The sequence below is a fragment of the Pseudomonas sp. P106(2024) genome (assembly GCF_057480815.1).
In genome coordinates, this window is record NZ_JBLIYU010000005.1 from 56804 (window position 1) to 169809 (window position 113006).

At 64.7% G+C, this 113006-nt stretch carries 103 protein-coding genes and 3 pseudogenes (2 of these 106 running past the window's edge); 55 read left to right on the forward strand and 51 right to left on the reverse strand.

All coding sequences use genetic code 11. The features are described 5' to 3' along the window. The 5 genes in view from eboE to AC25M7_RS10665 are tightly spaced (at most 35 nt apart) and all read right to left on the reverse strand, a layout consistent with a single transcriptional unit that may run on beyond the window. Positions 1-355, reverse strand: partial view of a metabolite traffic protein EboE gene (gene eboE / locus AC25M7_RS10645; protein WP_486971017.1) — the 5' portion only. Its footprint begins 878 nt before the window's first position; the window shows 355 of its 1233 coding nt (coding positions 1-355); its start codon is at positions 353-355; its stop codon lies off the left edge, out of view. Further along, positions 352-1236, reverse strand: a complete 885-nt coding sequence (locus tag AC25M7_RS10650; protein WP_028688808.1) for a TatD family hydrolase — start codon at positions 1234-1236, stop codon at positions 352-354. Before AC25M7_RS10650 ends, eboE begins: the two co-directional genes overlap by 4 nt. 35 nt (positions 1237-1271) lie before the next feature. Beyond that, positions 1272-2045, reverse strand: coding sequence for an EboA domain-containing protein (locus AC25M7_RS10655; RefSeq protein ID WP_207852117.1), 774 nt, complete (start codon positions 2043-2045; stop codon positions 1272-1274). Continuing rightward, positions 2042-2911, reverse strand: a complete 870-nt coding sequence (locus tag AC25M7_RS10660; protein ID WP_371349976.1) for a UbiA family prenyltransferase — start codon at positions 2909-2911, stop codon at positions 2042-2044. Before AC25M7_RS10660 ends, AC25M7_RS10655 begins: the two co-directional genes overlap by 4 nt. A gap of 5 nt (positions 2912-2916) precedes the next feature. Then, a complete protein-coding gene (locus tag AC25M7_RS10665) occupies positions 2917-4791 on the reverse strand; it encodes a 3-dehydroquinate synthase (RefSeq protein WP_486971018.1) in 1875 nt (624 codons plus the stop codon). A 604-nt stretch (positions 4792-5395) separates the two neighbouring features. Here AC25M7_RS10665 and AC25M7_RS10670 point away from each other — a divergent pair. The 3 genes from AC25M7_RS10670 (at position 5396) to AC25M7_RS10680 (ending at position 9339) form a co-directional block, all read left to right on the forward strand. Next, complete coding sequence (locus AC25M7_RS10670) at positions 5396-5881, forward strand: DUF2846 domain-containing protein (protein ID WP_247284531.1); 486 nt, start codon at positions 5396-5398, stop codon at positions 5879-5881. A gap of 121 nt (positions 5882-6002) precedes the next feature. Beyond that, on the forward strand, positions 6003-7205 hold the full coding sequence (locus AC25M7_RS10675) for a DUF3142 domain-containing protein (protein WP_247284533.1): 1203 nt from the start codon (positions 6003-6005) through the stop codon (positions 7203-7205). Next, positions 7192-9339 carry a hypothetical protein gene (locus AC25M7_RS10680; protein WP_486971019.1) on the forward strand — a complete coding sequence of 716 codons (2148 nt, stop codon included), beginning with the start codon at positions 7192-7194 and terminating at the stop codon, positions 9337-9339. Before AC25M7_RS10675 ends, AC25M7_RS10680 begins: the two co-directional genes overlap by 14 nt. A gap of 43 nt (positions 9340-9382) precedes the next feature. On the opposite strand, the gene AC25M7_RS10685 is transcribed toward AC25M7_RS10680, so the two are convergent. Genes AC25M7_RS10685 through AC25M7_RS10710 form a run of 6 tightly spaced genes read right to left on the reverse strand, consistent with a single transcriptional unit; the run spans position 9383 to position 15599 of the window. Beyond that, complete coding sequence (locus AC25M7_RS10685) at positions 9383-10924, reverse strand: ABC transporter substrate-binding protein (protein WP_028688814.1); 1542 nt, start codon at positions 10922-10924, stop codon at positions 9383-9385. Between the two features lie 34 nt (positions 10925-10958). Further along, positions 10959-11933 carry an ABC transporter ATP-binding protein gene (locus AC25M7_RS10690; RefSeq protein ID WP_486971020.1) on the reverse strand — a complete coding sequence of 325 codons (975 nt, stop codon included), beginning with the start codon at positions 11931-11933 and terminating at the stop codon, positions 10959-10961. Further along, positions 11930-12916, reverse strand: a complete 987-nt coding sequence (locus AC25M7_RS10695) for an ABC transporter ATP-binding protein (RefSeq protein ID WP_182324593.1) — start codon at positions 12914-12916, stop codon at positions 11930-11932. The genes AC25M7_RS10690 and AC25M7_RS10695 overlap by 4 nt, the downstream gene beginning before the upstream one ends. Then, positions 12913-13761, reverse strand: coding sequence for an ABC transporter permease (locus tag AC25M7_RS10700; protein ID WP_088851549.1), 849 nt, complete (start codon positions 13759-13761; stop codon positions 12913-12915). The genes AC25M7_RS10695 and AC25M7_RS10700 overlap by 4 nt, the downstream gene beginning before the upstream one ends. Continuing rightward, positions 13758-14705: an ABC transporter permease gene (locus AC25M7_RS10705; RefSeq protein WP_207852102.1), complete on the reverse strand. Its 948-nt coding sequence runs from the start codon at positions 14703-14705 to the stop codon at positions 13758-13760. The genes AC25M7_RS10700 and AC25M7_RS10705 overlap by 4 nt, the downstream gene beginning before the upstream one ends. A 3-nt stretch (positions 14706-14708) precedes the next feature. After that, a complete protein-coding gene (locus AC25M7_RS10710; RefSeq protein WP_028688819.1) occupies positions 14709-15599 on the reverse strand; it encodes a proline iminopeptidase-family hydrolase in 891 nt (296 codons plus the stop codon). A gap of 172 nt (positions 15600-15771) precedes the next feature. Here AC25M7_RS10710 and AC25M7_RS10715 point away from each other — a divergent pair, with 172 nt between their 5' ends. The 4 genes from AC25M7_RS10715 to AC25M7_RS10730 all read left to right on the forward strand — a co-directional run bounded on the left by AC25M7_RS10715 (position 15772) and on the right by AC25M7_RS10730 (position 18792). Next, a complete protein-coding gene (locus AC25M7_RS10715) occupies positions 15772-16533 on the forward strand; it encodes a LuxR family transcriptional regulator (protein WP_062362299.1) in 762 nt (253 codons plus the stop codon). A gap of 98 nt (positions 16534-16631) precedes the next feature. Beyond that, a complete protein-coding gene (locus AC25M7_RS10720) occupies positions 16632-17531 on the forward strand; it encodes a proline iminopeptidase-family hydrolase (protein WP_028688821.1) in 900 nt (299 codons plus the stop codon). Positions 17532-17702: 171 nt separating this feature from the next. Then, positions 17703-18125 carry a PA0061/PA0062 family lipoprotein gene (locus AC25M7_RS10725; RefSeq protein ID WP_349738725.1) on the forward strand — a complete coding sequence of 141 codons (423 nt, stop codon included), beginning with the start codon at positions 17703-17705 and terminating at the stop codon, positions 18123-18125. A 43-nt stretch (positions 18126-18168) separates the two neighbouring features. Beyond that, on the forward strand, positions 18169-18792 hold the full coding sequence (locus AC25M7_RS10730; RefSeq protein ID WP_247284540.1) for a dTMP kinase: 624 nt from the start codon (positions 18169-18171) through the stop codon (positions 18790-18792). On the opposite strand, the gene AC25M7_RS10735 is transcribed toward AC25M7_RS10730, so the two are convergent. After that, positions 18786-19676, reverse strand: coding sequence for a LysR family transcriptional regulator (locus AC25M7_RS10735; protein ID WP_486971021.1), 891 nt, complete (start codon positions 19674-19676; stop codon positions 18786-18788). The genes AC25M7_RS10730 and AC25M7_RS10735 overlap by 7 nt on opposite strands. A gap of 106 nt (positions 19677-19782) precedes the next feature. Between AC25M7_RS10735 and AC25M7_RS10740 the strand changes: the two genes are divergently transcribed. Then, entirely contained in the window at positions 19783-20790 is a 1008-nt protein-coding gene (locus AC25M7_RS10740) for a zinc-binding alcohol dehydrogenase family protein (RefSeq protein WP_241412407.1), read from the forward strand. Positions 20791-20854: 64 nt separating this feature from the next. Next, complete coding sequence (locus AC25M7_RS10745) at positions 20855-21181, forward strand: putative quinol monooxygenase (protein ID WP_062574016.1); 327 nt, start codon at positions 20855-20857, stop codon at positions 21179-21181. Positions 21182-21195: 14 nt separating this feature from the next. Here the strand turns inward: AC25M7_RS10745 and AC25M7_RS10750 are convergent, their stop codons facing one another. After that, a complete protein-coding gene (locus AC25M7_RS10750) occupies positions 21196-21966 on the reverse strand; it encodes an SDR family NAD(P)-dependent oxidoreductase (RefSeq protein WP_241412409.1) in 771 nt (256 codons plus the stop codon). Between the two features lie 107 nt (positions 21967-22073). Between AC25M7_RS10750 and AC25M7_RS10755 the strand changes: the two genes are divergently transcribed. Beyond that, complete coding sequence (locus AC25M7_RS10755) at positions 22074-22616, forward strand: chalcone isomerase family protein (protein ID WP_028688828.1); 543 nt, start codon at positions 22074-22076, stop codon at positions 22614-22616. Positions 22617-22731: 115 nt separating this feature from the next. On the opposite strand, the gene AC25M7_RS10760 is transcribed toward AC25M7_RS10755, so the two are convergent. The 3 genes from AC25M7_RS10760 to AC25M7_RS10770 are packed head-to-tail and all read right to left on the reverse strand — an operon-like array spanning position 22732 to position 25102. Beyond that, positions 22732-23970, reverse strand: a complete 1239-nt coding sequence (locus AC25M7_RS10760) for an MgtC/SapB family protein (protein WP_028688829.1) — start codon at positions 23968-23970, stop codon at positions 22732-22734. Beyond that, complete coding sequence (locus tag AC25M7_RS10765; RefSeq protein WP_241412411.1) at positions 23955-24776, reverse strand: helix-turn-helix domain-containing protein; 822 nt, start codon at positions 24774-24776, stop codon at positions 23955-23957. The genes AC25M7_RS10760 and AC25M7_RS10765 overlap by 16 nt, the downstream gene beginning before the upstream one ends. Positions 24777-24778: 2 nt before the next feature. Beyond that, complete coding sequence (locus AC25M7_RS10770) at positions 24779-25102, reverse strand: hypothetical protein (RefSeq protein ID WP_486971022.1); 324 nt, start codon at positions 25100-25102, stop codon at positions 24779-24781. Between the two features lie 253 nt (positions 25103-25355). Here AC25M7_RS10770 and AC25M7_RS10775 point away from each other — a divergent pair, with 253 nt between their 5' ends. Beyond that, entirely contained in the window at positions 25356-26282 is a 927-nt protein-coding gene (locus tag AC25M7_RS10775; protein ID WP_028688832.1) for a universal stress protein, read from the forward strand. Between the two features lie 29 nt (positions 26283-26311). On the opposite strand, the gene AC25M7_RS10780 is transcribed toward AC25M7_RS10775, so the two are convergent. Continuing rightward, entirely contained in the window at positions 26312-26860 is a 549-nt protein-coding gene (locus AC25M7_RS10780; RefSeq protein WP_247284546.1) for a GNAT family N-acetyltransferase, read from the reverse strand. A gap of 177 nt (positions 26861-27037) precedes the next feature. On the opposite strand from AC25M7_RS10780, the gene AC25M7_RS10785 reads away from it, so the two are divergent. The 3 genes from AC25M7_RS10785 to AC25M7_RS10795 are packed head-to-tail and all read left to right on the forward strand — an operon-like array spanning position 27038 to position 29986. Continuing rightward, positions 27038-27964 carry a universal stress protein gene (locus AC25M7_RS10785; protein WP_486971023.1) on the forward strand — a complete coding sequence of 309 codons (927 nt, stop codon included), beginning with the start codon at positions 27038-27040 and terminating at the stop codon, positions 27962-27964. Then, positions 27955-29322, forward strand: coding sequence for an MBL fold metallo-hydrolase RNA specificity domain-containing protein (locus AC25M7_RS10790; protein ID WP_486971024.1), 1368 nt, complete (start codon positions 27955-27957; stop codon positions 29320-29322). The genes AC25M7_RS10785 and AC25M7_RS10790 overlap by 10 nt, the downstream gene beginning before the upstream one ends. Positions 29323-29377: 55 nt before the next feature. Next, the gene (locus tag AC25M7_RS10795) at positions 29378-29986 is read left to right on the forward strand and encodes a hypothetical protein (RefSeq protein ID WP_486971091.1); all 609 of its coding nucleotides are present in this window, start codon (positions 29378-29380) and stop codon (positions 29984-29986) included. Positions 29987-30028: 42 nt separating this feature from the next. Here the strand turns inward: AC25M7_RS10795 and AC25M7_RS10800 are convergent, their stop codons facing one another. The 3 genes from AC25M7_RS10800 to AC25M7_RS10810 all read right to left on the reverse strand — a co-directional run bounded on the left by AC25M7_RS10800 (position 30029) and on the right by AC25M7_RS10810 (position 31642). Next, positions 30029-30598 (reverse strand): GNAT family N-acetyltransferase, encoded by a 570-nt coding sequence (locus tag AC25M7_RS10800; protein WP_236248105.1) that lies wholly within the window; start codon positions 30596-30598, stop codon positions 30029-30031. Positions 30599-30759: 161 nt separating this feature from the next. Then, positions 30760-31185 carry a potassium channel family protein gene (locus tag AC25M7_RS10805; protein WP_028688838.1) on the reverse strand — a complete coding sequence of 142 codons (426 nt, stop codon included), beginning with the start codon at positions 31183-31185 and terminating at the stop codon, positions 30760-30762. Positions 31186-31423: 238 nt separating this feature from the next. Next, positions 31424-31642, reverse strand: a complete 219-nt coding sequence (locus AC25M7_RS10810; protein WP_023630431.1) for a hypothetical protein — start codon at positions 31640-31642, stop codon at positions 31424-31426. A gap of 298 nt (positions 31643-31940) precedes the next feature. On the opposite strand from AC25M7_RS10810, the gene AC25M7_RS10815 reads away from it, so the two are divergent. From AC25M7_RS10815 to AC25M7_RS10825, 3 genes are all read left to right on the forward strand, one after another. Continuing rightward, positions 31941-32801, forward strand: a complete 861-nt coding sequence (locus AC25M7_RS10815) for an RNA ligase family protein (protein WP_062362323.1) — start codon at positions 31941-31943, stop codon at positions 32799-32801. Between the two features lie 14 nt (positions 32802-32815). Further along, positions 32816-33961, forward strand: coding sequence for an AAA family ATPase (locus AC25M7_RS10820; protein WP_486971025.1), 1146 nt, complete (start codon positions 32816-32818; stop codon positions 33959-33961). 113 nt (positions 33962-34074) lie between these two features. After that, positions 34075-34824 (forward strand): hypothetical protein, encoded by a 750-nt coding sequence (locus AC25M7_RS10825; protein ID WP_486971026.1) that lies wholly within the window; start codon positions 34075-34077, stop codon positions 34822-34824. A gap of 163 nt (positions 34825-34987) precedes the next feature. On the opposite strand, the pseudogene AC25M7_RS10830 reads toward AC25M7_RS10825, so the two are convergent. After that, positions 34988-35104 (reverse strand): annotated as a pseudogene (locus AC25M7_RS10830) (cyclase family protein); the annotation flags it as partial. A gap of 109 nt (positions 35105-35213) precedes the next feature. On the opposite strand from AC25M7_RS10830, the gene AC25M7_RS10835 reads away from it, so the two are divergent. After that, positions 35214-36215 (forward strand): hypothetical protein, encoded by a 1002-nt coding sequence (locus AC25M7_RS10835; RefSeq protein WP_280070628.1) that lies wholly within the window; start codon positions 35214-35216, stop codon positions 36213-36215. Between the two features lie 116 nt (positions 36216-36331). Here the strand turns inward: AC25M7_RS10835 and AC25M7_RS10840 are convergent, their stop codons facing one another. Continuing rightward, complete coding sequence (locus AC25M7_RS10840) at positions 36332-37267, reverse strand: cyclase family protein (RefSeq protein ID WP_486971027.1); 936 nt, start codon at positions 37265-37267, stop codon at positions 36332-36334. Between the two features lie 289 nt (positions 37268-37556). Between AC25M7_RS10840 and AC25M7_RS10845 the strand changes: the two genes are divergently transcribed. After that, a complete protein-coding gene (locus AC25M7_RS10845) occupies positions 37557-38690 on the forward strand; it encodes a pyridoxal-phosphate-dependent aminotransferase family protein (protein ID WP_486971092.1) in 1134 nt (377 codons plus the stop codon). A gap of 22 nt (positions 38691-38712) precedes the next feature. Then, complete coding sequence (locus AC25M7_RS10850) at positions 38713-39264, forward strand: YdeI/OmpD-associated family protein (RefSeq protein ID WP_486971028.1); 552 nt, start codon at positions 38713-38715, stop codon at positions 39262-39264. Positions 39265-39643: 379 nt separating this feature from the next. Here AC25M7_RS10850 and proY read toward each other — a convergent pair. From proY to AC25M7_RS10900, 10 genes and pseudogenes are all read right to left on the reverse strand, one after another. Further along, positions 39644-39793, reverse strand: a pseudogene (proY, locus tag AC25M7_RS10855) (proline-specific permease ProY); the annotation flags it as partial. Positions 39794-39839: 46 nt separating this feature from the next. Next, positions 39840-40211: a RidA family protein gene (locus AC25M7_RS10860; protein ID WP_486971029.1), complete on the reverse strand. Its 372-nt coding sequence runs from the start codon at positions 40209-40211 to the stop codon at positions 39840-39842. 98 nt (positions 40212-40309) lie between these two features. Next, positions 40310-41728 carry an aldehyde dehydrogenase family protein gene (locus AC25M7_RS10865; protein ID WP_486971030.1) on the reverse strand — a complete coding sequence of 473 codons (1419 nt, stop codon included), beginning with the start codon at positions 41726-41728 and terminating at the stop codon, positions 40310-40312. Between the two features lie 12 nt (positions 41729-41740). Continuing rightward, entirely contained in the window at positions 41741-42784 is a 1044-nt protein-coding gene (locus AC25M7_RS10870; protein WP_486971031.1) for a homoserine dehydrogenase, read from the reverse strand. A 207-nt stretch (positions 42785-42991) separates the two neighbouring features. Beyond that, entirely contained in the window at positions 42992-43429 is a 438-nt protein-coding gene (locus AC25M7_RS10875) for an Lrp/AsnC family transcriptional regulator (protein WP_125463612.1), read from the reverse strand. Then, the gene (locus tag AC25M7_RS10880; RefSeq protein ID WP_486971032.1) at positions 43426-44811 is read right to left on the reverse strand and encodes a threonine synthase; all 1386 of its coding nucleotides are present in this window, start codon (positions 44809-44811) and stop codon (positions 43426-43428) included. The genes AC25M7_RS10875 and AC25M7_RS10880 overlap by 4 nt, the downstream gene beginning before the upstream one ends. Positions 44812-44833: 22 nt before the next feature. Further along, positions 44834-45718 (reverse strand): LysR substrate-binding domain-containing protein, encoded by an 885-nt coding sequence (locus AC25M7_RS10885; protein ID WP_125463614.1) that lies wholly within the window; start codon positions 45716-45718, stop codon positions 44834-44836. 47 nt (positions 45719-45765) lie between these two features. Next, positions 45766-47205: an amino acid permease gene (locus AC25M7_RS10890; protein WP_486971033.1), complete on the reverse strand. Its 1440-nt coding sequence runs from the start codon at positions 47203-47205 to the stop codon at positions 45766-45768. Positions 47206-47348: 143 nt separating this feature from the next. Further along, positions 47349-48626, reverse strand: coding sequence for a cystathionine gamma-synthase family protein (locus tag AC25M7_RS10895; protein WP_486971034.1), 1278 nt, complete (start codon positions 48624-48626; stop codon positions 47349-47351). Between the two features lie 274 nt (positions 48627-48900). Further along, on the reverse strand, positions 48901-49131 hold the full coding sequence (locus AC25M7_RS10900) for a hypothetical protein (protein WP_486971035.1): 231 nt from the start codon (positions 49129-49131) through the stop codon (positions 48901-48903). 33 nt (positions 49132-49164) lie between these two features. Here AC25M7_RS10900 and AC25M7_RS10905 point away from each other — a divergent pair, with 33 nt between their 5' ends. The 3 genes from AC25M7_RS10905 (at position 49165) to AC25M7_RS10915 (ending at position 50530) form a co-directional block, all read left to right on the forward strand. Then, positions 49165-49350: a DUF3077 domain-containing protein gene (locus AC25M7_RS10905; RefSeq protein ID WP_486971036.1), complete on the forward strand. Its 186-nt coding sequence runs from the start codon at positions 49165-49167 to the stop codon at positions 49348-49350. A 208-nt stretch (positions 49351-49558) separates the two neighbouring features. Then, positions 49559-50122 (forward strand): hypothetical protein, encoded by a 564-nt coding sequence (locus AC25M7_RS10910; protein WP_486971037.1) that lies wholly within the window; start codon positions 49559-49561, stop codon positions 50120-50122. A gap of 24 nt (positions 50123-50146) precedes the next feature. Further along, complete coding sequence (locus tag AC25M7_RS10915; RefSeq protein WP_486971038.1) at positions 50147-50530, forward strand: hypothetical protein; 384 nt, start codon at positions 50147-50149, stop codon at positions 50528-50530. Positions 50531-50687: 157 nt separating this feature from the next. On the opposite strand, the gene AC25M7_RS10920 is transcribed toward AC25M7_RS10915, so the two are convergent. Continuing rightward, positions 50688-51425, reverse strand: a complete 738-nt coding sequence (locus AC25M7_RS10920) for a PA3715 family protein (protein ID WP_247284570.1) — start codon at positions 51423-51425, stop codon at positions 50688-50690. A gap of 290 nt (positions 51426-51715) precedes the next feature. Here AC25M7_RS10920 and AC25M7_RS10925 point away from each other — a divergent pair, with 290 nt between their 5' ends. Next, on the forward strand, positions 51716-53323 hold the full coding sequence (locus AC25M7_RS10925; RefSeq protein ID WP_247284572.1) for a methyl-accepting chemotaxis protein: 1608 nt from the start codon (positions 51716-51718) through the stop codon (positions 53321-53323). 39 nt (positions 53324-53362) lie between these two features. Here AC25M7_RS10925 and AC25M7_RS10930 read toward each other — a convergent pair whose 3' ends face one another. Then, positions 53363-54694: a serine hydrolase domain-containing protein gene (locus AC25M7_RS10930; RefSeq protein WP_062362350.1), complete on the reverse strand. Its 1332-nt coding sequence runs from the start codon at positions 54692-54694 to the stop codon at positions 53363-53365. Positions 54695-54815: 121 nt separating this feature from the next. Between AC25M7_RS10930 and AC25M7_RS10935 the strand changes: the two genes are divergently transcribed. Further along, positions 54816-55712 (forward strand): LysR substrate-binding domain-containing protein, encoded by an 897-nt coding sequence (locus AC25M7_RS10935; RefSeq protein WP_028688859.1) that lies wholly within the window; start codon positions 54816-54818, stop codon positions 55710-55712. An 80-nt stretch (positions 55713-55792) separates the two neighbouring features. Here AC25M7_RS10935 and AC25M7_RS10940 read toward each other — a convergent pair whose 3' ends face one another. From AC25M7_RS10940 to AC25M7_RS10975, 8 genes are all read right to left on the reverse strand, one after another. Beyond that, on the reverse strand, positions 55793-58030 hold the full coding sequence (locus tag AC25M7_RS10940; protein WP_486971039.1) for a TonB-dependent receptor: 2238 nt from the start codon (positions 58028-58030) through the stop codon (positions 55793-55795). 318 nt (positions 58031-58348) lie between these two features. Then, a complete protein-coding gene (locus tag AC25M7_RS10945; RefSeq protein ID WP_486971040.1) occupies positions 58349-59311 on the reverse strand; it encodes a siderophore ABC transporter substrate-binding protein in 963 nt (320 codons plus the stop codon). After that, positions 59308-60090, reverse strand: coding sequence for an iron ABC transporter ATP-binding protein (locus AC25M7_RS10950; RefSeq protein ID WP_028688862.1), 783 nt, complete (start codon positions 60088-60090; stop codon positions 59308-59310). The genes AC25M7_RS10945 and AC25M7_RS10950 overlap by 4 nt, the downstream gene beginning before the upstream one ends. Continuing rightward, a complete protein-coding gene (locus AC25M7_RS10955; protein ID WP_084942325.1) occupies positions 60087-61022 on the reverse strand; it encodes an iron chelate uptake ABC transporter family permease subunit in 936 nt (311 codons plus the stop codon). Before AC25M7_RS10955 ends, AC25M7_RS10950 begins: the two co-directional genes overlap by 4 nt. Then, complete coding sequence (locus AC25M7_RS10960; RefSeq protein ID WP_425048893.1) at positions 61022-61966, reverse strand: ABC transporter permease; 945 nt, start codon at positions 61964-61966, stop codon at positions 61022-61024. Before AC25M7_RS10960 ends, AC25M7_RS10955 begins: the two co-directional genes overlap by 1 nt. Then, entirely contained in the window at positions 61963-63732 is a 1770-nt protein-coding gene (locus AC25M7_RS10965) for an ABC transporter ATP-binding protein (protein WP_486971041.1), read from the reverse strand. Before AC25M7_RS10965 ends, AC25M7_RS10960 begins: the two co-directional genes overlap by 4 nt. A gap of 2 nt (positions 63733-63734) precedes the next feature. Continuing rightward, entirely contained in the window at positions 63735-65519 is a 1785-nt protein-coding gene (locus tag AC25M7_RS10970; RefSeq protein WP_486971042.1) for an ABC transporter ATP-binding protein, read from the reverse strand. A 120-nt stretch (positions 65520-65639) separates the two neighbouring features. After that, positions 65640-66155 carry a sigma-70 family RNA polymerase sigma factor gene (locus AC25M7_RS10975; RefSeq protein ID WP_486971043.1) on the reverse strand — a complete coding sequence of 172 codons (516 nt, stop codon included), beginning with the start codon at positions 66153-66155 and terminating at the stop codon, positions 65640-65642. A gap of 218 nt (positions 66156-66373) precedes the next feature. On the opposite strand from AC25M7_RS10975, the gene AC25M7_RS10980 reads away from it, so the two are divergent. After that, positions 66374-68473: a condensation domain-containing protein gene (locus AC25M7_RS10980; protein WP_486971044.1), complete on the forward strand. Its 2100-nt coding sequence runs from the start codon at positions 66374-66376 to the stop codon at positions 68471-68473. Positions 68474-68599: 126 nt separating this feature from the next. Here the strand turns inward: AC25M7_RS10980 and basC are convergent, their stop codons facing one another. Then, a complete protein-coding gene (gene basC / locus AC25M7_RS10985) occupies positions 68600-69919 on the reverse strand; it encodes a putative histamine N-monooxygenase (protein ID WP_486971045.1) in 1320 nt (439 codons plus the stop codon). A 61-nt stretch (positions 69920-69980) separates the two neighbouring features. Next, complete coding sequence (locus tag AC25M7_RS10990) at positions 69981-74267, reverse strand: amino acid adenylation domain-containing protein (RefSeq protein WP_486971046.1); 4287 nt, start codon at positions 74265-74267, stop codon at positions 69981-69983. Positions 74268-74396: 129 nt separating this feature from the next. Between AC25M7_RS10990 and AC25M7_RS10995 the strand changes: the two genes are divergently transcribed. The 7 genes from AC25M7_RS10995 (at position 74397) to AC25M7_RS11025 (ending at position 82685) form a co-directional block, all read left to right on the forward strand. Beyond that, positions 74397-75569: an isochorismate synthase gene (locus tag AC25M7_RS10995; protein WP_186599994.1), complete on the forward strand. Its 1173-nt coding sequence runs from the start codon at positions 74397-74399 to the stop codon at positions 75567-75569. A 26-nt stretch (positions 75570-75595) separates the two neighbouring features. Beyond that, positions 75596-77197 carry a (2,3-dihydroxybenzoyl)adenylate synthase gene (locus AC25M7_RS11000; RefSeq protein ID WP_486971047.1) on the forward strand — a complete coding sequence of 534 codons (1602 nt, stop codon included), beginning with the start codon at positions 75596-75598 and terminating at the stop codon, positions 77195-77197. Between the two features lie 17 nt (positions 77198-77214). Beyond that, positions 77215-78081, forward strand: a complete 867-nt coding sequence (locus AC25M7_RS11005; RefSeq protein WP_486971048.1) for an isochorismatase — start codon at positions 77215-77217, stop codon at positions 78079-78081. Next, entirely contained in the window at positions 78048-78830 is a 783-nt protein-coding gene (gene dhbA, locus AC25M7_RS11010; protein ID WP_425048715.1) for a 2,3-dihydro-2,3-dihydroxybenzoate dehydrogenase, read from the forward strand. The genes AC25M7_RS11005 and dhbA overlap by 34 nt, the downstream gene beginning before the upstream one ends. An 80-nt stretch (positions 78831-78910) precedes the next feature. Further along, the gene (locus AC25M7_RS11015; RefSeq protein ID WP_083242108.1) at positions 78911-80194 is read left to right on the forward strand and encodes a histidine decarboxylase; all 1284 of its coding nucleotides are present in this window, start codon (positions 78911-78913) and stop codon (positions 80192-80194) included. Positions 80195-80614: 420 nt separating this feature from the next. Further along, complete coding sequence (locus tag AC25M7_RS11020; protein WP_088852803.1) at positions 80615-81682, forward strand: GNAT family N-acetyltransferase; 1068 nt, start codon at positions 80615-80617, stop codon at positions 81680-81682. A gap of 19 nt (positions 81683-81701) precedes the next feature. Continuing rightward, complete coding sequence (locus AC25M7_RS11025) at positions 81702-82685, forward strand: fatty acid desaturase family protein (protein ID WP_028688876.1); 984 nt, start codon at positions 81702-81704, stop codon at positions 82683-82685. Positions 82686-82847: 162 nt separating this feature from the next. Here AC25M7_RS11025 and AC25M7_RS11030 read toward each other — a convergent pair whose 3' ends face one another. The 3 genes from AC25M7_RS11030 to paaY all read right to left on the reverse strand — a co-directional run bounded on the left by AC25M7_RS11030 (position 82848) and on the right by paaY (position 85430). Further along, positions 82848-83771, reverse strand: a complete 924-nt coding sequence (locus AC25M7_RS11030) for an RHS repeat-associated core domain-containing protein (protein ID WP_307941581.1) — start codon at positions 83769-83771, stop codon at positions 82848-82850. 76 nt (positions 83772-83847) lie between these two features. Then, positions 83848-84771, reverse strand: a complete 924-nt coding sequence (gene paaX / locus AC25M7_RS11035; protein ID WP_325927049.1) for a phenylacetic acid degradation operon negative regulatory protein PaaX — start codon at positions 84769-84771, stop codon at positions 83848-83850. Positions 84772-84830: 59 nt separating this feature from the next. Beyond that, entirely contained in the window at positions 84831-85430 is a 600-nt protein-coding gene (paaY, locus tag AC25M7_RS11040; protein ID WP_197866465.1) for a phenylacetic acid degradation protein PaaY, read from the reverse strand. 340 nt (positions 85431-85770) lie between these two features. On the opposite strand from paaY, the gene paaF reads away from it, so the two are divergent. The 16 genes and pseudogenes from paaF (at position 85771) to AC25M7_RS11120 (ending at position 101872) form a co-directional block, all read left to right on the forward strand. After that, positions 85771-86544 (forward strand): 2,3-dehydroadipyl-CoA hydratase PaaF, encoded by a 774-nt coding sequence (gene paaF / locus AC25M7_RS11045; protein ID WP_182324324.1) that lies wholly within the window; start codon positions 85771-85773, stop codon positions 86542-86544. A gap of 31 nt (positions 86545-86575) precedes the next feature. Next, the gene (gene paaG, locus AC25M7_RS11050; RefSeq protein ID WP_486971049.1) at positions 86576-87370 is read left to right on the forward strand and encodes a 2-(1,2-epoxy-1,2-dihydrophenyl)acetyl-CoA isomerase PaaG; all 795 of its coding nucleotides are present in this window, start codon (positions 86576-86578) and stop codon (positions 87368-87370) included. Between the two features lie 2 nt (positions 87371-87372). Further along, on the forward strand, positions 87373-88890 hold the full coding sequence (gene paaH / locus AC25M7_RS11055) for a 3-hydroxyacyl-CoA dehydrogenase PaaH (protein ID WP_486971050.1): 1518 nt from the start codon (positions 87373-87375) through the stop codon (positions 88888-88890). Continuing rightward, on the forward strand, positions 88883-89332 hold the full coding sequence (gene paaI, locus AC25M7_RS11060) for a hydroxyphenylacetyl-CoA thioesterase PaaI (RefSeq protein WP_028688882.1): 450 nt from the start codon (positions 88883-88885) through the stop codon (positions 89330-89332). Before paaH ends, paaI begins: the two co-directional genes overlap by 8 nt. Beyond that, complete coding sequence (gene pcaF / locus AC25M7_RS11065; protein ID WP_282599057.1) at positions 89325-90545, forward strand: 3-oxoadipyl-CoA thiolase; 1221 nt, start codon at positions 89325-89327, stop codon at positions 90543-90545. The genes paaI and pcaF overlap by 8 nt, the downstream gene beginning before the upstream one ends. Positions 90546-90639: 94 nt before the next feature. Further along, entirely contained in the window at positions 90640-91959 is a 1320-nt protein-coding gene (paaK, locus tag AC25M7_RS11070) for a phenylacetate--CoA ligase PaaK (RefSeq protein ID WP_050705733.1), read from the forward strand. A gap of 251 nt (positions 91960-92210) precedes the next feature. After that, complete coding sequence (paaA, locus tag AC25M7_RS11075; RefSeq protein WP_486971051.1) at positions 92211-93200, forward strand: 1,2-phenylacetyl-CoA epoxidase subunit PaaA; 990 nt, start codon at positions 92211-92213, stop codon at positions 93198-93200. 28 nt (positions 93201-93228) lie between these two features. Then, positions 93229-93510 carry a 1,2-phenylacetyl-CoA epoxidase subunit PaaB gene (gene paaB / locus AC25M7_RS11080; RefSeq protein WP_011533969.1) on the forward strand — a complete coding sequence of 94 codons (282 nt, stop codon included), beginning with the start codon at positions 93229-93231 and terminating at the stop codon, positions 93508-93510. Positions 93511-93518: 8 nt separating this feature from the next. Next, on the forward strand, positions 93519-94277 hold the full coding sequence (gene paaC / locus AC25M7_RS11085; protein ID WP_241413321.1) for a 1,2-phenylacetyl-CoA epoxidase subunit PaaC: 759 nt from the start codon (positions 93519-93521) through the stop codon (positions 94275-94277). Next, positions 94264-94788: a 1,2-phenylacetyl-CoA epoxidase subunit PaaD gene (paaD, locus tag AC25M7_RS11090; protein WP_062362417.1), complete on the forward strand. Its 525-nt coding sequence runs from the start codon at positions 94264-94266 to the stop codon at positions 94786-94788. Before paaC ends, paaD begins: the two co-directional genes overlap by 14 nt. 15 nt (positions 94789-94803) lie before the next feature. After that, complete coding sequence (gene paaE / locus AC25M7_RS11095; RefSeq protein WP_062362420.1) at positions 94804-95880, forward strand: 1,2-phenylacetyl-CoA epoxidase subunit PaaE; 1077 nt, start codon at positions 94804-94806, stop codon at positions 95878-95880. 205 nt (positions 95881-96085) lie between these two features. Further along, positions 96086-96394, forward strand: coding sequence for a DUF485 domain-containing protein (locus tag AC25M7_RS11100; RefSeq protein WP_028688889.1), 309 nt, complete (start codon positions 96086-96088; stop codon positions 96392-96394). Then, positions 96385-97953 (forward strand): annotated as a pseudogene (locus AC25M7_RS11105) (cation acetate symporter); the annotation flags it as partial. The gene AC25M7_RS11100 and the pseudogene AC25M7_RS11105, both read left to right, overlap by 10 nt. A 35-nt stretch (positions 97954-97988) precedes the next feature. Next, on the forward strand, positions 97989-99221 hold the full coding sequence (locus AC25M7_RS11110) for an OprD family porin (protein WP_028688891.1): 1233 nt from the start codon (positions 97989-97991) through the stop codon (positions 99219-99221). 25 nt (positions 99222-99246) lie between these two features. Continuing rightward, positions 99247-101295 carry a phenylacetic acid degradation bifunctional protein PaaZ gene (gene paaZ / locus AC25M7_RS11115; RefSeq protein ID WP_486971052.1) on the forward strand — a complete coding sequence of 683 codons (2049 nt, stop codon included), beginning with the start codon at positions 99247-99249 and terminating at the stop codon, positions 101293-101295. Between the two features lie 274 nt (positions 101296-101569). Next, complete coding sequence (locus AC25M7_RS11120) at positions 101570-101872, forward strand: hypothetical protein (protein ID WP_036985759.1); 303 nt, start codon at positions 101570-101572, stop codon at positions 101870-101872. A 5-nt stretch (positions 101873-101877) separates the two neighbouring features. Here the strand turns inward: AC25M7_RS11120 and AC25M7_RS11125 are convergent, their stop codons facing one another. Then, positions 101878-103509 (reverse strand): ATP-binding response regulator, encoded by a 1632-nt coding sequence (locus AC25M7_RS11125; RefSeq protein ID WP_182324314.1) that lies wholly within the window; start codon positions 103507-103509, stop codon positions 101878-101880. Positions 103510-103616: 107 nt separating this feature from the next. On the opposite strand from AC25M7_RS11125, the gene AC25M7_RS11130 reads away from it, so the two are divergent. Beyond that, complete coding sequence (locus AC25M7_RS11130; protein ID WP_486971053.1) at positions 103617-104231, forward strand: LuxR C-terminal-related transcriptional regulator; 615 nt, start codon at positions 103617-103619, stop codon at positions 104229-104231. A 112-nt stretch (positions 104232-104343) separates the two neighbouring features. Beyond that, positions 104344-104517 (forward strand): hypothetical protein, encoded by a 174-nt coding sequence (locus tag AC25M7_RS11135; protein ID WP_158216149.1) that lies wholly within the window; start codon positions 104344-104346, stop codon positions 104515-104517. Between the two features lie 56 nt (positions 104518-104573). Here the strand turns inward: AC25M7_RS11135 and AC25M7_RS11140 are convergent, their stop codons facing one another. Then, complete coding sequence (locus AC25M7_RS11140; RefSeq protein ID WP_028688896.1) at positions 104574-104795, reverse strand: DUF6555 family protein; 222 nt, start codon at positions 104793-104795, stop codon at positions 104574-104576. A 588-nt stretch (positions 104796-105383) separates the two neighbouring features. On the opposite strand from AC25M7_RS11140, the gene AC25M7_RS11145 reads away from it, so the two are divergent. Beyond that, positions 105384-109508, forward strand: coding sequence for a CheR family methyltransferase (locus AC25M7_RS11145; RefSeq protein ID WP_069017602.1), 4125 nt, complete (start codon positions 105384-105386; stop codon positions 109506-109508). A 52-nt stretch (positions 109509-109560) separates the two neighbouring features. Here the strand turns inward: AC25M7_RS11145 and AC25M7_RS11150 are convergent, their stop codons facing one another. Together AC25M7_RS11150 and AC25M7_RS11155 are read right to left on the reverse strand one after the other, a co-directional pair. After that, complete coding sequence (locus AC25M7_RS11150) at positions 109561-110112, reverse strand: ATP-dependent Clp protease proteolytic subunit (RefSeq protein WP_028688898.1); 552 nt, start codon at positions 110110-110112, stop codon at positions 109561-109563. Positions 110113-110126: 14 nt separating this feature from the next. Continuing rightward, positions 110127-110522: a low affinity iron permease family protein gene (locus tag AC25M7_RS11155; RefSeq protein ID WP_486971054.1), complete on the reverse strand. Its 396-nt coding sequence runs from the start codon at positions 110520-110522 to the stop codon at positions 110127-110129. Positions 110523-110835: 313 nt separating this feature from the next. On the opposite strand from AC25M7_RS11155, the gene AC25M7_RS11160 reads away from it, so the two are divergent. From AC25M7_RS11160 to AC25M7_RS11170, 3 genes are all read left to right on the forward strand, one after another. Further along, positions 110836-111120 (forward strand): hypothetical protein, encoded by a 285-nt coding sequence (locus tag AC25M7_RS11160; protein WP_028688900.1) that lies wholly within the window; start codon positions 110836-110838, stop codon positions 111118-111120. Between the two features lie 255 nt (positions 111121-111375). Then, positions 111376-111918: a type 1 glutamine amidotransferase domain-containing protein gene (locus AC25M7_RS11165; protein ID WP_028688902.1), complete on the forward strand. Its 543-nt coding sequence runs from the start codon at positions 111376-111378 to the stop codon at positions 111916-111918. A gap of 567 nt (positions 111919-112485) precedes the next feature. Next, positions 112486-113006 carry the 5' portion of a DUF72 domain-containing protein gene (locus AC25M7_RS11170; protein WP_028688903.1) on the forward strand. Its footprint extends 397 nt past the window's final position, so 521 of the gene's 918 nt are visible here — the first part of the coding sequence; it begins with the start codon at positions 112486-112488; the stop codon falls past the right edge of the window.

Consider the following 113006-nt stretch of genomic DNA (forward strand, 5'->3'; position numbering starts at 1 on the left):
CCAGGTCCAGGCTGTAGGCCAGCCGTTGCGGCTCGGCCCAGCTGGGCAGGTAGACGGCCGCCTTCACCGCGCCCTCATGGAACTGTCCATAGGGGAAGCCGTTGAGTGAAGTCAGGCGTAGCCCGCTGCGCCGCAGCAGATCGAAAAACGCCCGCCGTTTCGGCGGCTCCCGCAGTTCGCTTGCGGCTGCCGCGCTGATCCACAGCCCGCTGTCCTGCTGGTCGAGCCCGCGCAGCCTGCGCACGCCCTGGAAGTGCCGGTCGATGGCGACGCGCAGCGCGGGCAGGTCGCGGGCCGGGTGCACATTGGCGCAGTAGCCGAGCTGCGCGGCGGTCCAACCAAGGCCCAAGGTCATTTGATCACCGGATCCTGGCCGCGCAGGGCCGAGTTTTCCTGCCAGCGGCGGCGCTGGTCGATGGGCAGCGGCGTGGCGACCTGGGCCTTGTCCAACTGGCCGCTCTGGGCGAAGAAGTCCACCGGGTTGTCGAACAGCACCTGTTCCACCTGGGCCTCGCTGAAACCGGCGGCCAACATGGCCTGACCGGTCTTGGGCACCTTCAGCGGATCGCTGATGCCCCAGTCGGCGGCGCTGTTGACCACCATCTTCTCGGTGCCGTATTCCTTGAGCAGGGCCACCATGCGCTGCTCCGACATCTTGGTGTTGGGGTAGATGGAGTGGCCGCGCCAGCAGTCGCTGTCGAGCACCAGCGGCAGGGTCAGTTCGTTGAGGTGGTCGATGATCACCAGGTGCTCGGCAATCCCCACTTCGCGAATCACCGCCAGGGTGCGCTTGGTGCCGCCGATCTTGTCGCGGTGCGGGGTGTGTACCAGCACCGGCAGGTTGAACTGCCGGGCCAGCTCCAGCTGGAGCGCGAGAAAGCGGTCTTCTTCCGGTGTGATGTCGTCATAACCGATCTCGCCGACGGCAACCACGCCGTCCTTGACCAGGTAGCGCGGCAGAATCTCCAGCACTTCGTTGGCCACCGACAGGTCGTTGGCTTCCTTGGGATTCAGGCCGATGGTGCAGAAATGATGGATGCCGAACATGCTGGCGCGAAAGCGTTCCCAGCCCAGCAGGGTATCGAAGTAGTCGACGAAACTGCCGACGCTGGTACGCGCCTGGCCTTGCCAGAACGCCGGCTCGATCACCCCGGTGATACCGGCGGCGGCCATGTTCTGGTAGTCGTCGGTAGTGCGGCTGACCATGTGGATATGCGGGTCGAAATACTTGGGCATGGTGAATCCTCTTCAGGGGAAGGCGTCGTCGGGCATCAGCTCGCGTGGCGGTCGGCCAGGTGGTCGTGCCACGCCGGCGGCAGGCGTTGTTGCTGGTGAAGGCCGAGCAGGCGCTGGCGTTGCGCCGGGCTGAGCAGGTCGAAGGCGATGGCCAGGTGCAGCCCAGGCGAGACCGTGCGGGCGGCCGCGAGCTGCTCGTCCAGCAGGTCGAGGGCCAGTTGGTTGAGCGAGACGCCGTGGCGCTGTGCCAGGCCGACCAGACGCCGCACGTCGAGCCCCATGCCGAGTGCCTTGAGCACCAGCTGGTGGAAGGCCCGCTCCGGGTAGTGGCGGGACGGGTAGGGGGTGTCGAGGGCTAGGGCTGCGAACACCTCGCTGTTGCTGGTGCGCCCGGCCTGCAGGGCCAGCGGTACGCACAGCCCCGAGCTGTCGATCCAGTCGAGGGCCTTGAGCAGCGCGACTTTTTCCTGGTCGTCGCCCCACAGGAACAGTTGGCGCAGCAAGGGCAACTGACCGTCCTGCGGCTGTTGCCCGAGGACCTGGGCCAGCAGCAAGGCGCGCGCCAGTTGCAACTGGCTGCAGTGCTCATCGTCACGCATGGCCCGTTCGCGGATCCTGCGTTTGCACTGGCCGCTGAGCAGTGCCGCGGTATTGGCATCCGGTGACTGCCCGAGGCGCTCTTGGGCCTCGTGCCACCACTGCAACTCGATCGGTTCGAGTTGCGCGGCCAGGGCCTGGTGCCGTGCGGCCAGGCAGTCGTGGCGCATCTTGAGCGCCGCCGTTGTCGACGTAGCGATATCACTGTTCATGTCGGTTTGATCCAGCGCTGTAGGTGTGGAAGCAGGAAGAACACCAGGACGCACAGCAGGCTGCCCAGGGGCTGGTCGGCCACTGCCAGCACCAAGGCATCGAACAGCGGCAGGGCCGCCAGCCCCGCGCCGATGAAGGCGCGCACCTGGCGGCGGCGCGGATCGGCCAGGTGCAGCCAGTAGTGCCAGCCCAGCCAGCCCAGCCACAGCAGCAGCACCGGCCAGAACCACAGGGTGTCGGCGTAGCCCGCCAGGGCCAGCGGGCTCAGCATCAACACCAGCGGCAGGCGGCTGAGCAGTTGGTTGAGGTGCTCCTGGCGCGCCAGGTAGGTCAGGCCGCTGATGTACACGCCAAGCAGCAAGGCGCACAGCCAGATGGGCTGGGTCGGCATCGCCAGGCTGGCCGCCGCGGTGAGGTAGAGGGCCGAGCGGCAGGCGCCCATCAACCAGACGCTGTGGGCGTATTTTTTGTGCAGCAGGTTGTAGCCGAGGATGCAGCCCACCAGCAGGGTGACGCTGGCCAGCAGCCAATGCGGTTGCTCGATCAACCGGCTCAAGCCCAGGGCTGCGGCGGCCGCCAGCAGCAACGCCAGCCAGGTGGCCAGGCGCACCTGCCGACGGCTTACCAGGCCCAGGGTGATGGGTCGTGGGTTGTGGTGCTGCTGGTCCCAGTCGGCATCCAGCAAGTCGTTGAGCAGCATGCCCGCCAGGTACAGCAGCGACAGCATGGCCAGCAGCAGGATCCACACCAGCGAGGAAGGTGGCGCCAGGGCTCCGGCGCTGCTGGCCAACAATGCGGCGGCCAGGGTGTTGGTCCATACCGTGGGCAGGTTGGAAACGCGGCCGACGGTCATCCAGGTCTTCATCTGGCTCATTGCGCACAGCCCTCGCCGAGGGCGAGCAGATTGCCGCGATAGCTACCGAGGCGCAGCAGCGCCTGTTCCATCAGGCCGTCGTCGATCTCGTGGAGGTCGACCGATGCGCCGATGCCGCTGAGCATGGGGATGGACAGCTGGCCGCCCAGATGCTGGCGGAACTCCTCCAGCCCCAGCAGCACTCGAGAACGTCCCTGGTCATCCTTCAGGTTCAGCTCCGCAGGGCACAGGTTGAAGCCAAGCCTGAGCAACAGGCTCAAGATCCGCTCGCTGTCGATATCGTTCAACAGCCCCAGGGCATTGGCATACAACCCGTCCAGGGCCATGCCCACCGCCACGGCCTCGCCATGACGCAGTCGATGCTGGCTGAGGTTCTCCAACCGATGCGCCGCCCAGTGGCCGTAGTCCAGTGGACGACCGTTGCCGCGCTCGAAAGGGTCGCCGGCGCCGGTGATATGCCCCAGGTGCAGCTCGGCGCAGCGGCGGATGGCATGGCGGCTGGCCGGGTGGTCGAAGCGGGCGAGGGCGTCGGCCTGGCGCTCCATCCACTCGAAGAAGGTGCGGTCCTTGATCAGCGCCACCTTGACCGCCTCGGCGAGCCCGGCGATCTGGTCGCGGTGACCCAGGGTGGTCAGCAACTGGAAGTCGTTGATCACCGCGGTGGCGGGATAGAAGGCGCCCAGCAGGTTTTTCTGGCCGAAGGCATTGATACCGTTTTTCACCCCGATGCCGGCGTCATTCTGCGCCAGCACCGTGCTAGGCAGGCGGATCAGGCGCATGCCCCGGTGGAAAGTGGCACAGGCGTAGCCCACCGCGTCGAGCACGGCGCCACCGCCCAGGGCCAGGACGCAGCAGTGGCGGTCCAGCCCATGGGCCAGCATGTCTGCATACAGCTGCTGCAGTACCTGGGCGTCCTTGCTCAGCTCGCCGGCGGGCACGGCGATCGGTGCCGCCTTCAGGAGCAGGTCCGCGCCATGGGCGACGAAGTACGCGTCGATCTGGCCCGGCAGGTGCGGTGCGCAGCGCAGCAGCTGCTCATCGGCGAAGATCAGCACCGTCACCCGGCCGTGCTGCTGGGCGGTGAGCTGACGATGCAAGCAGGGGTTGAGCGGATCGAACAGGTGGTCGGTGAACAGCACCGGATAGTCGTAGCTGACCGTGAAGCGCCCGCGCAGTGGCGGTGCCGGTTGGCGACGGCGCAAGGCCTTGAACAGGCTGTACCCGGCAATGAACAGGCCGGGCAGGATCATGCTGGCGAGAATCGTCACCAGCAGTGCGTTCTGCTCGACGAGGAAGCTGCCGATGGCGCTGTAAGCCAAGGCCAGGCCCGCGTTGGCCAAGGTGGTGACCAGCACGAAAGCGCGCATCGGATAGCGCTGCATGCCGGCGGCCACCACCGAGGTTTCCGCCAGCACCGGCACGCCGCGCAGACAGATCAGCGACAGCGTGCCCAGGCGGTACGCCAGTTGCCCCGGCTGGCGTTGGTGCAGGCCGAGGCGGCTGGACAACATCCGCAGATACCCGGCACCCAACGCGTACCCCAGACCTGCGCCCAGGCACAGGCCAATGAAGATCGTCAGGTAACCGCCGACGCTGCCCAGGGTGGCCACGGCCAGCAGCGCGACCATGCTTGAAGGTACGGGCAGCACCACGTCCAGGGCCAGCAAGGCGATCAGCAGCAGTGCCAGGTTGAACATCTGGACGGGGGTTGAAGGGCGATACAGGTCAAGATGGGTGAGGAAACCCTGGATCTGCTGTTCAAACAACAGGAAGCTGGCAATTACCAGGCCAGAGAAACACAGCAGTGACAACCAGAAATGTGCGGCCGGCCCTTTTTCAAAGAGCGCGCGATAGCCATGGCTGCGCTTCATCAAGCGTCCCTCTTGTTGTTATGACTGAGTTCCGTTTCAGCAGTGACACGCAGCGGCGGGCGTCGCCCTGAAGAATAAAGCCTCCGGCTCTGAGGGAGGTCGTGTTGTAGTTATAGTGTCGGCAAAGACAATCACAAAACTAGTCGGTCGCTTCACTTTTGCAAGGGTGAAACCCCTTAAATCATTAGATGAAACGCATGTCTCTCGTGTTGTCATTAGAAGGAATATGAATTATTAAAGCTGGCTAGAACTTTATGTATAGTCAAAATGTCTGCAGCTGATCTGAGTGGCGCAGGTTAAATGAGAATTAATAAGATCTTGGGCTCTAATTTAATTTCTGAGTGGTCTGTACTGAAATGACAAGATATTTACTTCGCTGTTGATGGCGTATTTCACATTAATTGGCTGCTCCAATGATCGAGTCGAATTGATTTATATATAATCAAGGCCTGCAGGTCGAATTCGAGTCAATGCTGGACATCCCCGGTTGGCATATTGGAAGGTGCTGATCCATGTTCTGCCAAGGCAGCCTGATTTGTGGCGATGGATGACTGATGTTAGATTGCCGCCCCGTCGAAGGAACGTCAGATCGCCCAGGAGCCCCATGTCCCGCCTGCCAACCATCACCCTTGCCGCTGCCACCCTGTTGCTGGGGGCCTGCACGACCTTGCACAGCGGTGCCGAGTTCGCCCAGGTCGCGCCCATCAGGCAGGACGCCGCGCTTGTCTACCTGTACCGCTCCGGCATCCCCCCGTACTGGCGCAGCCCGACACTTGTCATCGACGGTAATGACGTCAGCGAAGTAAAGAACAGTTCCTTCACTTACTTCTACCTGCCCCAGGGGCAGCACAAGATCGCCACCCGCTGGGCTCTGGATCTGTACCCGTTGAATGCCGAAGGGACGCTGGACCTACGCAACGGCCAGGCTTACTACCTCAAGCTGGGAGGCGGCATGCAGTTCACCCCGGGTATTGGTTCAGGCGGCCTGAGTGTCGGCGTGTCCTCGAACCTGGGCCAGGTACCGGCGGCAACTGCACTCCGGGAAATGCAAGGCAGCATGTACATCGGCAACACCTTGAAGGCGCAGTGACAGGCAGTCTGAACGCCGTCACGCGATGGAAACCCCATCCCGGTCCAGTGTTCTCCAAGGGATGCCTTGAGGTAAAATCCCCACCTCACCCAGCGCCCAGCCCCGCCAGACAAAGGACTGTATGCCCGCCATCCCGCTGTTGCGCCGCCTGTTCGCCGGTTTCGCTCTCGCAACGCTAACTGGCTGCCAGCCCGAACCTGCACCGCCTCTCGACCAGCAGCTCTACATCTGGCAACGCCAGTGGCGACCGCCCCATGAGCAGGCCCTGGCAGACAGCCGCGCCGACTTCTCCACGCTGCGTGTGCTGGCCTTGCAGGCCCAGCCCAAGGCCGGCTGGAGCAGGGCGCTGGTCGAGCTGCCCAAGCTCAGGAGCGATGGTCGCCCGGTGATCGCCGTGGTGCGTCTTGATGGTCAGTTGCCCGCGCTCGACCTGCAGCAGGCCGGCACCCAGATCGCCCAATTGCTGGCCGACTGGCAGGCTGCCGGCTTGGCCCCAAGCGGGCTCGAAATCGACCACGACAGCGGCAGCGCCCGCCTGCCGGGCTACACCGAATTCCTCCTGAAACTGCGTGAGCAACTTCCACCGGGCGTAAAACTGAGCATCACCGCGCTGCCCGCCTGGCTCGACAGCCCACACCTGCCGGCGCTGTTGCAGGTGGTGGACAGCAGCGTGCTGCAGGTGCATGCGGTGAGCGATCCGCGGCGCGGTCTGTTCGATCCGCTCCAGGCGAAGACCTGGGCCGAGCGCTGGAGTCGCGTCAGCGACAGACCGTTCTACCTGGCCTTGCCCGCCTATGGCGTCGCGCTGCTGCCGGACACCGGCGGCGCGCCGGTGGTGGAAAGCGAAACCCCGCTTAACCGTGCCGGCGAGCGCCGCGAGCTGCTGGCCGATCCGCAGCAACTGGCGGACCTGGGCAGGCAACTGCGGGACAAACCGCCCGCCCACCTGGCCGGGCTTATCTGGTTCCGCCTGCCGTTGCCCAGCGACCGTCGGGCCTGGAGCCTGACCACCTTGAAGGCGGTGGCGCGCGGCGACGCGCTCGCCAGTCAATGGCGGCTCGAACTGTCCGGGCAGGCCGGGCTCTACGACATCAGCCTGGTCAACGTCGGCAACCTCGACCTGCCGGTACCCGCGCGGGTGGAACTGAACGTTGAGTCCTGCGACGCCGCGGACGGGCTCAACGGCTACCACCTGCAGCAATCCCCGCAACACCTCGTCTTCAACCGCCAGTCCAGCGTGCGTGTGGCCGCTGGCGGCCGGCGCGTCCTTGGTTGGGCGCGCTGCCATGGAATCGAACAAGGAGCCTGGAATGTCTACCCCTGACTGGTCCCGCCGTTTGCTGTGCCTGTCCCTGAGCGTACCGGTCGGCACGGCGCTGGCCTGTGGCCCGGACTTCCCGATGCGCCTGCTGGACGACCGGGCGCAAACCCTGTCCGAGCTGCCAGAAGGCAATTTCGGCTTCGAGGTCAATCGCCTCGGCGAACAGTTGGCAGGCCTCAAGCCCACCACCGAGATGACCCTGACCCCTTACTGGGACGGTGACGACAACGACCGACCGTACCGTGAGCAGCGCAGCCGTATCGAGGCCAGCGAGTTGCCGGAGTCGCTGCGCGAGAAGGTCGCGCAACTGCGTGCACTGGCCGATCCGCAGCAAGTGCTGAAGCAGGGTGCCGAACTGCCGGATGAACTGCGCCTGTACATTGCCGGCGCAGTGGCCTTCGATGCCGACGATCACGCCCTGGCGGCGGACTATTTCGCCAAGGTGCTGGCCCTGCCTGGCGAACAACGCAAGCTGCGCAGCACCTGGGCGGCCTACTCGCTGGGGCGGGCCTTGATGGCCCGCAGCTTCGAGGCCAGCGACGATCCGCAACAGACGCCTCAGGCCCTGCAAGCCCAGGCCCGCGAGGCCTTCCACCGGGCCCGCGCGCTCAGCGCCGAAGGCTTCAGCGACCCATTGGAGCTTGGGGTGGCCAGCCTTGGCGAGGAGGCCCGCCTGGCCAAGCTCGCCGGCGACTGGAACAGCGCCATCCAGTTGTATGCCAGCCAGAGCCGCCTGGGCTCGGGCAGCGGCTACAGCTCGCTCAGACAGCTTGCCGACGAACTGGTGAGCCTGCCGGATGAGCAATTGAAGGCGCTGCTGGCGCAGCCAATGCCGCGCAAGCTGCTCACCGCCTACCTGCTCAGCCATGTCGGCTGGGACTACGACGGCCAGCCGCCGACCCAGGTCCGACGCCTGCCCGCGCTGCTGCAGGCCAGTGTTGGCGGCAAGCTCGAAGACGCCGACCGCCTGGCCGCGTTGACCTACCAGCAAGGCAACTATGCCGCGACCAGAAGCTATCTGCAGCAGGCCGGCGACACCGGCCTTGCCTGGTGGCTGCGCGCCAAGCTGGCCTTGCGCGACGGTGACAAGAGCCAGGCGGCGGCTGCCTATGCCAAGGCTGCGGCCGCGTTCCCACGTGAAGAATCATGGGGCTCGCGACAGACACCCGATTGGGACTATGAGAGCGTTAAACCCGGCTGCCGGGTCGAAGGCGAGGGCGCGATCCTGGCGCTGGAGCGCGGCGATTACCTGCAGGCCTTCGACCTGCTGTACCGCAGCCAGGAAATCTACTGGCAGGACACGGCCAACGTGGCTGACCGCGTGCTGACCCTGGATGAGCTCAAAGGCTATGTCGATGCTCATGTGCCAGCGCCGCCAGCGCCCAAGGTGGAAGAGGGCGGCTATGTGCCTCGCCCGGTGGCGACCCAGTTGCGCGAGCTGCTGGGGCGACGCTTGCTGCGCGAAGGACGCTACGACGAAGCGCCCGGCTACTTCGCCACGCCGCAATTGCAGGCCGACGCCAAGGCCTACGGCCAGCACCGCCAGGATGCCGTCTCGCGCTGGACGCCCACTGGCCGCGCCGAGGCGCTGTACGCTGCGGCAACCCTGGCGCGCAGCGCGGGCATGGAGATCCTCGGTTATGAAATGGCGCCCGACTACGCCTGGTTGGGCGGCAGCTACAGCCTGGGCAGCGCCGAATTGCAGCCAGGGCCGTTCCTGGCTGCTGGCGAGGTGCAGCGCCAACGGGCGACCGAGGCCAAGCCCGATCAGCGATACCACTACCGCTATGTCGCCGCCGACCTGGCCAACCAGGCCGCTGACCAGCTTCCACGCAGCAGCCAGGCCTTCGCCGCAGTGCTGTGCATCGCGGCCGGCTGGGTGCCCGGCAGCGAACAGGAGAGCGCGCTGTACAGGCGCTACGTCCAGCAGGGGCCGTTCGTGCAGTGGGCGGAGGATTTCGGCAAGCAATGCGAGGAGCCCCGGTTCGACCAGGCCAACAAGCGCTACCTGACCGAGAAGCTCGATAGCGTGCGCACGGCGTTGCGGCCGTACAAGGCGCAGGTACTGCCGGTGGGGTTGGTGGTGCTGGCGGGGGTTGCCTGGGCGTGGATGCGGCGGCGCAAGGCAAAGGCTTGAAATGAGATCGAGCGCCGCGAGGGCGGCGCTCGATAAACCGCCGTCAGTTCTGCGCGGTCTTCTGCCCGGCTTCCAGCTTCACCGTCTCCTCCAGGGTGAAACGCCCCAGCGGGTTCTGCAGGAAGTTCTGGATATTGCTGCGCGAGATGTTGATGTACGGGCTGTAGTACAGGTCGATCCAGTGCACGTCCTGCTTGGCCAGTTTCTGCAGCTCCTCATACATCTGCTTGCGCTTGACCGGGTCGGTCTCGACACGGGCCGCGGCCACCAGGTCCTTGACCTTGTCGTTGTGGTAGCGGGTCATGTAGTTCATGTTGGTGTCGTGGCCCAGCACGAAGGTGGTCTTCTGGTCCGGGTCGAGCACGTCGTTGGTCCAGTACATCACCGACAGGTCGTAGTCGCCGTCGACCAGCATCTGCCAGCTCTGGGTCGGGTCGACCTTCTGCAGGTTGGCAGTGATGCCGACATCGGCCAGTTGCTTCTGCACCAGCACGGCGATCTGCTCGTCGGCCTCGTTGCCGGCGTTGACCACGTAGTTGACCTTCAGCCCCTCGGCGCCGGCTTTTTTCAGCAGCTCGCGGGCCTTGGCCGGGTCGAACGGGCGCTGTGGGTTGTTGGCGTTGTGGTAGAGCGCACCCTTGGGAATGTAGGAGTAGGCCATTTCGCCGTGACCGAAGGTGACCGTGTCCACCAGCGCCTTCTTGTCGATCGCCAGGTCGATCGCCTCACGCACTTCCCGTTTGCCCAGCAGCCCCTTGGAGTGGTTGATCAGCAGGTGGTCTTCACGGGTCGAGGGGTCGATATGGATAGTGATCTTCTTGTCCTTCTGCAACTCGTCCACCTGGGTGAACGGCACAAAGATCGCCGAGTCCAGTTCGCCGGCCTGGACCTTCATCATGCGCGTGCGATCATCCGGGATGGAGATCCACTCCACGCCATCCAGGCTGACCTTGTCGGCCTGCCAGAACTCGGGGTTCTTCTCCAGGATCACCCGGTCGCCCCGCAGCCATTCCTTGAGTTTGAAAGCCCCGGACACCACCGGGTTCTGTGCGTATTCCTCCTCGCCAAGCTTGTCCATGGCCTTTTTCGACAGGATCGAGATGTTGGCGGTGGCGAGCTGGGCCAGGAACGGCACCGACTTGCTGTGCAGGGTCACCACCAGGGTATGCGGGTCGGCGGCCTTGGCGGTGTCGATGATCTTGTACGAGTCGGCCCAGAGCGAACCTGGGTTGTCGCGGATGCGCAGCAGGGAGAAGGCGGCGTCCTCGGCGGTGATCGGCGAGCCGTCGGAGAACTTGGCGTTGCGCATCTTGAAGGTGTAGGTCAGGCCGTCGTCCGAGACCTTCCAGCTTTCGGCCAGGCCCGGCACGAGTTGGGTGCCGCTGTTGTCGACGCGGATCAGCACGTCATAGACGTTGGCGAACACCCAGCTGTCGCGGTTCTGCGCGCTCTTGATCGGGTCGAAGGTGGTGCTTTCCTCTCGGCAGCCGATGGTCAGCACGCCGGCTGCCTGGGCCATGCCGCTGGCCAGGGTGCTGGCGGCCAGTATGGCGGCGGTGAGAAGTTTCAATGCGGCGGGTTTCATGCTCAAGCTCCGTTTGATGGTCATGGTGGTGATGTCAGCAGGGCAGTTGCGAATGCACGCAGGCGTGGCGCCGGGCGCCCTGGATATGCTCGGGTGGCGTGGTTTCAGCGCAGCCGGGCAGCGCGTGCCGGCAACGGGGATGGAAGGCGCAGCCGGAGGGCAGGTGCAGCGGGCTTGGCGGCTCGCCGGCCAGCGGGTCCTGCGGCAGGCGCCGGGCCGGGTCGATGTCGGCGATGGACTGGATCAGCACGGCGGTGTAGGGGTGGCGCGGGGCGGTAAAGACTTCATGCACCGGGCCTTCCTCGACGATCTGCCCCAGGTACATCACCGCCACCCGGTCGCACAGGCGGCGCACCACGCCCAAGTCGTGGGTGATGAACAGCAGCGCCAGGCCCATGCGCTCGCGCAACTCCAGCAGCAGGTTGATGATCTGCCCCTGGATCGACACGTCCAGCGCGGCGACGCATTCGTCGGCGACGATCAGCCGAGGTTCGACGGCCAGGGCCCGGGCGATGCCGACCCGCTGGCACTGGCCACCGCTCAGCGAACCGGGCCGGCGCTCGGCCAGCTCGGCGCGCAGACCGACCAGCTCGAGCAGTTCGCCGACCCGGGCCGGAATCTGCGCGGCGGGCACCTTGCGCTGCACCTGCAGCACCTCGGCGAGGATCTGGCCGATGCGTTGGCGTGGGTTGAGCGCGCTGTACGGGTCCTGGAAGATCATCGCGGTCTCGTGGCGCAGGCGGGCGATATCCGCCGGGCTGCCCTGGTTCATGTCGGTGCCGTCGTACAGCACCTGGCCGCCGCAGCTCGGGGTGAGCTGGAGGATGGCCCGGGCCAGGGTACTCTTGCCGCAGCCTGACTCGCCCACCAGGCCGAGGGTTTCGCCGGCAGCCAGATTCAGCGAGGCGCCGTTGACCGCGCTGACCTTGCGCGGGCGCAGGTTGAGCAGGCCGCTGCCTGCGGCGGGAAACTGCACCTGCAGGTCCTTGACCTGCAACAACGTGGTCATGACGGGCCTCCGGCCAGCAGCGGGGTATGACAGGCCAGGCGGTGGCCGGGGCTTGATTCCAGCAGTTCGGGCAGTTGCTGCCGGCAGAGCGGCATGGCCTGGGGGCAACGCGATTCGAAACGGCAGCCTGGCGGCAGGTCATCAAGCAGCGGTGGCTGCCCGGCGATGGTGGTCATGCGTAATGCCTCAGGCTGCGCCGCAGGATGGCAAGCCAGCAGCCCGGCGCTGTAGGGATGCTTGGGCCGGGCCAGCATCTCGTGCTTGGCGCCGTGCTCGCAGAGGCGCCCGGCGTACATCACGGCAATGCTGTCGCAGGTCTGCGCCACCACGCCCAGGTCGTGGCTGATCAGGATCATCGCCAGGCCGCGGCGGTCGCGCAGCTCCAGCAGCAGGCGCAGGATCTGCGCCTGCACGGTGACATCCAGGGCCGTGGTCGGCTCGTCGGCGATCAGCACCTTGGGATTGCAGCCCAGGGCCACGGCGATCATCGCCCGTTGGCGCATGCCGCCGGAAAACTCATGGGGATAGTTGTCGACCCGGGACTTCGGGTCGGGGATACCGACCTGGCGCAGCACCTCGATGGCTTCGGCCCGGGCCTCGCGGCGAGACGCGCCCTGGTGCAGGCGGATACCTTCGGCGATCTGCTCGCCGATGCGCATCAGCGGGTCCAGGTGGCTGCTGGGGTTCTGGAAGATCATCCCCAGCTCACGGCCGCGCAGGCGGCGCATGCCAGCTTCGTCCAGCCGCAGCAGGTCATGGCCCGCCAGGCGCACGGCCTGGCCTTCGACCCGCAGGTTCGTTGCTGGCAGCAGGCGCATCAGGCCCCGGCAGGCCAGGGTCTTGCCCGAGCCGCTTTCGCCCACCAGGCCGAGGATCTCGCCTTCGCCGAGGTCGAAGGACAGCCGATCGACCAGGGTGATATCCCGTTGGCCGGCGCGGGCGATGACGCTCAGCCCGCGAACCTGGAGCAGGGGCGTGGTCATGAGCGGTCTCCCAGGCGTTCGGCGACGCCGTCGGCCAGCAGGCTGAAGCCCATGGCCAGGGTCACCACCGCCAGGCCCGGGAAGGTGCAGATCCACCAGGCGCTGGTGATGAAGCTCTGCCCCTCGGCGACCATGGTGCCCCATTCCGGGGTCGGCGGTTGCACACCGAGGCCCAGGTAGCTGACGGCGGCGCCGTTGAGCAGCACCAGCACGGCATCCGACATGCAGAACACTACCGAGCCGAACAGCGCGTTGGGCAGCAGGTGGCCGAACAGCGTGCGCCGGTGGCTGAAACCCAGGCTCCTGGCGGCCAGGGCGAAGTCGCTCTGCTTGAGCACGAGGATCTGCGAGCGGATCAGCCGCGCATAGGACACCCAGCCGACCAGGGCCATGGCGATATAGAAGCTGCCCAGGCCCGGACCGAGGATGGCCATGATCGCCAGCATCAGCACCAGGAACGGGAAGGCCAGGACGATGTCGATCAGGCGCATGCAGGCGTTGTCCAGCCAACCGCCGACGTAGCCGGACACCGCGCCGATGCAGGTGCCGAGCAGGAACGGGAAGATCACCCCGATCAAGGCCATCTGCAGGTCGACGCGGGCGCCCCAGATTACCCGCGAGAGCACATCGCGGCCGAAGTTGTCGGTGCCGAAAGGGTGCGCCAGGCTGGGCGCGGCCAGGCGCAGGTCGCCGTTCTGCAGCAGCGGATCGAACGGCGCGACCCACGGCGCGCACAGCGCCAGCAGGCACCAGCCGAAGACGATGGCCAGGCCGCAGTACAGGGTCAGGCGGCCATCGCCCAGGTTCCAGGCCAGGCGTGCGCGCAGGGCGACGATGGCGCTCATTGGATCTTCACCCGCGGATCGAGGACGGTAGTCGCCACGTCGGCGAGGAAGTTCACCGCCACCGTGGCGCAGGCCAGCACCATGGCCACGCCCTGGACCACCATGTAGTCGCGGGTAAAGATGCCGCGCACCAGCAACTGGCCGACGCCCGGCAGGGAGAACAGGCTCTCGATCACTACCGTGCCGCTGATCAGCCAGCCGATGTTGACCGCCAGCAGGTTGATGGTCGGCACCATGGAGTTGGGCAGGACATGCCGGCGCAGGATCGCCCCTTCGCCCAGGCCCCGGGCACGGGCGGCGGTGACATGGTCGGCCTGCATCTCCAGCAGGATGCTGGCGCGCAGGTTGCGCACCAGTACCGCCGAGAGCGCCAGGGCGATGGTCAGGCAGGGCAGCACCAGGTGGTGCAGCTTCTCGGCCCAGGTGCGGCCATAGCCGGACACCGGGAACAGCCCCCAGTGCACGCTGAACAACAGGATCAGCATCAACCCCAGCCAGAAAGCCGGCAAGCCGAGGCCGGCGGTGGTGAACAGGCGGATCAGGTTGTCGGCCCAGCCGCCCTTGTGGCGGGCGGCGAGGATGGCCAGCGGCACGGCGATCAGCAGCGCCAGGGCCACGCTGCCCAGCACCAGCATCAGGGTCGGCTCGATGCGGCTGGCGATCAGCGGCAGGGCGTCGACCTTGTACAGCAGCGACTTGCCCAGGTCGCCATTGAGCAGGTTCTTGAGGAAGTACAGGTACTGCGCCCAGATCGGCTCATCGAGGCCGAATTGCGCGCGGATCTTCTGGATCGCGTCCGGGGTGCTGCGCGCGCCCAGCAGCACCCGCGCCGGATCCCCGGGGATCGAGCGCACCAGCACGAAGGTGATGATGCTGATGCCCAGCAGCACCGGCAGCAGTTGTAACGGACGGATGAGGACGAACCGGTAGCGTGCCAGGCTCATCGATCAACCCCGGTTGCGTTGCAGGAAATCCAGCAACACCGGGAAATAGGCCTGGGGCTCTTCGTAGAACGGCATATGGCTGCTGTTGGGGAACACATGCAGTTCGGCACGATCATGCAGCGCCAGCTTCATGCGCATGGCGCAGGCCGGGGTCAGTTCGTCGTGCTGGCCGGTGGTGATCAGCACCGGCATGCGGAACGCGCCCATCTGCTCGAGGCGGTTCCAGTCCTTGAGGTTGCCGATATAGAGGAACTCGTTGGGGCCCTGCATGGTGCTGTAGGGGCCCATGTTCCAGTCGCCCAGCGAACGCTGGATCGGCGCCGGCCATTCATCGAGCCGGCAGACGTGGCGGTAGTTGAGCAGGGTGATGGCGGCCTGGTACTGCGGGTGGTCGAGGGTACCCATGGCCTCATGGCGCTGCATCATCGCCACTGTTTCGCTGCCTAGGGCGCCGCGCAGGCGTTCCAGCTCGGTGATCAGGTGCGGGATGTCGCCGACGGTATTCTCGAGAATCAGACTTTTCAGCGACTGCGGGTGATGAATGGCGTACTCGATCGCCAGCCAGCCGCCCCAGGAATGCCCGAGCATGTGCACACGGCCCAGGTCCAGGGCCTGGCGCACCTGCTCGACCTCGGCCACGTAGCGGGTGATATTCCACAGGCTGTCGTCATCGGGGCGGTCGGAGGCGCCGGTGCCCAGCTGGTCGAAGGCGACCACGCGGATACCCTTGTCCTTGAGCCAGGCATGGGCGTCGCGCAGGTAGTCGCAGGGCAGCCCCGGCCCACCATTGAGGCACAACAGCACCTCGTCCCCTTCACCAAAGCTGTACACCACGAGATTGTGGCCATCGACCGATACGTTGAACTGCTGGTCAGGTTGCATCTCACGCCACATCGCTACTCTCCTGTTGGCCATGGCTTGCAGCTATAACTAGCGCAGGAGTTTTCGTCGCCTACAAGCTAGTGTTTCCTATAGGTTTCGTATGGCAGTCCCGCGCCAAGCCGTGGCATTCTACGTGCCGGACTTCGAGATGGAAATCCAAAAGGAATCACAGGGAGTGTCAGGTATGCAGGCCAAGGTGGCTGAACTCAATGCGCGTCTGGCGTCGGACGATAGCCTCGATGAGCAGATGGACAGCGTCGCCGAACTGGCGGCGGAACTGGGCTTCGATGCCCTGGTGTACGACTACAGCCCGGTGCCACTGGACCATGTCGGCGAGCTGATCACCCCGAGCGTGGTCCGGCTGCGCCAGACCCCGAAGGACTGGCAGGACCTGTGGTGTTCCGAGGGCTTTTACCAGATCGACCCGGTGCAGCAGGTGGCGGTGTCCTCCATCGCACCCTTCGTCTGGTCGTACCTGCCCAAGGGCGAGACCGTTCTGCAGCGCCACATCGACCAGCGCCACGCTCCGGTGGTCGGTTACCTGCACGACGCGCAACTGACTTGCGGCGTGACCGTGCCCATCCACCTGCCACGGGGCGGGCTGGCGACCCTGACCGGCCTGCGCCCCCAGGCCAGCCAACGCGACCTGGACGACGCCCGGGAGCACCTGGGCGATTTCAGCCTGATCGCCCATGCCTTGCAGGAGGCGGCCTATCCCTTGCTGGCCAAGGAGTCCGCCACCCGCGTCATCCGCCTGACCCGCCGCGAGGTCGAATGCCTGCGCTGGGCCGCCGAAGGCCTGACGGCGGGGGAGATCGCCGAGAAGCTCAACCGCTCGCTGGCGACGATTTCCCTGCACCTGACCTCGGCCATGCACAAACTGGGGGCGAAAAACCGTGTCCAGGCGGTCGCCCGGGCGGTGCATTACCGCCTGCTTGATCAGTGAAGACACAAAAAAGGTCGAAAACCTAGAGAACTCTCTAGTTATGCCGCGCCACGCGTAGGGTTATTGTGTGCACCATGATTCGCACGGAGCCGGATGACATGGAACTCACCCAATCGCGTGAAGGTTTTGCCCCTTTCGGCGACTACCAGACCTGGTACCGCGTCACCGGTGACCTGGATTGCGGCCGCACCCCGCTGGTCATCCTGCACGGTGGCCCAGGTTGCACCTTTGATTATGTCGACGCCTACAAGGACGTCGCGGCCGGTGGCTACCCGGTCATTCACTACGACCAACTGGGCAATGGCCGCTCGACCCACCTGCCACACATGCCGGCGTCGTTCTGGACGGTCAAGCTGTTCCTCGAGGAGCTCGACAACCTGCTGGAGCACCTGGGCATCACCGAGCGCTACGCGCTGCTGGGGCAGTCCTGGGGCGGCATGCTGGCCAGCGAGCACGCGGTGCGCCAGCCGCGGGGCCTGCGTTGCCTGGTGATCGCCAACTCGCCAGCGGACATGCGCACCTGGGTGCGCGAGGCCAACCGCCTGCGCGAAGAGCTGCCCAAGGACGTCCAGGACACCCTGCTGCGCCACGAGGCCGTCGGCGACTACACCGCCGCCGACTACATCGCCGCCACCCGGGTGTTCTACGACCGTCATGTGTGCCGGCTCAAACCCTGGCCTGAAGAGGTGGCGCGCACCTTCGCCCAGGTGGATGCCGACCCGACCGTGTACCACGCCATGACCGGTCCAAACGAGTTCCATATCATCGGCAGCACCAAGGACTGGACCATCGTCGACCGCCTGCCGCAGATCAACGTGCCAAGCCTGCTGATTTCCGGGCGCTATGACGAGGCGACGCCGCTGGTGGTCAAACCGTACCTGGACCTGATCCCCGGAATCCGTTGGGCGCTGTTCGAAAACTCGAGCCACATGCCTCATGTGGAAGAGCGGGTGGCGTGCATGGGGACGGTGGTGAAGTTTCTTGACGAGAGTCTGTAGCGCGTAGCATTCGACCGTTTTCCCTTCCTCAGGCCTGTCCGGGTTCATCCCGGCGGGCCTGAGTTTTATTCCTTCCTTCACATCAGCCGTCATCCCAGGCCTCGAACCAGACGATTAACAGCCTGCCCCCCCAGCGCTATTCTTTGACCATTCCCCAAAGGATTACCCATCATGCGCCGGCTGCTACTGCTGTTGCTGATTACCGCCATCCCGGGCTGCCAGGCTCCGATGCCAGTCGCCAACCCCGAGATGGCCTGGGTCGACCTTTCGCTGCCATTCCCCAACGACCGCGTGCTGCTGGCCGAACGCCTGGACAAGCAGCGCCTGGAGGAGGGCCGCTTCTTCCAGGTCACTCCCGGCAGTCATCAACTGGTGGTCAGGTTCGATTACGAAACGAGTGGCGCAGGCGGGTTGAGCATGATGGGCGGCACCACCATCCGCCAATGCTATCTGACCCTCGACTACGCCCACTTCCAGGCCGGCCAGCGCTATCTGCTTGAAGCCCGCTCCATGGCCCTCACACCTGAGGCGAGGCTGTACAATGCCGCCCGGGAGATCGTCGCAGAGGTCAGCGAGTTCTACTGCCTGATGTAAGCCAATGCCTGTCGATGAAGGAAATCCAACCGTTGTGTGACGCATGAATCATTCGCTGTTCATTTCCCTCGACGGGCCCAAGGGCACCGGCAAGACCACGCTGCTGGAATCCGTCACCCAGGCGCTGAGGGCGGACAACAGGAAGGTGATCCGCATCAGCGAGAAGAAAAGCGATCCTTATCGGGGCGAAACCATGGCCCTGGTCAACCAGTTCGTCAGGGACCCTTGCCGGGATCTGGAGATGAAGGTCTGTGAGCGCCTTGCGCTGAGCCGGGCCTGGATTACCCAACATGTGCTGGCCAGGCAGCCCAAGGACAGCATCATCCTGATCGATCGCTGGTACCCGTCCGAAGCCGCATTTCGCCGGCTGGTGCCGTTTGCCGAGATCTTGCGGCTGAACATCGAACACGGCGTGCGTGTGCCGGACCTGCACGTGGGTGTTGTCACCGACCCCGAAATCTCGTGGAGCAGGGCAGCGGCGCGCTCGCGTGGGTTAAGCAGTACCGTGATGCATGAACTGCATGAGCATGTGGTGTGCACGCAAGCTTTCGAGCGAGCGGTTGCCGATCACGGCTGGGTCTTGTGCCGTAATGAAGGCACCCTCGAAGCGGCGACGCGGCAGGTGGTATCGGCGATCCAGGGCGTGCTGCCGCCGTCTGATCAGTAGCGTTCCAGCGCGGCGAGGCGGCTCGACAGCCAGGCGTGCAACTGTTTCACCGCAGGCGACAACTGCTTGCGGTGCGGGCACACCAGGCTCAGCGGCATGGTCGGCCCGGGGTGATCCTGCAACAGCACGACGAGCCGTCCCGCCAATACGTCGTCACTCACATCCAGCCAGGACTTGTAGGTGATCCCTTCGCCCGCCACGGCCCAGCGCCGGGCGATATCGGCATCGTCGCAGAACAGGGCGCCACGCACCTGCACGGTCTGCGTCCCCAGTTGCCACTTGTCGTAGACCCGACCCTGCTGCATGTACAGCAGGCACTGGTGCTCGCACAACTCCTCGGGAGTGTGCAGCGTGCCTTGCCGCGCCAGGTACTCGGGCGAAGCCACCAGCACCTTACGGTTCCACGGCGCCAGTGGCAGGGCAATGTAGTTGGCGTCGGCGTTAAGGCCGTAGCGGATGGCGATATCCACCGGGTCGCGGAACAGATCGGCGATCTGGTCGGAGAGAAACAGGCGCAGGTTCAACTGCGGGTGTTCGCGGCGAAACGCCGTGAGCCAGGGCAACAGCACGTTGCGCCCCAGGTCGGACGGCGCGGCCACCTGCAGAATACCGCTCAACTGGGCGCTTTCCCGCTGCAGGTTGTCCCGCCCTTGCCGGAGGGCTTCCAAGGCGGCCAGGGCCGAGGGCAGGTACTGCTCGCCTTCGGCCGTCAGGCGCAGGCTGCGCGTGGTGCGGGCAAACAGCCGTACGTCCAGCTCACGCTCCAGGCGCTTGACCGCCTCGGCCGCCTGGCCGGGCAGCAGCTCGGCTTCATGGGCGGCCGCGGTAAAGCTGCCCAACGCGGCGCTGCGCACAAAGATGCCGAGGTCGTCGAGACGGATCATTTTCACTCCTGCAATGAAAGTGTTCACGGGCTCAGCCCGTTTTTCCAAAGTACCGAACACGCCAGACTGGATTCACGAATCAAACCATATCCAGCAGCGAGTACCTATGAAAGCGATCGGTTACACCCAGAACGGCCTGCCCATCGAAGACCCTGCGTCCCTTCAGGACATCGACATGCCCAGGCCGAATCCAGGGCCCAGGGACATCCTGGTGGAGGTCAAGGCCGTGTCGGTCAACCCCGTCGACACCAAGGTGCGCGCCGGCACTTTCACGTCCGAGCCAAAAATACTTGGCTGGGACGCGGCCGGCATCGTCCGTGAAGTTGGCCCTCAGGTGACCCTGTTCAAGCCAGGCGACCAGGTGTACTACGCCGGCTCCATCGCCAGGCCCGGCAGCTACAGCGAATACCACCTGGTCGACGAACGTATCGTCGGGCACCAACCGCGCAGCCTGGGCGCGGCGCAGGCGGCAGCGCTGCCGCTGACGGCCATCACCGCCTGGGAACTGCTGTTCGACCGCTTAGGCTTGGTCGAAGGCGGCGGGGAGGGCGATGCCCTGCTGATCGTCGGCGCCGCCGGCGGTGTCGGCTCGATGCTGGTGCAACTGGCCCGGCAACTGACCCGCCTGACGGTCATTGGCACGGCCTCCCGCGCCGAGACCGCCGACTGGGTGCGCGAACTGGGCGCCCATCATGTCATCGACCACAGCGCGCCGCTTCACGGGCAACTGCAGGCCCTGGGGATCGAGTCGGTCAGCCATGTCGCCAGCCTCACCCATACCGAGCAACATTTCGCGCAACTGGTCGAGGTGCTGAGGCCGCAAGGTCGCCTGGGGGTGATCGACGACCCGCAGACCCTGGATGTCATGCCGCTCAAGCGCAAGTCTCTGTCGCTGCACTGGGAGCTGATGTTCACCCGCTCGCTGTACCAGACCGACGACATGGTGCGCCAGCACGAGCTGCTCGAGCGGGTGGCCGGGCTGATCGACCAGGGCATCCTGCGCACCACCCTGGGCGAGCATTTCGGTGCCATCAATGCCGCCAACATGCGCCGTGCCCATGCGCTGGTCGAGAGTGGCAAGTCGCGCGGCAAGATCGTTCTGGAAGGTTTCTGAGCCCATCCGACAGACAACGGCGGGCCGGTCGATCCGGCCCCTTGCGATTGACCAGGAGCTTGATGTGAACCCACAAGACCATCCCCTCGTTTCCCTTGCCATCCTCAAGGCCAAGCCAGGCCTGGCAGCGTCGTTGAAAGCGGCCTTGCTGGCCTTGATCGAGCCGACCCGGGCGGAACCCGGCAACCGCGACTACATGCTGTTCGAACGCAGCGATGAGCCCGGGACGTTCTACATGCGCGAGGCGTTCGACCACCAGCAGGCCCTGGACACGCACCTGGCCACCGCCCACTTCCAGCGCTTTGCCGAGCAGGCCGACCAGCTGTTGGCAGAGCCGCTGCAACTGGTCTTCCTTGACCCGGTGTCCACCGCCGTCGCGCCTCATCCCTGAGGAGGACCTGCGGATCACCAGGGAACGGGGCTGCCATCCCAGGCCCAGAACGTGCCGGTCTCTGACGGCCCGTGCTGGCCGACGAGTTCGAGGATGCAACTGGCGGCAAACGCTGGCGCGAACAGCTTTTCGAGGGGCACATTGCCCTGGAACGGGCGTGAAAGCAGGGTATCGGTGGTCCCAGGGTGCAGGGCCAGGACTGTCGAGGCGGGATTGAGCCGCTTGAGTTCGATGCTGGCCGTGCGCAACAGCTGGTTCAGTGCGGCCTTGCTGGCGCGATAGCTGTACCAGCCGCCCAGGTGGTTGTCGCCGATCGACCCGACCCGCGCCGACAGGGCCGCGAAGGTGACGGGCTGCCGGCGTAGCAACGGCAACAGGTGCTTGAGCAGCAGGACAGGGGCGAAGCAGTTGGTGGCGAAACTGGCCTGCAACCCCGCCAGATCCAGTTGCGCCAGCGACTTCTCGGCCCGCGCCGGCGGCGCTTGCAGCACACCGAGGGTGCTGATGACCAGGTTCAGTTGATCGCAGCAGCCACGAATCTGATCTGCCAGTACTTGCAGCGCCTGTTCATCCCGGGCATCGCAGTCGAGGCGAAGCAAACGGCGGCCATGCGTCTGGGCCAGCACATCCAGCTCAGGGCTGCTGCTTGCCTGTCGCGAAACAGCGAGCAGTAGACCGACGTCATCACGTGCCAACAGTTGCGAGCACAGGGCAAGACCGATGCCTTGGCTGGCGCCGCAGACCAGCACGTTGGCGGGTGTATTGTGATGGGGGATCAAGCTCATTGGGCAATCTATCTGTAAGCTGCAGGTGAGCTTAAATCTATACGAGATTTGATTTATCTGTACAAAAAACTATTCTTGTACAAGTTCAGTCTTCTTGCAGAATCGTCATGGCATTCCTTGCGCGCTTGGCCTGTCTCTGCCTGCTGCTGACGTCGATGCCAGCGGCTATTGCGGACTGGCGTGCGGCGTTACCGGCGGCCCAGCAATTGGGCAGTGGCGACTTCACTTGGTTCGGCCTGCGGCTGTACAGCGCACGCTTGTGGACCGAGGGACCGCGCCATGATTGGAACCAGCCGTTCGCCCTGGAACTGACCTACCACCGCTCATTGTCCCGGGACACGCTGGTGCAAGCCAGCCTTGAAGAGATGCGGCGCCTCGGCGCCGGTCGCGTGACGCCGCAACAGCTCGAAGCCTGGGCCAAGGTACTGCAGGAGGCATTCGTGGATGTGCGCCCCGGCATGCGCATCACCGGCTTGTACCAGCCGGGGCAGGGCGGCCGCTTCTATGTCGATGACCTGCCCACCCGCACCCTTGCCGACCCGGCCTTTGCCCGGGCGTTCTTCGCCATCTGGCTGGACCCGCGGGCTCGGGATGCCCAGTTGCGCCTGCAGCTGCTCGGCCTGGCCGGCAAGCCCCGAGGCGGATCATGAACATGTAGAGGGCGCTGTTGCTGGTCGCCTGCCTGGTGCTGGGGAGCTGTGGCTGTTCTTCCGCCGGCTGCCGGAGCCCGCGCCCTGAACCTGAACACGCTAAGCCCCTGAACATCTACAAGAGTAATCCCAGCCATACCGCCCCAAGAATGACCAACTGGCCGGGAATGAGGTATCGAGCAAAACTGAAACCGCCGTTACTCAGAGCCAGAGCACATTTGGTCAGCGCGTTTGCGGTCAATGCAAGTAATCCTGATATCACCAGGTCATCAATACCGAGCCTGCCGGCGATGACCAGCGAGGCGATCGAGGCAGTGGCCGCATGGACGTCGGCCAACCCGCTGACGAACGCCGCGACGTTCGCGCCGTAGTGTCCCAGGTGCTGAAGAAGAAACGCCGAGAACAATGAGATACCGGTTATGGCAGCGGTGACGGCCATAGCGGTCCAGAGACTGAACGCACCAGCCCCCGGCTGCGCCGCCGACCCGCCATGAGTCGAACGCCAGGGCGCCAGCAGAAGTACCCCATACACAAGCGTGGCCAGCGCACCGAGCCAGATCGAAGGCCATAAAGGCTCGAGCAAGCGACGATCAATGATGCCCAGCACCAGGGAAAACTGGGTGATGCTGGCGAGATTGGACAATATGGCAGATCCGGCGAATGACCTGGCAGCAGAGCCTTGCTGACGAGCGCGGTGTGCGAGCAAGGCAATGGTGGCAGTGCTCGAGGCAAAACCCGATGCGATTGAGCTCAAGGGCAATCCGTACCGAGGCCCCATCAGGCGCATGGCTATGTGTCCCAAAGCGCCGACAGCCATCAGCAAGACCACCAGATTACAGATCGTACGCGGGTTGAGTACGTTGTAGGGGCCTAGAAACTGGTCCGGAGTCAACGGCAGTACCACCAATGCCACCGTTGACAGCATCAAGCCATTGCGCAGCTCTTCTTCGCTCAGTTGCTGTAGCACGAAATGATGCAATTCGTGTCGCAGCGCCAACAGCACGGTCAGTACCACACCCGCAGCGGCGGCAAGCTCAGGTTCATTCAGGCTCAGTGCGCCCAGTGTCAGTACCAGAAGCAGCGCAATTTCACTGGTAATGTCAGGATCGTTGTCGACATGCTTTCGGTAATGCGCACAGAGCATCAACACCAGTGCGAGACTCGCGACCGCTACCAGCACCGCCCCTGCCAGTACCATGCTGAGGTAGCCTAGCAACGCGGTGATAGCGAAGGTCCGCAAGCCAGCGGCAGCTTGGCGTTCGTTACGTCCTTTCCTGCGTTCGCGTTCAAGGCCCACCAGCATGCCAATACCCAATGCCACGGCACCGTGGCCCACATTCACGGTATCGAGCATGGTGCCTTCATAATGGCCTTGGCCTCCCATTCACCGTCGCCTTGTTGCAGCGTGATCAGTGCGGCCATATCGAGAATCTGCACCAGCCTGCCATGGATTTCGACGATACCCAGTGCGCGCAGGCGGGCGACGGATCGGCACACGGTTTCCAAGCGTAAACCCAGGTACGAGGCCATGTCTTCCCGGGACATCCGCAGCATGAAGCCATGGGCAGAGTAACCGCGACAGGCGAAGCGCCCGGACAACTCCACCAGGAAGCCCGCCAGCCGTTGTTCCGCAGTGAGATTGCACAGCATCAGCACGCGTTTGTGTTCGCGCACGATCTCCCGGCTCATCAAGCGATTCAGGCTTTGTTGCAGGAAAGGAAAGTCGCGCGCCAGGCCTTGCAAGCGGTGATAGGGGATCGGGCAGACTTCGCTGTCTTCCAAGGCAATCGCGTCACAGACATGGCGCTCAGTGGCAATGGCATCGAGCCCAAGCACGTCACCCGGCATCCAGAAGTTGATCACCACACCCTGGCCCTCGGCGGTGTTCATGCGGGTCTTGAAACTGCCACAGCGTACGGCATAGAGCAGGGTCAGCGGGTCATTGGCATTGAACAGCGCGGCGCCCCTTTGCATGCGCATTCGCGGGCCTATCAATGCGCCCAGGCAGCTGTTGTCGTGAACAGGCAAACCGGTGGGAAGGCACAGACCGCTGACCCGGCAATCCCTGCACAGGGACGCCGGGGGTTTCAGGTGGATGGGATGGGTCGTACACGAAACGTTGGGCGAGTCGAGCGACCTGACCTTCAATTGGCCGTACATTTTCAGGCCTCCTTCGCTCGTCGCTGATCGCCTTGGGCCCCTGCGTCAGTATGCATGCCGCGGGTGCCGCGAGGTGAACAATCAACCAGCAGGTCAAGCGAATGGGGAGCCTCGAGGCGGCCTGTGAGCCGCTCGACAAATTGCTCGGCTTCGGCAGCCGTACTGAACCCCACCCGCCAGTCATCCATATGCACCCACCAGCGTTCCGGCTCGGAGCTTTTTTCGACATGGATGTTCATCAGCGCCTCCAAAGCATGGATAGGTAATGAAAGCGTCCATGCTGGCAGCGGGGCGTGGATCACACCGTCGCGCTGTTGAGCGAACACTTAGCAGGCAACCTCAGTGTCAGCGAGCCGGAAGCGGTGCGTGACCCGCAGCGCAGTATCTGCGGATACCTGAATGTGTCTGGAATATGGGAATAAAGTGCGCCAGCGAACGCTCGCCGCATTGATCCGTGTCAATGTCCCGCGTCTTGGGTAATGCCGTTGGTCTGCAGGCGCCTCCAGTTGACAAACATCAAACGTGCAAGACGTGGGAAGTAGATGCTCTGGCTACCTGGCGCAATCCCGGAGGTGAGCCATGCAAACGCCGCAAAGACTCCTGCTGATCGCATCGCCCCTGATGCGCCGAACCCCGGTCTACGACCGTGCAGCGGCCCTGGCCAAGGCCAAGGGGATGGCACTGCACATCGTGGCATTCGACTATCTGGAAGGACTTGCCACGGCAGGCCTGGTGAACGACCAGGCGCTGGCGGTGATGCGTGAGGGCTACGTGCGCCAACACCGTGAATGGCTGGAAAGCCAGGCACTGTCGATGCGGCGCAACGGCGTCATCGTCACCACCGAAGTGGTGTGGGTGCAGCATCCTTTGGACGAGATCCTGGTGCATTTGCGTGAACAGCCATTCGCCATGCTGATCAAGGCGCTCGAACATGAGCCCTGGTGGATGCGCGCCATGTTCACCTCGCTGGATATTCAGCTGCTACGCGAAACGCGAATCCCTTTGCACCTGGTACACAACGCCAGCCAGGCATTGCCACGCAGGATTCTGGCCGCGGTGGACCTGTCCAGGCCGGAAGAACAATATGAAGGCTTCAACGATCAGATCATCAGTGAAGCGTTGAAACTGGCCTTGCAATGCAGTGCCCAGGTCGAATTGCTGTACGCCTACGACCTGGGCACCCTGTACCTGGGCGTCGACGGTAGTCGTGAGCACTCGTTTCTGTTCGACTCGAACCTCGCCCAGACCCTCCACGAAGCCCAGAGCGTTGCGTTCCAGGCGCTTGCCGAACGTAACGGGATCGCCGTCGAACACCGCCACATGCGCATAGGTGACCCGGCAAAGGCCCTGGCGCTGTTCATGGATAACAATGAAATCGATGTGCTGGTGATGGGTAGTTATCACCATCATGGCGTCGGCGGGTTCATCGGTAGCACTGCCGAGCGGGTTCTGCATCGGTTGTCCAGCAGTGTGCTGGTAATTTCGCCCGAGCGCTCCCAAGGCTGAAGCACGAGGCCCGCAAGGGCCTCGCCTGCTCAAGGCCGCAAATCCAGTTGGTGCAGGATCTCGCGCACATCTCCACCCGGATAGCATGATGTAAAGCCCAGAGCCTTGGCCAGCCGGTGCATGGCATAGTTGCTCGCCATATCCCTGGATACCATGCGCTCAAATCCCTCGCGGCGTGCTGCCGCGATCAGGTGTCGCATCAGGCGCCTGCCCAACCCCTTGCGCTGCCAGTCTTCGCTGACCGCCACCGCACATTCGCAATACTGGCTACCAGCAATGCCGGCGTAACGGCTGATGCCAATCTGTTGCAATTTACCGTTTGCATGCACCAAGGCGACATAGGCCATGCACGGGGGATGATCGACTGGCACGCAGTGCGTGTTTACACCAGGCAAGCAGCCGCTCAGTCCGGCAATGAAACGAAAGCGCCGGGAGTCATAAGCAATTGTGCTGAGAAAGCGCCTGTCCCTTTCGTGGTCCTCCTCGCGTAGTGGGCGGATCAGCACCGCCGAGCCATCCTCGAGTTTTTCGACCCAGTGTTCAGCTGTTTGCGCCTGTGCGGCCTGCTGCCCGTTCATGGTGCCTCCTGATGACGTGATCAGTAGCTGTTGCAGCCGTTTTAACGTGGCGGGCCAGCGTGGTTCTGACAATCATCAAGTTCAGGCTGGGTAGCGGCTTTCTGATCTGTATCAAGCAACACCGACCCTTCGCGCGGAACATTGAAGGCATCATGCCCACGAGCGCGGAGGTTCACCATGGGTCAGTATCGACATCTGCTGGTGCTGCTCACCGAAGTCGATCCACATTCCGCTGCTTTGCGCAGGGGGCTTGCGTTGGCCCAGCTCAGCGGTGCCGGCGTGCATGTGTTGGGCTTGTTCACGCCGAACCAGCAGCACCTGCTGCGCGAAGAGCGGCTGAATGTGGCCGATATCACGCGCCAATACGAGCACTACCGCGTGCAGTTGAAAGGCTTGATCGAGCGGTATCACGGCAGCGCAATAGCGCTGACGGTCGACAGCCTGAATGCAGAGGATGTCCGTAGCCAGGCGATCGATTACATCAGTGAGCTGCGGCCGGACATGGTCATCAAGGACAGCGAAGCTGTATCGGCCTGGGGGCGGCTGTTCGGTATCCCGTTGGATTGTGCGCTGATGCGTGGTTTCAAGGGTGTCAGTCAATTCGTGCCGGCGGCTGCCATCGCAGTGCCGCGGCGTATCCTGATCGCCGTGGATACGGCGTTCAGCGAGACGCCAGACATCCAGGCCCGCTTCAACCGTGGACTGATCCGTGCTGCCCAGGCTTTGGCATTGCAATGTGACGCGCAGTTGCATCTGCTTTCGGCTTACAGCCTGGCTGGGGTATTCGCCTCGGACATGAACGTCACCCAGGTTTGGATCGAAGAGATGCGCGATGCACTGCAGGCACCCTTCGAAGCGCTGGCCGACGCCGAAGGCGTTGCGCCGCAGCGCAGGCACTTCATTGAGGGCCGTCCTGTACAAGTGATCCGTGAGCAGGTCGCGGTACTGGACATCGATGCCCTGGTGATGGGCGTGGTACAGCCCAAAGGGCTGGATAAATTACTGGGCGACACCACCGAACGTCTGGTCAGCCGACCACCGTGCAGCGTGCTCGCGGTTCATCCTCAAGTCGCCGAAACATGGGAGCCCTGGCCATGCAACTGACCTTTCTTGGCGGCACCGGGACGGTGACTGGCAGCAAGTTCCTGCTGACCCGTGGTAGCACGCGGATCTTGGTCGACTGCGGACTCTTCCAAGGTTTCAAGCAATTGCGCCTGCGCAACTGGGCGCCACCGGCGCCGGCACTGAGGGCGCTGGAGGCGGTGGTGCTGACCCACGCCCACCTCGACCATAGCGGCTATCTACCGGTACTGGTCCGGGAAGGCTATAGCGGGCCGATCTACGCCACGCCGGCGACGTGCGCCCTGGCGCAAATCCTCTTGCTCGACAGCGCCCGGTTGCAGGAAGAACAGGCTGAGCATGCCAACCGCCACGGTTACTCCAGGCACTCACCGGCACGACCGCTCTATACCGAGCAGGATGCCAAACGGGCCCTGGCACTGTTTCGCCCCGTGGAACTGCACCACCCGACGCCAATCGCCGAGGGCATGGAACTGCTGTTGCGTACCGCCGGACACATTCTGGGAGCGGCCACGGTCCAGATCAGCGCCGAAGGCCAGACCTTGCTGTTTTCGGGGGACCTGGGACGCCCCCAGGACCCGATCATGCGCGCGCCCGAGCTGGTCAGAGCGGCGGACGTGCTGTTGATCGAGTCTACCTATGGGGATCGCAAGCACCCTGCGGAATCGACCGAGCAGTACCTGGCCAAGGTCATCAATGAAACGCTCCTGCGCCATGGCATCATCCTTGTGCCCTCGTTCGCCGTCGGCCGTGCCCAGTTGCTCATGCATTACCTTTACACGCTCAAGCGCGACCGGTTGATTCCTGATATCCCGGTGTACCTGAACAGCCCGATGGCCACCGATGCCACTGTCCTGTACCAACGGTACTGCAGCGAACATCGGCTGACAGCGGCTGAGTGCGCCGCCCTGTGCAAGAGCACGCACATCGTCCGCACGGTCGATGAGTCCAGGCACCTTGACCAGCTGCGCGAGCCTGCGGTGATCATCGCCGCCAGTGGCATGGCGACCGGTGGGCGGGTACTGCACCACCTCAAGGCGCTGGCCCCCAACCCACGCAACAGTATCCTGTTCTCGGGTTTTCAGGCCGGGGGCACGCGGGGCGCCGATATCGTCGCCGGTGCCCACAGCGTGCGTCTGCACGGCGAGGATGTGCCGATTCGTGCACGGGTGCATGCGATGGAGAACCTGTCTGCGCACGCCGATGCCGATGAGATCATGGAATGGCTGCGCGGGTTCACCCGGCCGCCACGTCAGACCTATGTCATCCATGGCGAGCCCCACGCTGCCGACACGTTGCGGCGGCGGATAAGCCTCGAACTCGGCTGGCAGGTGTGCGTGCCTGAGTATCAGGAAACCGTTGCCATCGACCCTGTGCGCTAGCCTGGCGCGGGAGGTGCTCATGACTATTCAAGCAAGGGCAAAGCTCAGGGCATGGATGCAACGTCCCAAGGGGAGCCTGGGCTGGATCCTGGCAATCGTTGTATTGCTGCTGGCCACGTCGGTCTACCGCGGACTGAGCCCGACCTGGCGCCTTATCATGCATGATCCGGCAGTACTGCTGGCCATACTGGCCCTTAGCGTGGCGCTAGGCTGGGCAGTGCAGCGGGGTGTGAGGCGCACGGTCGGCAAGGCTATCTTCAACGGCCAGGAGACAGGCTGGCAGGACCGCTTGGCGTTCCTGCGCTCAGTGGCCCGGGAATCGAACCTCCTGCTGGTGATGCTGGCGTGCCTGGCCTTGCTGGGCACGGGCACCTTAGGATTGGCGGGGCGTTCGGTGGCGCAGATCGCAGCGAACTGCGAGGCCAATCTGCAGGCCCAAGTCGACACACCCGAACATGAAAAGCTCAACGCGCTGGTCGGCAGACCCGTTTGCACGTGCCTGGCGCAAAGGTTCATGACACGCAATGGGATATTGCGCATGGCCTTGTTCGAAACGCCCTTGCAGGGCGTGACCGGTTTGAAAGCGCTCACGCCCGATGATGAGCAGCGCTGTCTCGAGCAGTTCGACCTGCTGCCCGAGGAGGCTCATGCACGCACGCCTTGAACCAGGCCGGCGCCACGACGGGTCATGGCGCGCGACTTCGGGTCAGCTCAGTGCAAGCCGGTGGATGACCTGGCTAGGATCATCGGGGTCGGTAGTCGTGGTGAATCCTGCGGCCTTGGCCAGCTCACGCATCGCCTGGTTGGCGGCTGAGTCGATCGAATACATTTGCCGGAAACCTTTGCTCCGTGCCTGATCAGTCAGGTGCTTGAGCAGCAAGCGGCCAAGACCGTGGTGTTGCCAGCTGTCGAGTACGGTGACCGCGCACTCGCAGTCATCTTGATCAGCACAGGCGGCGTAACGGGAAATGCCCACTTCCTGCAGTTCGCCGTCCACATGCGCCAGCGCGACGAAGGCGGCCTGGCGGTCCTGATCGACCGCCATCAACTGGTCGAGCATTGCCTCACCAGGCTCCTTGATCTGGCACAGAAAACGGTAGTGCCGTGATTCTGGTGACAGGCGTTCGATGAAGACCCTTTCACGCTGCCGGTCCTTGGCTTGCAAGGGCCTGACAAGCACATGGGTACCATTGTCGAGTGCTTCGATCCAGTGCTCGCCAACGGGCGTAGGAAACGCCGAGGCAGCAGGTTGATGGGGAGGTTTGACGGGAGTCATGGCGATGCCCTCATGCGTCTGGAATGAACAGTGGGAAGACAGTTTCGGTGCGCAGCCTCGCTCTGACTTGATCGTTGTCAACTGCGCGGCTGGCGGCCACTTTCAGCAGGAAGACGTAGCGAGTGCAGGGGCGTGGCTGGTTAGCCGAATGGCCCCAGCGGCTATTTGGCTTTCCAGTACTTCTGCATTTCCAGAAACAGGAATGAAGCGGTCCAGGTAATCAGCACCAGGCCGGTCAATCCCTGCAGGCCCGTGAGGTACTTGAGGTGCCCGCTGGGGGCAACATCACCGAAGCCGATGGTGGTGTAGGTGGTAAAGGAGAAGTACACGCAGTCCAGAAGACTTCCGTCGAAATTGCCGTTGAGCGTGCCCCAGCCTTTGGCATGGACCATCAGGTAGTAGGCCAGGGCAAAGCACCAGACCTCCAGGGCATGGGCCAACAGAGCGCCGAATACGCCCGCCACGATACGAAACCGGCTCCAGAGCTTGAGGCGCGGTAGCCAGTCATTCAGACGCAGCAGGCATTCGTAGTGGATGATCACCACCAGGATCACGACCAGCATGTTGATCAGCGTGACGGTGAGCATCGCAGGAACTCTAGGACGGGCGGTTCATCTCGTGCATGTCGACATGCTTGGCCAGCAGGACCGTTGGTCTCGCACTCACGACTCAGGGTGACGCTATCGCGCCGGGTGGCCTTGATATTTATCAATAATGGACCAGCGCCGGACTGAATGGGTCAAGGCTGCCATGGCTTCGCGGCGCCACGGCGCAGGAGCAAGGGTAGGGCGGTCGCGAGACCCGATGCCGCGCCGCCCGGACGCGTCAGTCTTTGCTGGCGTTGAGCTTGCGCAGCTCTTCGTAGGTGGCGGACTGGACGAACCAGAAGCCGGAAACGATGCACCAGCCGAGGCTGCCGACCACGAACACACCCAGAGCAGGCAGGAACCCGCCGGTGAACAGCGTGATGAGCGCGAAGAGCCAGATAACGGCCAGGGAAACGTAGAGGACGATGTTGTTGACGCTGATGACGAAGTCTTTCACGAAGCCTATTCCTTGCGGGATTTCAAAAGATTGCCCCTCCAGGGGCGCGCGGATGCTATCACATTGCTTTCATTGAGGGCTTGACTTGCTGACGCCACCTGCTGTTGAATGCGCGCCCTCGAATCCCCGCAACCTTTTCCCAAAGTGGTGAAGCCAGTGCCCTGCGCCATCAAACACGCCTGATACCGACGACGGTCCATCGTGCCTGATGGCTGCCCGCGCCTGCGCGCGGCGGCGCTTCATCCTCGTACCTACCTGATCCTGTCGTCGGTTTTTCCCTATTTCCAAGGAGAAACCCATGAACATGGATTTTCGTGCCGACGCACATTCCCTCGAACTGCTCAAATACCCCCGCACACCCCATCTGCAAGGCTCGCGCCTGCAGGACGGCGACAGCGATGCCGGCCAGGTGGCCTATGGCACGTTGACCGGCCAATGGCTGGTGGTGGAAGAGAAACTCGACGGCGCCAACGCCGGCATCAGCTTTAGCAACGGTGGCGAACTCCGCCTGCAGTCGCGTGGCCACTACCTCACCGGCGGTGGCCGCGAGCGCCAGTTCAACCTGTTCAAGCAATGGGCCGTCGCCCACGAGCACTGGTTGCTGGAGCGTCTTGAAGACCGCTTCGTGCTGTATGGCGAGTGGCTGCACAAGAAGCACTCGGTGTTCTACGACCACCTGCCGCATTTTTTCTGCGAGTTCGACGTGTGGGACCGCGCCACGGGGCTGTTCCTGTCCACCGCGGCGCGCCGCCGCCTGCTCGCCGACGGCCCGGTGCTGTCGGTGCCGGTGCTGTACGAAGGCCCGGCACCGCGCCGCTACGCCGAGCTGATGGCGTTGCTCGGCGACTCGCTGGCCAAGACCGCGCAATGGCGCGAAGTGTTCGAGCAGGTGGTGCGCCGCGAAGGCCTCGATCTGGCCCGCGCCTGGCGCCAGTGCGACCGCTCGAGCCGCATGGAGGGGCTGTACCTGAAGCTTGAAGACGAGCGCCAGACCCTGGGCCGGCTCAAGTGGGTGCGCCAGGACTTCGTCCAGGCCATCCTCGACGCCGACCAGCACCATGCCAACCAACCGTACATACCCAATCAACTGGCCGCCGGCGTCGATCTCTACGCGCCGCGCCTGTCCCTGGACTGGCACGGCGTACGCCGCGGCGACTGAAGGAGCTTCCTGAAATGGACATTCGACAACTGCAACAACTGGTGCCTGACCCCGGGCAGGATATGGACAGCGCCGCTTGCCTGGCGGCCATTCCGGCCCTGGCACGCCTGGCCGACACCCCGCAGGATCCGACTTATCACGCCGAGGGCGATGTGTGGGTCCATACCTGCCTGGTGGTCGAGGCGCTGCTGGCGCAGCGCGCCTACCGCGACGCCAGCGCCGAGCAGCGCTTCGTGCTGTTCCTCGCTGCCTTGCTGCATGACATCGCCAAGCCCGACACCACGGTGATCGACCCGCAGACCGGGCGCATCGGCCAACCCGGCCACTCGCGCCGAGGCGCGGTGGATGCGCGTCTGCTGTTGTGGCGCGCCGGCGTGCCGTTCGCGCTGCGCGAACAGATCTGCCGGATCATCACTGTGCATCAACTGCCGTTCTTTGCCCTGCAGGGTGACCGTAGCGGACGCAGCGCGGAGTTCCTGCTGCACAAGCTGTCCTGGGAGCTGCCGGTGTGGATGCTCTGCGCGGTGGCCGAGGCCGACATGCAGGGCCGCCACTATGCCGGCAAGGCCGATGTGCTGACCGCCATCGAACTGTGGCGCGAGCTGGCGGCGGAGGAGGGATGCTTGTACGGTCCACGGGCGTTTGCCGACGACTACACACGCATTCAGTACCTGCGTGGCGCCCGCGTGCATCCGGACTATGCGCTGCACGAGCCCCAGGGGTCCCAGGTGGTGATGCTCTCGGGCCTGCCGGCCAGCGGCAAGGACACCTGGACCGCCCGACACCACCCGGACCTGCCGGTGGTGTCGTTCGACGACGCGCGCCAGGCCCTGGGCCTGCGCCACGGCCAAAACGAAGGCGCCGCCGCGCACTACGCCATCGACCGGGCCAAGGCGCTGTTGCGCGAGCGCAGGCCCTTCGTGTGGAACTCGACGCACCTGTCGGGGCAGATGCGTAGCCGTACCCTGGACTTGCTGTATGGCTACGGGGCGCAGGTGGAGATCGTCTATCTGGAGCGGCCGGAGGACGAGATCATGCGGCGTAACCAGCGACGGGACACGTCGCTGCGCAATGACGATATACGGCGGATGCTGTTCAAGTGGGAGGTGCCGCTGCCGACTGAGGCGCATCGGGTGGGGTATGAGGTAGTGACGGGGTGAAGCACAGAGGGCACTGTGCCAGTACCGCTGCTAGGCTCTTTGAATGCCTCTCCTGCCTATCGGGGGGCAAGGCCCAAGTAGCAGCGATTCACACATGTTCCACGGAGGGTTACATGCTTATCCGACTCCTGTTCTCAATGCTGTTCCTCGCAGCGACGGTTCCGGCCAGCCAGGCAGAGGTCAAAAAACTCACGATCTACGACGATGGGGTTTCTTGTCCCGCCAACTGCGACGCACATGTCGTCTTCTCCAAAGCCATGAATGGAACAGAGTTCGCTCACAAGGAAGGTACCAAGTACAGCAAGTGCGTGAAGGGAGAAGCGTGTCGAATCTGCTTCGAGTCCGGTGAAAAGCAGTGCTTGAAGGTCATGTATCGGGGGAGTGGCCCGCACCCTGATACCTTCGACTTCACCCCGGCGTTCTATCAGCAAGCGTGCGCCAGCACACCGGCGCAGCCTCTGTTGGCAAAGGAGTGCGTAAGCCTGAGTGAAAGAGCCAAGGCATTGAGTGGGCGAATCAACTGCCTCGCTACGCCGGATAATCCCGAATGCACCGCAATCATTGCAAAGGCGAAGGCTGCACGCGAACTGGATCTCCCCAAGTACAAGAAGTGTCTCCAGCTGGGGGAAGCAGCCTATAACCAACAGGTGCCGAATGCTGAGAAACGTAAGCATGACTGCACCTACGAGCTCAATGGCACGGGTAGAAACGACGCTGGGACTAAAACCTGGAGGAAACTGCTGCCTGCCGCGTGCAGGGCGGGGACCTACGTGGGGCGCGACGGATTAGACTGCTGCAGCGGCAACACTTTTGCAGACGGCCCTTTAGGGCGTGAATGCAGAGGCTTCTACCCGGCTCCGTAAAGCGCGACCAGCGATTTACTTCGGCTAAGCTGTCTTGCGCTTCGCCTCCCACAGGATCGCCCAATTTCTGGAGTTGGCGCTGTACCTGTGGGAGCGGGTTCACCCGCGAAGGGCTGCAAAGCAGCCCTGGGGAGGCGAGGTACACCACTTCAAGGCCTGATGATCAGTGAATGGCCACCGGGTTGATATAGACCTGGGTCGAGCCCTTGTACAGCGGTTGGCCTAGCACAAAAAGGAACTCGAAGGCCTTGTCGCGCACCAGGGCGCGGGTGACCATCAATGGAACTTGTCATGAAGGGAGCCCTAGTGATAAATGTATTAGACCTGCCTGGTAAATACCAGTCTCAAATTAAAGCCGTCAGATAGCTGAACAGATCCAAGGAGGGAGTATGGAAAAGAGTCATGCGCGCAATCATCATTTTATCTCACAAGTAGAGCAACGCCTAAATGCTATAGACAAGTCTGTAAAGCCTGAAAATCAGCGTATCTATGAATTTAGCATCTTAAGTCGAGATCCAGCCAAGATAAAAAATGATGATGCAAGCGGAGTGAAGATTGAGAAAAATCTGTCACGTCGTGACCTTTATTCTCTGAAGCAGCTTGAAGGGGGAGGCCAGCATAATTTGGAAAGCGCATTTCAGAGATATGAGGACGACATCTCTATTATAACAAACTCCCTTCTTGAGAAGCTTAAAAATCCTAAGGCTGTGAATTTTGAGAATGAGTTGCTGCGACTCTATCTCCTTAAACTTCTAAATCGACTGAGGAACCCCTACTCAATCAAAATGACGCTCGACTCCTTCAGTATCCTTCGAGGAGTAGTGCCTGGCAGTCAAGAGCTACAGTCGCATTTTCGGTCTCTTGATGAGGCTGATCGACCCCAAGTCAAAAGAATATGTGACGAGTTCGACATCTCTGAAGAAGACTATCTGGCCTGGCTAAAGACTATTTACTTGCTGATACTCCAGCCTTTAGATCATAATTTAAATATGCTAGAGACCATGCTTAAAAGTGTTATTGATAATAGCAATGTCAGCATGGATTTCTACATCTTTCAGTATGCAGGAAATCACGAAGACGCTGGGGTTTTAGTCTGTGACCGAGGGTTGATTGAACAAACGCACTTTCCTGGCTCTCAGTGCCACATGTTTAACATCGATACGAATACCTTTGCGATGATTATGAGCATTGACCTCAAACAGCAGAATATTATTCCACTAGTCGGCCGTTATGCCGACCTGGACTTCAAGCAATCGAACATTGTCCCTGTGCATTACAAGTTGAACGACATGGTCATGCTGAAAAAATATAACGAGCTTTGTGTCTGGCTTGCGCACTCGAAAGTTTATTGCGCGAACAAAAATCCTTATGGCTTAATCGTCGAGCAATAACAGCTGGTTCGGCACAGCAGCTGTGCCGAATCAGGAGGCACTCCAGGCCTTCAGATGTCCGCAGCAAATCCCATAGGCAATACACCTCTAACTTCGATCTTCGAACGGCCTGATGATCAGCGGATGGCCACCGGGTTGATATTGACCTGCGTCGAGCCCTTGTACAGCGGCTGGCCCAGCACGAACAGGAACTCGAAGGCCTTGTCGCGCACCAGAGCGCGGGTATCGATCAGCTCCAGGTTGTAAATGCCACGCTTGGCCAGCATGAACTGGTTGACCGGGAACTCCTCACCGGTAGGGTTCGGGTAGACCTCCGAGGCCCAGGTGTCGCCACCGAAGGCAACGATGCCCTGGTCGGCCAGCCACTCGGCCGCCGACAGGTCGATGCCTGGCTCGGTGGCGAGGAACTGCGCGTTGTCCTTGCCGATCAGCTCCAGCCAGCCGGTATTGAACAACACCACGTCGCCCTTGCGCAGGGTGATGCCTTGTCGCTTCAGCACCGCCTTGATGTCGTTGACGGTGAACGACGTACCGCCCGGCACGATGGCCTTGCCGTAGTGCGCGGTCATGTCCAGCACCACGCCGCGGGTGACCATCGGCGGCACTTTCTCCACGCCGAGCTTGGTCACGCCTTCGACGGTAACGAAATCGGCGGCCTTGTTGCCGTTGTAGTAGACGTTGTCGATACCGATATGGCCGATGCTGTTGAGCTGGGTGCCGACGCCGGTCCAGCCGTTGACCAGCTCGTCGTTGAAGCTGAACTTGTTCTTGCCCAGGGTTTGGCCGGCCTGTTCGCCGGGCTGGATGTTGTAGAGGTGGAAGCTGCGGTGGCGGAAGGCGGGCAGGTCCTTGCTGACGGGGACGGCGAGGGGGTAGGTCTTGCCGGTCTTGACCAGGGTGATGGCTTGCTTGACCACTTCGGGAGTGAGGAGGTTGGCGGCACCGATTTCGTCATTTGGGCCGTAGGGGGAGGATTGCCAGTCGGCAGCCAGGGTAGCTTGGGCAGTGGTGGCCAGGGCTAGGCTGAGTAGTAGCGGTTTGAAATAGCGCAATTCTTGGGCTCCTGAACGGGGAAGTGATGTCAGGGGCGGATTCTGGGTGGAGGTCGGTGCGGGAAAAAGTGGTGGGTGGGACAAGGAGTTTTGCGTGTGGGGCAAGGAAGTGGACATCTCTGATGTTCAGGCCGGGGAGGCTGTTGGGACTTCAACCAGTGGGCGCTTCCCTGATTCAAGTCAGGCAGGGGGCCAGGCTGACGATGCGGTGTGCCTGATGCATCTTGTCATTTGCAATGGCTTAGGGCAGGGTCGATACCATGGACCTCTCTGCCAAAGGAACCGCACCATGTCGAAGATCTATCCCGGTATCGATCCCGAAGGGCTGGTCGAGTATTCGGTGGTCTACACGGACCGCTCGCTCAACCACATGTCCCAGTCGTTCCAAGGGGTGATGAAGAACATTTCAACCACCCTGAAACAGGTCTACAACGCCCAGGCGGTTGCGGTGGTTCCGGGCAGCGGCACATTCGGCATGGAAGCGGTGGCACGGCAGTTTGCCACCGGCCAGCAATGCCTGGTGATACGCAACGGCTGGTTCAGTTATCGCTGGAGCCAGATCCTTGAAATGGGCAACATTCCGGCGGCCACAACGGTGCTGAAAGCCCGGCCGGTTGAGTCGGGGCGCCAGGCAGCCTACGCCCCGGCCCCTCTGGACGAAGTGTTGGCGGCCATTGCGTCGCAGAAACCGCAGATTGTCTTCGCCCCCCACGTTGAAACGTCATCAGGGATCATCCTGCCCGATGAATACCTGCGGGCCGTGGGCGACGCCGTGCATGCGGTGGGTGGCCTGTTCGTGCTGGACTGCATCGCCTCAGGCGCGATCTGGGTTGATATGCACAAATGCGCGGTCGACCTGTTGATCAGCGCACCGCAGAAAGGCTGGAGCGCCTCACCTTGCTGCGCCCTGGTGATGTTCAGCGCCTTGGTCCTGGAGCGCATCGAATCGACGCAAAGCACCAGCTTCGCCTGCGACTTGAAGAAGTGGCTTCAGATCATGCAGGCCTATGAGCAGGGCGGTCACGCCTACCATGCGACCATGCCAAGCGATGCTCTCGCGCGGTTCAACGAAGTGATGAAAGAGACGCAAGCTTACGGTTTCGACAAGGTCTGCGATGAACAACAGGCGCTGGGTGACCGGGTGCGCGCAATGATGACCCGCAAAGGTATCAAGAGCGTCGCCGCAGCAGGCTTTCAGGCCCCTGGCGTGGTGGTGAGCTACACCGATGATGCCGATATCAAGAGTGGTAAGAAGTTTGTCAGCCATGGCCTGCAGATTGCCGCCGGCGTGCCGTTGCAATGCGACGAGCCGGTCGATTTCCAGACCTTCCGCATCGGCCTGTTCGGGCTGGAAAAGCTGCACAATATCGAGCGGACGGTCAGCACACTTGAGCAGGCGTTGGACGAGGCGATGGCCAAGTAAGCTCTTGGTTGGAGAACTTGCAATGACAGCAGACGATGCGAGGTGCCGATTCGAAGCCAAGCTTCTTCGTCCGTTAAAGCCCGGTGATGACAGGTCGTGGGCGTTTGCAGTTCTTCCAAGGGACGCGAGTGAACGGCTTCCGAGGCGGGGAAGGACATCCGTTGACGGCACGATCAATGGGCATCCTTTTCGGGCAACCCTTGAGCCCAATGGTCAGCTGAGCCATTGGCTGAAGGTCGGTAGCGATTTACTCGATGCGGCAGGTGTGGCCGTTGGTGATACCGTTACCCTTGAACTGGTCCCGGTGAAGAAGGAGCCCGAGCCTGATATCCCAGTGGATTTCGAGGAAGCCCTGGCGGGCACACCTGAGGCTCAAAAGGTTTGGGACAGTACGACGACCCTTGCGCGGGTGGACTGGATCCACTGGATTACTTCAGCGAAGCAGCTCAAGACGCGTGAAAAGCGAATTGGGGATGCCTGCGATATGCTTGCGAGCGGCAAGAAGGCGGTTTGCTGTTTTGACTCGTCTGGCTACTACAGCAAGGCATTTCGGGCGCCCGAGGCGGAAAATTGACCCGTAATGCGGCTCGGGAACATCCAGGGGCGCAATCAGCCCTATGTTGATGACAGGAGAACACTTTTTATGTGTTCTGAATCGGATTATCCCTCTCTGTAGTCCATTTCCGAAACATACTCCCACCGCCTTTCAGCCGTTGCAGCAGTCCCATCAGCCATCTAGTCTCGCCAAGTCGCCGCAAAAATCGACGACACGGTTTTGACAGAGCGTCCCCTGATATAGACGGATCATGCACAACGCTCTATTCGCCCCAAAGCGGTCTCTCGCGAAGATCAGTAATCGGCTAAGAGCTGACATTCGGAGATGCTGTTACGAGACAAGGAGCGATCCAGTCGATTGATCCTGCGAGGCCCCTTGATCAACTCAATCAACGATGATGATCGGCCATTTCACGCAAGGCTCGCATCTTCATGTAGATGGCCATGCAACCGATGATGTAGGCCAGCAGTACCGAGGGGCCAGCCAGTTTGATTGCTGAGGCGGACCCATAGAACAATCCGGTGCCAATAGCAGAACCGAGCGCCATGAAGCGAATATGGCGAGCACTCAGGCCTCACCGCATTGAAGGTGCGTTATCGCTCATCCGGATAAATTGATGTCGAGTGGTGTACTGCAAAAACCTGAACTTCAACCAGGTATCCCTCTCCCAGATCGGCTCCGACGCAAGCACGCACTGGCTTCGGATAGCCCAGCAGCCAGGCGTCGTAAACCTCGTTGACCTTTTCGAAATGGCGGTAATCGGCCAGCCAGATCTGCACGCGGGTCAACTGCTCCTTGCCGACGTTGGCCTCAGCCATAAGCGCATCGATGGTGGCCAGCACTTGCCGCAGTTGCCCCTGAACATCCTCAAGCCTGTTGTCTGCTGCCACTCCGGCGGTCTCGAACATGCCCCGGTAACTGACTGCCAGGGACATTCTGTTCCCGGATGCTAAACGTGTGATCACAGGTGTTTCGCTCCTTCGCCAGTGGCAAAGCACCGGGTAGTGCTGTGAGCGCGCCTACCCAGTCAAGGCCACCGAGGTGAATGATGGTGTGCTGAACATCAACCGAGCTGGTTGATGCACACCACTTTGGGCTGGGTCATGTCTTCATAGGCAAAGCGCACCCCCTCGCGGCCCAGGCTGCCGTATTTGGAGCCGCCGAAGGGCATGGCATCGAACCGATAGTCAGAGGAGTCGTTGATCATCACGCCACCAGCTTCTATCCGTCGCGCCAGGTGCAGTGCCTTGGCCAGGTCCCGGGTGAAGACGCCGGCGTGCAAGCTGTACTCCGGCGAATTCGCCCACGCAACCGCCTGGTCGATGTCGTCGAAGGGCGCCAGCATTACCACCGGCGCGAACGCCTCTTCACGCCACAGCCGGCTGCCGTGGTCAACCTGTTCCAGGACCGTTGGTGCGTAGGTGGCGCCTTGGCGCTGATGGCCACAGAGCAGCTGCGCACCCTCTTGCAGCGCCTGGTTCACGCATTCTTCAACCCGCCGCGCAGACGCTTCGTTGATCATCGGCCCCATGTCGGTTTCGCGCCGGCCCGGATTGCCCAGCACCATCGCACGGGTGAGCTCGACGAAGCGATCACGGAAGGTCGCATAGATCGAGGCGTGGACCAGGATGCGCTGGGTGCCGATGCAGTTCTGCCCGGCTGCCCAGAACGCACCGGATACGCAGGATTCCACCGTCGCATCCAGGTCGCAGTCTTCGAGCACCAGCACCGGGGCATTGCCGCCCAGGTCCATGGCGAGCTTCTTCAGGCCGGCACCGCGGGCAATCTGCTCGCCGGTGGCAAAGCCGCCGGTGAAGGAGATCATGCGCACATCACGCAGGGCAACCAACGCCTTGCCCAGTTCGGCCCCGCCCGTGGCCACGGTCACCACAGACTCCGGCAAGCCGGCATCGACCAGGTACTGCACCAGCTTGAGCGCAGAAAGCGGTGTCAGCTCCGATGGTTTGAGGATCACCCCGTTGCCCCCGGCAATCGCGGGCCCCAGCTTGTGCGCCACGAGGTTGAGTGGGTCGTTGTACGGCGTTATGGCCAGGATCAGCCCCAAGGGCTCACGGGTGAACCAGCCCTGGCGTGATTCCGAGCCTTCGTAGGCATCGAAAGGCACCACCTCGCCCGCGTTGCGCCGGGCTTCTTCGGCCGACAGCCTGAGGGTGTTGATGCAGCGCTTCACCTCTTTTTCAGCCTGGCGCAGGGTCTTGCCTGCCTCGTCGACAATTAGGCCCGCGAAGTCTGGCGCATCGCGCTCGATCAGCCGGGCGGCCTGTTCAAGGATGCCGGCTCGGCGGTGTCTGGGCAGGGCGGCGCTGTCTTTGACGCCTTGGCGGGCGCGGGCGAGCAGGCCGGGCACTGCGTGCTCGCCCAGGTTGGCAACGCTGCCAACCAGGCTGCCGTCGTAGGGGCTGAACACGTCGATCAGGCCAAGCGTCTGGAGGGGCGCGCGCTGCACGGAAGTCAGGTTCATGAGCGTCGCTCCTCAGGCCGAGTGGCTGGAAGTGTGGATGGCGAGGATGTCCGACAGCAGGGCAAAAGCCGTCTCAATGCGCCCCGCACCAGGGCCGGATACCGTCACCGCGCCCAGCAACTCGGTTTCGAAGGCGATGGCGTTGGTAGCGCCGGCAATCCCCGCCAGGGGATGGCTGCCCGGCAGCAAACGGGCCTGCACACTGGCCCGCACCGAACCGTCCGCCTCGCGGCGAGCGGCGCCGATCAGCTTCCAGTGCTCGCCCGACGCCTTGGCCCGCTCGATATCCTCGCCGGTGATCGCGCTGATACCGCTGCAGGCGACGTCGCTGACCTGAAGGCACGCACCCAGCAACTCATTGGCGAGAATGACCACTTTAAGGCGTACGTCATGGCCTTCCACGTCGGCGGTCGGGTCCGCTTCGGCGTAACCCAGTTCTTGCGCCTTGGCCACGGCTTCGGCAAAGCCCAGGCCTTCTCCCATGCGGGTCAGGACGTAGTTGGAAGTGCCATTGAGGATGCCTTCGAAACCCACTAGGCCCGAGCCTGCCAAGGTCTGGCGGGCCATGCGCAGCACCGGCGTGCCACTCATTACTGAGCCTTCGTACTCGAACGACACGCCATTGGCCTTGGCCAGCGCCTTGAGTGCCTGGGCATGCAGGGCGATCGGCCCTTTGTTGGTGGTGACCACGTGCTTCCCCGCTTCCAGTGCCCAGCGGCAGAAGGTGGCCGCGGGCTCACCGTCTTTCGGGTTGGTGAAGGTGGCTTCGGCGATGATGCCGGCCCCCGACTGCTTGATCACCGACTCGTTGAACGCCTCTGCCGAGCCTTGAGGAAGCTGCGCCAGGGCGCCTTTGCTGGTTGGTAGCGAGGCCAGGGTGGCTGCATCCAGGCCGTTGCGGTCGATCACCGAACCGAGGAACAGGTCGGTCACACCAACAATCTTTAGGCCAAAGCCCAGCTCCTGCTGCCAGCGCAGGTTGCGCTCGGCGATCAATTGGGCCAGGGCACGGTTCACACCGCCAAAGCCAACGAGTGCAATTTTGTATTCGGTCATGGGTTGCTGTCCTTCTCAGGCGGTTGGTTGATGGGGACAGCCTAAGAGCCGGGCCGTGCCAGTTGAATATGGCAATGCGCTGTATTTATTGGCCAATCTGGCCAGTGCCGGAGGCGCGCATTCGCGCCTGCAAAAATCACCACGCCACCGGGGCTCGGGCCCAGGCGGCGTGGTGGAGGCAAGAGGGAGGGCGCGCTGAGGGTCAGCTCAGATCACGCTCGACAACACGAACGAGGTCACGGTGTTCTCCACCCCCGGCATCGCGGCAATTTCCCGCCAGACGTGGTGCACCCTTTCCGGGCTTGCGGCCTCGATGCGCAGCAGCAGATCGAACTCGCCGCTCAGCACCTGGCACTGCACCACTTCCGGAATCTGCCGCAGCGCGTCGAGCACAGCGTCACCGCGCATGCGGTCGTAGCGGTAGACGAACACCAGCGCATTGATCAGCGACGCGGGCCGGCGCCCCTCGCCGATGCGCAAGGTGTAGCCCTGGATGGCACCGTCGCGCTCCAGGCGCTCGATGCGTTGGCGCACCGCATTGCGCGATAGGTTGACCTTCTGTCCCAGCTCGGCGTGGGCGATACGTGCATTGGCCGTGAGCTCGGCGAGGATGCGCTCGTCCAAAGGGTCGAGGATGCGCTTCATCGAGCGGCCTGCAACGCGGTCAATACCCCGTGCAAGCCCGTCAGGTCATCCTGGGCCAGCAGCGGAACGTCCGGGGTTGCCACCGCGTACGCTGGCATCGCCCCTTGCCAGGCACCCAATTCGGTCAGCAGCGCCGCCGATTTTTCAGGGGCGAACTGCCCCAGGGTCACGATCGGGGCGCCGATATTGCGCCGGTGCAGGCGCCCGGCGAAGGCACCCGTGGCGGTATGCGGGTCTACCGCACTGCCGGTTTGCTGGAACAGCGTGGTGATTTCTTCGCGGATCGAGGCGTCGTCCACCGCATAGGAGTCGAACAGCATGCGGGCCTGCAACCACTGGCGGTTGCCGATGCTCAATTCGCCACAGGCCTCGAAGTGCTCCATCAGCGCCCGCGTCGCCTCGCCATCGCGCTCGTACAACTCCCAGACGAAGCGTTCGAGGTTGGAGAACAGCGAAAAGTCCATGGCGGGCGACAAGGTCCGGCTGGTCGAGACCCGGCTGTAGCGGTTGCAATGGATGAACCTGTGCAGGGCGTCATTGCGGTTGGTGGAGACGATGATCTGATTGATCGGCAGCCCCATCTTCTGCGCGATGAAACCTGCGTAAATCTCGGCAAAACTGGCCGTGGGGATACTGAAGCCCACTGGGCGTGTGCCCCCGCCCAGCTGCAGCGCAGCATGGAAATAGAAAACTATCTGCGCCAGCACCCCGACCCAGTTGGTCGAATTGAAACTGATCGGTATCAGCGCCGGGCAGGGCCATTCGCGCAGCAACCGGGTGACCAGCGACTGGCAATCGTCGAAGCTGCCGTTCACCGCCACGCAACTGACGCTGCCCGAGTCGGCGCCGCGCATCACCGCCGCGCGGTCCGCCGGGGTGCCGGCCTGCGGATACAGCGCCAGCAGGCGGGCCGTAGGGCAGTGGCGCAAGGCATCGATCGCGGCCACGGCCGTGTCGCCATTGCTGGCGCCCACCCACATCACACGCTCACAGTTCTGGCCCAGGAAGTGCCTGATGAGCCGTGCCTGCAACTGCGCGGCAAAGTCCTTGGAGGATCGGGTTGGCCCGTGGAACAGTTGTATGATCCACTCGTTGTGGCCGATCTGCTGCAGCGGGGCGATCGCACGGTGCGCGAAGCCACGGTAGCTGTCGCTGACCAGCGCCCGTAACGTCGGCTCATCGAGGGTATCCCCTACAAAAGGTGCAATGACCCGCCAGGCCAGTTCGTCGAACGGCAGCCAGGACCAGCTGGCAATTTCCTGAGGGCTGAATTGCGGCAGCGACGCGGGCACGAACAACCCGCCATCCTCGGCCAGCCCTGAAAGCAGCGCCGTGCGAAAGTCAACTCGTGTCTCGCTGCCACGCGTGGTTGTGTACTGCATCGTTGCTCCAAATGACTCGTGATTAGCGTTGCGCCATAGCCACCAGCCAGTGGCTGAAGGCCTGGGCGTCTGCTGGCAGCGCCTCACCCAGGCCGCGCACCAGGTAGAACGACTCGCTGGCCTCGATGCGCTGGGCGAACGGCGCTACCAGGCGCCCTTCCTGTAGCAGGTCCTCGGCCAGGGACGAGCGCGCCAGGGCCACCCCCAGCCCCAGCTCCGCCATGCGCAAGGTGGACACCAAGGTGTCGAACTGCAGGCCGCTCGAAGAATCGACGCCCTCGGCGCCGACCCGCTCCAACCAGTACCCCCAGCCTTCCTCGTAACCCAGTACATGCAGCAGTGGCAGGCCTGCCAGGTCGCGGGGCTCGCGCAGCGGGCAGCTGGCGATCAGGGCGGGCGAGCAGACCGGCACCAGCAGGTCCCGGGTCAGGCGCTGCGCCTCGACGCCAGGCCATTCGCCATTGCCCCAGCGAATCTCCAGGTCATCCTCGGCATCGAGCTCCTTGACCCACAGGTTGCTGATGTAGCGGATATCCACCTGCGGATGCGCCCGGCGAAAGTCAGCCAGCCGCGGTGCCAACCAGAAGTGCAGGAACGACAGGCTGCCACGCACCTTCAAGGGCCGTCGCTGGCGTTGCCCGAAGATCTCGTTGGTGCCTACCGCCAGGCGGCTGATGGCGTCCTGCACCACCGGCAGGTAGGACTGCCCCTCTTCGGTCAACCCCAGCCCCCGGGGCAGGCGCTTGAACAGCGCCACCCCCAGCTGGCTCTCCAGGTGACGGATCTGTTGGCTCACCGCCCCCTGGGTGAGGTGCAACTCCTCGGCGGCATGGGTGAAGTTCAGGTAGCGCGCCGACACTTCGAAGGCCCGTAGCCAGTTCAAGGGGGGCAAGGTTTTCTGGCTCAATGGAAGCTCCTCATGGCGACTGGTTCAGTGGCCCAGTATCACCTTGCTCAGGCGGCCTCGGTAGCCGTCTCGGCCATGTGCTGCGCCACCTGACGACGCTGGCGATATTTGCAGGTCAGCCAGTACATGAAGTAGCACCAGGCAACGAACGGCAAGCCGAAGTACAACGCCACACGCTGAGCGGGGTCGAAGGCGATGCCCACGCAGGCCAGCAGGCAGCAGAACAGCGCGGCCAGGGGCACGAAGGGGTAGCCGCGCACGCGGAACTTGAGGTCTTCGAGCTTGCCGCCCGTGGCGATGTAGTGCCGGCGGAAGGCGATCTGGCTGGCCGCGATGCTCATCCACACCACCACCACCGCCAGCCCGGAGATCGACACCAGGGCAAGGTAAATGGTGTCGGGGGCGAACACGCCGCTGAGCAGCGAAGCCATGCCGCCCGCCATGCTCAAAACGATGGCGTTGAACGGCGTGCCGCGGCGTGACAGTGCAGCGAACTTGCGCGGCATGTTGCCTTGGTCGCTGAGGGTCCAGAGCATCCGCGCGGCGGCATACAGCCCGGAGTTAGCGGCAGACAGCAGCGCGGTGATGATGACGAAGTTCATGATGTCGGCGGCGTAGGGAATACCGATCATCTCGAACACCATCACGAACGGGCTTTCCACAAGGCCGGCCTGCTCGCGGGGCAACAGGGTGGCCAACACGAAAATGGTACCGATGAAGAACAGCGCCAGGCGCAGCACCGTGGTGCGGATGGCCTTGGGCACGTTCTTTTCAGGGTCCCGGGTTTCGCCGGCGGCAATGCCGATCAGCTCGGTGCCGGAGAAGGCGAAGGACACGGCCAGCAAGGTCATGGCGATGGACCAGAAGCCAGTGGGGAACAGTCCTTCACGGGTGAAGTTGCCCAATCCGACACTATGCGCCTGCTTGATGTCGAACACGCCCAGGATGGCGCCGCCACCGATGACCAGGAAGGCGACGACCGCAAGCACCTTGACCAACGACAACCAGAATTCCGTCTCGGCGAATGTCCGCACGGAAATGATGTTGGTGAAGAACACGGCCGCGCCAAACAGCGCGCTCCACATCCATACCGGGGTGTCCGGGAACCAGCGCACCATGAGTATGCCAGCGGCGGTGAATTCCGAACCGATGGCGACCGTCCAGGTCAGCCAGTACATCCAGGCCACCATGTAGCCGGTGCCAGGCCCAAGGTAGCGGGTTGCGTAACTGCTGAAAGAGCCGACTTCCGGCATCTGCACGGCCAGTTCACCCAGGCACATCATCACCAGGTAAACCATCACTGCACCGATGATGTAGGCGATCACCGCGCCTAGCGGTCCCGCCTGGTTGACGGTATAGCCAGAGGTCAGGAACAGGCCGGTGCCGATGACGCCACCCAGTGCCAGCATCACGATGTGGCGGGTTTGCATATCCTGTTTGAAGGCATGCGCCGGGGCATTTTTGTTTGTGGTTATCTGCACGGACATTGTTGGAGTCTCATGAAAGTTGGCGGGCAAGGGCGTGCTACGACCTCGTCTTGGCAGCGCGAATCGAAATGCCTTGCATGTTGTTATTGTTCGACTTCATGAAGAGGCACCCGCTGCGGCGGGCGAGTGCCTTGGGGCAGGCTTCAGGCCTGCTGCTGGATGGGGCGGCCGGCCTCCTCGGCGCCACATTGCGGGTCAGCCTGCCGCGCGAGTTCCGCGCGTACCGCGACGCAGGCTTGGGCCAAGTCGGCCAGCAAGTCGTCGGTGTCCTCGATACCCACGGAAATACGCACCAGGCCCTCTGAAATCCCCAGCGCCTGGCGCTCTTCCAGGGTGTTTTCGACGTGGCTGGTGGTGCGCGCCGGGCCGTAGATGGTTTCCACCGCCCCGAGGTTGCCGGCCCGATGGGCGTACTCGAGGCGTGGCAACAGGCGGGCCACGGTGTCCATGCCGCCTTTGAGCACAAAGCTCACGATGGCGCCGAAACCGCGCATCTGTGCCTTGGCGATGGCGTGGCCGGCGTGCTGTGGCAAGCCGGGGTAGTTCACCGTTTCCACGAGCGGCTCGTTGCACAGGTACTCGGCCAAGGCCTGGGCACTGGCCTGTTGCTGACGCAGTCGAAGGGCCAAGGTCTTGATGCCACGTATGATGAGGTAGGCCGAGAACGGGTCCAATGATGCGCCGTTGATTTCCCGGTAGTGCCGCACCTGCGCCATCAGGTGCTCGGCACCACAGACCACACCACCCAGCACGTCGCCATGGCCGGACAGGAACTTGGTGGCACTGTGCACCACCACATCCACGCCCAGAGCCAGCGGGTTCTGGTTCAGCGGTGTAGCAAAGGTGTTGTCGGCCACCACCAGGGCACCTACTTTGTGCGCAGCAGCGCTCAGGCGGCGAATATCCAGCACCTTGAGCGTCGGGTTGGTGGGCGTTTCCAGGTACAGTAGATCGCAGCCGGCAGCGATTTCGCGCTCCAGGGCTGCGGTATCCAGGGTGTCGCACAGGCACACCTGCACGCCCATGCGCGGCAGGAATTCCTCGAAGATCTTGTTCGTACCGCCGTAGCTGTCGCGGGTCGACACCACCCGTTTTCCGTTCGCCAGAAAGGTGTGCAGCACCGCGCTGATGGCGGCCATACCACTGCTGAAGGCCACGGCCGACTCGGACTGCTCCAGCCCGCAAAGCTTGGCCTCCAGCGTGGCGACGGTCGGGTTGCTCATGCGGCTGTAGATGTAGCCCGGCAGCTTGCCCTGCGCCACGTCGTACCAGGCGTCGATGTCCTGATAGCCATACGCGGCACTGACCACGATCGGGGTCTGCGTCGCGTTGTAGGGGTGCTGGCCTTGCTCGCCACTCCACACCACCCGCGTGCCGACGCCCGCACCAGCAATGCCTGCAACCGCTTCGTTCTTGTTCATATCCAGTTCTCGCACGACTGTGATGACCACCCCGATGCCGGGGTGTTTCGTGGGGACTATAGGGGGAGGGCCTGGAACTGAAAAACGATGTATCTGGGGGCTCAGTAGCGTTTTTTTTAATGGCTGTGCCCCGAGGGATCTTGAGTCAGAGGGCAGCGCTGTCGGCGATGGGCAGCCACCAGCACTACGGCCTGCGGCGGCTACTGATCTTCAGCGTTTACTGCTCAAGGCTCGAAACGAAGGTGCAGACGGCTTGCAAAGGCTACGATCACGGCTACCAGACTTGCACATGCGGCTTCGGCCCCGGCAACGCTGCAAACAGCGGCAGCACCTCTTCAGCCAGTTCCTGAGTCACCTCGCGCGCCGGGCGCCGGGCCATCTGCACGCCTAGTGCCGCATGGTTGAGCCCGGCCTCGCGCCATTTCTGCAACAGGTCGACCAACCCATGGCGCCCGATACGTGGCACATAACGCCTATCGGCGAGGCTGGAGAGGAGGGCGGTCAAGACCCGCTGTTCCGTGTTGTAGCGGGCCACTCGATGGAACATGCGGTCGAACAGGCAACCGTGCTGATGTGTGCGGTGAACAAGATCAGTGATCTGGCGATGGCGGAGATGGATCATTTGCCTACGCTGCTGACGGCGGTGCATTACCTAAGTGGCATGGCCAAGGCGCTGGCCCAGGATGTGAATCATGGGTTGATGGTGGGTCGGAGGGTTGAGTAGGAAAGCGGTGGCCGCTGTGATTGGTGTCAGTCTGTTAGACCCCGGGACCGCTTTGTGGCCCATCGCCGGCAAGCCGGCTCCCACACCGACCGTACCGCCCTCAGAATGCGCTATCAGCAGTGCATAGGACGGATGTACTAGATAGCCCTTTGCCTTAGGTTCAGGGCGAGAAAGTATCGCCTCGAAGAATAGGCAAAGGACTGGCCCCATGACCGCTTTCAAGAAGCAGCTCCTGCCTGTCGCCTTACTGTGCAATGTCCTCGCTGCCCAGGCGAGCGATGTACAGATGGGCGACTTTTGGCTAGTCCACTACCAAGGTGGCTTGGGCAAGAATCAGGTGTTTGTCGCGGACGGTGACCCCAATAACATCTTCAATCGCCCAGGTGGCGCGAAATCATTGGGCGTCTACCAGTTCTACGAAGAGCCCGGCAAGCCCACATTCACTGCTTACGATGTCGAAATCGATTGCGCGAAGAACCGCGTGCGCATCGCGGGCGCACAGAATTTTCGCAGCGTTTTCAATGAGTTGCGAAACGCAAAGTATTCCAACCAATGGCAGAGCAAACCTGACACCTGGTTGGCGCAAAGCCGCGACTTCCCGTGCAAGCCGGCTGACCGCCAGGCCCGAAAAATGGAGCGCCTGGGGGTAATGCCTGCATCGCAAATAGCCAAGGCAGGGCCGCAGCTGTTCGAGATATTGAATCGCGAGGCCGCCAAAGCGGCGATCATGCAGAAGATCGACGAAGGATTTGCACAGATGTCTGCCAAGTAAAGCGGCCGTCAAGGAGAAGAGCTTATGAACCGATTGTTCGCATTGGGCCTGTTGGCCACATTGCTCAGTGGCTGCGCATCGCTGGAAGCCAGCAGTGCCTGGAAAGCTCGTCCGGTGGGCGAGCTGATCGATTTCTTCGGCGTGCCACGGCAGGTCATGGTGGTGCCGGAGGAGGATTTGGTCGTGCTCAGGTATGTGCGCGACAGCAGTTATATCACGCGTGAAGCCGCAGGCACTTACACAGGGCCGCAGAACGGGCAGATCGTGCACACGGAATACTGGGAAGACGTGGAGCACTCAGGCAGCTGTCAGATCGATGTGTTCATCAACAGAGCGCGATTGGTGCAGAAGGTACGGACGAAGGGACGCTGTGCAGTTGTCGAGATGGCGCCGGCGGCTCGAGCGTGATCTGGCAGACGCAAACCACAGGTGATCGACTCAGAAGGTCACCTCCCATAATACTCAATTTAACATAATATACATTATGCGTAGATTCGTATTGAGCGTCATGCCCAGAGGGAGGCCAGATTTCAGCCTCCATCAAAGCCCGGTCCTCCAATCCAGCTCACTGGAACGTCAATTCCTTCGGCACCCCATACCGACCGCCGTGATACTCCAGGTTGAACGTGTTCGTCGTTGAACTGCCCTCGATTTCCTCACAGTCATCATCACCTTTAACAACGCTCTGACTTCCGGTCGAGATCTCGGTAACCCGCAACCTGCTGAAACCCTCCTTGCCAGGTTTGCCAATCGCCAGTGTCCGCTTTGTCTCGTCGAATTCACCAGCGCAGACACCGTCCCATTCGCCATTGCTCTTGCTTACAACCAACTGCTCCATGATCTGACGCAACTGCGAACCGTCGTTCACAAAGAGACTAAGGGTTTCGCTGCCGAACGGATTGACCCGCGACGAGCCTGTGTGACGAATGCGCACGCCAAATGCCCGCAGCCCAGGCGCAACCTGATAACGCGCCGTGTCCAGCATCAGGCCTGAAAACTGCACCGCGTCGGAGACGATCGCAGCCTCCTGGTAGCTGTGGGCTATGACCTTGCCGCTGGCGGCATCGGCCACCAGCACATCCAGGCCGTAATCGCCTTGCCCGTGTTCATCGACATTCACCATCAGCGGCAAGGCTGCCAGCACCTGACTGGCGTCTGCCGGATTGACCTTGCAGACCGCAAATTCGCTGGCGAGCTCCAAGGTCGGATGCAGGTCCTGGGCCCAGGTTTGCAGGTGCTGCGTGCAGTCGCCCCAGGCGATCATTGGGGCAAGCAACAGCGGTAACACGGTGAATCGATGCATGGAGGTGTCTCATTCCTTTGATGTTTTTGCCAGGCTAAGTGAGTTGGGCGAGAACTTCACACGCTTGATAGATTCCTGCAACTCGCCCTGCGCCCTGCCCAGCCTTTTGATAACTATAAAACATAACTCAACTAAATATTCATTTAGTTGAGTTATATGCATAAGTCCAGGAGATTCTGAAACCATGACATGAGCCTACTGCCTACCCGCCTCCACAGACCTGTTCCGGCCGCCGAAATACCTCCAACCATCTATGCTCTCCTGACCTACCCCACGGAGCCTGTTCGAAAATGGACATTCGCCAGAAAACCATCGGGTTCGGTCTGGTCAGCATCCTCGCCGCGCTGTTGCTCGGCGGTAGCGGCCTGCTCGCCGAGCATGACCAGAACCAGGCACTCAAGCGCAGCGAGGCCAGCATGGCCGCCCTACGCAATCACATGGAAGGCGACATGATGCACGACGCGCTGCGCGCCGACGTGCTGGCCGCCCTGCTGGTCAAGCCGGGCGACACGGACACCGCCAACCAGGTGCTGGCCGACCTCGACGAGCACGCCAAATGGTTCCGCAGTGTCGTGCAGAGCAACCTCGAACTGCCTCTGGATAGCGACCTGCACCAGGCTATCAGCGAGCTGGGCCCCCTCCTCGACCACTATATCGCCAGTGCCACCTCAATCATCCAGCTGGCCTTGCAGTCACCCGAGCAGGCCCAGGCGCAGTTGCCGGCCTTCGTCGCGGCGTTCAAGGAGCTGGAGCAGCGCAACAGCACCCTCAGCGACCTGATCGCCGGCAACGCCGACAAGAGCCGCGAGCAGAGCACCGCCACTCTGCACCAGGGCGTCGCCGTGCTGGTCGGCGGGATGGTCCTGGCCGCCGTGGTGCTGGCGCTGTGCACTTTCCTGCTGTTGCGCTCGATCCTGCGCCCCTTGAGCCAGACCATGGCGGTAGCCGAACGCATCGCCCAAGGCGACCTCACCACCCAGATCCAGGTCCATGACCGCGACGAGACCGGGCACCTGCTGCGCTCGTTGGCCGACATGCGCGACAGCCTGGGCAACATGATCAAGGCCATCCATGAAGAGAACTTGCTGCTGCGTGACGTGGCCGATGAACTGGGCCAGGCTTCCAGCAGCCTCGTACAACGCACCAGCCAGCAGTCCGACAGCGCCGTGAGCATGGCCTCGGCCACCGAGCAGATGATCGCCAACCTGGCGCGGATCGCCGACCACGCCCGCGATGCGCAGGCTATCTCCGGGCAGTCCGAGCGCCTGGCTAGCGACGGCGGCGAGGTCATCCTCAACGTGGTCGGCGGCATGCAGGGGATCGACGAAGCGGTCAACCGCTCCTCTGAAACCATCACCGTGCTGGGGCAAAGCTCGGAAGAAATCCACTCGATCATCCAGGTGATCAACACCATCGCCGAGCAGACCAACCTGCTGGCTTTGAACGCGGCCATCGAAGCCGCCCGTGCCGGCGAGGCCGGGCGCGGCTTTGCCGTGGTCGCCGACGAAGTACGCGGCTTGGCCGGGCGCACGGCGCAGTCGACCCGAGAGATCACCGGCATGATCGAACGCATCCGACAAAGCACGGGCAACGCCGTCGACAGCATGCAGACTGGCGTCACCCGGGTCCGCGCCGGCGTGGAGCTGGCCACCCAGGCGGGGGCGTCGATCCAACAGATTCGTGAAGGCGCCCGCCGCGCCGCGTCGGTTGTCGAGGAAATCTCGCAGACCATCGGCGAGCAGACCCGGGCCAGCCAGGATGTCGCGCAACAGGTCGAGCTGATCGCCCGCATGTCCAGGGACAGCACCGACACCACGCGGCAGCTGGCGTCGGCGGCGCAGCGCCTGGGCGAAATCGCCCAGGGCATGCAGGCGAGCGTGTCGCGGTTTCGCGTGTGACTGGGCAGGCGCTTGCCGGCGCCCTGCCCTCGCCCGCTGCTACTGGCTCAGCGCCTTGGCCACTGCGTTGACGAACACCGCCTGCTCGTCATACAGCGAGCCGGGGCTCTCGGCGTTCTTCCAGGTCGACCACTGCACCACCACCAGATGCTCCGCCGGGTTGATGGCGATGCTCTGGCCGAAGATGCCCAGAGCCCAAAAGGTCTTGTCGCTGTTGGCGGTGCGCTTGGGCTCGGCATCGCTGTCCGGGGCCGGGGCGTTGTACCACCACTGGTAGCCGTACTGGCCGTTGGGCGCTGCGGCCGTCACCGATCCCTTGGCTTGGGTCCAGTGGGTCGAACGTGCTACCCAGTCGTCCGGGAGCAGCTTTTCGCCATCCGGCAGCTGGCCGCCGCTCTGCACAAACTGGCCGAAGCGCCCCCAGTCGCGCAGCGTGGCATTGAAACCGTGGCCGCCCATGTCCACCTTGCCCGGCACCAGGGCGTGCCAGACGCCCGCCTGTTGCATGCCGTAGCGGCTCCACACCCGAGTTTGCAGATACTCGGCGATGGTCATGCCGGTGGCATTCTCCAACACCCGACCGACCAGCCAGGCGCCACCGGTGTTGTACGACCAGACCTCACCCGGCTTGACCCCGGGCTTGCGCTTGACCGACCTCACCAGTTCGAGCACGCAGTGATAGGGATCAGCAGTGGCCTCGCACTGGGTCATGTGCGAAAAGTCCGAATCCTTGGAGGCGTAGTTCTCGTCCCAGATTACTCCCGAGGTGTGTTGCAACAGCTGGTGCAAGGTCACGTCCTGCCATTCGGAACCCTCCAGTTCCGGAACGTAGCGGCTGATCCTGTCGTCCAGCGACTGGATCTTGCCTTCCTTGACGGCGATGCCAACCAGCACGCTGACCACCGACTTGGCCACCGATCGGGACGTCCACAAGGTCTGTGGCGTGTTGCCCTTGCCGTAGTATTCGTAGGCGATCTTGCCGTCCTTGAGCACCAGCAGGCCGGTCACACTCTGGTTGGCCAGGTATTGCGCCAGGTTATGCGTCTTGCCGCCCAACTGATACTGCACGTCGGTCAGCGCGTGGCTGGCCTGCGGCAAGGGAAATGGCGTGGCGCCGTTCGGGGCGAAGACATCGCCACCGTAGAGGCGGTAAGTGTTGCGAAAGCCCACGACCCGGGTGGCCTGGTCCCAGGTGAGCATATCCCTGGCAGCCGGCAGCACCTTGTCGAAGGGCTGCGGGCAGGGTTCAAGCCCTGGCACGCCGCAGGCCCCCTTGTTGTCGGCCGCCTGCGCCGCACCCGCCAGGGCGGCGAGCGTCAGGGCCAGGATGGAAAGACCGTTGAACGACTTCTTTATTGTTGTTGGCCGCATCGGAGGGCTCCTCGTAAAGCGCGGAAATACGCCGCCCCGAGTGTCGGCAACTTGAACGGGCGGGAAAAGCACAATAAATTTGCCTTCACTATTAAAAAAACTAACAGCCAGGAGCGTGCCCATGGCCGAAGACCGCCTGCCCCCGCTCAACGCCGTGCGTGCTTTCGAGGCCGCCGCCCGCCTGGGTAGCTATGTCGCCGCCTCCCAGGCGTTGCACGTGACCCAGCCGGCGATCGGTCGGCATGTAAAGAACCTCGAGGCCTGGCTGGGCGTGCGCCTGCTCGAGCGCTCCCCCCGCGGCGTGAGCCTCACCCTGCCCGGCGCCCATTACTACAAGGCCGCAGCCGAAGCACTGCAGATCCTCGCTGATGCCGGTGCGCGCCTGGCACAACGGGGAGACGAGCGCTGGCTACGGATCCTCTGCGTGCCGGCGTTCGCCTCGCGCTGGCTGACACCGCGCATCGACGCCCTGCGTAGCCTGCGCCCGGACCTGAGGATCGCCATCGAGCCTAATGCCACCTTTACCAGCGTGGATGCGCGCCAGGCGGACCTGGGCATCGCCTTCGGTCTGCCGGGTGAGCTGAGCGGGGTACGCGAGGTGTTGATCCGCCCGAAGGTGTTCGCCGTCTGCGCGCCGAGCTACCTCGCGCAGTTGCCTGCGAGACTAAGCGCTGCGAACTTGCCCGGATGCAGGCTGATCCATGTCGATGACGGCACCTGGTGGAACAGCTGGTTCGCCGCCAATGGCCTGAGGGTGCGGGTCAAGGCCGACACTTCGCATATCAGCAACGATATCGTGCTGAACCTGGCCCAACGCGGTCACGGCGTTGCCCTGGCCACCGAGGTACTGGTGGGGCGTGAGCTGCGCGAAGGCAGCCTGGTGCGCTGCGTGGAACAAGCCGTGGCGCTGGAAAGCTACCAGTTGCTGACGCCAGCGCAGCCGCCGAGTGCCGATGCGTTGTGGTTCATGGGTTGGTTGGGTGACAGCCTGCGTGAGGCATATCCGGACGCGGTGTGAATCTGGCACCGGCTGGCCGGTGATCAGGGGGCAAGTCGCATTGGTGCACCATCCCTCCCACGCAGCCAGCGCTGGTTTGGCTAGAAGTCCACCGAGGTAGAGAACATCACCGACCGCGGCGTGCCCAGCCCACCGGACAGGCCACTGCCATCGCCGCCATTCCACGAACCGATCCAGTAGGCCTTGTTGGCCACGTTCTGCACGGTGGCGCGGAAGGTCACCGGCTTGTCCGAGATCTTCAGGCTGTAGCGGGCGCCCAGGTCGAAGATCGTGTAGGACGGCAGCGACAGGTTGTTGGCATCGGTGGCGTAGCGCCGGCCGGCATAGTTGGCGTTGCCGATCAGGGTCAAGCCCGGAAGCTCACGCAGGTCGTACTCGACGCCGAGCTTGGCCAGCACCTTGGGCACGCCCGTGGCCTGGTTGCCTTCGTTCTCCTTGCGTATCGATTTCGTCAGCTCGGCCTTGGTGTAGGACGCTCCGCCCAGCAGGCGCAGCCCCGGCTCGATCTCGCCGAAGAACGACCATTCCAGGCCACGGTTGCGCTGCTCGCCGTACACGCCGTAGACCTGCGTGACCGGGTCGGTATAGGCGCTTGGTTTCTTCACCTGATAGACACTGACCGTGTGCGCGAAGGTGCCCAGGTCGAGCTTGGCGCCCAGTTCGTACTGCTTGGTCTGGTACGGCGCCATGATCGCACCCGCGTTTCGCGCGTTGTCCGGCGCGATACCGCCCTGGCTCAGGCCTTCGATGTAGTTGCCGTACAGCGACAGCTCGTCGGTGACCTTGACCAGCAGGGCCGTGGCCGGCGATACCCGGCTTTCATCGTAGGGCTTGGAGGTGCGCTGGTGGTTGCCGTTGTAGTTCGACGCGCGCACGTTCTGGTGGCGTGCACCGACGGTCCACTGCACCTTGTCATCGAGGAACGACAGGGTGTCGAGCAAGGCTTCGCTGCTCAGCCGGGCACGCATGCGCGAGGTGACGTTGCCGTACTCGCCGATCTCCGGGCGCGGGCCGTAGTCCAGGTTGTAGTAGTTGGTGCGGATGGTCGACGACAGGCGCTTGTCCTTGAAGCTGTTCTCGGAGTCGTAGCGGGTGGCCGCCAGCGACCAGGCGTGATCCACGGGCCCGGTGGCGAAACGCCCGCGCAGGCCGACTTCGCCGGATTTCTGCTCGCCATCGCGGGCCGAGCGGATCGGCGTGGCGGAGATGTCGCCGGCATCATTGAGCAGCATGCCGCTGGTCATCAGCGCGTTGTAGCCCCCTTCCCTGTGGCCCCAGCCGGCGAATGCGGTGAGCGAGTCGTTGAGGTCGTACTCGCCGCGCAGCACCACGGTGTCGGTGTCGTTGACGGTATAGCCCCACTCCGGGGCCAGCGAATGATCGCCCTTCTTGGCCTTGGGCAGGTGGGTCACCCCGGGGCTGATCGAGGAGATGCCGAAATAGTTGACCCCGTCCATGCGCTCGCGCTGGTGGTAGTAGTCCAGCGACGCCCTCGCCCGCTCGCCGCGCCAGTCCAGGGCCAGCGACGACAGCTGCATGCGGTGCTGCTGGTCGTCCACGGGGGTGTCGCCGTCGCGGTAGACGCCGTTGAAGCGCACGCCGAACTGCTTCTGGTCGCCGAAGCGGCGGCCGATATCGGCATGCATGCCGGCCAGGCCATCGGACTCGTACGAGGCGGTCAGCCGGGCCAGGGGCTCGTCGCCGGCACGCTTGGGCACGATGTTGATGCTGCCACCGACGCTGCCGTCAGGCGGCATGCCGTTGAGCAGCGCCGATGGGCCCTTGAGCACTTCGATGCGCTCGGCGAGCTCGGTGGAGCCGCGCATGTTCGGCGCCATGCTCGGCAGGCCGTTGAAGGTGATGTCGTTGCCGGTGCTGTAGAGGCCTCGGATGAAGAAGGTCTCGAAGATGCCGCGCTTGCTCGGCACGTACACCGACGGATCGGTGGCGCCGATCACCGAGCCGATGTCCTGGGCCTGGCGGTTCTCGATGTATTCCTTGGTGTAGCTGATGGCGTTGAACGGCGTTTCGCTGAAGTCCTTGTTGCCCATCAGCCCGAGCCGGCTGCCCGAACCGACCTGGCCACCGGCATATTCCGGTGGTGGAGCGCCCAGCGAATCACGGGTGTCCTGTACCAACGTTTCCGGCAGGGTCAGGCCCTCCTCCTTCACATCGGGGGTCTGTTGCTGCGCCGAGGTGCTGGAACGTGGCGGTTGCGCGAAGGCGTTGCCGGCGATGGCGGCCATGCCCAGCAGTACGGCCATGAACAAGGCCCTGCGGGGCAGGTTCGGGGCCTGGGGATGTTGCAGTGGAGGCATGAGGGATTCCTTTCGGGACGAAATGGTAATGTTTCTCATTAGTCATTCCGTACGAGTCGGCGAATCCCTCAACAGAAATTACAGTCATTTGGCCACTATCGGCTGAGCAACCCATTTCGTGTAGGAGATCGGCCAGCCCTTTGGGGCTTCGCTGTCTTGCAGGGAACTGCTGTCTCTGTGGGAGCGGCCTTGCGTCGCGAAAGGGCTGCGCAGCAGCCCCAGCAATTTTGATGGTGTTTCGGAATCTGGGGCCGCTGCGCGCCCCTTTCGCGACGCAAGGCCGCTCCCACAGGAATTACGTATGACCTGAATGCAGGATTAGCCCTGATACCCCTTCACCACCTCGTCCGCCACCCGCTCCAGGCAGGTCACGCTGGCGGTGCACAGGTACCAGGTCTGTGGATCGACGAACACCACATGGCCGTTCTTCCACGCCTTGGTCTGGCGCAGCAGCGGGTTGTCCAGGGTCTCGCGGTCCAGCGCGGCCCGGCGCTCCATCACTGCGGTGCGGTCGATCACGTAGAGGATGTCAGGGTCGGCCTGGTGAATGAACTCGTTGGAAATCGGCTGCCCGTGCAGGCCTGCCTGCATGTCGTCACTGGCCGGCTTGACCCCGAGGGTGTCGAAGATGAAGCCGTAGCGCGAGCGCACGCCATAGGCGGTGAACGCGCCGTTGTTGTGCAGCACCACCAGCGCCTTCTCCGGGCGCCCGTCGGTCACCTGGCGCACCTGGGCCACCTTGGCGTCGATGCGCTCGGCGGTTTCCCGGGCCCGGTCTTCCTTGCCGAGGATCCGTCCGACGGTCAGCAGGTGCTGCTTGGCGGTGTCGATGACGTTGCCCTGGCGGTTGTCCATGTCGATGTCGTAGTGCACCGTCGGGGCGATCTGGCTCAGTTCCGGGTAGCTCTGCGCCTGCAGCGGCGAGATCAGGATCAGGTCGGGCTTGAGCGCATGCAGGCGCTCGAGGTTGGGCTGGATGGTGGTGCCGACATCGGCCACCTTGGGGTCGTCGCGGTACTTGGCCAGGAAGCCCGCCACATAGTCCTTGGCGATGCCGATCACCGGCGCGCCGAGCTGATCGAGGGTGTCCAGCTCGCTCATGTCGAAGGCCACCACGCGCTGCGGCTGGTGTTCGACCAGCGTGGTGCCCAGGGCGTGCTCGACCTTCACCGGGGCGTAGTCGGCGCTGGCGGCGCGCGCCTGGGCCGGCGGGGCCTGGTCGCAGCCGGGCAGCGCGGCCGCCACGGCGGCGGCCAGCAGTATCTTGCAGATTCCGTTCATACCAGCTCTCTCGATAGTGATGGGTTGAAGTAGTTGCAGACGAAACCGTGCGCGCTGGGCAGGATCTCGAAGGCCAGGCCGAACAGCGCGCGCAGGTTGGCCTGGGTGACCACCTCGGCGACCGGCCCGTGGCTGTGCACGGCGCCGCCTTTCATGGCGACGATGTGGTCGGAATAGTTGGCGGCGAAGTTGATGTCGTGCACCACCAGGATCACCGTGCGCCCCTGCTCGTCGCAGAGCCTGCGGATCGCCTGCATGATCTGCACCGCGTGCTTCATGTCGAGGTTGTTCAGCGGCTCGTCGAGCAGCAGCAGCTCGGTGCGCTGGGCGATGGTCATGGCCAGGAAGGCCATTTGCCGCTGGCCGCCGCTGAGTTCGTCGAGGTAAGCCCCGCGCAGAGGCTGCAGCCCCAGGAAATCCAGTGACTCGTCGATCACCTGCTGGTCGTCGGCCGTCAGCAGGCCACGGCTGTAGGGGAAGCGGCCGAAGGCGACCAGTTCCTCGACGGTCAGGCGCAGGTTGAAGTCCAGCACCTGGCGCAGGGTGGCCACGCGGCGGGCGTAGTCGGCGATGGCTATGCGGTCGATGTCCTGGCCGTCGAGCAGGATCCGCCCGCGATTGGCCGGCAACAGCCGGGCGATGCACATCAGCAGGGTGCTCTTGCCGGCGCCGTTGGGGCCGATCAACGAGGTGACCTGGCCGGCGGGAAACGCCAGGCTCACGTCATCGAGCACGGTCTTCTCGCCGTAGGCCTTGTGCAGGTGTTCGAGGGTGATCATGGGGTGCCTCGGGTTCGGACCATCAACGCGAGGAAGTACGCGCCGCACACCAGGTTGACGAGGATGCTGACGCTGGTCCGGTAGTTGAACAGGTGCTCGACCAGCAGTTGGGCGAGCAGGAACATGCCGATGGCCACGGCGCAGGCCAGTGGCAGGGTGACCTGGTGCCGGGCGCTGCGCGCCAGGGCGTAGGCGATGTTGGCGACGAACACACCCATGAACGCGGTCGGCCCCACCAGGCTGGTGGACACCGCCACCAGCACGGCGATCAGCGCCATCTGCAGGCGCAGGCAGCGGCCATGGTCCAGGCCCAGGGCGATGGCCTGGTCGCGCCCCAGCGCCAGCACGTCGAGGACCCGCGTGCCGCGCGCCACCAGCAGCGCCACCGCCGCCACCAGCAGGCCCGAGTACAGCACCTGGGTCGGCTGGGCGCGGTTGAAGCTGGTGTAGCCCAGGCTCTGCAGGATGGAGAACTCCCCCGGGCTGGTCTTGAGCTGGATGAACTGGGTGAAGGTGCCCAGCACCATGGTCAGCACCAGCCCCAGCAGCAACAGGCGGTAGACATCACCCCGCCCCTCGCGCAGCAGCCAGCGCTGCAGCAGCCACGAGTAGCCAAGCATCAGCGCGATCGACAGCAGCGCGTTGCCCTGGGCGCCCAGCAGCGCCACGCTGGCGGTGCCCAGCCACAGCACCAGCAGGGCCTGGAACAGCAGGTAGATGCCTTCGTAGCCCATGATCGCCGGGGTCAGCACGCGGTTGCCGGCCAGGGTCTGGAAGATCACCGAGGACAAGGCGATGCACACCCCTGCCACGATTATCGCGCCCAGGCGCACCAGGCGCTTGGGGATCACGTAGCTGAAGTCCAGGCCCGAACCCAGCAACAGGAACGCCAGCGCCAGGGCCGGCAGCAACAACCAGGCGGCGCGGCGCATCATTTGCACTTCCACAGGATCAGCAACAGGAACAGCACGCCGCCGACACCGCCGGCGGTCAGGCCAATGGGTACCTCGTAGGGATGGATCAGCAGCCGGCCGAGGATGTCGCAGGCCAGCAGCAGCGCCGCGCCGCACATGGCAACGATGGGCAGGGTGCGCTTGAGGTGCTCGCCGTAGCGCAGCGCCACCAGGTTCGGCACCACCAGGCCGACGAAGGGGATCGCGCCCACGGTGATCACCGTGGCCGATACGGTCACCGCCACCAGCACCAGGCCGAGGATGGCGGTGGCCGCGTAGTTGAGCCCGAGGCTGGTGGCCATGCCCTGGCCCATGCCGAGCACGGTGAAACGCTGGGCGTACAGGTAGGTGATCACGACGATCGGCAGGATCAGGTAGATGATCTCGTAGTTGCCCTCGATCACCCGCGAGAAGTCGCCCAGCAGCCAGCCCTGCATGCTCTGCAGGATGTTGTGGCGGTAGGCGTAGAATTCGGCGATGGCGCTGAGCAGGCTACCGTACATCAGGCCGATCACCGGCACCAGCACCAGGTTGGTGAAGCGGATGCGGCGGATGATCGCCACATACACCAGGCTTGCCAGCAGGCAGAACACCAGGGCGAACAGCATGCGTCCGCTGGCCCCGGCTCCGGGCAGCACGGTCAGGGCCACCAGGATGCCCAGCTTGGCCGCGTCGAGTCCGCCGCAGGTGGCCGGCTCGACGAAGCGGTTGCGCACGATCTGCTGCAGGATCACCCCGCAGATCGACAGGCCGACCCCGGTCAGCACCAGCGCCGCCAGGCGTGGCAGGCGGCTGGCGGTGAGGGTCAGCCAGGCATCGTCACTGGCCGACCACAAGGCCGACCAGGACATCTGGCTGGCCCCGACCATCAGTGAAACGCCACACAGCAGCAACAACAGCGTTGGCAGTAGCACCCGACTCAAGCGGTCACTCCATCGCCTGCCACCTCGCCGATGCGCCAGCCCTTGGCGGCCCGACGCTGCTCGAGGAAGTGCGCGTACAGCCCACCCTTGGCAGCCAACTGGGCATGGGCGCCCTGCTCGCGGATGCGCCCTTGGTCGAGCACCACGATCTGGTCGGCCATGGCCACCGTCGACAGCTGGTGGGCAATGACGATCAGCGTGCGCTTGCCGCGCAGCCGTGCCAGTGCCTCGGCGATGGCCGCCTGGTTCTCGGCGTCCAGCGCCGCGGTGGCCTCGTCGATCAGCAGGATCGGCGCGTCCTTGATCAACGCACGGGCGATCGAGATACGCTGGCGTTCACCGCCGGACAGCCGTGCACCGCCCTCGCCCACCGGCGTGTGCAAACCTTCGGGCAGGCGTTCGAGGATCTCCTGCACCCCGGCCAGCCGCGCCGCCTCGAGCACCTCGGCCTCGCTGGCGTCAGGTTTGCCGAGGCGGATGTTGTCGGCGATGCTGCCCTGGAACAGGTAGGCGTCCTGGAAGATCTGGCTGATCTGCCCGGCCAACTGCTCGGCGGACATCTGCCGCACATCCACCCCGCCAACCTTGACCCGGCCCTGGGTGACATCGAAGAAGCGCGCGATAAGGCGTACCAGGGTGGTCTTGCCCGACCCCGACGCGCCGACCAGCGCGGTCATGCTGCCGGGCGCGATATCCAGGCTGACCTCGCGCAGCACTTCGGGTTGATCATCGCCGTAGCGGAAACCGACCTGCTCCAACTGCACCGAACCGTCGACCGGCGCCTGCGGTGCTGCGGGCTCGGGCAGCGGCTCGACGGCCAGCAGCTCGGCCACCGCCTGCAACTGGCCACGGGTGCCGCGCAGCACCTCGCTGTAGCCGGCCACATCCAGCAACGGGTCGATGAAGCGGGTCGCCAGTACCAGCGCGACCAGGGTGGCGATCACCGCCGCGCTGTCGAAGGCGGCACCGGCCTGCTCGCCGAGCCACAGCGTGGCGGTCACCAGCAAGGCGGCGAAGCTGGCCTGCACCGCCCAGACATTGAGCACCGACGACAGCGCCGAAAGCTGGATCAGCTTGCGCGCGGCCTGCTGTTGCTGGGCCACGGCCTGCTCCAGGAAACGCGTGCCGCCCTGCTCGCCATTGAAGGCGCGCAGCACCGACTGCGCCTGGGCGAACTCGACCATGCGCTGGCTGGTCTGTGCGGTGTCACGCTGGTAGCGCTGGTCGGCGCGCTGGCCCAGGCGCATGGTCGCCAGCATCACCAGCGCCAGCAGCGGCAGGCTGACCAGGGCCACCAGGCCCAGGCGCAGGTCGACCAGCAACAGCGCGACGAGGATCACCAGCGGCGTCACCACCCCGGTGAACAGCGGCGTGAACACATGGGCCGGCAGTTGCGCGATCTCCATCATGCCTTGGGTGGTGACGTGGCTCAGGCGCGCGGTGTTGGCGGCGCTGAACCAGCCCACCGGCAGCGTGCCGACATGCTCGCCCAGGCGCTGGCGGCCACCGCGCAGCACCGCGATGCCGACGGCGATGCCGGCCTTTTCCACCCGCCGGCGCAGGTACCAGCACACCACCACGCCCAGGGCCAGCAGGGCCAGCCACTGGCCGGCGGCTCCCAGCTGGTTGCCCAGCAGGTGGCGCAGGATCGGCACCAGGGTGACGATGGTCAGCCCGCAGAGCACGCCATACACCAGCGCCAGGCGCAGGTAGCGGCGCAGGAACACGGCGTCGGCGCCGAGCAGTCGAACGAAAATCCCCAGCATGATCAGTGCTCCTCCACCTGCGCGGTCGCCCGCGCCTTCGCATAACCCCCGGCAGCCCACAAGCGGGCGTACAGGCCGCGCCGAGCCAGCAGTTCGTCGTGATTGCCGCGCTCGGCGACCGTGCCCTGGTCCAGCACCAGGATCTGGTCGGCATGCATGACCGTGTCCAGGCGGTGGGCGATCACCAGCAGCGTGCGGCCCTGGGCGAAGCGCGACAGTGCCTGTTGCAGCTTGACTTCGTTCTCGGCGTCGGCCGCCGCGGTGGCTTCGTCGAGCACCAGCACCGGCGGGTCGAGCAGCACCGCGCGGGCGATGCTCAGCCGCTGCAGCTCGCCGCCGGAGAACTGCACGTCCTCGCCGATTACCGCGTCGTAGCCTCGCGGTTGGGCAAGGATGCGCTCGTGGATATTGGCGATCCGTGCCGCCGCCTCGATCTGCTCCTGGCTCGCCGAAGGCCGGCCCAGGGCAATGTTCTCTCGCACGCTGGCATGGATCAGGCGCACATCCTGCAGAACGAAGCCGATACGCCGGTACAGCTGGGCGCTGTCGATCTGGCGCAGGTCGACGCCGCCCAGGGTGATGCGCCCGGCGCTGGGGTCGAAGAAGCGCAGCAGCAGGCGCGCCAGGGTCGACTTGCCGGCGCCCGAGGCGCCGACCACCGCGGTCACCGTGCCAGGCTCGAGGGTGAACGACACCTCGCTCAGCACCGGATTGCGCGGGTCGTAGTGATAGCCCAGACCCTGCACTTCGATCCGTGCATCGGCCGGCAGCTTGCCGGCGCCCTGGCCGTCGGTCTCCAGCAGCGGCGTGCGCAGCAGCGTCTGCACGCGCTGGGCGGCGCCGGTGGCGTTGTTCAGGTCGTGGGTGATATAGGCCAGCAACAGCAGCGGCGCGCAGATGCCCGGCGCCACCAGGGCGAACGGCAGCACCTGCACCGGGGTGATCCAGCCCAGGCCGACGAACAGCGTGCCGAACGCCAGCACCACGCCAAGCACCGACACTGGGGCGATCATTGCGTTGGCGTTGGCCATGGCGCTGACCAGCGGCCGGGTGAAGTCGGTGAAGGCCGCGGCGAAGGCGTCCACCGCCTCGCGGTAGCTGCCATGGGCCTTGCGCTGGCCACCGAAGGCCTTGACCACCGGGATGCCGTTGACGAACTCGACCACCGCCTGGTTGATCCGCCCCATGCCGGCACCGAAGGCCTGCATGTTGCGGGCGCTGGCCTGGTGGGCGCGGGCGAAGAACAGGAAGAACAGCGGGAACGGCAGCATCGACACGATCGCCATGCGCCAGTCCATGGCGAACAGGTAGGCGATCGAGGCCAGCACCGCCCCGGCGCTGCGCCCCAGGGTGGTATAGAAGTGCGCGGTGAGGCTGTGCAGGATGCCGATATCGTCCTGCATGGCCTGCTTGACCTCGCCCGAGGCGCGGCTGGTGAACCAGCCCAGCGGCACCCGCGCCAGGCGGCGGATGATCGCCAGGCGCAGCGTGCCGGTGATGTGGTTGTCGGCCAGGTGCGCGACCAGATCGCCCAGCGAGATCAGCGCCATACCGGCGAACAGGCAACCCAGCCCCATGGCGATGACCGGCCAGGCCTGGTCGAGGCCCTGCCCGCCGGCCAGGGCCAGGCGGGCGACTTCGGCGATGGCCGCCAGCGGCGCCAGGGTCAGCATGGCGCCCAGGGCAGCGAGCAGCCCGGCGACGATCAATCGGCCGCGTATCGGTGCAAGCACCGCGGCGACCGGTCCACGGGCGGACGGGTCCGCCACCCCTTGTTCAACACTCATGAATGCTCCTTTTCAGCACGAGGCGCGGGCCGGGCCATTCCAGGGGCGCCCTGCCCGCATGTCCTTCTCAACCTGTTTTCCGCACGAGGCGGGCAAACCCTCAAGAAAATCTGCGCGCCCTCAGGCGCCGCCCAGCCGATAGCGCCTGCAGGTGCGCAGGCCGGCGGCGATGTACTTTTCCACCGAGGACACCGAGACCCGCAGCTCGTCAGCGATGGCGCGGTGGGCCATGCCGTCGAGGCGGCACAGCAACAGGGCCTGGCGCGCCTTGGGCGAGTGCCGCTGCAGGGCCCTGTCGATCGCCCCAAGGGCCTCGATCACCAACGCCCGCGTCTCCTCAGAGGGCACCCACGGCTCGGGCTGCTGGCCATGGTCTTCGAGGTAGCGTGTTTCGCGCTGGCGACGGCGGTACAGGTCGATGACCTTGCCGTTGGCGATCTGCGTGAGGTGGCAGCGCGACTGCTCGGCGCTGGGCACCTGGCCCTTGTTCATCAGGTGCAGGTAGATGTCGTGGGCCAGGTCCGCCGCATCCACCGAGTTGCCGAGCTTGCGCCGCAGCAGGTCGCACAACCAGCCGTGATGATCCTGATACAGCTGGTGCAGCTGCTGATGAAGCGCGAACGTTCCGTTGTCCACGGTACCTCTCCCTGAGCGTGGTGCATTCCAGACGGCTTGCTTTGACGTACGCCAATCTAGATGATAATTATTTGCATCTTTCACACCATAACGAATCCCTTGGATTCACGCAATGCACCCCGGTGGTGCAACCCCTCTGCGCGGCCACTCACCGCGATCCATGGATGGCAGTGAAGGCCGACGCGGGCCTTGAACGATCGAACAGCAGGAAGCTAGCTATGTTGGAACGCAACACCACCCCACCCTCGCCCCAGGCCCTGGACGAACACGAGGAACTCGCCTGGTTCGCCCAGCAGCAGCAACCCGAGCAGCTGCACCGGCAACTGGGCGCCTGGCGCCTTGGCCCCCGGGCCGACCTGTCGCTGCTCGCCCTGGCCGTGCAGGCAGTGGTCGAAGCCACGCCGGGCCTGAACAGCCGCTACCACTTCAGCGACGACGGCGACCTGTACAAGACCCAGGCACCCGGTTGGTACCCGTGCCTGCGCATCGAGCACAGCGCGGCCGAGGGCATGGACGCCCTGCTGCGGGCGCGCCAGGCGGCGCCCTGGGATTCCACCACGCAGCCGCCGTTCGAGGCCCTGTTGCTGGCCGGCGACCAGCAGGCCGCGCTCGGCCTGCTCTGCCATGCGGTGCTGGGCCAGTCGCCGCAAGCCCTGCTCGAGCGCATTCGCGCCGAATACGACGCCCTGGCCGGCGACCAGCCACTGCAGTTCGAGCCGCTGTCCCAGGCGCCCTCGACGGACATCGCGCAACGCATTCTCGACGCGTTCCGCCAAGCCCTGGCGGAGCCTGGCATGACCTTGGAGGATGATTTCTTCGACATGGGCGGCCACTCGCTGCTGGCCACCCGCATCATCGGGCGCCTGCAGGGCGAGCACGGCATCGAACTGCGCTTCAGCGACTTCTTCGCTTCGCCCAGCGCATCGGCGCTCGCTACCCGTGCCAAGCTGAGCCAAGGGCAAGCCAGTCAGGCCAGCGATCAGCCCGGTGATATCCAGCAGGCACCGATGGCCCTGGCCCAGGCGTCGTTGTGGCGCGCCTGCGCGGCGTTCGACTACGGCACCCTGTTCAACCTGCCCTTTGCCCTGGACTTCCATGACCCGGTGGACGAAGCGCTGCTGCAGCAAGCTTTCAGCGACCTGCTGGAGCGCCACGCCAGCCTGCGCACCACCTACCATGGCGAAGGCGACAGCGCCTGCCAGCGCATCGTGCCGCTGGCCGAACTGGGCCGCTACAAGTGGTTCTGGACCAGCGCCGAGAGCACCGGCGCAAGCCTTGCCAGCGAGGCGAAGCACCGCTTCGACCTGGCCCGCGAGCTGCCACTGAGGCTGCGCCTGCTGCGTGACCCGCACAGCGGCCATCAGGTGCTGTCGTTCCTGGTCCACCACATGGCCATCGACGAGTGGTCGCTGAACGTGATCATGGCCGAACTGGCCGAGGCTTACCTGGCCCGCGCCCAGGACCGGGCGCCGCAATGGTCGGCGCCGGCGCGCACCTTCCACGAATTCGCCCTCGCCCAGAGTGCCCAGGGCCCGAACCCGCGCCACCTGGCGTACTGGACCGAACTGCTGCGCGACGCCACCCGCGGTCTTGCCCTGCCCGCTGACGCCACGCTGCTGCCCGCCGACCAGGCGACCACCCGTGCGCGCTGGCTGGAGCTGCGTCCTGAGCCCGGCGTGCTGGAGCAACTCGGCGCCAGTGCCCGGCAGCACCAGTCATCGCTGTTCAGCGTGATCTACACCGCCATCGCCCTGTCGCTGCACAAGCTCGGCAACCTGTCGGACCTGGTAATCGGCACCTCGGCCTCGGGGCGTACGGATCCGGCGTTCTTCGACACCGTTGGGTACTTCACCACCATGGTCGCCCACCGCGTGCAGTTCGTCCCGGAACAGTCGCTGGGCGAGCTGCTGGGCGATGTGACGCGGATGATCAACGACTCTATGGCCTACGCCGACGTGCCCATGGAGACCATCCAGCAGGCGCTGGGCATGACGCCCGCCGAGGGCCTGATGTTCGATGTGTACGTGCAGATCCACGCCAACAATGCCCTCAATGGCGCCCTGCACACGCCCGAGGGCCAGGCCATTCGATACAAGCAGATCGACCCGGACAAGAGCGAGTCGATGTTCGGCCTGCAGTTCGAGATCATGGAGGATGTGTTCGACGGCCAGCGCTCGCTGCGCCTGGTGGTCACCTACCGCAGCGATCGCTACAGCGCCGCCCAGGTCGAGCGCCTGTGCGCGATGATTTCCGCGGCGTTTGGGGTATTTGCCGAGGTGGGGGCTGGCCAACAGGCGCTGGGCGACGTGGCGTTGTAAGCATCACCAGCGTGGGAGCGGGCTTGCCCCGCGATGCAGTACAGCACCGGCTTCGCCGGTGATCGCGGGGCAAGCCCGCTCCCACGCAGTCCGATTTAAATCAGGGCTGCGAAGCAGCCCCATCGTTCAACCCTGCGGCAACCCATAGCGCTGGAACGACGACCGCTGCGGCACCCGATACTGCGCCCGGCCCAGCAACTGGTTGAGGATCACCGCATTGCGCACCGGCCCCAGCCCCAGGTCCGGCGAGCCGACGCCATGCTGGAAGATCTCCGCATTCTGCACGAACACCCGGCCACTGCCGCCATCGCAGCGCTGCGCGGTGAAATCCTCGCCGACGATGCAGTCGCCGTGCGCGTCGGTGGCCAGCACCGTGCCCTTGAGCTGCTCGAACCACTGCGGCCAGGCATGGGCATAGCCGGTCGCCGCGACGATCGCATCGGTGTCCAGGGTCGCTCGCTGGTCCAGTTGGCGGTGACGGAAGGTCATGCGCAAGCCCGCCGAGCCCAGGTCCTCGACCGTCTCCACCTCGCAGCTGGACAGCAGCGTCAGCCCTGGCTCGCGCCCGCCGATGGAGCGTTCGTAGATCAGGTCGTAGATCGCGCCGATGGTGGAGAAACTGATGCCTTTGTACAGCAGGCCCTGCTCGGCCACGATCTCGCGGCGCTTGTCCCGGTCGAGGGTGTGGAAGTAGTTCATATAGGCCGGGGTGAAGCATTCCTGGCCGAGCTTGGAGTACTCCATGGGATGGAAGCCCCCTGAACGGGTGATCCAGTGGATCGACGCCCCCGCCTCCACCTGCTCCGGCGTCAACGCATTGAACAAGGCCAGCACGCACTCCGCCGCGCTCTGCCCGGAGCCGACCACCACCACGCGCCGGCACTGCTCCAGTTCCCCCTGGCGCTTGCCGAACTCCGCCGAGTGCAGCACCGGCGCCTGGCTGCGGGTGCGCGCCCAGGCTGGCAGCCACGGCCGGGTGCCGAGGCCGATGGCCAGGTCCCGGCTGCTGTAGCGCCGCTCCAGGCCCGACACCGACACGCTGTCGATGACGAAGCGCTCGCTGCCGCCATCGTAGCGCACGCCGGTGACCTCTTCGCCGAAGTGGCAGGTCGGCAACTGGCGCGCGGCCCAGCGGCAATAGTGATCGTATTCACGCCGGGGCACCTGGAAGTGGTCGTAGTAGTAGAACTGGAACAAGCGGTCGTGCTGGTGCAGGTAGTTGAGGTAGCTCAACGGGTGGCACGGGTCGGCCAGGGTCACAAGATCCGCGAGGAACGGCACCTGCAAGGTGGTGCCCGGCAGCAGCAGGCCCTCGTGCCAGCGAAATTCCGCCTTGCGCTCAAGGAACGCGCAGCGCAGGTCCGGGTGGCGCGACAGCAGCGCGGCCAAGCCCAGGTTGAACGGTCCGATGCCGATGCCGGCGATGTCTACGGTTGCTATGTCCATATGCTCGATGATTTCCCAAAAACTACGGATGGCGCCCCGGGCCGGGCCCAGGGCGGTTGATTCAGGCAGGTGTGGCGGCAAGCAGGCGCTCGACGTCTTCGACCGTGCGGCACGCCAACAACTGTGCGGGCGACAAGCGCACCGCGAAGGCTTCGCCCAGTCGTGCCGCCAGGGGCTTGAGGTGCTGCGGCCGCAGGCCCATGGCGAGGAAGTCCCGGGCCGGCTGCGTGACGCCGAGCACCTGCTGATAGATCGCCAGCACCTGGGCGCAACGCTGCGGGTCACTGGGCGTCGCTGCCGGCGGCTGCTCGGTTTCGCCTTCCAGCAACGTGCGGGCTCGGCGGCGGTCCGGCTTGCCATTGGCCGTCAACGGCAACTCGGCCACCTCGACGAAGTGCGTGGGCACATGGGATTGCGCCAGCAACGCCCGGGCATGCTCGCGTAGCGCCACGGCGCCGGGTGGCGCGTCGTGGCGGCGCACATAGAGGGCGCCGATGCAGGCCTCGCCCTGTTGCGTATCGCCATAGTCCACCACCAGCACCTGCTGCACCGCCGGATGGCGGATCAGCTCGATCTCGACGTCCGGCAGCGATACGCGCACACCGCGCACCTTCACATAGCCATTGACCCGGCTGTCGAACAGCAGCACCCCGTCCTCGCGGTAGCGACCTCGATCGCCGGTACGGAAGGCCCGTACCGATGTACCCTGCTCGTCGAGCACGCTGACGAAGTCGTTCTGCACCAGCTCACCTTCCTGCAGGTAGCCCAGGGCCAGGCCCACGCCACTGGTGTGGATACGCCCGGCGACGCCCTGCGGGCAATGCTCGCCGTGTTCGTCCAGCAGCCAGTAGCGGTTGCCCGGCAATGGGCGTCCATAGGGCACCCTGGCGCGGTCCTGGTCGCCGATCTCGTGCCAGATGCTCCAGATGGTGGTCTCGGTCGGCCCGCCCAGGGACACCAGCCGCGCCGCCGGCAACAGCTCGCGCAATTCGGCGATCACCGCCGGCTTGATGTAGTCGCCGCCCTGGGCCAGCAGGCGCAGGCTGCGCAAGCCATCGCCCTGGCGGCAGGCCAGGAGCATTTCGAGGATGGCCGGCACCGAGCACCACAGGCTCACGCCGTGCCGCCTGACCAGCTGGTTCCAGCGCAGCGCGTCCTTTTCCTCGCCGGGCTCGGGCAGCACCAGCGCCGCCCCGGCGCAGAGGCTGCCGAACACGTCGAACACCGACATGTCGTGGTGCAGCGGGGTCACCGAGATGAACACGTCATCACGGCTGACCTGCCACTGCGCCAGGGTGCTGCCGATGACGTTGGCCGTGGCGCGGTTGTTCAGCACCACGCACTTGGGCTTGCCGGTGGTGCCGGAGGTGTAGAGGTAGTAGGCCGGCGCGGTGCTGACCGACAACGCCGCCAGGCCTGTCAGGTCCAGGGCGGCCGGCGGGCTGGCCAGCAGTGGCGCGGCGCTATCGACCACCAGCGCCGGCTGGCAGTTGTCCAGCAGGTAGCGCAGGCGCTCTTCGGGCGCTGCCGCGTCGATCGGCACCCAGACCAGCCCGCTCAGGGCGCAGGCCAGGGTCGTCATGCTGTGCTCGGGGCCGCGCGGCAGGCAGATCGCGACCACCTGGCCAGGCTGCAGGCCCCGGGCCTTGAATGCCTGGGCGATGCGGGCGACGCCCTCGCCCAGTTCGGCGTAGCTGATCCGCCGCTCGCCGTGCAGCAAGGCGATGCGTCCGCTGTCCGGGCCGAACAGGTTGTGGGCGATGCGGCCGAGGAAATCGACAGGTGCGGCCTGCGCCTCGCTGCTGTTGAGGCGGTAGTGGCCAAGGTCGATGAACTGCCGTGCCTGGACTTCGAACGCGCCCTGCCCGGCCAGTTGCGCCACCGCCTGGCCAAAGGCTGCGAGCAACTGCCCGACCCAGCGGCCATCGACCGCTTCGCGGGCATAGTCGATCTCGAACGCCAAGCCGCCCTCGGCGGTGTTGCAGAAACGGATGTCCATGGCCACCTGGGGCGTCTGGGTCAGGCCCGCGCTCAAGGTCATCGGACCATCGAGCGCGCCCACCGGCCAGGACAGGCCATTGGTCAACACCACCGGCAATGCCGGGCCCGGGCCGTTGCTGTCGTACAGCAGGCGGGCCAGGTCCACGCCGGAAAACGCCAGGTGCTGCAGGCCCTCCAGCACATCGGCCTGCAGGCGCTTGGCGCGCTCGGCGAACGTGGGCAGTTTGTGTTGCCAGTCGAGGGCGATGAAGCTGGAACGGTTGGCGAACGCGCCGTCCTGGGGCGGCGCCACCGGCACCGCCACGCACAGGCTGCCCTCGTCGAGCCAGTGGCCGAGCACTTCTAGTACCACGGCCATGATCGTCGAGTTCTTGAACAACCCCTCGCGTGCGCCGGCGCGGCTCAATGCCTTGAACGCCGGGGCCGGGATCACTTGACGCTGGCGTGCGTATCGGGCCACGCCGACCTTGTCCAGGGCGCAGCGCCACGGTAGCCGTGGCGCGCCATCGATCTCGGCCAGCTTTGACTTCCAATACTCGGTATCGGCCTTGCGCACCTCGCTCTGGTCGTCGACAGCCGCCGTCGGCTCGCTGGTGGTCAGCGGCTGGCAGTGCCCGTCGAACAGTTCGACCATCAGGGTGGCGATGGCGCGTCCATCGAGGATCAGCGCATCGAAGCGCACGAACACCACCAGCTCGCCCTGCGGCAGCTGGAAGGCGGTGACATTCCAGGGCGGTCCAGCCAGGTCGAACAGCGCGTGGGCATAGGCCTCGCGACGGACCTCGAGCTGCGCCTGGGCTTGCTCACCCGTCAACGCGCGCAGGTCGATCACCTCCAGGTTGACCTGCACCTGGTCGCTCAACGACTGGGTCAGTGCCTGGGCATCGATGCGGGTGCGCAGGCTGTCGTGGCGGCGCACCATGTCCGTGAGGCGGCTGCGCAGCAGCGCCAGGTCCATGTGCCCGCGGTATTCGCGAAACTCCTGCATGGCCACGCCGCCCAGCGGCAAATGCTCGCCACGCCCCAGCAGGTAGGCCTGCTGCAGGGCGTTCAAAGGGCGATCCCGGCTGGCCGCGATCGTCAAAGGCTGGTGCAGCGCGCCCATGTCGGCAGCCACCGCGACGGCCAGGGCAATGAAGCGCTCGAACAGTGCCTGGACCCAATCCGCCGGCAGTGCGTCCAGGCGCACATCCCAGTTGACCAGCAGGCCGCCATCGACCTGGGCCACCTGCGCGTCCAGCGCCACCTGCGGACCCTGGGAGATCACCCAGTCCATCGGCCCGAACACCTGGCCCACGCGCTCGGAGAACAGCTCGCCACCGGGCAGGTCCAGCCCTGCGGTGAACACCACCGGCGCCAGTTGCGGCGTGCCGTGATGGCGCGACAGGTCGCGCATCAGGTCCACGCCTGGATAGGCGCTGTGCGCCAGGCGTTCGACCAATTGCCGGTGCAGGTCCTGGCACAGCGCGGCAAGGCTGGCGACGCCGGTGAAGTTGACATCGACCAGCACCAGGTTGGCGAACTCGCCGACGATCCGTTGCACCGGTTCCAGCACCGGCTCGCGCCAGAACACCGGCACGTTCAGGCGCAGGCGGCGGTCCCCGGTGTGCTCTCCCAGGGCGGTGGCGAACAGCCCGAGCAGCAACGCCGACGAAGTGATCCGCTGCGCCCGCGCCGCCTGTTGCAAGGCGCGGTACTGCTCGGGTTCGAGCCGGGCGGCAAAGCGCTCGCTGCGCGCCGGGCCCGGGGCAAGCAAGGGCAACGTCGGCGCCGGGGCGATCTGCGCCAGGCGTGCCCGCCACCAGGCCCGGTCGCGGCTGCGAGCGTCGCGCAGGTCGGCATCGGCACGCACCTGGTCCAGCCAGTCGAAGTAGCTCGGCGTGGTCGGCAGCACGGTTTCAGGGGTGTCGTACAGCCGGGCCAGGTCTTCCATCAGCACCCGGAAGCTGGACGGGTCCACCGCAATCATGTCGGTGTCCACGTGTAGCCGAGCGGCATTGCCCGGCAACAGGCTCAGGCCGAAGCGCGCACCCTGGCCAGTACTCAGGTCCAGGCGCTGGTGGCTCCACTGGCGGCGTCTCTCCAGTAGGCGTCGCTCCACGGCTGGACCGTCCAGATCGCTGAAATCCTCCAGCTCCAGTTGGGGGCGCAGCGTCTCGTCGATGCTCTGCCGTCCCTGTCCGTCGATGCGCAGCTTGAGCATCGGGTGTGCCCGGTACAGCCCCTCAAGTGCGACTTCAAGGCGCGCCACATCGATGGCCTGGCCATCGAACTCGGCATACAGGTGAGCGCTGACGCCACCCAGTGCCGCATGTGCATCCCGCCCGATCCAACAGGCGGCCTGCATCGAAGTTAACTCTCTCATCGCTTACCCGCGTAGTTGACAAATCCATGTGTTTCGCGTCCTCATATTTACTAACGAGAATGATTATATTTCAAGGTTTTCTTTCTCACCCATCGGCCAAGGAGGCTACCCATGAAGACAGGCACCCTGCGTTTGCAAGACAGGGACACCGTGCCGCTCAGCCAAGAGGACTCGAGCTTTTCATTCACATCCGGCGACCGCGAGCTGAGCGTCAGCGGCCTGCGTGAGCGGATCGACACCCCGGCCCACGGCAGCCACCTGGCCGGCGGCGCGCTGCGGCGCAGCATCGACCAGGCCTTCGAGCGCGCCCGCCAGGCCGGGCAGGACAACCCGATCGTGGTCGGCGCCATCCCCTTCGACACCACCCAGGCATCCAGTCTGTACGTTCCCCAGGCCTATGCCTGGCAGCAACGCACCGCGGCGCCCGCCCAGGCCGGCGCGCTGCCGGCGCTGCTCAGCCAGTCCAACATTCCCGACGAACACGGTTTCAAGCGCGCCGTGCGCCATGCCATCGTCAACTTCCAGCACAGCGATGTGCGCAAGGCCGTGCTTTCGGTGCAGCGCGAACTGCACTTCGCCGCGCCCGTGGACCCGGCACAGGTGCAGGCCAACCTCAAGGCGCTGAACCGCGAGGGCTACCACTTCCGCGTGCCCCTGGCCGATGGCGGCACCTTGCTGGGGGTGAGCCCGGAGCTGCTGGTGCACAAGCAAGGCACGGCCTTCGTCAGCAACCCGCTGGCCGGCTCGGTGCGGCGCATGGCCGACCCCGAGGCGGATCGCGCCAGTGCGCAATGGCTGGCAGCATCCGAGAAGGATCACTACGAGCACCGCCTGGTCACCGAGGACATCGCCCAGCGCGTCGGCGAACTGTGCAGCCGCCTGCAGGTCCCCGAGCGGCCGTCGCTGATCAGCACCGCCGCGCTGTGGCACCTGTCCACCCGCATCGAGGGCGAACTGGCCACGGCCGATATCGACGCCCTGCAACTGGCCTGCCGCCTGCACCCGACCCCCGCCGTATGCGGCTACCCCACCGAGCGGGCTCGGCAACTGATCCGCTTCGTCGAGCCCTTCGAGCGCGGCCTGTTCACCGGCATGGTCGGGTGGTGCGACGCCCAGGGCAACGGCGAGTGGGTGGTGACCATCCGCTGCGGCACCTTCAGCGGCCAGCGCGTGCGCCTGTTCGCCGGCGCCGGCATCGTCGAGGCCTCCAGCCCCGATACCGAATGGAACGAAGTGCAGACCAAGCTCGGCACCATGCTGCGTGCCTGCGGCCTGGACCATTGACCTCAAACCCGCTTTCCGAGATGCCCATGACCATCGAATTCACCCCCTGGCCCGCAGACCGGGCGCAGCGCTATCGCGCCGCCGGCTACTGGAACGACCAGCCGCTCAGCCAACTGCTGATCGAGCGCGCCGCCGCGCAGCCACAGGCCCCGGCGATCCTCTGCGGCGAACGCTACATCAGCTACGGCGAACTGGACCGGCGCGCTTCCAACCTGGCCTCGCGCCTGGCCGCCCACGGCCTCGGCCAGGGCGACACGGCACTGGTGCAGTTGCCCAACGTCGCCGAGTTCTACATCGTGCTGTTTGCCCTGTTCAAGGCCGGCATCGCCCCGGTCAACGCGCTCTACAGCCACCGCCAGCACGAGCTGGGCGCCTTCGCCCGGCAGATCCACCCCGCCTTGCTGATTGCCTCGGCCGAGCATGAGGTGTTCCGCAACGACGCGTTCCTCGACGACCTGGCCAAGGAAGGCCTGCGTCCGAAGCTGACGTTGATGCTCGATGCTCTCGACGAATGGAGCGCCAGCGCCGATGTGCGCGGCACCCACTACGCGCCCAGCCCGGCCGGCGAAGTGGCGCTGTTCCAGCTGTCCGGCGGCAGCACCGGCACCCCCAAGCTGATCCCGCGCACCCACAACGACTACGCCTACAGCGTGCGGGCCAGCGCGCAGATCTGCGCCCTGGACAGCGCCACGCGCTTTCTCTGCGCCCTGCCCGCCGCGCACAACTACACCCTCAGCTCCCCCGGCGGCCTGGGCGTGCTGCACGCCGGCGGCTGCATCGTCATGGCGGCCAACCCGGAGCCGCTCAACTGCTTCGCCCTGATCGAGCGCCACGCGGTGACCATGGCCGCCCTGGTGCCCAGCGCCGTGGCCCTGTGGCTGCAGGCCGCGCCCGGGCACGCGGCCAAGCTGCGCAGCCTGCGCCTGCTGCAGGTCGGCGGTGCGAGCTTCGCCGAGGCCCTGGCCCGCCAGGTCCCCGAGGTATTGGGCTGCCGCCTGCAACAGGTGTTCGGCATGGCCGAGGGCCTGGTCAACTACACCCGCCTGGACGATAGCGACGAGCAGGTGTTCACCACCCAGGGCCGGCCGATCAGCGAGCTGGACGAAGTGCGCATCCTCGACGAACAGGGCCAGCCGGTCGCCGACGGCGAGCCAGGCATGCTCGCCACCCGTGGCCCCTACACCTTCTGCGGCTACTACCAAAGCCCCGAGCACAACACCCAGGTGTTCGACCAGGACGGCTTCTACCACTCCGGCGACATCGTCCAGCGCAACGCCGATGGCAACCTGCGAGTGGTCGGGCGGGTCAAGGACCAGATCAACCGCGGCGGCGAGAAGGTCGCCTCGGAGGAGATCGAGAACCTGATCGTCATGCACCCGGACGTGACCCATGCCGCCCTGGTGGCGCTGCCCGACGACCTGCTCGGCGAGAAAAGCTGCGCCTTCATCGTCTCGCGCAACCCGCAGCTCAAGCCGATCGCCCTGCGCCGCCACCTGATGGGCCTGGGTATCGCCGAATACAAGCTCCCGGACCGGATCCGGCTGATCGACGCCATGCCGCTGACCGCGGTGGGCAAGATCGACAAGAAGCAACTGCGCGCGCTGCTCGCCGTCGCCCAGACCGCCTGACCGTCCAAGGACCCGACATGACCATTCCAACCATCCACGACTATGCCATGCCGCTGCGGGCCAGCTACCCGGCCAACAAGACCCAATGGCAACCCGACCCGGCCCGCGCCGTGCTGCTGATCCACGACATGCAGCGCTACTTCCTGCGCTTCTACCAACCCGACGGCGCCCTGCTCACCGCCCTGGTGGACAACCTGTCGCGGCTGATCCACTGGGCCCGCGAGCAGGGCATCCCTGTGGTCTACACCGCCCAGCCCCATGAACAGCCGCCCGAGGACCGCGCCCTGCTCAACGCCATGTGGGGCCCGGGCTTGCCGGCGGCCAGCCCCGAGCAGCAATCGATCATCGACGCCCTGGCGCCGCAGCCGGGCGACACGGTGCTGACCAAGTGGCGCTACAGCGCCTTCCAGCGCTCCGACCTGCTCGAGCGCATGCGCACCTGGCAACGCGACCAGCTGCTGATCGGCGGCGTGTACGCCCATATCGGCTGCATGATCACCGCCGCCGACGCCTTCATGAACGATATCCAGGCGTTCCTGGTGGGCGATGCGGTGGCCGACTTCTCCGAGGAAGAGCACCGCCTGGCCCTGAAGTACGTCGCCACCCGCTGCGGCCATGTCACCGACACCATCGCCCTGTTGACCCAACCCGCGGGCGAGACCACACGCGACTGGCTGCATGGCCGGGTGCGCCAGATGATCGAGGACGACAGCGACCTTGACCCGCAGGAAAGCCTGATCTTCTACGGCCTGGACTCGCTGCAGGTGATGAAGCTGGCCGCCGAGCTCAAGCAGCGCGGCATCGCCGTCAGCTTCGAGGAGCTGGCCAACGCGCCGACCCTGGATGGCTGGTGGTCGCTGATGCAAGCGCGGGGGGCCGCCTGATGGCCATGGCCCGCTTCACCGGCCGGCGCGTGCTGGTCACCGGCGCCGCCAGCGGCATCGGTCGCTGCGTGGCGCAGCAGTTTCTCGAGGAAGGCGCCGAGGTCATCGGCCTGGACTGCGAGGAGGCCGACGTGCCCTTCGCGCTGCTGCATGTCGACCTGACCGATCCGGCCGACGTGCAACGGGTCTGCGACCGCCTCAAGGAGCAGGCGCAGTACCTCGACGTGCTGGTCAATGTCGCCGGCGTGCTGCGCCTGGGGCGCAGCGACGAGGTGTCCTGCGAAGACTGGCAGCGCTGCCTGGATGTCAACGTGAGCGCGCCGTTCTACCTGATGCGCCAGTGGACCCCGGTGTTCCGCCGCCAGCGCCGCGGCGCCATCGTCAACGTCGCCTCCAACGCCGCCCACGTGCCGCGCCTGAACATGGCCGCCTACTGCACCTCCAAGGCCGCACTGGTCAGCCTGAGCCACTGCGTGGGCCTGGAGCTGGCGCCCTACGGCGTGCGCTGCAACGTGGTTTCTCCAGGCTCGACGCGCACGCCGATGCTCGCCGGCATGCTCGGCGACCCGGCGGGCGAACGCCAGCTGGTCGACGGCCTGCCTGGGCAGTACAAGCTCGGCGTGCCGCTGGGCAAGATCGCCACGCCCGACGACATCGCCAATGTAGTGCTGTTCCTGGCCTCGGAGCAGGCCGGGCACGTGACCCTGCAGGATATCGTGGTCGACGGCGGCGCCACCCTGGCCGCCTGAGCCTGATGCGGCACTGACAAGGACTTTCACCCGCACCGCGCTCGGCCCTGGCCGGCCGAGCGCGCACCATGGAGCTGGACATGACATTCTCACCCGCCGACCACAAGCGTCTCGAGGCCTTCTGGCAGTACTGCCTTACCCACCAGTACTTTAATGTCGGCTACCCCGAGTCGGCCGACTTCGACTACAGCCTGCTGCACCGCTTCATGCGCTTTTCCATCAACAACTGCGGCGACTGGAACGAGCCCAGCAACTACCTGCTCAACTCCTTCGACTTCGAGCGCGAGGTAATGCGCTTCTTCGCCGAGTTGTTCCACATCCCATTCGAGGACAGCTGGGGCTATGTCACCAACGGCGGCACCGAAGGCAACATGTTCGGCTGCTACCTGGCCCGCGAGCTGTTTCCCGACGCCACCCTCTACTACTCCAAGGACACCCACTACTCGGTGGCCAAGATCGTCCGCCTGCTGCGCATCAAGGCCCAGGTGGTGGAATCCCAGGCCAACGGCGAAATGGACTACGACGACCTGGTCGCGCGAATCACCGCCGACGGTGAACGCCACCCGATCATCTTCGCCAATATCGGCACCACCCTGCGCGGCGCCACCGACAACATCGCCACCATTCAGCAGCGCCTGGCCCAGGCCGGCATCCGCCGCGAGGACTACTACCTGCATGCCGACGCGGCCCTCAGCGGCATGATCCTGCCCTTCGTCGATACCCCCGAGCCCTACTCGTTCGCCGACGGCATCGACTCGATCTGCGTCTCCGGGCACAAGATGATCGGCTCGCCGATGCCCTGCGGCATCGTCGTGGCCTGGCGCCACAACGTCGAGCGCATTTCGGTGGAAATCGACTACATCAGTGCCCGCGACCAGACCATCAGCGGCTCGCGCAACGGCCACACGCCACTGATGATGTGGGCCGCATTGTGCAGCCGGTCGCGGGAGGACTGGCGCGCACGCATCCAGCGCTGCCTGGACCTGGCCCAACATGCGGTGGACCGGCTGCGGGCGGCCGGCATCGAGGCCTGGCGCAACCCCAACTCGATCACCGTGGTGTTCCCCTGCCCCTCGGCCAGCGTGTGGAAACGCCATTGCCTGGCCACCTCGGGCGACACCGCGCACCTGATCACCACCGCCCACCACCAGGACAGCACGCAGATCGACGCGCTGCTCGACGAGCTGATCGCCGACCTCAAGGCCCGCACCCGATACCCGCTGCAGGCGCCCCTGGTGGAGGGCCTGGGCAGTCGTACCCGGGTCTACAGCACGGCAGGACATCCTCGGCCGGAGCCGCTGCCGGGCCATCCCAGACTCGCACGTGACAGCGGCCTTGCCCGCCTCAAGGGCAGCGATATCTGAACACCGAGTCGTCTTTACAGCCATTTACATGTAAGCCTGTTCCTACAGCGTGTTGCTCCGGGACCTGGCGTACCGAAAAACAGGGGCGGGCCTGCCCGCCCCCTCGGCACCTTGACCGCACAACACGTTGCAGTCTCCTGCCGATGGCCGTTTGACGGCCCATCGCGTGACTCTATAGTCCGTTTCCTGGCAGCGCCAAGGAGTTGCGCTGGCCTTGGACAAGAACCCGCCATGTACAGGAGTCGCATGATGGCCATGCTCACGGATGACGCACTCTCGCCTCACCCTTCACACACATCACCCAGCCGCGCCGACCTGCGACGACATCTCCGTCACTGACCCCAGCCCCGCCACGTGCCCGTGACCTGCCCTGGGCGGTCACTGCCTTCGTTCGCCTTCAACAAAGACAAAAGGTGCGTCATGACTGCGACCCGTTCGCCGCAAACGGCCGTTGCGCCGTTGCCGGAAACCGAAACACTGCGCTGTCGCCCGGCCAGCCCAGCCGATATCGAAGCCCTCGCCGCGCTGTTCCAGCAGGTCTATGGGCAGACCACCCACCCTTGCCAGAGCCCGGACTATATCCGTCACTCGCTGCGCAGCGGGCAGCAGCAGTGGTTTGTCGCCCAGGCCCAGGGCCAACTGCTCGGATGCTGCTGCATCGCCCGCCGCCCCTGGAACCGCTCGTGGGAAGTCTGCCACGGGGTGATCCACCCCGATGCACGCAGGACCGGCGCCATCTCCAGCCTGATCCGCCTCGGTTTCGAGACCCACCGGCCCGAACCCATGGAGCTGGGCTTCTACATCACCCGCAACATCGCAAGCCACAGCGTCATGAACAAGATCCGCCCCGCCGTGCTGGTGGGGCATGACGGCGGCCCGGACACGGTCGACGGCCTGCGCGAATATCACCTGACCGCCATCCAGCCGGTGCTCCAGGCCGGCTTTGTCCATGTGGCGCCCTGGTACGTGACCGCTCGCGCCGCCGAATTCGTCCGCCGCCTGCTTTACCCCGCCCTGCGGCTCGGCGTCACTCCCGGCAGCTACCCGGACACCTTTCTGAGCGGTCCCACCGGCGCCGAACGCCATGGCCAGCTCAGCTACACCCACGATCCCCAGGTCGGCGCGCTGATGCTGTCGGGCCAGTGCGGTCGCTACCTGTCAAGCCAAGCTGTGCTGGCGGAGCTGGGCGCGCTGCTGCGCCAACATGCGCAGGCGGAGTACGTCAGCCTGGTGATCCTGGCAGACAAGCTGGAGCTGCTGGCCAGCCTGCGCCGCCTGGGTTTTGCCATCACCGCCTACCTGCCGGCCTGGCACCTGGAGAACGGCGTGCGCTACGACTGCATCCAGCTGGTGTTCCAGGACTTCGCCGTGCCCCCGCGCAGCCACGGCTTCGACGACGACATCGCCCGATTCGACCTGGCCTACGCGCACCTGGCCAACAACCTTTGCAGCCTTCCCGCCGACCCGGCTTCCCGGGCCGCCAGCTAACCGATCGGAGTTTTTGCAAGTGACCAAGGACCAATGGCTTAGTGTAAGAAAACAGATCCCCGACGGCGCCCGGGAGCCCTGGACCGTGATGCTCTGGGTCGCCGACCTGCTGTTGTTGGCGGTGGCCTGGAACCTGTGGCTCGCCGACTCCACCGCCTTGCAGTTGCTGGGCCTGGCGCTGGCAGGCCTGGCCACCGTGCAGCTCTACCTGATCATGCACGAGGCGACCCACGGCGCCGCCTCGGCCAACCGTCGGCTCAACGATTTCATCGGCCACTGCGACGGCTGGCTGATCGCCTTGCCGTTCCTGGTCCGCCGGCGCTTCCACATGGCACACCACACCTGGACCGCGCACCCGGTGAACGACCCGGAGAACCGCGGCATGATCGAGCGCTTCTCGGTGATGACGAAAAAACAGGAGCGCACCCTGGAGTTCGTCTGGAAGCACTGGATCCCGATGATCGCCGCCAACCATTTCCTGCTCAACTGGCGCGCGCCGTTCATTGCCCGGGCCAAGGGCGACAGTTCGCCGAGGATTCTCAAGGAGATCCGCTTCGCCCGCCTGTACCTGGCCGGTTACCTGGCGGCGGCCGTGCTGGCCTGGAGCCTGGGGCACCTGCTGGACCTGGTGCTGTTCTACGGGATCACCTGGGTGTTCCTGTTCTTCATGGTCGAGCTGCTCAACCTGCCCCACCACGCCGAGGCGCCGTTGCTGCCAAGGGACGCCGACCGCCTGCAGTTCTGGGAGCAGGACGGCGTGTCCCATGACTGCAAGGACCTGCCGCTGTGGTCGCGCTATGTGATCCTCAATTTCAACCTGCACATCGTCCACCACGCCTTCCCCTCGGTGCCGTGGTACCGGTTGGCCCAGGTGCAGAAGCTGCTGAGCGAGCATGAGGTTGGCCATGCGCCGTCGCAGACCCATGAGTGGGCGTTCGCGGTGAAGAACCGACGGCGGCCGTTGTTGCAGCTGATGGGGCATTTCTTCGATCAGCGGGGTTGACGTGATCGCCTCTCTATGGGGGAAGCATTGCGTTCAAGGTGCTCGAAGGTGTAAGGGCAGTGGCTGTGAGATCGAGCGCAGCCCGGTGCATCGCCGGCAGGCGCCCCTGCTGGAAGCACTACGCCCCCATGCACTCAGCTATTCACGAGAGAATGCTGCCAATTACAAACGAATGTCCAATTGGGTCAGGACGGCCCCGTACATGTTTTTGAAAACTGAAGGCCTGTTGGAGGAAATGTTGCCGCGGCAATGCAGGCAATCGACAGACGTGTAAACATGCCCGGAGGCATCGAGTTCATCCAAGAGTTCGCTCAGAGCTATTGGTTTGTTGATAAGCGCAACGTCCACTCCCGACGCCTTGGCCATACGCTCTACCGACATTCTGAAAGGTACTCTTTCATAATCCTTGATAGGCTCGGCAGAGCCCTTGTTCGGCACCAGTTCAAGCAACTCGTAGTTTCCAACACGTTTTCCTGATTGGTAGCTCTGAACTACGGGCCGATTACCCTTTATGAACGATGGTATCGATTTCACACTCGCCGGATCATTATTAACCACGGCAGTGAATCCATTTTGGGTAAAGAAATTGATCTCGGCATTCCACGGAGCTACGAAATTTGCAGGTGCTTGGTAGCCTGACGCCATGGGACCAGCCACCCGCTTGCCATGTGAAAGTACTTTCAGTTTTCCGCTAACTGCTCCCCCTCCTGCGTACAGGCTGTAGGAGCCAGGCACATGACCGCTCGGATCGATCCGATTGACTGGATCCCCACCACAGTACGCATAGGCATTGACTCCACCGGCACCAAACGGGCTGAAGCTGTCAGGTGAGCCAAAGCGCATGAGCCGAGGGTTGTAATGCCTATAGCCGTTACCTAGCAAATAGACACCCGCATTCGTCTCACAATACTGGCCGGTGAAGCCGAGCCGGGCGGCGCTCTGACTATTGTCGCCATAGCCGGTGTATCGATTTGGCTGGTCATTGGAGAGCAGGATCGAACCTTGCCGATCTGTGGCCAGAATCGAGGAGATGCTATGGGGGTGCCGCCACCGTGCCCGACTCATATTAGAAGTGCCGCCTGCCATGAATACGCAGGCAATCCTTGCAACGGATCGCAATGCCGGCAACTGGCAGAATTACCAGGTCGCCAACGCCCTCAATTCAACCAAGCCCACCAAAGCGCTTGAAGTAGCTCTCGTTGGCATCCGGCAAAGGCCCATCCGCCGTCTCCAGCGCGCTGGCCAGGTACTCCTCCGCCCTGCCCTGCACCAGCCGGTACAGGTTGCGGCACAACTGCCGGGCCGCGCGCCCTTCCCAATCCCCCGGCAACAACTCGTCCGGCAGTTGCGGATCACGCAACAACAGGCGGCGGTATTCGTGGATCAGCAGCGTGCGCGCCAGGAAGCAGTCCTGCGGGCTCGGCGCCTCGAGGTCCTTCATGGCTTGCCACAGTGGGCGGAACAGGCGGATGAACTCGCTGTAGTGCTGGCCCAGTTCCTCGATGTTCCAGCTTTCCCGCACCTGGGCGCGCAGGGCCTTGGAGGCCAGTACTTCCTGGGCGAGGGTTTCGAAGACGATGCAGTCGTCCTCGGCGTCCTGCTCGCGCAGGGTCGCGGCGAGGTCGGCACGGTCGGTGCGCGGACAGCCCAGCAGGTTCGTGCCCATGGCGCCAAAGCCCTGCCATTCGAGTTCCTCGCGCACGGCCTTGCGCTTGCCGGCGTCGAGTTGCGACAGCAGCACCAGGGTCCAGGCGCCGTTCCAGGCCGGTAGGCTGGCGCTGTAGACGCGCTTGAAGGCTTTCTCGAAACGCCGCCGGCCGGTGCCGGTAAGGCTGTAGTAGCTGCGCCGGCCGACCTTCTCGGCGGTCAGCCAGCCTTCCTTGGTCAGGCGGAAGATCGAGGTACGGATCAGCCGTTCATTGATGCCCATCGGTTCCAGCAGGTTGATCAGGCTGCCCAGCCAGACCGTGCCGCCATGGGGTTCGATGGCATCGCCATAGAGGGTAATGATCAGGGAGCTGGCGCGGATCGGCGTCTGCTCCTGGAAACGGGTGATCAGGTGATTCAGGGGGGCAAGGCTGCTCATGGGGGAACGAGGCGCGGCTAAAGCCTCGACTATACCTGCCTGCCGCGACCGCGCAAGGCTCATGCACCGCCCTCGGCCTTGGGCCTGAAGCCGGAGTCGCCCATGCGTGGGCGGTCGGCTTCGGGCGCGGTCAGCGGCGGGCACTCCACCAGCGCGGTCATGCAGCGCCGGGCCAGGCTGTGGTATTCGGCGGTGCCGCGCTGTTTCCAGGCCAGCTCCTGGTCGCTGAGCGGGCGCTTGACCTCGGCCGGCGCGCCAACCACCAGGCTTTGCTCCGGGCAGGTGAACCCCGCCTTGACGAAGGCCGTGGCGGCAACGATGCAGCGTGGGGCGATATACGCGCCGTCCATGACCACCGCGTTCATGCCGACCAAGGCGTCCTCGCCTATCCGACAACCGTGCAGCACCGCGCCATGGCCGATATGGCCGTTGCGCTCGACCAGCGTGTCGCCGCCGGGGAAACCGTGCATCACGCAGGTGTCCTGCAGGTTCGCGCCCTCTTCCAGGATGATTCGCCCGAAATCGCCGCGCAACGAGGCCAAAGGGCCGATGTAGCAGTTGGGGCCGACCAGCACGTCGCCGATCAGCACGGCGCTGGGGTGTACATAGGCGCTGGGATGAACCACTGGGGTGAGGCCGTCGAGGCGATAGCAGGGCATGGGCTGGGGGCTCGATATGATTCAGAAGATATGGCGATCCTGTATCAGATCAAATCACTTAGTCAATGCCTTGCTGGTGTATCGCTTTCTTCACAAAGCTTCAGGACAGTGATGACCTAATCGCTGGGTAAGCCAGCGCCTACAAATAGCTACAACGGTGAGGCAGCGTGGGAGCGGGCTTGCCCGCGATAGCGTCACCCATCTCAAATAAAGATACGCGATTACAATTTCAATGTTGATTTTACGTATCGCTTTGTACATATACTTATCCCAGCACCACGAACAATTCCAAGAAAAGCCGGCCCCAGCCGGCGCCGAACGTGCAGCCTGAGGTACCCCCATGCCAAGCAACCTCATCGTGCAGGCCCCGGCGGACGGCGTCCGTCTGATCACCCTGCACCGCCCGCAAGCCCTCAACGCCCTGAACACGGCGCTGCTGGAAGAGCTGGCCGCAGAACTGGACGCCGCCGACCAGGATCCAGAGATCCGCGCCGTGGTCATCACCGGCAGCCGCAAGGCCTTCGCCGCCGGCGCCGACATCAACGAAATGGCCCAGCGCGACCTGGTTGGCATCCTCAACGATCCGCGCGTGGCCCACTGGCAGCGCATCGCCGGCTTTGGCAAACCGCTGATCGCCGCCGTCAACGGCTTTGCCCTGGGCGGCGGCTGCGAACTGGTGATGTGCGCCGACATCGTCATCGCCGGCAGCGACGCCCGTTTCGGCCAACCGGAAATCAACCTCGGCATCATCCCCGGCGCTGGCGGCACCCAGCGCCTGCTGCGCGCCGTGGGCAAGCCGCTGGCCATGCAGATGGTCCTCGGCGGCGAAGCCATTGATGCCCGTCATGCCCTACAGGCAGGCCTGGTCGGCGAAGTCACCCAGCCCGAACTCACCGTAGAGCGCGCCCTGCAGGTGGCCGCCACCATCGCCGCCAAGGCACCGCTGGCGGTGCGCCTGGCCAAGGAGGCGCTGCTCAAGGCCCAGGACATGGACCTGGCCTGCGGCCTGCGCTTCGAACGCCACGCCTTCACCCTGCTGGCCGGCACCGCCGACCGCGACGAGGGTATCCGCGCCTTCCAGGCCAAACGCCCGGCCCGATTCCAAGGGCTGTAAGCCTTCCACCGACTGACGGAGCGAGCCAGTCATGTCCTTCCAGCACATCCTGTTTTCCATTGGCGACGACGGCGTCGCCCTGCTTTCGCTGAATCGGCCCGAGCAGCTCAACAGCTTCAACAGCGCCATGCACCTGGAAGTGCGCGAGGCGCTGAAGCAGGTGCGCCAGAGCGAAACCGCCCGGGTACTGCTGCTGACCGGCGAAGGCCGTGGCTTCTGCGCAGGCCAGGACCTGGCCGACCGCAACGTCGCGCCCGACGCGGAGCTACCGGACCTCGGTCAGTCCATCGAACAGTTCTACAACCCGCTGGTGCGCAGCCTGCGCGACCTGCCGCTGCCGGTGATCTGCGCGGTCAACGGCGTGGCCGCCGGTGCTGGCGCCAACCTGCCGCTGGCCTGCGACCTGGTGCTGGCGGCGCGCTCGGCAAGCTTCATCCAGGCGTTCTGCAAGATCGGCCTGGTGCCGGACTCCGGCGGCACCTGGCTACTGCCGCGCTTGATCGGCCTGGCCCGGGCCAAGGCGCTGGCCATGCTGGGCGAGCGGCTGAGCGCCGAACAAGCCGAGCAATGGGGGCTGATCCACCGGGTGGTGGACGATGCCGCGTTGCGCGACGAGGCGCTCAAGCTCGCCCGCCACCTGGCGACCCAGCCCACCTATGGCCTGGCCCTGATCAAGCGCGCCCTCAACCAGAGCTTCGACAACCGCTTCGACGAACAGCTGGAATTGGAGCGGGACCTGCAACACCTGGCCGGGCGCAGCGAGGACTACCGCGAGGGCGTCGGCGCCTTCATGAACAAACGCACACCTGTGTTCAAGGGGCGCTGACCATGGCCGCACTCGACAATCATGCCCTGGTGGCGGTGATCGGCGCTGGCGCCATGGGGGCCGGCATCGCCCAGGTGGCGGCCCAGGCCGGCCACCCGGTATGCCTCTATGACAACCGCCCCGGCGCCGCTGCGCAGGCCATCGAGGGTATCGACCGGCAGCTCGGCCGGCTAGTGGAAAAAGGCAGGCTCACCCCTGACAACCGCAGTGCCATCCGCGCTCGCCTGCAACCGATCGACAGCCTCGACGACCTGGCCGATGCCCGCCTGGTGATCGAGGCCATCGTCGAAAGCCTGCCGATCAAGCAAGAATTGCTGCGCCAACTTGAAGCCCGGTGCGCCGACGACTGCATCCTGGCCAGCAACACCTCTTCGCTGTCGATCACCAGCCTTGCCGCCGGGCTCCGGCACCCGCAACGGGTGATCGGCATGCACTTCTTCAACCCGGCACCGCTGATGGCGCTGGTGGAGGTCGTGTCCGGGCTGGCCACGGCGCCGACACTGGCGCCCACCCTGTACGACACCGCCCGGAACTGGGGCAAGCAACCGGTGCACACCCGTTCGACGCCGGGCTTTATCGTCAACCGCGTGGCTCGGCCCTTCTACGCCGAAAGCCTGCGCCTGCTACAGGAGGGGGCCGCCGACTGCGCCACCCTCGATGCCCTGCTGCGCGACGCCGGAGGCTTTCGCATGGGCGCCTTCGAGCTGACCGACCTGATCGGCCATGACGTCAACTACGCGGTGACCTGCTCGGTGTTCGAGGCGTTCTATGGCGATTTCCGCTTCCAGCCATCGCTGGTGCAAAAAGAGCTGGTCGACGCCGGGCGCCTCGGGCGCAAGACCGGCCAGGGCTTCTATAGCTATGCCGAAGGCGCCGAGCGGCCACAGGCCGCGACAATCACCAGCCAGGCGCCTGTCGAGCGCTGCACCGTGGAAGGTGACCTCGGCGTCCTGCAGCCCCTGGTCGAGCGCCTGCGCGCCAAGGGTATCGGCGTCACCGAGCGCGCTGGCAGCGGCCTGCTGCGGGTAGGGGACGCCACCCTGGCGCTGTCCGATGGCCGCCTGGCCAGCCAGCGCGCCCGCGAGGACGGCTTGCGCAACCTGGTGCTGCTGGACCTGGCCCTGGACTACGCCAACGCCACGCGCCTGGCCATCAGCCACGGCGCCGAGTGCAGTGCCGAGGCCCTGGACCAGGCCGTCGCCCTGCTCGCCCGGGCCGGGCTGAGCGTCTGTCCGGTGGCCGACCTGCCCGGCCTGGTGGTGCTGCGCACCGTGGCGATGCTCGCCAACGAGGCCGCCGACGCCGTGCTGCAGGGCGTCGGCACGCCCGGCGACATCGACCTGGCCATGCGCGCCGGGGTCAACTACCCGCGCGGCCCGCTGGCCTGGGCCGACGACCTGGGTGTCGGTTTCACCCTGGACGTACTCGACAACCTGCAACGCAGCTACGGCGAGGAGCGTTACCGCCCGTCACTGCTGCTGCGCCGCACTCACGCCGAAGGAGGCCGTCTGCATGGCTGAACAATCCGCACACACCCTGGCCCGCGCCTGTGCCCAGGCCATGTTCGCCCGCGACGCCGCCAGCCAGGGCCTGGGCATCGAGCTGCTCGACGCCGGCCCCGGCAGCGCCCGACTGGGCATGCGCGTGCGCGCCGACATGCTCCAGGGCCACGGCACTTGCCACGGCGGCTACCTGTTCGCCCTGGCCGACTCGGCCTTCGCCTTCGCCTGCAACAGCTACGATGAAGCGGCCGTGGCCCTGGGTTGCAGCATCGACTATGTGGCGCCGGCACGCCTGGGCGATCAGTTGCTGGCCACCGCCGACGAGCAGAGCCGCAAGGGCCGCACCGGCAACTACGACGTGCGCATCGAGAACCAGCAGGGCGAGCTGATCGCCCTGTTCCACGGCAAATCCTACAAAGTGCGCGGCACCGTGCTGTCGCCGGAGACTTCAAATGACTGACGCCAGCCTGCCTCACGCACTGATTATCGATGCCGTGCGCACCCCTATCGGCCGCTACGGCGGCGCCCTGGCGAGCGTGCGCCCCGACGACCTCGCCGCGGTGCCGATCAAGGCGCTGATGGCGCGCCATCCCGAGCTGGACTGGGCGGCCGTGGACGATGTGATCCTCGGCTGCGCCAACCAGGCCGGCGAAGACAACCGCAACGTCGCGCGCATGGCCGGCCTGCTGGCCGGGTTGCCGATCGAGGTGCCCGGCACCACGATCAACCGCCTGTGCGGCTCGGGCCTGGACGCCATCGGCAACGCCGCCCGCGCCCTGCGCTGCGGCGAGGCCGGGCTGATGCTGGCCGGCGGCGTCGAATCGATGTCGCGGGCGCCCTTCGTCATGGGCAAGTCGGAACAGGCCTTCGGTCGCAGCGCGCAGCTGTTCGACACCACCATCGGCTGGCGCTTCGTCAACCCGCTGATGCAGGCGCAATACGGCATCGACTCGATGCCCGAGACCGCCGAGAACGTCGCCGAGCGTTTCGCCATCTCCCGCGAGGACCAGGACGCCTTTGCCCTGCGCAGCCAGCTCAAGGCCGCCGCCGCCCAGGCCGATGGCCGCCTGGCCCGGGAGATCGTCGCGGTGGATATCCCCCAACGAAAAGGCCCGGCCAAGCGCGTCGAGCACGACGAACATCCTCGGGGCGACACCACCCTTGAGCAACTGGCGCGCCTGGGCACGCCGTTCCGCGACGGTGGCAGCGTCACCGCCGGCAATGCCTCGGGGGTCAACGACGGCGCCTGCGCCCTGCTCCTGGCCAGCCCCGCGGCAGCCCGGCTACATGGCCTCAAGGCTCGCGGCCGGGTCCTTGGCCTCGCCGTGGCGGGCGTCGAGCCGCGACTGATGGGCATCGGCCCGGTGCCAGCCACCCGCAAGGTGCTGGAACTGACCGGCCTGTCCCTGGCCGACATGGACGTGATCGAACTCAACGAAGCCTTCGCCGCCCAGGGCCTGGCCGTGCTGCGCGAGCTGGGCCTGGCCGACGACGATCCCCGGGTCAACCCCAACGGCGGCGCCATCGCCCTGGGTCACCCGCTGGGCATGAGCGGCGCACGGCTGGTCACCACCGCCCTGTACCAGCTGGAGCAGACCGGCGGCCGCTACGCCCTGTGCACCATGTGCATCGGCGTCGGCCAGGGCATCGCCCTTGTGCTCGAACGCCTCTGATCAGCCGCCAGAGACGCCACGCGACGCGGGCAGTATGCTGCCTGCCATGACACTCAGGGCTTCGGCCCACGACAAGAACAACTCGAGTGAAACCATGAACCTCTACCACGATGCCGACCGCGCCCTGCTCGACCCGATGGAAACCGCCAGCCTCGACGCGCTGCGCCAGCACCAGCTGGAACGCCTGCGCTGGAGCCTGAACCACGCCTACGCCAACGTGCCGCTGTATCGCCAGCGCTTCGACGCCTGCGGCGCCCACCCCGATGACCTGAAGTCGCTGGACGACCTGGCGAAGTTCCCCTTCACCGGCAAGAATGACCTGCGCGACAACTACCCCTACGGCATGTTCGCCGTGCCCCAGGACCAGGTGGTGCGCCTGCATGCCTCCAGCGGCACCACCGGCAAGCCGACGGTGGTCGGCTACACCCAGAACGACATCGACACCTGGGCCAACGTGGTGGCGCGCTCGATCCGCGCCGCCGGCGGGCGCCGCGGCGACAAGGTACATGTGTCCTACGGCTACGGCCTGTTCACCGGCGGCCTGGGCGCGCACTACGGCGCCGAGCGCCTGGGCTGCACGGTGATCCCCATGTCCGGCGGCCAGACCGAGAAGCAGGTGCAGCTGATCCGCGACTTCCAGCCGGACATCATCATGGTCACGCCCTCGTACATGCTCAACCTGGCCGACGAGATCGAGCGCCAGGGCATCGACCCGCACGACCTCAAGCTGCGCCTGGGCATCTTCGGCGCCGAACCCTGGACCGACGAACTGCGCCGCTCCATCGAGCAGCGCCTGGGCATCGATGCGCTGGACATCTACGGGCTATCGGAAATCATGGGCCCGGGCGTGGCCATGGAATGCCTTGAGACCAAGGACGGCCCGACCATCTGGGAGGACCACTTCTACCCCGAGATTATCGACCCGGTCAGCGGCGACGTGCTGCCGGACGGCCAGCTTGGCGAGCTGGTGTTCACCTCGTTGAGCAAGGAGGCATTGCCCATGGTGCGCTACCGCACCCGCGACCTGACCCGCTTGCTGCCCGGCACGGCACGGCCGATGCGGCGCATCGGCAAGATCACCGGGCGCAGCGACGACATGCTGATCATCCGCGGGGTCAATGTGTTCCCGACGCAGATCGAGGAGCAGGTACTTAAGATAAAACAGCTTTCAGAGCTTTATGAGATCCATCTGTATCGCAATGGAAACCTCGACAGCGTCGAGGTGCATGTGGAACTGCGCAGCGACAGCCAGTACCTCGACGAGGGGCAGCGCAAGCAGGTGGTGGGCGAGCTGGCGCGGCAGATCAAGACCTATATCGGTATCAGCACGCAGATCCAGTTGCAGCCTTGCGGCACGCTGAAGCGTTCGGAGGGCAAGGCTTGTCATGTGTATGACAAGCGACTTGCTGGCTGACGGCAGCGCTGAGAATGGAGCCCCGGCATGGTCCGGGGCTTTTTTTGCCTCGAGAAAGCCGGGGGCGCGTTGCCCTGTAGGAACGGCCTTGCCGAGGCGTCGGACCGGTCGGATAGGGCTACGCAGCAGCCCCAGCAACCCCAATGCGATACACAAATCTTATTTGATACATCAAATACTGTTTGATGTTGTGTTTTGTATCGCTTATAAATGACCCACGCCCCAAGCAGCCCACAACCGGGAGCCTGAACATGTACGCACAGCTCGTAGAAACCGGCGTCAAGCGCCTCAAGTCCCTGGAGGAGATGTCGCCCGAAGAGCGCGCCTTCCAGGAGAAGATCGACGCCGAGATCAAGATCGAAGCCAAGAACTGGATGCCCGAGGCCTACCGCCAGACCCTCATCCGCCAGATCTCCCAGCACGCCCACTCGGAAATCGTCGGCATGCTCCCGGAGGGCAACTGGGTCACCCGCGCCCCGTCGCTCAAGCGCAAGCTGCAACTGATGGCCAAGATCCAGGACGAAGCCGGCCACGGCCTGTACCTGTACAGCGCCATGGAAACCCTCGGCGCCGACCGCGACGAAGAGATCGCCAAGCTGCACAGTGGCAAGGCCAAGTACTCGAGCATCTTCAACTACCCGACCCTGAGCTGGGCCGACATGGGTGCGGTGGGCTGGCTGGTGGACGGCGCGGCGATCGTCAACCAGGTGGTGCTGCAGCGCACCTCCTACGGCCCCTACTCCCGCGCCATGATCCGCATCTGCAAGGAAGAGAGCTTCCACCAGCGCCAGGGCTACGAACTGCTGCTGACCATGATGCGCCACGGCACCCAGGCGCAGAAGGACATGGTCCAGGACGCCATCGACCGCCTGTGGTGGCCGGCGCTGATGATGTTCGGCCCCAGCGACGAGCACTCGCCCAACAGCGCCCAGTCCATGGCCTGGAAGATCAAGCGCCAGACCAACGACGAACTGCGCCAGCGCTTCATCGACCAGACCGTGCCCCAGCTCGAACTGCTCGGCTGCACCGCGCCAGATCCGGCGCTCAAGTGGAACGAGGCCAGCGGCCACTACGACTTCGGCGAGATCCAGTGGGACGAGTTCTACGAAGTGCTCAAGGGCAACGGCCCGTGCAACCAGGAACGCCTGGCCACCCGGCGCAACGCCATCGAAAGCGGTGCCTGGGTGCGCGAGGCCGCCGTGGCCTATGCCCGCAAGCAACAGAACAAGAACGCCGCCTGAAGCGGCGAATGATGCGGAGATACCCCCAATGTCTGTCTGGACCCTGTTCGAAGTCTTCGTGCGCAGCAAGCACGGCCTGAACCACAAGCACGTTGGCAGCGTGCACGCCGCCGACGCCGCCATGGCCATCGAGAACGCCCGCGAGCTGTACACCCGCCGCAGCGAGGGAGTGAGCCTGTGGGTGGTGCCCTCGGCGCTGATCACCGCCTCCTCCCCCGACGAGAAGGACCCGCTGTTCGCCCCGGCCGATGACAAGGTCTACCGCCACGCCAGCTTCTACGAGCTGCCGGCCGAAGTCGGACACATGTGAGGCACACCATGCACAAGCAAGGACTGATTCAATACCTGCTGCTGCTCGGCGACAGCGCCCTGGTCCAGGGCCAGCGCCTGTGCGAGTGGTGCGGCAAGGCCCCGGCGCTGGAGGAAGAACTGGCGCTGATGAACGTCGGCCTCGACCTGGTCGGCCAAGCCCGCAACTGGCTGGACTATGCCGCCGAATTGCAGGACGACGGCCGCGATGCCGACGCTCTGGCCTTCCGTCGCGACGAGCGCGCCTACCGCAACCTGCTGCTGGTCGAGCAGCCCAACGGCGACTATGCAGTGACGATGCTCAAGCAGTTCCTCTACGACGCCTGGCACCACGCCATGCTCGATGGCTTGAGTGCTTCGGGCGATGAGCGTATCGCCGGCATCGCCGCCAAGGCCCTGAAGGAGGTGACCTATCACCTGCGCCGTTCCGGCGAGTGGGTGCAGCGCCTGGGTGGCGGCACCGAGGAAAGCCGTCGACGCATGCTCGAGGCCATTCCGATGCTGTGGCGCTTCACCGTCGAGCTGACGGTCGCCAGCGACAGCGAAGTACAGTTGGCCCACGCCGGCATTGCCGCCGACCCGACGCAGGTCGCCCAGCGCTGGCACGCCGCTGTGGAGGCAATCTTCGCCTCGGTCGAGCTGCCGCTGCCCAACGCCGCCAGCCACTTCTACCTGGACGGGCGCAAGGGCCTGCACACCGAGCACCTGGGCCTGCTGCTGGCCGAGATGCAGTTCTTGCCGCGAGCCTACCCCGATGCGACCTGGTGAACTGATCGTGGGTGACCGCGGCGCCCGCGCCCTGCGCGACGGCGACCTGACCCAGGCCTGGGCGGTGCTGGCCGAGGTGATGGATCCGGAGGTGCCAGTGGTCAGCGTGGTCGACTTAGGGATCGTCCGCGACCTCGACTGGCGCGCCGGCCACCTGCACCTGGTGGTCACCCCGACCTACTCCGGCTGCCCGGCCACCGAGGTGATCGAGGGCGACATCCGCCAGGCGCTAGAACAAGCAGGGTTCGCCGAGCCCGAGCTGGAGCGCAGGCTTACCCCGGCCTGGAGCACCGACTGGATCAGCGACCAGGGCCGCGAGCGCCTGCGCGCCTACGGCATCGCACCGCCCGCCGGCAGTGCCAGCCTGCGCGGGGCCCCGCCCACGGTGTGCTGCCCGCAATGTGCAAGCCGCGATACCGAACTGCTCAGCCAGTTCGGCTCCACCGCCTGCAAGGCCCTGTACCGCTGCCGTGCGTGCCTGGAACCGTTCGACTATTTCAAATGCCTTTGAGCCGTGGAGAACGCCATGAGCCAGTTTCACAGCCTGACCGTCCGGCAAGTGCGCCAGGAGACCCGCGACGCGGTGTCCATCGCCTTCGACGTGCCCGCGCACCTGCGCGAAGAGTTCCGCTTCACCCAGGGCCAGTACCTGGTCATGCGCACCCGACTGGATGACCAAGAGGTACGCCGCTCCTACTCGATCTGCAGCGCGGTGCAGGACGGCGAGTTGCGCGTGGCGGTCAAACGCGTGCCGGGCGGTCGTTTCTCGGCCTTCGCCAACGAAGTGCTCAAGGCCGGCCAGCAGTTGGAGGTGATGCCGCCGTCGGGCAGCTTCTTCGTGCCGCTGGACCCGGCGCGCCGGGGGCACTACCTGGGCGTGGCCGCCGGCAGCGGTATCACCCCCATCCTGTCGCTGGTCGCCACTACCCTGGCCAGCGAGCCCCGCAGCCGCTTCACCTTGCTGTACGGCAACCGCGCCAGCAACAGCGCGCTGTTCCGCGATCGCCTGGAAGACCTGAAGAACCAGTACCTCGACCGCCTCAACCTGATCTTCGTGTTCAGCCGCGAGCAGCAGGACGTCGACCTGTACAACGGCCGCATCGACGCCGACAAGTGCGACCAGCTGTTCGCCCGCTGGCTCGACGTGCAGTCACTCGACGCGGCGTTTATCTGCGGCCCGCAGGCGATGACCGAGACCGTGCGCGACAGCCTGCAGGCCAACGGCCTGGCCAGGGAGCGCATCCACTTCGAGCTGTTTGCCGCCGCCGGTGGCGAGGCCCGTCGCGAAGCTCGCGAGGCGGCGCGCCAGGTGGATTCGGCGGTCAGCCACGTGACCGTGATCAGCGACGGCCGCGCCCTGGCCTTCGACCTGCCGCGCAACACCCGCAGCGTGCTCGAGGCCGGCAATGCCATCGGCGCCGAGCTGCCCTGGTCATGCAAGGCCGGCGTGTGCTCGACCTGCAAGTGCAAGGTGATCGAGGGTGAAGTGGAGATGGACAGCAACCATGCCCTGGAGGACTACGAAGTGGCGGCCGGGTATGTGCTGTCGTGCCAGACCTACCCGCTGAGCGACAAGGTGGTGCTCGATTTCGATCAGCTTTGAGATCGAGGCGCCTGCATCCCTGTAGGAGCGGCCTTGCGTCGCGAAAGGACCGCAAAGCGGTCCCCGGGATCTGCAACATTGCAAAGATTGCCGGGGCTGCTGCGCAGCCCTTTCGCGACACAAGGCCGCTCCTACAGGGACGGTGCAAGCAGCAATACCGCGTGACCTGAAAAAACAATTACAACAGCCAGAGAGAACGCTCCCCATGACACCCGAACACCTGGAATCCATCAGCAAGCACCCCGCCTTCGTGCAACTGATCCAGCGCAAGCGCCGCCTCAACGGCTCGCTGACCCTGACCATGCTCGTTGCCTACTACGGCTTCGTCCTGCTGGTGGCCTTCGCCCCCGGCGTGCTCGGCCAGTCCCTCAGCGGCGGGGTGACCAGCGTCGGCATGCTGGTGGGCGTGCTGATGGTGCTGCTGTCCTTCGCCCTCACCGGCGTCTACATGCACCGCGCCAACCGCGTCATCGACCCGCTCAACGAAGTGGTCAAGCAGGAGTGCGCGCGATGAACTGGACTGCCATCTCGATGTTCCTGGTGTTCGTCTGTTTCACCCTGCTAGTGACCCGCTGGGCCGCCCTGCGCACCCGTTCGGCCAGTGACTTCTACACCGCCGGCGGTGGCCTGACCGGCATGCAGAACGGCCTGGCGATCGCCGGCGACATGATCAGCGCCGCGTCCTTCCTCGGCATCTCGGCGATGATGTTCATGAACGGCTACGACGGCCTGCTCTACGCCCTGGGTGTGCTGGCCGGCTGGCCGATCATCCTGTTCCTGATCGCCGAGCGCCTGCGCAACCTGGGCAAGTACACCTTCGCCGACGTGGTGTCCTACCGCCTGGCCCAGGCCCCGGTGCGCCTGACCTCGGCCTTCGGCACCCTGGCCGTGGCGCTGATGTACCTGGTGGCGCAGATGGTCGGCGCCGGCAAGCTGATCGAGCTGCTGTTTGGCATCAGCTACTTGTACGCGGTGATGCTGGTGGGAGTGCTGATGGTGCTGTACGTCACCTTCGGCGGCATGCTCGCCACCACCTGGGTGCAGATCATCAAGGCGGTGATGCTGCTGTCGGGCACCACCTTCATGGCCTTCATGGTGCTCAGGCACTTCGGTTTCAGCACCGAGGCGATGTTCGCCAGCGCCGTGGCCGTGCATGCCAAGGGCCAGGCGATCATGGCGCCGGGGGCGCTGCTGTCCAACCCGGTGGACGCCATCTCCCTGGGTCTGGGCATGATGTTCGGCACGGCCGGCCTGCCGCATATCCTCATGCGTTTCTTCACCGTCAGCGACGCCAAGGAAGCGCGCAAGAGCGTGTTCTACGCCACCGGTTTCATCGGCTACTTCTACCTGCTGCTGATCGTCATCGGCTTCGGCGCCATCGTCATGGTCGGCACCGAGCCGTCCTACCGCGATGCCAGCGGGGCGATCATCGGCGGCGGCAACATGGTCGCGGTGCACCTGGCCCAGGCCGTGGGCGGCAACCTGTTCCTCGGCTTCATCTCGGCGGTGGCCTTCGCCACCATCCTCGCCGTGGTTGCAGGCCTGGCGCTGTCCGGCGCCTCGGCGGTGTCCCACGACCTGTACGCCTGCGTGGTGCGCAAGGGCCAGGCCAGCGAGCAGCAAGAGATGCGCGTGTCGCGCCTGGCCACGCTGGGGATCGGCCTGTTCGCGGTGCTGCTGGGGTTGCTGTTCGAGTCGCAGAACATCGCCTTCCTTTCCGGCCTGGTGCTGGCGGTGGCTGCCTCGGTCAACTTCCCGGTGCTGCTGCTCTCGATGTTCTGGAAAGGCCTGACCACCCGCGGCGCGGTGGGCGGCAGCCTGGCCGGGCTGGTCTCGGCGATCGTCCTGGTGGTGCTGGGCCCGGCGGTGTGGGTCAACGTGCTGCACAACGAGCGGGCGCTGTTCCCCTACAGCAACCCGGCGTTGTTCTCCATGTCGCTGGCCTTCCTCGCCGCCTGGGCCTTCTCGGTCACCGACGGCTCGGAGCGGGCGCGTGAAGAGCGTGGGCGCTACCTGGCCCAGTTCATCCGCTCGATGACCGGTATCGGCGCCGCCGGCGCCAGCAAGCACTGACCTCAAGAACAATAACAATGTCGGGTACAACAACAATGAACCGCACGCACCTCACGTCAGCCGCCTGGCTGGCCACCCTTGCCCTGCCCTTGCCAGCCATGGCGGACTTTATCGCTGACAGCCACGCACGCCTGGAACTGCGCAACCACTACATCAACCGCGACTTCCGCCAGGGCAACGCCCCGCAGAGCAAGGCCGAGGAATGGGGCCAGGGCTTCACCGCGCGCTTCGAATCGGGTTTCACCGAGGGGCCGGTCGGTGTCGGGGTGGACGCCATGGGCCAACTGGGCATCAAGCTCGACTCCAGCCGCGACCGACGCAACACCGGCCTGCTGCCTTACGGGCCGCGTAGCCTGGAGCCGGTGGACGACTACAGCGAACTGGGCCTGACCGGCAAACTGCGGGTGTCCAAGAGCACCCTGCGCCTGGGCACCTTGCAGCCGGTTTTGCCGGTGGTGGTGTACAACGACACCCGCCTGCTGGCCTCGACCTTCCAGGGCGGCCTGCTGACCAGCCAGGAGCTGGACGGCCTGACCTTCAACGGCGGCCGCCTGACCAAGGCCAATCTGCGCGACTCTTCCGGGCGCGACGACATCGGCTACGGCGCCGCCAGCAGCGACCACTTCGATTTCGGCGGCGGCAGCTACGCCATCACCCCGCAGGCCAGCGTCAGCTACTACTACGCCAAGCTCGAGGACATCTACCGCCAGCAATACCTCGGTTTTCTGCATACCCAACCCCTGGCCGAAGGCGTCAGCCTGCGCAGCGACCTGCGCTACTTCGACAGCCGCGGCGACGGCGCCGAGCGCGCCGGGCGCATCGACAACCGCAACTTCAACGCCATGTTCACCCTGGGCGTGAAGGCCCACAAGTTCACCGCCACCTGGCAGCAGATGTCCGGTGACAGCGCCTTCCCGTTCCTCAATGGCGGCGATCCCTACACCGTCAACCTGGTCACCTACAACACCTTCACCCGCGCCGGGCTCGACTCCTGGCAGGTGCGCTACGACTACGACTTCGTGGCGATGGGCATCCCCGGACTGAGCTTCATGACCCGCTACACCGACGGCCGCCACGCCGAAACCGCCACGCTCAGCAACGGCCGCGAGCGCGAGCGCGACACCGACATCACCTACGTCATCCAGAGCGGCCCGTTCAAAGACGTCAGCCTGCGCTGGCGCAACGTCACCTTCCGTTCCGGCAACGGCCTGACCAACGCCGTGGACGAGAACCGCCTGATCATCGGCTACACCCTGGCGCTCTGGTAACCGCGCCCCTTTATAGGAGAACAGCATGTCCGCCGCCCCTACCCTGCAAAGCTTCATCGCCGGCCGCTGGATCGGCCAGCATGGCGCCCAGGCCCTGCGCAGCGCCCTCGATGGCCACGTCCTGGCCTACAGCCACGAAGAGCGCCCGGATTTCGCCGAGGCCGTGGATTTCGCCCGGGCCCAGGGCCTCAAGCAGTTGCTGGCCATGGATTTCCAGCAGCGTGCCGCCCGCCTCAAGGCCCTGGCGCTGTACCTGGCCGAGCGCAAGGAGCAGCTCTACGCCCTGTCCCGCCATTCCGGCGCCACCCGCGCCGACAGCTGGATCGACATCGAGGGCGGCAACGCCACGCTGTTCGCCTATTCGAGCATGGGCCGGCGCGAGCTGCCGTCGGGCAACCTGGTGCATGAAGGGCCGGCGATCCCGTTGGGCAAGCAAGGCCACTTCGCCGGCAGCCATATCCTGGTGCCGCGCACAGGCGTGGCCGTGCATATCAACGCCTTCAACTTTCCGATCTGGGGCATGCTGGAGAAGTTCGCCCCGACCTTCCTCGCCGGCATGCCGTGCATCGTCAAGCCCGCTACCGCGACCAGCTACCTGACCGAAGCCGTGGTGCGCCTGATGAACGAATCGGGCCTGTTGCCGGCCGGCAGCCTGCAACTGGTGATCGGCAGCACGGGCGATCTGCTCGACCGCCTGCAGGGCCAGGACGTGGTGACCTTCACCGGCTCCGCCGACACGGCGGCCAAGCTGCGCGTGACCCCGAACCTGATCCGCCATTCGGTGCCCTTCACCGCCGAGGCCGACTCGCTGAACTGCGCCATCCTCGGCCCGGACGTCAGCCCCGACAGCGAGGAGTTCGAGCTGTACATCAAGGAAGTGGCGCGGGAGATGACCACCAAGGCCGGGCAGAAATGCACGGCGATCCGCCGCGCCATCGTCCCGGCCAGGCACCTCGACGCGGTGGCCAGCCGCCTGCGCGAACGCCTGCGCAAGGTGGTGGTGGGCGATCCTGCGGTCGAGGGCGTACGCATGGGCGCGCTGGCCTCCCACGACCAGCAGCGCGATGTCGGCGAGCGCGTGCGCCAGTTGCTGGACAGCTGCGAGCAGTTGCTGGGGGCCAGTGACGGTTTCACCGCGGTCGGCGATGGCGTGGCCGAGGGTGCGTTCTTCGCCCCGACCCTGCTGCTGGCCCGCGACCCGCATGCCGAAGGCGGCGCCCATGACATCGAGGCGTTTGGCCCGGTGAGCACGCTGATGGCCTACGACGACCTCGACGAGGCCCTGGCCCTGGCCGCGCGAGGCAAGGGCAGCCTGGTGGCATCGCTGGTGACCGCTGACCGCTCTGTAGCGGCCAAGGCCATCCCGGTGGCGGCGGCCTGGCACGGGCGGCTGCTGGTACTCGACAGCGAGGCAGCCAAGGAATCCACCGGGCATGGCTCGCCATTGCCGCAGCTCAAGCACGGCGGCCCCGGCCGAGCGGGTGGCGGCGAGGAGCTGGGTGGCCTGCGCGCGGTCAAGCACTACCTGCAACGCGCCGCCGTGCAAGGCTCGCCAAGCATGCTCATGGCGGTGACCGGTGAATACGTGCGCGGCGCCGAGGTGATCGAGACCGAGGTGCACCCGTTCCGTCGCCATTTCAACGACCTGCGCATCGGCGAATCGCTGCTGACCCACCGCCGCACCGTGACCGAGGCCGACCTGGTCAACTTCGGCTGCCTGTCGGGCGATCACTTCTACATGCACTTCGACGAGATTGCGGCGAAGCAGTCGCAGTTCGGCAAGCGCATTGCCCACGGTTACTTCGTGCTGTCGGCGGCGGCCGGGTTGTTCGTCAGCCCGGGCGAAGGGCCGGTGCTGGCCAACTATGGCCTGGACACGCTGCGCTTCATCACCCCGGTGGGGATCGGCGACACCATCCAGGCGCGCTTGACCTGCAAGCGCAAGATCGACCAGGGCAAGACCAGCCCGCAAGGGCAGGCGCAAGGGGTGGTGGCCTGGGATGTGGAGGTGACCAACCAACTGGGTGAGCTGGTGGCCAGTTATGACATCTTGACGTTGGTGTTGAAGCGGTAAGCGAGATTGGGTGGCGATTCGCGCTCCCTGAGCGGCCTTGCCGGGGCGCCGGACCGGTCGGAAAGGGCTGCAAAACAGCCCCGGCATGTCCAAGCCTGACGTCACTACTCAATACATTGAAAGACCCGACACTAAAGGCAATATGCCACCTCGCACATCCGCCCTACATCGTGCAACGCCCCTCGGCGCTATAGTCGCCCCACCGCCAGCCCCCTTCCTGGCGGTGGGTGCGCCGTACCGAGAACAATGCCAAGGAAGCAACGCGATGATCCCCATGTCCCTCCCCTTCAAGTCCCTGTTCCTGCTCGCCGGCCTCGCCGCCCTGACCGGTTGCCAGACCGCCAGCCCCAGCGCCGACACCCTCAAGCAGCGCGCCGAAGTCACCCTTGGCGTGCCGGTGAACAAGGTCAGCAATCTGCGCAGCGACTCCAACACCACCTACTTCAGCGCCAGCACCGCCAAGGGCCAGTATGACTGCCAGGTGGCCAGCGGAGGCCTGGTCGCGGTCGCTGGCATGGGCCTTATCACCCCGTCACCGACCTGCTGGAAAGAAGGCCAGGCCCCTGTCTTCCAGTGACGCCCTCAGGCATCGGCCTGAACCACCGGTGCCGTTCCCCTCTCGCGCAGGGCGCGCAACGCCGCGCGCAACTCGGCAGGTCGCACCGGCTTGGCCAGCACCGCGATGCCCCGTGCCTGCAAGGCGCCCTGCAGCCTGTCGATGTCGTGACCGGTCATGATCAGCGCCGGCACATCGGCGCCGCGCTGCGCGCGTAGCTGGTCGATACAGTCGATGCCGGTGGCCTGCGGGCCCAGGTCGTAGTCGGCGACGATCACATCGCAGTCACTGACCAGGCCAAAGGGCGAACACTCGGCCTGCACCTCGCATCCCCAGCGCTGCAGCAAGGCGCTAGTGGCCTGCAGCACGTTGTCGTCATCCTCCACCAGGCACACCCGCAGCCCCGTGAGCAGGCCCGCCTGCACGGCCTGGTCGACCGTGGCCCGCGACACCTGCGCGCAGGCTCTGGACAGCCCCTTCAAGGTCACGCAGGTGCCATGCCCCAGGTGCGAGCGCAGGCTGACCTCCAGGCCCATCAACCGCCCCAGCCGCTTGACGATGGCCAGGCCGAGGCCAACGCCCTCGACATCCTTGTCGCGCACTTCGCGCACCCGGTAGAACTCCTCGAACACTCGGCCCTGGTGCTCCTCGGCGATCCCTCTGCCCTGGTCGCAGACGACAATGGCCAGGCCCTGGCCGCGAGGCCGCACGCCGATCAGCAGCGGGCGTCCGGCGGCGTACTTGAAGCTGTTGGACAGCACGTTCTGCACCATGGTCGCCAGCATGCCCGGGTCGGCGCGAATCCAGTGATGGCTGGGCACCAGGCGCATCTCGACCCCGGCCCAGCGCGCCGCCTCGCTGTTCTGGCGCAGCAGTTCGCGCAGAAAGCCGTCCACCGCGAAAGCCTCCCACTTCGGCTGCACCCGGCCGTTGTCCAGGGTGTACAGGTCGAGGATCGAGCGGAACAGCTGCGAGACATTGAGCAGCGAACGGTCGATGCTGTCCACCAGGCGCCGCTCCTCCTCACCCAAGCGCGCCTCGCGCAGGCAGGCGGTGAACAGGCCGATGGAGTGGATCGGCTGGCGCAGGTCATGGCTGGCCTGGGCCAGGAAGCGGGATTTCTCGCGGGTCGCGGCCTCGGCCAGGGCCGTGGCCTTGCGCGTGCGCTCCAGTAGCAGGTGGGCGTAGAACGGGATCAAGGTGCTGGTGGTCAGCAGCATCGGCAGCAGGAACGGCTGTTCCTGCCAGTAAGGCGTCAGCCGCCACACCACCAGCAACGCGGCCAGGGCCAGCACCGTGGCGATGGCCAGGTAGCGCGAGCCGAAGCGCATGCCATTGCCCAGGTTAATCCATACCATCACCGCATACAGCGGCAATGCGGTCTCGCCGCCGACCACCAGGCCGAAGCAGGTACCGGTGTAGTCGCCGAGCATGCCGAAGATCCGCCGCGCCGGGTAATGCCCCGGCCAGCGCTTGATGGCCTGGCGCATGCCGATCGACACCACTACAAAACCTGCGTAGTAGAGCAGTACCGGCAGGTAGGTGGCCGGCGAGCGTCCCGGCAGGAAGCCCAACAGCGCCACGTAGCTGATCGCGCAGGAGGCGACGATGATGCGCAGGTTGGCCTGGTCCAGTTCGTTGTTCTTCTCGAACCTCATGGGGTAACGTCCTTGTGCGCCAGTCGGCATTTGCGGCATGCATCATAAGAAAATGCCGCAGTTGACTGCTAAATTAGCATGTGCCGGACGACAGGGAGTTCCTCGACGTGAGTTGCCGCATCATCGTGGCGGATGACCATCCGCTGTTCAGGGAAGCCATGGTCAACACTGTGCGGCGCATCCTGCCCGACGCCCGGTTGGAGGAAGCCGGCAGCCTGGCCGATGTGCTGCGCCTGGCCACACTGGGCGAGACGCCCGACACCCTGATCCTCGACCTGCGCTTTCCCGGCCTGACCTGCATCGGTCGCCTCGCCGAGCTGCGCCGGCAGTTGCCGCGCACCACGCTGATCGTGGTGTCGATGGTCGATGACCCGCAGGTCATCTGCGAAGTCATGGCTGCGGGTGTCGATGGCTTTATCGGCAAGAGCGTAAGCTCTGGGGAAATCGGCGCGGCCATCCTCGCCATTCGCGCCGGCGAGGTGGTGGTCAACTATGTGCCCAGCGGCCTGCTGCCGCAACGGGAGGCCTCCAGCGAACTGGAACAGCTCACCGACCGCCAGCAGGACGTGCTGCGCCTGATTGCCCAGGGCAAGACCAACAAGGAGATCGCACGGGCGCTGGATATCTCGCCGTTTACCGTACGCATCCATGTGTCGTCCCTGCTCAAGACCCTCAACGTACCGACCCGCACGGCGGCGGCCGTGAAGTATTCCGGAAACTGAACGACCGCTTGTCGCCAAGCAAGGGATGAGATAGACCTTCCCACCCCCCCTGCACGATCCCAATGCATGAGCAGCGAATGTTCCGCCGCACGCGTTGAGGGAGGATGCCGGCATGAACGAGAAACACGGGATGGGTGGTGGTGACGTGCAGAGCGACTGGCCGGAACTGGAGCCAGACCGACGCAACGACCAGCCCGATCCCGATGATGCGGATGCCGCCCCTGACCTTACCGAGGAAGAAAACCGCCCCAGCGTGCCGGCCAGCGATCCGGAATCCGGGGCCTAGGGCCTGGCGCGGACTTGCCCGCTGGCCAAGGGCCTGCGCACTACCAAGGGCGTGAATCAGACCCGCCAGTGCACATCGGTGATGCCATGCCGCTCGGCCAGCGGTCGGCTGACCTTTTTGATCTTTTCCCGCCCGAACTTCGGAATGATCCCCAACCCCGCGTCGCAACTGGCCCAGTGCCAGGCTTCGGCATTGTCCATGTGTTCCTGGCGGATGATGAACCGCCGTGGCTCTCCGTGCAGCCGGTATTCAATGGTGTACAGCTGGGGACTAGGCATCGCCGCAGGCCCTCCTCTTCTCCATGGATGACTCTTTGACTGATCGTGGTGCGCCATGAAAATTCAAAAAAAATGCCAGACACGGTGAAGGAAGGGCCAGCCCATTACACATCGCTGCCGCCCCATGGCTGGGTTGGAGGTGGCAGCCGTGCCACCGTGCAACCGTTTTGAGCCGTCTCGATCCGCCACATCCCACCCATTCTTGCCGTGCCTGACAAACGGTAACCAGCGTGCAGGGTGCATGGGCTCGACACCGGGCAAATCATTTGCACTTATTCGCGTAGCCTGCGGTCACAACGCTGAATGCCCACTTCGCACAACGGAGTTTTCATGCCCATGACACACGGCTGCCACGCGCTCGCGCTTGAGCAGAATCGCCGGCTGTTCGCCAGCGCCTACCAACTCGATCATGCCGCCATTGTCCTGCTCGTAGGAGCAGGGCTGCCGTGCGCTATCAGGAAACCATCGAACACCTTGCACTGATTCAAGGTACCCGCTCGTCGCCAAAGTGAGCGGCAGCCTATAATCTGCGCCCAGTGCCCGGCGATTCACCCTGGGCCATTTCCAGGTCCGTACAAGGCTGATGCCATGAAGTCGTCCAGCAAATCGCCCCTCGCCTCGCCGCACAATCCGGCGCTCAGCCCCAGCCACCTGGACTTCCCCGTGGTCGGCATCGGTGCCTCGGCCGGCGGCCTGGAGGCGATCCGCCGGTTCTTCCAGCACACCCCGGACAATTCCGGCATGGCGTTCGTCGTCGTGCTGCACCTGTCCCCGGACCACCAGAGCCAAGCCGACCGGATCATCCAGGCCGTCACCCGCATGCCGGTGCGCCAGGTCAGCGAGCCGGTGCCGATCGAACGCAACCATGTCTATGTGATCTCGCCGGCCAATCGCCTGTCGACCAACGACGGCTACCTGCGGGTCAGCCCGGCCAAGCGCAACCGCGGCGATCATGTGGCCATCGACCTGTTCTTCCGCGACCTGGCCGACGTGCACAAGGATCACGCTTTCTGCGTGGTGCTCTCGGGAACCGGCAGCGACGGCGCCGTAGGCCTGTCGCGCATCAAGGAGCAAGGTGGCCTGACCCTGGTGCAGGCACCCGAGGATGCCGAATACCCCGACATGCCCCGTGCGGCGCTGGCCACCGGCATGGTCGACCTGCTGCTGCCGGTGGATGAAATGCCTGCGCGCCTGGTCGAGTTGTGGCGTACGGCGCGCCAGGTGAAGTTACCGGAAATCGAAGACGACAGCCTGCCGCCACCACTGGGAGAGCGAGAGGGCGACCCGGCGGCGAGTGACCCGCTGCTGGATGAGATCCTGCTGACGTTGCAAGGCGAGACCGGCCACGACTTCAGCCATTACAAGCGTGCCACCGTGCTGCGTCGCCTGGAGCGCCGGCTGCATGTGACCGGCCAGACAGACCTGGCCGGCTATCTCGATTTCCTGCAACGCCACCCTGAGGAATCGCGGGCGCTGCTGGCCGACATGCTGATCGGGGTGACCAACTTCTTCCGCGACCGCGAGGCGTTCGAAGCGTTGCAGCGCCATGTGATGCCCGGCCTGGTCAACATGGATGCCATTGAAGAGGCGGCGCACGAAGTGCGCATCTGGTCGGCGGGCTGCTCCACCGGCGAGGAGGCCTACAGTTTGGCGATGCTGGTGGCCGAACAGTTGGCGGTGGAGCAGCGTAGCGTCCAGGTGCAGGTATTCGCGACCGACCTCGACGAACGCGCCATCGGCCTCGGCCGTGCCGGGCAGTATCCGGACGCCATCGCCACCGACGTGTCGGCGGCGCGCCTGCGCCAGTTCTTCATCAAGGAGGATCAGCACTTCCGGGTGCGCAAGGAAATCCGGGAAAAGGTTCTGTTCGCCCGTCATAACCTGCTATCCGATCCACCGTTCTCCCAACTCGACCTGATCGTTTGCCGCAACCTGCTGATCTACCTGGACCGCGATGTGCAACGCGACATCCTGCGCCTGTTCCATTTCGCCCTGCGTCCAGGCGGCCATCTGTTCCTGGGCAGCTCCGAGTCGACGGACCTTGCGGCCGACCTGTTCGTCGCCGTGGACAAACGCAACCGCATCTTCCGCGCCCGGGAGGTGCAGACCACCAGTCATCCGGCGCGCCTGCAGGCCCCGGAACCTGCGCTCGCGTCACCTGCCCGGGCACGTAGCAGTCGCCGCTTGTCCTACGCCGAGATCCATCACCGCGCCCTCGCCCGCTGCACGCCGCCCAGCCTGGTGGTCGATACCGAGGGCAATATCCTGCACATGAGCGAAGGCGTCGGACGCTTCCTGCGTCACGCGGGTGGCGAGCTCAGCCACAACCTGCTCAACCTGGTCATCGCCCCGTTACGGCCCGCCCTGCGCAGCACCTTGCTGCAAGCGCAAGGCAGCGGCCAGGCGGTGACCTCGCGCAGGGTCGAGGTCAACCTCGACGAATACTCGACCTCGGTGCAGATCCTGATCCAACCCCACCAGGATGACCCCAGTGGCACCGACTGCCTTCTGGTGGTGTTCCAGAGCATCGAAGTCGACGGCAATGCAGGCCCCAGCCCTGCTCTCGAGCAGAGCGAAGGCATGTTGTTGACCAACCTGGAGCGCGAACTGCATCGCACACGGCTGCAATTGCAGGAAACCATCGAGCAATCGGAGTTTTCCAGCCAGGAGCTGACCGCTTCCAACGAGGAAATGCAGGCGATCAACGAGGAGCTGCGCTCGGCCAGCGAGGAACTGGAAACCAGCAAGGAAGAGCTGCAGTCGATCAACGAAGAGCTGCTGACGGTCAACTACGAGCTCAAGACCAAGGTCGAGGAGACCGACAAGGTCAACGACTACCTGAGCAACCTGATCGCCTCCACCGACATCGCCACGGTGTTCGTCGACCGCAACCTGTGCATCCGCTGGTTCACCCCCCGAGCCACCGACATCTTCAGCATGTTGCCGGTGGACACCGGCCGTTCGCTGCTCGACATCACCCATCGCCTGGACTACCCAGGCCTGGCTGACGATGCCCGTGCGGTGGTCGAACGCGAGACCACCATCGAACGCGAAGTGCTCGGCCACAACCAGCACTGGTACCTGGCCCGCCTGCTGCCCTACCGGGCCAGCGAGCGCCACGTCGACGGCACCGTACTGACCTTCATCGACATCAGCCAGAGCCGCGCCGCGGAGGAACGCCTGCGCCAGGGCGAGGAACGCATGCGCCTGGTGGCGGAAAGCACCCATGACTTCGCCATCATCCTGCTTGACGACCAAGGCCTGATCACCGACTGGAACACGGGGGCCGCGCTGATTTTCGGCTATGGCAAGGACGAGGTCCTCGGCCGCCACTACCAGCTGATCTTCACCGAGCAGGACCAGGCCAGCGGCGTGCCGGAGCGTGAACTGCGCAGCGCCCGCCTCCATGGTCGTGGTCAGGACGAGCGCTGGCACGTACGCAAGGATGGCAGCCGTTTCTATTGCAGCGGCGAGGTGTCGCGCCTCAAGGGCAGCAGCTTGCGGGGCTACGTCAAGATCGCCCGCGACCTCACCGGCCACAAGCGCCTGCACGACGAGCAGAGCAAGCAACTGGCCGAGTCGCAGAGCACCAGTCACATGAAGGACGAGTTTTTCGCCGTCATGTCCCATGAACTCAAGCACCCGCTGAACCTGATCCAGCTCAACGCCGAGATCCTGCGGCGGTCGCCGTCGGTGAAAGCCGCCAGCGCTGCCAGCAAGGCCATCGGCGTTATCTGCGACGCGGTCTCCAGTCAAGCGCGGATCATCGACGATCTGCTTGATGTCGCTCGCATCCGCACCGGCAAACTCAAGCTCAAGACCCAGGTGATCGACCTGGGCACGGTACTTCAGGGGATCCATGCCGTGGTGCTTAACGAACAGCATCCTTGCGCCGTGCGCCTGGCACTGCCTGCGGATGGCGCGCCTGTTCACGTGGAGGCCGATGGCACGCGGCTCGAGCAGATCATCTGGAATCTGCTGAACAACGCATTGAAATTCAGCCCCGCAGGCAGCGAGATTCGCGTGGTACTCGCCAGACAGGACGCCCATGCCCGCCTGGAGGTGATCGATCAGGGTGTCGGCCTGACCGAGGACAGCCTGGAGAGCGTTTTCGACCTGTTCACCCAGGCCGCCCCACAGCTGTCCGGCAACCGCGACGGCCTGGGTATCGGCCTGTCACTGGTGCGCCAGCTGGTCGAGGCCCATGGCGGGACGGTGGCGGCGTATTCCCCGGGGCTGGGTTGCGGCACGACCTTCACGGTCTGCCTGCCACTGTGCGCGCCCGGGCGTCAGGCCCCGAACGAGGCATCCGGGCAGACCAGCGACGGCCGCCTGGACGGCGTCAAGGTGCTGCTGGTGGACGACTCGGTGGAAATACTCGAGGTCATGCAGCAGTTGCTGGAGATGGAAGGCGCGCAAGTCGAGGCCTATAGCTATCCGCAAGCGGCGCTGGAGGCCGCCGCCAGCGGGCGCTACGATATCATCCTGTCCGATATCGGCATGCCGGTGATGGACGGCCACGCCCTGATCAAGGCGCTGCGTGCCCTGGGGCACCTGCGCTACACGCCGGCCATTGCCCTGACCGGCTATGGTGCCAGCGCCGACCAGTACCGCTCACGCCAATCAGGCTTCGACCGGCACCTGAGCAAACCGGTGGGGTACGACGACCTGGTCGAGGCCATAGAGACATTGTGCGGATCGGAGCCCTATTGAGCTTGGGCTGGCACAGCGTCGTCAAGACGCATTCCATCGCCCCCTGCCCCACTCACGCATGCACGCTCCATTGCACCGCATCCGCAGCGATGGGCAATTCGTCGATGGCGTGGATCATCCCGCTGACCAGGGCCTCCTCCGGCCCCAGGATACGCGGATAGGCCATCAAGTAACGCGGCACGTCCAGCACGTCGCTGGCGCCTTCGGTTCGTTCGGCGACGATCTGCGCATACAGGCGCAGGTCGTAGTCCAGGCTCATGGCGTATTCGGCCATGCGCGCATGGTCCACCGAGCCGTGCAAGGTCCAGTGGAACGGATGGAACAGGAACTTGCTGCAGGCACAGGCGGTACGGTGAACACCGGCCAGAAACAGGATGTTGCCCATCGACTCGACCGTGCCCAGGTTGTGAGTATGCACCGGCACCGGCAAGGCGCGCAGGAAGTTGTACAGGGTGAAGCCGTAGCTGCATTCGCCGCCCATGGTGGCGATATTCACTTGCAACAGCTCAGCGCCCTGCTGCAGGGCCTTGGAGCAGGTATTGATCAGGTTGCCGCAGGTCGCGGAGTTGATCGGGCCGGTGTAGTGGATGATATGTCTGGCCATGTCGTCCTCCAGGGTCAGTCAGGCGTGTGCTTTTGCGCAAGGTCACTGCCCGGCGCCGCCAGGTCGTGCTCGCCGATCTGCTGGTAATGCTTGCGCAGCGCATGCAGTTCGGCCGGCCCCATGTCTTCGAGGTCGAGCAGGGCCTTGTGCGCCCGCTTGGTGGTGCGCAGCAGCTCGTCGATCTTGATGTGCAGCTCATCGTTGTCGCGGTTCTGGGTGTTCTGGATCAGGAACACCATGAGGAAGGTGATGATCGTGGTCGAGGTATTGATCACCAGTTGCCAGGTGTCGTTGAAGTGGAACAATGGCCCGCTGACGCCCCAGGCAATGATCAGCATCAGCGCGATGATGAAGATCACCGGGCGTCCACTGTGGTTGGCCAGCCAATGGGCAAACCGGTCGAATTTCATGCGTTGGGTCTCCTGCAGGCCACTTGCCCGGTTGCACCGTGGCTTGCGGTTGATCGTCGTCAAAAGCATTTTCGCTGTTCATGGCTCACCTCGGTTTGCGCGCCGGCATGCGGTGGAGGTTCGCAAGGCGGGCAAAGTTCCAGTTTTTCTCGCCGACCACGCGCTGTACCGCGGTTGTTCACCCGCTAAATGTTTGCCTCGCAGTCCTTCAGACAACCGGTCCGAAAATCGGAAAATCATTGCAGTGCGATGACTCACGGCCCAGTCATAACTGAACACAGACCTTCCTGTGTTCGACCAGAGGTAAGCCATCATGGCTAACAATCAAGACAAGGGCGGCGACCGTAGCGCCGACACCAACGTGGGCAACGCCGGCCAGCAAGGGGGCCACGGCTCGGCGGGCGACATGACCGACCGGCAGAAAGGTGGCCAACGACCTGATGACAAGACCGACAAGGAGTGGGCGCAATCCCAGGACACCGGGCGACAAGGCGGGCAATCGCTGGAGCAGCCTGAGGACAAGGAAAACCTCTCCGACACCGGAACAGTCGGCGGCCAACAACGTGACCCAGGCCAACGCATGGACAAGGAACGCTGATTGCAAAGGCGTTCCCCAGGGCGACAGCGTTCGCCCTGGGGAGGTATTGGACAGTTGCGGTACAAGCACGAAGCAAGGCCGCGCACGACCCCGGCGACAAGGTACCGCCGCCCGATCCGAAACACGAGGCACCCGACTGGCCGGAAGGCCAAGTGGCACCCGAGGAACAATCTGACGGATGACCGCACCTTGACCTTGGGCGGCAGGAGCACAGCCCTTCGCCTCCCAGGGCCCATCGAAAACGGAGATCGAAAAATGACTGCTCAACTGAATGGCAAGCGCGTTGCCTTCCTGGTCACTGATGGTTTTGAACAGGTGGAACTGACGGGGCCTCGCGAAGCGCTCGAAACAAATGGAGCGGTAATCGACATTCTCAGTGACAAGGAGGGAACCGTTCGCGGCTGGAACCATGACAAGCCTGCCGATGAGTTTGCGGTGGACGCCACCTTCGAGAGCGCCCACCTTGATCTTTACGATGCCATTGTGGTGCCGGGGGGCGTACAGAACTCCGATACCATTCGCCTGATGCCTGCAGCGCAGAAATTGGTGAAAAGCCACGACTCGGCAAGCAGGCCCTTGGCGGTCATTTGCCATGGCGCTTGGCTGCTGGTATCGAGTGATCTGGCCAAAGGCAGACGGATGACCAGCTACAAGACCTTGCAGGATGATATTCGCAACGCTGGCGGCAACTGGGTAAATGAAGAAGTGGTGGTGGACGGCAATCTGATTACCAGTCGCCAGCCAGACGATATTCCGGCCTTCAACGAGCAGTTGATCAAGGCGCTGGCCGGTAGCTAGGCAGTCCTTCGTTCCGTCAGTGGGAAGCGGCATCGGAAGAGGATTGAGAACAGGCCAGCTCACGCGCCCTGGCAACACCCCATAGCAGGGCGGTCGTCATGGACTGCCCCGGGCGCGTCCCATAGGCTTCTTCGTGGATCAATGCACCGTCCTGGCGATAGATGCCCATGAACAACTGTGTGGTTCCAACACGTGAAAGGCGCACCTGGACATCTATAGTCCAGCCGGTATCAAGTATTTCAGTGTGCGTACGGCAATGTAGCTGCGTATCCATCCAATCCCAATACGTCTGACCTCTTTCTCTCATCACGTTCTCCCACGGTGAGATCTAAGTAAGACACATTGTCGGAAACTAGGCTGACCACCGATCGTTTTTTTTGGAACCCTTTCAACACGTTGAGAGGCTGATCGCTGACTTATCAGTCATAGAAAGAACCAAACGGCGGTGCCTTGTCGCCAACAAAGCTCCGCCAGGGCATTTCCGCCAGCGCCACTCGTCAATCCTGATGAACCCTCTCGCGCCGCTACCAGTCGCTACTGATAAGTACACGAACACAGGGGGCTCTCGTGAGCGAGATCCGTATTGGTATTTCCGGTTGGCGCTATGGCCCATGGCGCAAGGACTTCTACCCCAAGGGGCTACGCCAGGACGACGAACTGGCCTTCGCCTCGCGAGCGGTCAACAGCATCGAGATCAATGGTTCGTTCTACGCGCTGCAGACACCGGAACGCTATGGTCATTGGCGTGACCAAACACCCCAGGGCTTCGTGTTCTCGGTCAAGGCGCCGCGTTATATCACCCATGTGCGCAGGCTTCGAGAAATCGACGAGCCGCTTGCCAACTTCTTCGCATCGGGCCCGCTAATGCTGGGCGACAAGCTGGGGCCATTCCTGTGGCAGTTTCCGCCGAGCCTGAAATTTGATGCGCAACGCTTCAGCGATTTCCTGGCCAAGCTGCCGCGTGATCGCAACGCTGCCCGCCTCCTTGCCCGCCAGGCGGCCGAGCGCCTGCAAGACAACGGCGGCACGGCCATCCGCGGCAACCAGCGCCTGCGCCACGCCGTGGAAATTCGCCACCCCAGCTTCCT

Bases quoted from the DNA above. Each gene is read 5' to 3' on its own strand.
- AC25M7_RS10835 (WP_280070628.1), top strand. From the start codon at position 35,214: ATGGAAAAGAGTCATGCGCGCAATCATCATTTTATCTCACAAGTAGAG.
- AC25M7_RS10755 (WP_028688828.1), top strand. From the start codon at position 22,074: ATGGCATTCCTTGCGCGCTTGGCCTGTCTCTGCCTGCTGCTGACGTCG.
- AC25M7_RS11140 (WP_028688896.1), bottom strand. From the start codon at position 104,795: ATGCCTAGTCCCCAGCTGTACACCATTGAATACCGGCTGCACGGAGAG.
- pcaF (WP_282599057.1), top strand. From the start codon at position 89,325: ATGACTGACGCCAGCCTGCCTCACGCACTGATTATCGATGCCGTGCGC.
- AC25M7_RS10675 (WP_247284533.1), top strand. From the start codon at position 6,003: ATGCCCGCCATCCCGCTGTTGCGCCGCCTGTTCGCCGGTTTCGCTCTC.
- AC25M7_RS10980 (WP_486971044.1), top strand. From the start codon at position 66,374: ATGTTGGAACGCAACACCACCCCACCCTCGCCCCAGGCCCTGGACGAA.
- AC25M7_RS10965 (WP_486971041.1), bottom strand. From the start codon at position 63,732: ATGCTGGGGATTTTCGTTCGACTGCTCGGCGCCGACGCCGTGTTCCTG.
- paaE (WP_062362420.1), top strand. From the start codon at position 94,804: ATGAGCCAGTTTCACAGCCTGACCGTCCGGCAAGTGCGCCAGGAGACC.
- AC25M7_RS10850 (WP_486971028.1), top strand. From the start codon at position 38,713: ATGACAGCAGACGATGCGAGGTGCCGATTCGAAGCCAAGCTTCTTCGT.
- AC25M7_RS11160 (WP_028688900.1), top strand. From the start codon at position 110,836: ATGGCTAACAATCAAGACAAGGGCGGCGACCGTAGCGCCGACACCAAC.
- AC25M7_RS10805 (WP_028688838.1), bottom strand. From the start codon at position 31,185: ATGCTCACCGTCACGCTGATCAACATGCTGGTCGTGATCCTGGTGGTG.
- AC25M7_RS10655 (WP_207852117.1), bottom strand. From the start codon at position 2,045: ATGAACAGTGATATCGCTACGTCGACAACGGCGGCGCTCAAGATGCGC.
- paaK (WP_050705733.1), top strand. From the start codon at position 90,640: ATGAACCTCTACCACGATGCCGACCGCGCCCTGCTCGACCCGATGGAA.
- AC25M7_RS10730 (WP_247284540.1), top strand. From the start codon at position 18,169: ATGAATCATTCGCTGTTCATTTCCCTCGACGGGCCCAAGGGCACCGGC.
- AC25M7_RS10950 (WP_028688862.1), bottom strand. From the start codon at position 60,090: ATGATCACCCTCGAACACCTGCACAAGGCCTACGGCGAGAAGACCGTG.
- AC25M7_RS10995 (WP_186599994.1), top strand. From the start codon at position 74,397: ATGAAGACAGGCACCCTGCGTTTGCAAGACAGGGACACCGTGCCGCTC.
- AC25M7_RS10725 (WP_349738725.1), top strand. From the start codon at position 17,703: ATGCGCCGGCTGCTACTGCTGTTGCTGATTACCGCCATCCCGGGCTGC.
- AC25M7_RS11020 (WP_088852803.1), top strand. From the start codon at position 80,615: ATGACTGCGACCCGTTCGCCGCAAACGGCCGTTGCGCCGTTGCCGGAA.
- AC25M7_RS10845 (WP_486971092.1), top strand. From the start codon at position 37,557: ATGTCGAAGATCTATCCCGGTATCGATCCCGAAGGGCTGGTCGAGTAT.
- paaG (WP_486971049.1), top strand. From the start codon at position 86,576: ATGTCCTTCCAGCACATCCTGTTTTCCATTGGCGACGACGGCGTCGCC.
- AC25M7_RS10875 (WP_125463612.1), bottom strand. From the start codon at position 43,429: ATGAAGCGCATCCTCGACCCTTTGGACGAGCGCATCCTCGCCGAGCTC.
- AC25M7_RS11150 (WP_028688898.1), bottom strand. From the start codon at position 110,112: ATGGCCAGACATATCATCCACTACACCGGCCCGATCAACTCCGCGACC.
- AC25M7_RS11030 (WP_307941581.1), bottom strand. From the start codon at position 83,771: ATGGCAGGCGGCACTTCTAATATGAGTCGGGCACGGTGGCGGCACCCC.
- AC25M7_RS10735 (WP_486971021.1), bottom strand. From the start codon at position 19,676: ATGATCCGTCTCGACGACCTCGGCATCTTTGTGCGCAGCGCCGCGTTG.
- AC25M7_RS10760 (WP_028688829.1), bottom strand. From the start codon at position 23,970: ATGCTCGATACCGTGAATGTGGGCCACGGTGCCGTGGCATTGGGTATT.
- AC25M7_RS10670 (WP_247284531.1), top strand. From the start codon at position 5,396: ATGTCCCGCCTGCCAACCATCACCCTTGCCGCTGCCACCCTGTTGCTG.
- AC25M7_RS10865 (WP_486971030.1), bottom strand. From the start codon at position 41,728: ATGAACCTGACTTCCGTGCAGCGCGCGCCCCTCCAGACGCTTGGCCTG.
- paaA (WP_486971051.1), top strand. From the start codon at position 92,211: ATGTACGCACAGCTCGTAGAAACCGGCGTCAAGCGCCTCAAGTCCCTG.
- paaC (WP_241413321.1), top strand. From the start codon at position 93,519: ATGCACAAGCAAGGACTGATTCAATACCTGCTGCTGCTCGGCGACAGC.
- AC25M7_RS10870 (WP_486971031.1), bottom strand. From the start codon at position 42,784: ATGACCGAATACAAAATTGCACTCGTTGGCTTTGGCGGTGTGAACCGT.
- AC25M7_RS11125 (WP_182324314.1), bottom strand. From the start codon at position 103,509: ATGAGGTTCGAGAAGAACAACGAACTGGACCAGGCCAACCTGCGCATC.
- AC25M7_RS10680 (WP_486971019.1), top strand. From the start codon at position 7,192: ATGTCTACCCCTGACTGGTCCCGCCGTTTGCTGTGCCTGTCCCTGAGC.
- AC25M7_RS10890 (WP_486971033.1), bottom strand. From the start codon at position 47,205: ATGTCCGTGCAGATAACCACAAACAAAAATGCCCCGGCGCATGCCTTC.
- AC25M7_RS10935 (WP_028688859.1), top strand. From the start codon at position 54,816: ATGGCCGAAGACCGCCTGCCCCCGCTCAACGCCGTGCGTGCTTTCGAG.
- AC25M7_RS10955 (WP_084942325.1), bottom strand. From the start codon at position 61,022: ATGCGCCGCGCCGCCTGGTTGTTGCTGCCGGCCCTGGCGCTGGCGTTC.
- AC25M7_RS10775 (WP_028688832.1), top strand. From the start codon at position 25,356: ATGCAAACGCCGCAAAGACTCCTGCTGATCGCATCGCCCCTGATGCGC.
- AC25M7_RS10660 (WP_371349976.1), bottom strand. From the start codon at position 2,911: ATGAAGACCTGGATGACCGTCGGCCGCGTTTCCAACCTGCCCACGGTA.
- AC25M7_RS10785 (WP_486971023.1), top strand. From the start codon at position 27,038: ATGGGTCAGTATCGACATCTGCTGGTGCTGCTCACCGAAGTCGATCCA.
- AC25M7_RS10940 (WP_486971039.1), bottom strand. From the start codon at position 58,030: ATGCCTCCACTGCAACATCCCCAGGCCCCGAACCTGCCCCGCAGGGCC.
- AC25M7_RS10825 (WP_486971026.1), top strand. From the start codon at position 34,075: ATGCTTATCCGACTCCTGTTCTCAATGCTGTTCCTCGCAGCGACGGTT.
- AC25M7_RS10720 (WP_028688821.1), top strand. From the start codon at position 16,632: ATGGAACTCACCCAATCGCGTGAAGGTTTTGCCCCTTTCGGCGACTAC.
- AC25M7_RS10815 (WP_062362323.1), top strand. From the start codon at position 31,941: ATGAACATGGATTTTCGTGCCGACGCACATTCCCTCGAACTGCTCAAA.
- AC25M7_RS11110 (WP_028688891.1), top strand. From the start codon at position 97,989: ATGAACCGCACGCACCTCACGTCAGCCGCCTGGCTGGCCACCCTTGCC.
- AC25M7_RS10880 (WP_486971032.1), bottom strand. From the start codon at position 44,811: ATGCAGTACACAACCACGCGTGGCAGCGAGACACGAGTTGACTTTCGC.
- AC25M7_RS11145 (WP_069017602.1), top strand. From the start codon at position 105,384: ATGAAGTCGTCCAGCAAATCGCCCCTCGCCTCGCCGCACAATCCGGCG.
- AC25M7_RS11015 (WP_083242108.1), top strand. From the start codon at position 78,911: ATGACATTCTCACCCGCCGACCACAAGCGTCTCGAGGCCTTCTGGCAG.
- AC25M7_RS10715 (WP_062362299.1), top strand. From the start codon at position 15,772: ATGCAGGCCAAGGTGGCTGAACTCAATGCGCGTCTGGCGTCGGACGAT.
- AC25M7_RS10970 (WP_486971042.1), bottom strand. From the start codon at position 65,519: ATGAGTGTTGAACAAGGGGTGGCGGACCCGTCCGCCCGTGGACCGGTC.
- AC25M7_RS10915 (WP_486971038.1), top strand. From the start codon at position 50,147: ATGAACCGATTGTTCGCATTGGGCCTGTTGGCCACATTGCTCAGTGGC.
- paaX (WP_325927049.1), bottom strand. From the start codon at position 84,771: ATGAGCAGCCTTGCCCCCCTGAATCACCTGATCACCCGTTTCCAGGAG.
- AC25M7_RS11120 (WP_036985759.1), top strand. From the start codon at position 101,570: ATGTCCCTCCCCTTCAAGTCCCTGTTCCTGCTCGCCGGCCTCGCCGCC.
- paaF (WP_182324324.1), top strand. From the start codon at position 85,771: ATGCCAAGCAACCTCATCGTGCAGGCCCCGGCGGACGGCGTCCGTCTG.
- AC25M7_RS10700 (WP_088851549.1), bottom strand. From the start codon at position 13,761: ATGAGCGCCATCGTCGCCCTGCGCGCACGCCTGGCCTGGAACCTGGGC.
- AC25M7_RS11100 (WP_028688889.1), top strand. From the start codon at position 96,086: ATGACACCCGAACACCTGGAATCCATCAGCAAGCACCCCGCCTTCGTG.
- AC25M7_RS11135 (WP_158216149.1), top strand. From the start codon at position 104,344: ATGAACGAGAAACACGGGATGGGTGGTGGTGACGTGCAGAGCGACTGG.
- paaH (WP_486971050.1), top strand. From the start codon at position 87,373: ATGGCCGCACTCGACAATCATGCCCTGGTGGCGGTGATCGGCGCTGGC.
- paaZ (WP_486971052.1), top strand. From the start codon at position 99,247: ATGTCCGCCGCCCCTACCCTGCAAAGCTTCATCGCCGGCCGCTGGATC.
- paaB (WP_011533969.1), top strand. From the start codon at position 93,229: ATGTCTGTCTGGACCCTGTTCGAAGTCTTCGTGCGCAGCAAGCACGGC.
- paaY (WP_197866465.1), bottom strand. From the start codon at position 85,430: ATGCCCTGCTATCGCCTCGACGGCCTCACCCCAGTGGTTCATCCCAGC.
- AC25M7_RS10920 (WP_247284570.1), bottom strand. From the start codon at position 51,425: ATGCATCGATTCACCGTGTTACCGCTGTTGCTTGCCCCAATGATCGCC.
- AC25M7_RS10740 (WP_241412407.1), top strand. From the start codon at position 19,783: ATGAAAGCGATCGGTTACACCCAGAACGGCCTGCCCATCGAAGACCCT.
- AC25M7_RS10895 (WP_486971034.1), bottom strand. From the start codon at position 48,626: ATGAACAAGAACGAAGCGGTTGCAGGCATTGCTGGTGCGGGCGTCGGC.
- AC25M7_RS10820 (WP_486971025.1), top strand. From the start codon at position 32,816: ATGGACATTCGACAACTGCAACAACTGGTGCCTGACCCCGGGCAGGAT.
- AC25M7_RS10790 (WP_486971024.1), top strand. From the start codon at position 27,955: ATGCAACTGACCTTTCTTGGCGGCACCGGGACGGTGACTGGCAGCAAG.
- paaI (WP_028688882.1), top strand. From the start codon at position 88,883: ATGGCTGAACAATCCGCACACACCCTGGCCCGCGCCTGTGCCCAGGCC.
- AC25M7_RS11000 (WP_486971047.1), top strand. From the start codon at position 75,596: ATGACCATCGAATTCACCCCCTGGCCCGCAGACCGGGCGCAGCGCTAT.
- AC25M7_RS10750 (WP_241412409.1), bottom strand. From the start codon at position 21,966: ATGAGCTTGATCCCCCATCACAATACACCCGCCAACGTGCTGGTCTGC.
- AC25M7_RS10910 (WP_486971037.1), top strand. From the start codon at position 49,559: ATGACCGCTTTCAAGAAGCAGCTCCTGCCTGTCGCCTTACTGTGCAAT.
- AC25M7_RS10905 (WP_486971036.1), top strand. From the start codon at position 49,165: ATGGAACATGCGGTCGAACAGGCAACCGTGCTGATGTGTGCGGTGAAC.
- AC25M7_RS10695 (WP_182324593.1), bottom strand. From the start codon at position 12,916: ATGACCACGCCCCTGCTCCAGGTTCGCGGGCTGAGCGTCATCGCCCGC.
- AC25M7_RS10765 (WP_241412411.1), bottom strand. From the start codon at position 24,776: ATGTACGGCCAATTGAAGGTCAGGTCGCTCGACTCGCCCAACGTTTCG.
- AC25M7_RS10800 (WP_236248105.1), bottom strand. From the start codon at position 30,598: ATGACTCCCGTCAAACCTCCCCATCAACCTGCTGCCTCGGCGTTTCCT.
- AC25M7_RS10710 (WP_028688819.1), bottom strand. From the start codon at position 15,599: ATGTGGCGTGAGATGCAACCTGACCAGCAGTTCAACGTATCGGTCGAT.
- AC25M7_RS10685 (WP_028688814.1), bottom strand. From the start codon at position 10,924: ATGAAACCCGCCGCATTGAAACTTCTCACCGCCGCCATACTGGCCGCC.
- basC (WP_486971045.1), bottom strand. From the start codon at position 69,919: ATGGACATAGCAACCGTAGACATCGCCGGCATCGGCATCGGACCGTTC.
- AC25M7_RS10945 (WP_486971040.1), bottom strand. From the start codon at position 59,311: ATGAACGGAATCTGCAAGATACTGCTGGCCGCCGCCGTGGCGGCCGCG.
- AC25M7_RS11155 (WP_486971054.1), bottom strand. From the start codon at position 110,522: ATGAAATTCGACCGGTTTGCCCATTGGCTGGCCAACCACAGTGGACGC.
- AC25M7_RS10705 (WP_207852102.1), bottom strand. From the start codon at position 14,705: ATGAGCCTGGCACGCTACCGGTTCGTCCTCATCCGTCCGTTACAACTG.
- AC25M7_RS10795 (WP_486971091.1), top strand. From the start codon at position 29,378: ATGCAACGTCCCAAGGGGAGCCTGGGCTGGATCCTGGCAATCGTTGTA.
- AC25M7_RS10690 (WP_486971020.1), bottom strand. From the start codon at position 11,933: ATGACCACGTTGTTGCAGGTCAAGGACCTGCAGGTGCAGTTTCCCGCC.
- paaD (WP_062362417.1), top strand. From the start codon at position 94,264: ATGCGACCTGGTGAACTGATCGTGGGTGACCGCGGCGCCCGCGCCCTG.
- AC25M7_RS10930 (WP_062362350.1), bottom strand. From the start codon at position 54,694: ATGCGGCCAACAACAATAAAGAAGTCGTTCAACGGTCTTTCCATCCTG.
- AC25M7_RS10780 (WP_247284546.1), bottom strand. From the start codon at position 26,860: ATGAACGGGCAGCAGGCCGCACAGGCGCAAACAGCTGAACACTGGGTC.
- AC25M7_RS10925 (WP_247284572.1), top strand. From the start codon at position 51,716: ATGGACATTCGCCAGAAAACCATCGGGTTCGGTCTGGTCAGCATCCTC.
- AC25M7_RS11005 (WP_486971048.1), top strand. From the start codon at position 77,215: ATGACCATTCCAACCATCCACGACTATGCCATGCCGCTGCGGGCCAGC.
- AC25M7_RS10650 (WP_028688808.1), bottom strand. From the start codon at position 1,236: ATGCCCAAGTATTTCGACCCGCATATCCACATGGTCAGCCGCACTACC.
- AC25M7_RS10990 (WP_486971046.1), bottom strand. From the start codon at position 74,267: ATGCAGGCCGCCTGTTGGATCGGGCGGGATGCACATGCGGCACTGGGT.
- AC25M7_RS10665 (WP_486971018.1), bottom strand. From the start codon at position 4,791: ATGAAGCGCAGCCATGGCTATCGCGCGCTCTTTGAAAAAGGGCCGGCC.
- AC25M7_RS11165 (WP_028688902.1), top strand. From the start codon at position 111,376: ATGACTGCTCAACTGAATGGCAAGCGCGTTGCCTTCCTGGTCACTGAT.